The sequence below is a fragment of the Hyphomonas adhaerens MHS-3 genome (assembly GCF_000685235.1).
Lineage (GTDB): Bacteria > Pseudomonadota > Alphaproteobacteria > Caulobacterales > Hyphomonadaceae > Hyphomonas > Hyphomonas adhaerens.
The window spans coordinates 284,806-395,413 of sequence record NZ_ARYH01000001.1; the positions used below are offsets into that span (position 1 = coordinate 284,806).

The 110,608-nt window shown below is 62.9% G+C and carries 118 protein-coding genes and 1 other RNA gene (2 of these 119 running past the window's edge); 63 read left to right on the forward strand and 56 right to left on the reverse strand.

Translation table 11 applies throughout. The features are described from left to right. The 3 genes from HAD_RS01320 to HAD_RS01330 form a co-directional block, all read left to right on the forward strand. Positions 1-102, forward strand: partial view of a 5'-nucleotidase, lipoprotein e(P4) family gene (locus HAD_RS01320; RefSeq protein ID WP_035568866.1) — the end only. The gene continues 813 nt to the left of window position 1, outside the view; only the last 102 of its 915 coding nucleotides appear in the window; the start codon falls outside the window, past its left edge; the stop codon is at positions 100-102. Positions 103-105: 3 nt separating this feature from the next. Then, positions 106-840, forward strand: coding sequence for an alpha/beta fold hydrolase (locus HAD_RS01325; protein ID WP_035568867.1), 735 nt, complete (start codon positions 106-108; stop codon positions 838-840). A 200-nt stretch (positions 841-1,040) separates the two neighbouring features. Beyond that, entirely contained in the window at positions 1,041-1,424 is a 384-nt protein-coding gene (locus HAD_RS01330) for a hypothetical protein (protein ID WP_035568868.1), read from the forward strand. 73 nt (positions 1,425-1,497) lie between these two features. Here the strand turns inward: HAD_RS01330 and HAD_RS01335 are convergent, their stop codons facing one another. Together HAD_RS01335 and HAD_RS01340 are read right to left on the reverse strand one after the other, a co-directional pair. Continuing rightward, positions 1,498-1,965: an SAM-dependent methyltransferase gene (locus tag HAD_RS01335; protein WP_035568869.1), complete on the reverse strand. Its 468-nt coding sequence runs from the start codon at positions 1,963-1,965 to the stop codon at positions 1,498-1,500. A 26-nt stretch (positions 1,966-1,991) separates the two neighbouring features. Then, positions 1,992-4,577, reverse strand: coding sequence for a response regulator (locus HAD_RS01340; protein WP_084331729.1), 2,586 nt, complete (start codon positions 4,575-4,577; stop codon positions 1,992-1,994). A 192-nt stretch (positions 4,578-4,769) separates the two neighbouring features. On the opposite strand from HAD_RS01340, the gene HAD_RS01345 reads away from it, so the two are divergent. After that, the gene (locus HAD_RS01345) at positions 4,770-6,674 is read left to right on the forward strand and encodes a DUF885 domain-containing protein (RefSeq protein ID WP_035568870.1); all 1,905 of its coding nucleotides are present in this window, start codon (positions 4,770-4,772) and stop codon (positions 6,672-6,674) included. A 12-nt stretch (positions 6,675-6,686) separates the two neighbouring features. Here HAD_RS01345 and HAD_RS01350 read toward each other — a convergent pair whose 3' ends face one another. Continuing rightward, complete coding sequence (locus HAD_RS01350) at positions 6,687-7,790, reverse strand: FliM/FliN family flagellar motor switch protein (RefSeq protein WP_035568871.1); 1,104 nt, start codon at positions 7,788-7,790, stop codon at positions 6,687-6,689. 359 nt (positions 7,791-8,149) lie between these two features. Then, complete coding sequence (gene dksA / locus HAD_RS01355) at positions 8,150-8,566, reverse strand: RNA polymerase-binding protein DksA (RefSeq protein ID WP_035568873.1); 417 nt, start codon at positions 8,564-8,566, stop codon at positions 8,150-8,152. Positions 8,567-8,826: 260 nt separating this feature from the next. Between dksA and HAD_RS01360 the strand changes: the two genes are divergently transcribed. Beyond that, the gene (locus HAD_RS01360) at positions 8,827-10,095 is read left to right on the forward strand and encodes a hypothetical protein (RefSeq protein WP_156942119.1); all 1,269 of its coding nucleotides are present in this window, start codon (positions 8,827-8,829) and stop codon (positions 10,093-10,095) included. 15 nt (positions 10,096-10,110) lie between these two features. Here HAD_RS01360 and HAD_RS01365 read toward each other — a convergent pair whose 3' ends face one another. The 3 genes from HAD_RS01365 to flbT are packed head-to-tail and all read right to left on the reverse strand — an operon-like array spanning position 10,111 to position 11,469. Then, a complete protein-coding gene (locus HAD_RS01365) occupies positions 10,111-10,761 on the reverse strand; it encodes a MarC family protein (protein ID WP_035568875.1) in 651 nt (216 codons plus the stop codon). Positions 10,762-10,771: 10 nt separating this feature from the next. Next, positions 10,772-11,065: a hypothetical protein gene (locus tag HAD_RS01370; RefSeq protein WP_156942120.1), complete on the reverse strand. Its 294-nt coding sequence runs from the start codon at positions 11,063-11,065 to the stop codon at positions 10,772-10,774. A gap of 17 nt (positions 11,066-11,082) precedes the next feature. Next, a complete protein-coding gene (gene flbT, locus HAD_RS01375) occupies positions 11,083-11,469 on the reverse strand; it encodes a flagellar biosynthesis repressor FlbT (protein ID WP_035568878.1) in 387 nt (128 codons plus the stop codon). Positions 11,470-11,870: 401 nt separating this feature from the next. Here flbT and HAD_RS01380 point away from each other — a divergent pair, with 401 nt between their 5' ends. Both HAD_RS01380 and HAD_RS01385 read left to right on the forward strand, forming a co-directional pair. After that, positions 11,871-12,746, forward strand: a complete 876-nt coding sequence (locus HAD_RS01380; protein WP_035568880.1) for an AAA family ATPase — start codon at positions 11,871-11,873, stop codon at positions 12,744-12,746. 97 nt (positions 12,747-12,843) lie between these two features. After that, positions 12,844-13,950, forward strand: a complete 1,107-nt coding sequence (locus tag HAD_RS01385; RefSeq protein ID WP_035568882.1) for a helix-turn-helix transcriptional regulator — start codon at positions 12,844-12,846, stop codon at positions 13,948-13,950. 6 nt (positions 13,951-13,956) lie between these two features. Here HAD_RS01385 and HAD_RS01390 read toward each other — a convergent pair whose 3' ends face one another. After that, entirely contained in the window at positions 13,957-14,742 is a 786-nt protein-coding gene (locus tag HAD_RS01390) for a DUF2270 domain-containing protein (protein ID WP_084331730.1), read from the reverse strand. 45 nt (positions 14,743-14,787) lie between these two features. After that, complete coding sequence (locus tag HAD_RS01395) at positions 14,788-15,534, reverse strand: hypothetical protein (protein ID WP_035568883.1); 747 nt, start codon at positions 15,532-15,534, stop codon at positions 14,788-14,790. Between the two features lie 123 nt (positions 15,535-15,657). Here HAD_RS01395 and HAD_RS01400 point away from each other — a divergent pair, with 123 nt between their 5' ends. From HAD_RS01400 to HAD_RS01425, 6 genes are all read left to right on the forward strand, one after another. Then, on the forward strand, positions 15,658-16,839 hold the full coding sequence (locus HAD_RS01400) for a vWA domain-containing protein (RefSeq protein ID WP_035568884.1): 1,182 nt from the start codon (positions 15,658-15,660) through the stop codon (positions 16,837-16,839). Positions 16,840-16,918: 79 nt separating this feature from the next. Then, the gene (locus HAD_RS01405; RefSeq protein WP_035568886.1) at positions 16,919-17,404 is read left to right on the forward strand and encodes a DUF2165 family protein; all 486 of its coding nucleotides are present in this window, start codon (positions 16,919-16,921) and stop codon (positions 17,402-17,404) included. A 91-nt stretch (positions 17,405-17,495) separates the two neighbouring features. Continuing rightward, positions 17,496-18,422, forward strand: coding sequence for an alpha/beta fold hydrolase (locus HAD_RS01410; protein WP_035568888.1), 927 nt, complete (start codon positions 17,496-17,498; stop codon positions 18,420-18,422). Between the two features lie 47 nt (positions 18,423-18,469). Beyond that, a complete protein-coding gene (locus HAD_RS01415; RefSeq protein ID WP_035568890.1) occupies positions 18,470-19,381 on the forward strand; it encodes an alpha/beta fold hydrolase in 912 nt (303 codons plus the stop codon). Then, positions 19,381-20,082, forward strand: coding sequence for a DUF4336 domain-containing protein (locus HAD_RS01420; RefSeq protein WP_035568893.1), 702 nt, complete (start codon positions 19,381-19,383; stop codon positions 20,080-20,082). Before HAD_RS01415 ends, HAD_RS01420 begins: the two co-directional genes overlap by 1 nt. A gap of 14 nt (positions 20,083-20,096) precedes the next feature. Further along, complete coding sequence (locus tag HAD_RS01425; RefSeq protein ID WP_035568896.1) at positions 20,097-20,879, forward strand: crotonase/enoyl-CoA hydratase family protein; 783 nt, start codon at positions 20,097-20,099, stop codon at positions 20,877-20,879. Here HAD_RS01425 and HAD_RS18740 read toward each other — a convergent pair. The 4 genes from HAD_RS18740 to HAD_RS01445 all read right to left on the reverse strand — a co-directional run bounded on the left by HAD_RS18740 (position 20,775) and on the right by HAD_RS01445 (position 24,226). Continuing rightward, entirely contained in the window at positions 20,775-21,152 is a 378-nt protein-coding gene (locus HAD_RS18740) for a CBU_0592 family membrane protein (protein ID WP_206741238.1), read from the reverse strand. The genes HAD_RS01425 and HAD_RS18740 overlap by 105 nt on opposite strands. 120 nt (positions 21,153-21,272) lie before the next feature. Continuing rightward, positions 21,273-22,982, reverse strand: a complete 1,710-nt coding sequence (locus tag HAD_RS01435; RefSeq protein WP_035568899.1) for a DUF2207 domain-containing protein — start codon at positions 22,980-22,982, stop codon at positions 21,273-21,275. Next, positions 22,982-23,545, reverse strand: coding sequence for a LemA family protein (locus tag HAD_RS01440; protein ID WP_035568901.1), 564 nt, complete (start codon positions 23,543-23,545; stop codon positions 22,982-22,984). Before HAD_RS01440 ends, HAD_RS01435 begins: the two co-directional genes overlap by 1 nt. A gap of 63 nt (positions 23,546-23,608) precedes the next feature. After that, positions 23,609-24,226 carry a GNAT family N-acetyltransferase gene (locus HAD_RS01445; RefSeq protein ID WP_035568904.1) on the reverse strand — a complete coding sequence of 206 codons (618 nt, stop codon included), beginning with the start codon at positions 24,224-24,226 and terminating at the stop codon, positions 23,609-23,611. A 97-nt stretch (positions 24,227-24,323) separates the two neighbouring features. Here HAD_RS01445 and HAD_RS01450 point away from each other — a divergent pair, with 97 nt between their 5' ends. Beyond that, positions 24,324-25,577, forward strand: a complete 1,254-nt coding sequence (locus HAD_RS01450; RefSeq protein ID WP_035568907.1) for a TCR/Tet family MFS transporter — start codon at positions 24,324-24,326, stop codon at positions 25,575-25,577. A gap of 6 nt (positions 25,578-25,583) precedes the next feature. On the opposite strand, the gene HAD_RS01455 is transcribed toward HAD_RS01450, so the two are convergent. Continuing rightward, complete coding sequence (locus HAD_RS01455; RefSeq protein ID WP_035568909.1) at positions 25,584-25,838, reverse strand: hypothetical protein; 255 nt, start codon at positions 25,836-25,838, stop codon at positions 25,584-25,586. A 113-nt stretch (positions 25,839-25,951) separates the two neighbouring features. Between HAD_RS01455 and HAD_RS01460 the strand changes: the two genes are divergently transcribed. Then, the gene (locus tag HAD_RS01460) at positions 25,952-26,482 is read left to right on the forward strand and encodes a D-glycero-alpha-D-manno-heptose-1,7-bisphosphate 7-phosphatase (protein WP_035568911.1); all 531 of its coding nucleotides are present in this window, start codon (positions 25,952-25,954) and stop codon (positions 26,480-26,482) included. A gap of 79 nt (positions 26,483-26,561) precedes the next feature. Next, positions 26,562-27,296, forward strand: coding sequence for a class I SAM-dependent methyltransferase (locus tag HAD_RS01465; RefSeq protein ID WP_035568914.1), 735 nt, complete (start codon positions 26,562-26,564; stop codon positions 27,294-27,296). On the opposite strand, the gene HAD_RS01470 is transcribed toward HAD_RS01465, so the two are convergent. From HAD_RS01470 to HAD_RS01485, 4 genes are all read right to left on the reverse strand, one after another. Then, entirely contained in the window at positions 27,293-27,730 is a 438-nt protein-coding gene (locus tag HAD_RS01470) for an EVE domain-containing protein (protein ID WP_035568917.1), read from the reverse strand. The two genes, HAD_RS01465 and HAD_RS01470, sit on opposite strands and share 4 nt — an antisense overlap. A 63-nt stretch (positions 27,731-27,793) precedes the next feature. Beyond that, positions 27,794-28,594 carry a heme-dependent oxidative N-demethylase subunit alpha family protein gene (locus HAD_RS01475; RefSeq protein ID WP_162177457.1) on the reverse strand — a complete coding sequence of 267 codons (801 nt, stop codon included), beginning with the start codon at positions 28,592-28,594 and terminating at the stop codon, positions 27,794-27,796. Between the two features lie 19 nt (positions 28,595-28,613). Further along, positions 28,614-29,240: a class I SAM-dependent methyltransferase gene (locus HAD_RS01480; protein WP_035568920.1), complete on the reverse strand. Its 627-nt coding sequence runs from the start codon at positions 29,238-29,240 to the stop codon at positions 28,614-28,616. Next, positions 29,237-29,944, reverse strand: a complete 708-nt coding sequence (locus HAD_RS01485; protein WP_051595831.1) for a hypothetical protein — start codon at positions 29,942-29,944, stop codon at positions 29,237-29,239. The genes HAD_RS01480 and HAD_RS01485 overlap by 4 nt, the downstream gene beginning before the upstream one ends. A 179-nt stretch (positions 29,945-30,123) precedes the next feature. Between HAD_RS01485 and HAD_RS01490 the strand changes: the two genes are divergently transcribed. Continuing rightward, positions 30,124-31,026, forward strand: a complete 903-nt coding sequence (locus HAD_RS01490; RefSeq protein ID WP_035568922.1) for a DMT family transporter — start codon at positions 30,124-30,126, stop codon at positions 31,024-31,026. Continuing rightward, a complete protein-coding gene (locus HAD_RS01495; protein ID WP_035568923.1) occupies positions 31,026-31,781 on the forward strand; it encodes a peptidoglycan recognition protein family protein in 756 nt (251 codons plus the stop codon). Before HAD_RS01490 ends, HAD_RS01495 begins: the two co-directional genes overlap by 1 nt. Here HAD_RS01495 and HAD_RS01500 read toward each other — a convergent pair. Beyond that, positions 31,778-32,710, reverse strand: coding sequence for a YihY/virulence factor BrkB family protein (locus HAD_RS01500; RefSeq protein WP_084331731.1), 933 nt, complete (start codon positions 32,708-32,710; stop codon positions 31,778-31,780). The two genes, HAD_RS01495 and HAD_RS01500, sit on opposite strands and share 4 nt — an antisense overlap. Before the next feature lie 137 nt (positions 32,711-32,847). Then, positions 32,848-33,438 (reverse strand): hypothetical protein, encoded by a 591-nt coding sequence (locus HAD_RS01505; RefSeq protein ID WP_035568926.1) that lies wholly within the window; start codon positions 33,436-33,438, stop codon positions 32,848-32,850. Between the two features lie 212 nt (positions 33,439-33,650). On the opposite strand from HAD_RS01505, the gene HAD_RS01510 reads away from it, so the two are divergent. The 3 genes from HAD_RS01510 to rnpB all read left to right on the forward strand — a co-directional run bounded on the left by HAD_RS01510 (position 33,651) and on the right by rnpB (position 35,345). Further along, positions 33,651-34,553: a CHAD domain-containing protein gene (locus tag HAD_RS01510; RefSeq protein ID WP_035568928.1), complete on the forward strand. Its 903-nt coding sequence runs from the start codon at positions 33,651-33,653 to the stop codon at positions 34,551-34,553. A gap of 26 nt (positions 34,554-34,579) precedes the next feature. Beyond that, the gene (locus HAD_RS01515; protein WP_035568931.1) at positions 34,580-34,927 is read left to right on the forward strand and encodes a low molecular weight protein tyrosine phosphatase family protein; all 348 of its coding nucleotides are present in this window, start codon (positions 34,580-34,582) and stop codon (positions 34,925-34,927) included. Positions 34,928-34,972: 45 nt separating this feature from the next. Next, positions 34,973-35,345: RNase P RNA component class A (gene rnpB, locus HAD_RS18075), an RNA gene on the forward strand. A 169-nt stretch (positions 35,346-35,514) separates the two neighbouring features. Here rnpB and HAD_RS01520 read toward each other — a convergent pair. After that, entirely contained in the window at positions 35,515-36,660 is a 1,146-nt protein-coding gene (locus tag HAD_RS01520) for a hypothetical protein (RefSeq protein WP_035568933.1), read from the reverse strand. A gap of 332 nt (positions 36,661-36,992) precedes the next feature. Between HAD_RS01520 and HAD_RS01530 the strand changes: the two genes are divergently transcribed. From HAD_RS01530 to HAD_RS01540, 3 genes are all read left to right on the forward strand, one after another. Next, the gene (locus HAD_RS01530; RefSeq protein WP_035568938.1) at positions 36,993-37,553 is read left to right on the forward strand and encodes an AAA family ATPase; all 561 of its coding nucleotides are present in this window, start codon (positions 36,993-36,995) and stop codon (positions 37,551-37,553) included. 92 nt (positions 37,554-37,645) lie between these two features. Next, positions 37,646-38,359 carry an SGNH/GDSL hydrolase family protein gene (locus HAD_RS01535; RefSeq protein ID WP_035568940.1) on the forward strand — a complete coding sequence of 238 codons (714 nt, stop codon included), beginning with the start codon at positions 37,646-37,648 and terminating at the stop codon, positions 38,357-38,359. Between the two features lie 420 nt (positions 38,360-38,779). Further along, positions 38,780-39,403: a TetR/AcrR family transcriptional regulator gene (locus HAD_RS01540; RefSeq protein WP_035568944.1), complete on the forward strand. Its 624-nt coding sequence runs from the start codon at positions 38,780-38,782 to the stop codon at positions 39,401-39,403. On the opposite strand, the gene HAD_RS01545 is transcribed toward HAD_RS01540, so the two are convergent. From HAD_RS01545 to HAD_RS01555, 3 genes are read right to left on the reverse strand one after another with little or no spacing between them, the layout of a single operon-like run. Next, positions 39,400-40,422, reverse strand: coding sequence for a threonine aldolase family protein (locus tag HAD_RS01545; RefSeq protein ID WP_035568948.1), 1,023 nt, complete (start codon positions 40,420-40,422; stop codon positions 39,400-39,402). The genes HAD_RS01540 and HAD_RS01545 overlap by 4 nt on opposite strands. Further along, a complete protein-coding gene (locus HAD_RS01550; RefSeq protein ID WP_035568950.1) occupies positions 40,419-41,171 on the reverse strand; it encodes an SDR family oxidoreductase in 753 nt (250 codons plus the stop codon). The genes HAD_RS01545 and HAD_RS01550 overlap by 4 nt, the downstream gene beginning before the upstream one ends. After that, a complete protein-coding gene (locus HAD_RS01555) occupies positions 41,168-42,163 on the reverse strand; it encodes a calcium/sodium antiporter (protein WP_051595832.1) in 996 nt (331 codons plus the stop codon). The genes HAD_RS01550 and HAD_RS01555 overlap by 4 nt, the downstream gene beginning before the upstream one ends. A gap of 292 nt (positions 42,164-42,455) precedes the next feature. Between HAD_RS01555 and HAD_RS01560 the strand changes: the two genes are divergently transcribed. Further along, positions 42,456-42,926, forward strand: a complete 471-nt coding sequence (locus tag HAD_RS01560; RefSeq protein WP_035568953.1) for an NUDIX domain-containing protein — start codon at positions 42,456-42,458, stop codon at positions 42,924-42,926. Between the two features lie 34 nt (positions 42,927-42,960). Here HAD_RS01560 and HAD_RS01565 read toward each other — a convergent pair whose 3' ends face one another. From HAD_RS01565 to HAD_RS01580, 4 genes are all read right to left on the reverse strand, one after another. Continuing rightward, a complete protein-coding gene (locus HAD_RS01565) occupies positions 42,961-43,722 on the reverse strand; it encodes a L,D-transpeptidase family protein (RefSeq protein WP_035568956.1) in 762 nt (253 codons plus the stop codon). 261 nt (positions 43,723-43,983) lie between these two features. Then, positions 43,984-44,700 carry a CDP-alcohol phosphatidyltransferase family protein gene (locus tag HAD_RS01570; protein ID WP_162177458.1) on the reverse strand — a complete coding sequence of 239 codons (717 nt, stop codon included), beginning with the start codon at positions 44,698-44,700 and terminating at the stop codon, positions 43,984-43,986. A 42-nt stretch (positions 44,701-44,742) separates the two neighbouring features. Next, positions 44,743-45,675, reverse strand: coding sequence for an Hsp33 family molecular chaperone HslO (locus HAD_RS01575; RefSeq protein ID WP_035568959.1), 933 nt, complete (start codon positions 45,673-45,675; stop codon positions 44,743-44,745). Between the two features lie 66 nt (positions 45,676-45,741). Next, the gene (locus HAD_RS01580; protein ID WP_035568961.1) at positions 45,742-46,692 is read right to left on the reverse strand and encodes a radical SAM protein; all 951 of its coding nucleotides are present in this window, start codon (positions 46,690-46,692) and stop codon (positions 45,742-45,744) included. Between the two features lie 174 nt (positions 46,693-46,866). On the opposite strand from HAD_RS01580, the gene HAD_RS01585 reads away from it, so the two are divergent. Then, entirely contained in the window at positions 46,867-48,174 is a 1,308-nt protein-coding gene (locus HAD_RS01585; RefSeq protein WP_035568964.1) for an MFS transporter, read from the forward strand. Between the two features lie 3 nt (positions 48,175-48,177). On the opposite strand, the gene argF is transcribed toward HAD_RS01585, so the two are convergent. Continuing rightward, entirely contained in the window at positions 48,178-49,104 is a 927-nt protein-coding gene (gene argF / locus HAD_RS01590; RefSeq protein ID WP_035568967.1) for an ornithine carbamoyltransferase, read from the reverse strand. 116 nt (positions 49,105-49,220) lie between these two features. Here argF and HAD_RS01595 point away from each other — a divergent pair, with 116 nt between their 5' ends. After that, entirely contained in the window at positions 49,221-49,685 is a 465-nt protein-coding gene (locus HAD_RS01595) for a DUF1499 domain-containing protein (protein WP_035568970.1), read from the forward strand. A gap of 11 nt (positions 49,686-49,696) precedes the next feature. Here HAD_RS01595 and HAD_RS01600 read toward each other — a convergent pair whose 3' ends face one another. Next, positions 49,697-49,951, reverse strand: a complete 255-nt coding sequence (locus tag HAD_RS01600; protein WP_035568973.1) for a GlsB/YeaQ/YmgE family stress response membrane protein — start codon at positions 49,949-49,951, stop codon at positions 49,697-49,699. A 202-nt stretch (positions 49,952-50,153) separates the two neighbouring features. Between HAD_RS01600 and HAD_RS01605 the strand changes: the two genes are divergently transcribed. The 5 genes from HAD_RS01605 to nspC all read left to right on the forward strand — a co-directional run bounded on the left by HAD_RS01605 (position 50,154) and on the right by nspC (position 54,393). Continuing rightward, entirely contained in the window at positions 50,154-50,345 is a 192-nt protein-coding gene (locus tag HAD_RS01605; RefSeq protein WP_035568975.1) for a hypothetical protein, read from the forward strand. Between the two features lie 160 nt (positions 50,346-50,505). After that, complete coding sequence (locus HAD_RS01610) at positions 50,506-51,720, forward strand: saccharopine dehydrogenase family protein (RefSeq protein WP_035568978.1); 1,215 nt, start codon at positions 50,506-50,508, stop codon at positions 51,718-51,720. Between the two features lie 16 nt (positions 51,721-51,736). Next, positions 51,737-52,486 carry a hypothetical protein gene (locus HAD_RS01615; RefSeq protein WP_156942122.1) on the forward strand — a complete coding sequence of 250 codons (750 nt, stop codon included), beginning with the start codon at positions 51,737-51,739 and terminating at the stop codon, positions 52,484-52,486. A gap of 59 nt (positions 52,487-52,545) precedes the next feature. Next, the gene (locus HAD_RS01620; RefSeq protein WP_035568984.1) at positions 52,546-53,244 is read left to right on the forward strand and encodes a thioredoxin family protein; all 699 of its coding nucleotides are present in this window, start codon (positions 52,546-52,548) and stop codon (positions 53,242-53,244) included. A 12-nt stretch (positions 53,245-53,256) separates the two neighbouring features. Then, positions 53,257-54,393, forward strand: coding sequence for a carboxynorspermidine decarboxylase (nspC, locus tag HAD_RS01625; protein WP_051596202.1), 1,137 nt, complete (start codon positions 53,257-53,259; stop codon positions 54,391-54,393). Between the two features lie 196 nt (positions 54,394-54,589). On the opposite strand, the gene HAD_RS01630 is transcribed toward nspC, so the two are convergent. Next, the gene (locus tag HAD_RS01630) at positions 54,590-55,426 is read right to left on the reverse strand and encodes a carbon-nitrogen hydrolase family protein (protein WP_035568990.1); all 837 of its coding nucleotides are present in this window, start codon (positions 55,424-55,426) and stop codon (positions 54,590-54,592) included. Between the two features lie 44 nt (positions 55,427-55,470). Further along, the gene (locus HAD_RS01635; RefSeq protein ID WP_035568993.1) at positions 55,471-55,977 is read right to left on the reverse strand and encodes a helix-turn-helix transcriptional regulator; all 507 of its coding nucleotides are present in this window, start codon (positions 55,975-55,977) and stop codon (positions 55,471-55,473) included. A 113-nt stretch (positions 55,978-56,090) separates the two neighbouring features. Here HAD_RS01635 and HAD_RS01640 point away from each other — a divergent pair, with 113 nt between their 5' ends. Further along, a complete protein-coding gene (locus HAD_RS01640; RefSeq protein ID WP_035568995.1) occupies positions 56,091-56,732 on the forward strand; it encodes a cytochrome b/b6 domain-containing protein in 642 nt (213 codons plus the stop codon). Between the two features lie 69 nt (positions 56,733-56,801). On the opposite strand, the gene HAD_RS01645 is transcribed toward HAD_RS01640, so the two are convergent. Next, positions 56,802-57,992, reverse strand: a complete 1,191-nt coding sequence (locus HAD_RS01645; RefSeq protein WP_035568997.1) for an aspartate aminotransferase family protein — start codon at positions 57,990-57,992, stop codon at positions 56,802-56,804. Between the two features lie 148 nt (positions 57,993-58,140). On the opposite strand from HAD_RS01645, the gene HAD_RS01650 reads away from it, so the two are divergent. Beyond that, positions 58,141-58,554, forward strand: coding sequence for a hypothetical protein (locus tag HAD_RS01650; RefSeq protein ID WP_035568999.1), 414 nt, complete (start codon positions 58,141-58,143; stop codon positions 58,552-58,554). A 268-nt stretch (positions 58,555-58,822) separates the two neighbouring features. On the opposite strand, the gene hisG is transcribed toward HAD_RS01650, so the two are convergent. The 7 genes from hisG to HAD_RS01685 all read right to left on the reverse strand — a co-directional run bounded on the left by hisG (position 58,823) and on the right by HAD_RS01685 (position 64,520). Then, positions 58,823-59,545 carry an ATP phosphoribosyltransferase gene (hisG, locus tag HAD_RS01655; RefSeq protein WP_051595835.1) on the reverse strand — a complete coding sequence of 241 codons (723 nt, stop codon included), beginning with the start codon at positions 59,543-59,545 and terminating at the stop codon, positions 58,823-58,825. Beyond that, positions 59,542-60,672: an ATP phosphoribosyltransferase regulatory subunit gene (locus tag HAD_RS01660; protein ID WP_035569001.1), complete on the reverse strand. Its 1,131-nt coding sequence runs from the start codon at positions 60,670-60,672 to the stop codon at positions 59,542-59,544. The genes hisG and HAD_RS01660 overlap by 4 nt, the downstream gene beginning before the upstream one ends. Further along, positions 60,669-62,150 (reverse strand): histidine--tRNA ligase, encoded by a 1,482-nt coding sequence (gene hisS / locus HAD_RS01665; protein ID WP_035569003.1) that lies wholly within the window; start codon positions 62,148-62,150, stop codon positions 60,669-60,671. The genes HAD_RS01660 and hisS overlap by 4 nt, the downstream gene beginning before the upstream one ends. Positions 62,151-62,449: 299 nt before the next feature. Further along, positions 62,450-62,923 (reverse strand): PaaI family thioesterase, encoded by a 474-nt coding sequence (locus HAD_RS01670; protein WP_035569004.1) that lies wholly within the window; start codon positions 62,921-62,923, stop codon positions 62,450-62,452. A gap of 59 nt (positions 62,924-62,982) precedes the next feature. After that, positions 62,983-63,633: a CPBP family intramembrane glutamic endopeptidase gene (locus HAD_RS01675; RefSeq protein WP_156942123.1), complete on the reverse strand. Its 651-nt coding sequence runs from the start codon at positions 63,631-63,633 to the stop codon at positions 62,983-62,985. 39 nt (positions 63,634-63,672) lie between these two features. Beyond that, a complete protein-coding gene (locus HAD_RS01680; RefSeq protein WP_034761866.1) occupies positions 63,673-63,852 on the reverse strand; it encodes a rubredoxin in 180 nt (59 codons plus the stop codon). Continuing rightward, positions 63,849-64,520 (reverse strand): TetR/AcrR family transcriptional regulator, encoded by a 672-nt coding sequence (locus tag HAD_RS01685; RefSeq protein ID WP_051595836.1) that lies wholly within the window; start codon positions 64,518-64,520, stop codon positions 63,849-63,851. The genes HAD_RS01680 and HAD_RS01685 overlap by 4 nt, the downstream gene beginning before the upstream one ends. 96 nt (positions 64,521-64,616) lie before the next feature. Here HAD_RS01685 and HAD_RS01690 point away from each other — a divergent pair, with 96 nt between their 5' ends. Further along, positions 64,617-65,891 carry a cytochrome P450 gene (locus HAD_RS01690; protein WP_035569008.1) on the forward strand — a complete coding sequence of 425 codons (1,275 nt, stop codon included), beginning with the start codon at positions 64,617-64,619 and terminating at the stop codon, positions 65,889-65,891. A gap of 19 nt (positions 65,892-65,910) precedes the next feature. Here HAD_RS01690 and HAD_RS01695 read toward each other — a convergent pair whose 3' ends face one another. After that, the gene (locus HAD_RS01695) at positions 65,911-67,287 is read right to left on the reverse strand and encodes an ABC1 kinase family protein (RefSeq protein ID WP_035571428.1); all 1,377 of its coding nucleotides are present in this window, start codon (positions 67,285-67,287) and stop codon (positions 65,911-65,913) included. A 286-nt stretch (positions 67,288-67,573) separates the two neighbouring features. On the opposite strand from HAD_RS01695, the gene HAD_RS01700 reads away from it, so the two are divergent. The 5 genes from HAD_RS01700 (at position 67,574) to recF (ending at position 73,353) form a co-directional block, all read left to right on the forward strand. Then, on the forward strand, positions 67,574-68,356 hold the full coding sequence (locus HAD_RS01700; RefSeq protein ID WP_035569010.1) for an enoyl-CoA hydratase-related protein: 783 nt from the start codon (positions 67,574-67,576) through the stop codon (positions 68,354-68,356). A 125-nt stretch (positions 68,357-68,481) separates the two neighbouring features. Further along, positions 68,482-68,745 carry a 30S ribosomal protein S20 gene (gene rpsT / locus HAD_RS01705; RefSeq protein WP_035569012.1) on the forward strand — a complete coding sequence of 88 codons (264 nt, stop codon included), beginning with the start codon at positions 68,482-68,484 and terminating at the stop codon, positions 68,743-68,745. Between the two features lie 622 nt (positions 68,746-69,367). After that, complete coding sequence (locus HAD_RS01710) at positions 69,368-70,861, forward strand: DnaA ATPase domain-containing protein (protein ID WP_162177459.1); 1,494 nt, start codon at positions 69,368-69,370, stop codon at positions 70,859-70,861. A 188-nt stretch (positions 70,862-71,049) separates the two neighbouring features. After that, entirely contained in the window at positions 71,050-72,171 is a 1,122-nt protein-coding gene (gene dnaN, locus HAD_RS01715) for a DNA polymerase III subunit beta (RefSeq protein WP_035571432.1), read from the forward strand. Positions 72,172-72,237: 66 nt separating this feature from the next. Next, positions 72,238-73,353, forward strand: coding sequence for a DNA replication/repair protein RecF (recF, locus tag HAD_RS01720; protein ID WP_035569014.1), 1,116 nt, complete (start codon positions 72,238-72,240; stop codon positions 73,351-73,353). 3 nt (positions 73,354-73,356) lie between these two features. Here the strand turns inward: recF and HAD_RS01725 are convergent, their stop codons facing one another. Further along, the gene (locus HAD_RS01725) at positions 73,357-74,886 is read right to left on the reverse strand and encodes a pilus assembly protein (protein ID WP_035569016.1); all 1,530 of its coding nucleotides are present in this window, start codon (positions 74,884-74,886) and stop codon (positions 73,357-73,359) included. Continuing rightward, positions 74,883-75,065: a hypothetical protein gene (locus tag HAD_RS18490; RefSeq protein WP_156942124.1), complete on the reverse strand. Its 183-nt coding sequence runs from the start codon at positions 75,063-75,065 to the stop codon at positions 74,883-74,885. Before HAD_RS18490 ends, HAD_RS01725 begins: the two co-directional genes overlap by 4 nt. Before the next feature lie 63 nt (positions 75,066-75,128). On the opposite strand from HAD_RS18490, the gene HAD_RS01730 reads away from it, so the two are divergent. Then, a complete protein-coding gene (locus tag HAD_RS01730; RefSeq protein WP_035569018.1) occupies positions 75,129-75,923 on the forward strand; it encodes a thymidylate synthase in 795 nt (264 codons plus the stop codon). 10 nt (positions 75,924-75,933) lie between these two features. Here HAD_RS01730 and HAD_RS01735 read toward each other — a convergent pair whose 3' ends face one another. After that, a complete protein-coding gene (locus HAD_RS01735; protein ID WP_199285836.1) occupies positions 75,934-76,287 on the reverse strand; it encodes a carboxymuconolactone decarboxylase family protein in 354 nt (117 codons plus the stop codon). Between the two features lie 134 nt (positions 76,288-76,421). Here HAD_RS01735 and HAD_RS01740 point away from each other — a divergent pair, with 134 nt between their 5' ends. Next, the gene (locus HAD_RS01740) at positions 76,422-77,111 is read left to right on the forward strand and encodes an SOS response-associated peptidase (RefSeq protein ID WP_035569019.1); all 690 of its coding nucleotides are present in this window, start codon (positions 76,422-76,424) and stop codon (positions 77,109-77,111) included. Positions 77,112-77,118: 7 nt separating this feature from the next. Here the strand turns inward: HAD_RS01740 and HAD_RS01745 are convergent, their stop codons facing one another. Further along, the gene (locus tag HAD_RS01745; RefSeq protein WP_241765280.1) at positions 77,119-77,790 is read right to left on the reverse strand and encodes a hypothetical protein; all 672 of its coding nucleotides are present in this window, start codon (positions 77,788-77,790) and stop codon (positions 77,119-77,121) included. Positions 77,791-77,937: 147 nt separating this feature from the next. On the opposite strand from HAD_RS01745, the gene HAD_RS01750 reads away from it, so the two are divergent. From HAD_RS01750 to HAD_RS01760, 3 genes are all read left to right on the forward strand, one after another. Beyond that, on the forward strand, positions 77,938-78,477 hold the full coding sequence (locus tag HAD_RS01750) for a dihydrofolate reductase (RefSeq protein WP_035569021.1): 540 nt from the start codon (positions 77,938-77,940) through the stop codon (positions 78,475-78,477). A 95-nt stretch (positions 78,478-78,572) separates the two neighbouring features. Then, positions 78,573-79,481: an SMP-30/gluconolactonase/LRE family protein gene (locus HAD_RS01755; RefSeq protein WP_035569023.1), complete on the forward strand. Its 909-nt coding sequence runs from the start codon at positions 78,573-78,575 to the stop codon at positions 79,479-79,481. 22 nt (positions 79,482-79,503) lie between these two features. After that, positions 79,504-80,580: an MBL fold metallo-hydrolase gene (locus tag HAD_RS01760; RefSeq protein ID WP_035569025.1), complete on the forward strand. Its 1,077-nt coding sequence runs from the start codon at positions 79,504-79,506 to the stop codon at positions 80,578-80,580. On the opposite strand, the gene HAD_RS01765 is transcribed toward HAD_RS01760, so the two are convergent. Further along, a complete protein-coding gene (locus HAD_RS01765) occupies positions 80,577-80,912 on the reverse strand; it encodes a winged helix-turn-helix transcriptional regulator (RefSeq protein WP_035569027.1) in 336 nt (111 codons plus the stop codon). The two genes, HAD_RS01760 and HAD_RS01765, sit on opposite strands and share 4 nt — an antisense overlap. A 106-nt stretch (positions 80,913-81,018) precedes the next feature. On the opposite strand from HAD_RS01765, the gene HAD_RS01770 reads away from it, so the two are divergent. After that, on the forward strand, positions 81,019-81,753 hold the full coding sequence (locus HAD_RS01770) for an SDR family NAD(P)-dependent oxidoreductase (RefSeq protein WP_035569030.1): 735 nt from the start codon (positions 81,019-81,021) through the stop codon (positions 81,751-81,753). 76 nt (positions 81,754-81,829) lie between these two features. On the opposite strand, the gene HAD_RS01775 is transcribed toward HAD_RS01770, so the two are convergent. Next, positions 81,830-83,053, reverse strand: a complete 1,224-nt coding sequence (locus HAD_RS01775; RefSeq protein WP_035569032.1) for a P-loop NTPase — start codon at positions 83,051-83,053, stop codon at positions 81,830-81,832. Positions 83,054-83,147: 94 nt separating this feature from the next. Here HAD_RS01775 and hflK point away from each other — a divergent pair, with 94 nt between their 5' ends. From hflK to HAD_RS01795, 4 genes are all read left to right on the forward strand, one after another. Beyond that, positions 83,148-84,251: an FtsH protease activity modulator HflK gene (gene hflK / locus HAD_RS01780; RefSeq protein WP_035569034.1), complete on the forward strand. Its 1,104-nt coding sequence runs from the start codon at positions 83,148-83,150 to the stop codon at positions 84,249-84,251. A 12-nt stretch (positions 84,252-84,263) separates the two neighbouring features. Continuing rightward, entirely contained in the window at positions 84,264-85,157 is an 894-nt protein-coding gene (hflC, locus tag HAD_RS01785) for a protease modulator HflC (RefSeq protein WP_035569035.1), read from the forward strand. A 20-nt stretch (positions 85,158-85,177) separates the two neighbouring features. Then, complete coding sequence (locus HAD_RS01790) at positions 85,178-85,378, forward strand: DUF2065 family protein (protein WP_035569037.1); 201 nt, start codon at positions 85,178-85,180, stop codon at positions 85,376-85,378. A gap of 83 nt (positions 85,379-85,461) precedes the next feature. Beyond that, entirely contained in the window at positions 85,462-86,913 is a 1,452-nt protein-coding gene (locus tag HAD_RS01795; RefSeq protein WP_035569039.1) for a Do family serine endopeptidase, read from the forward strand. 104 nt (positions 86,914-87,017) lie between these two features. On the opposite strand, the gene serB is transcribed toward HAD_RS01795, so the two are convergent. Then, the gene (serB, locus tag HAD_RS01800; protein ID WP_084331736.1) at positions 87,018-87,902 is read right to left on the reverse strand and encodes a phosphoserine phosphatase SerB; all 885 of its coding nucleotides are present in this window, start codon (positions 87,900-87,902) and stop codon (positions 87,018-87,020) included. A gap of 71 nt (positions 87,903-87,973) precedes the next feature. Between serB and miaA the strand changes: the two genes are divergently transcribed. The 7 genes from miaA to HAD_RS17700 all read left to right on the forward strand — a co-directional run bounded on the left by miaA (position 87,974) and on the right by HAD_RS17700 (position 94,847). After that, entirely contained in the window at positions 87,974-88,924 is a 951-nt protein-coding gene (miaA, locus tag HAD_RS01805; protein ID WP_035569040.1) for a tRNA (adenosine(37)-N6)-dimethylallyltransferase MiaA, read from the forward strand. A gap of 189 nt (positions 88,925-89,113) precedes the next feature. Continuing rightward, a complete protein-coding gene (locus HAD_RS01810; RefSeq protein ID WP_035569041.1) occupies positions 89,114-90,886 on the forward strand; it encodes an acetolactate synthase 3 large subunit in 1,773 nt (590 codons plus the stop codon). A 42-nt stretch (positions 90,887-90,928) separates the two neighbouring features. Further along, a complete protein-coding gene (locus HAD_RS01815; RefSeq protein WP_035569042.1) occupies positions 90,929-91,627 on the forward strand; it encodes a hypothetical protein in 699 nt (232 codons plus the stop codon). Next, the gene (ilvN, locus tag HAD_RS01820; protein ID WP_035569043.1) at positions 91,624-92,193 is read left to right on the forward strand and encodes an acetolactate synthase small subunit; all 570 of its coding nucleotides are present in this window, start codon (positions 91,624-91,626) and stop codon (positions 92,191-92,193) included. The genes HAD_RS01815 and ilvN overlap by 4 nt, the downstream gene beginning before the upstream one ends. Next, positions 92,190-92,858, forward strand: coding sequence for a hypothetical protein (locus tag HAD_RS01825; protein WP_035569044.1), 669 nt, complete (start codon positions 92,190-92,192; stop codon positions 92,856-92,858). Before ilvN ends, HAD_RS01825 begins: the two co-directional genes overlap by 4 nt. Before the next feature lie 50 nt (positions 92,859-92,908). Then, complete coding sequence (ilvC, locus tag HAD_RS01830) at positions 92,909-93,928, forward strand: ketol-acid reductoisomerase (protein ID WP_035569045.1); 1,020 nt, start codon at positions 92,909-92,911, stop codon at positions 93,926-93,928. Positions 93,929-93,968: 40 nt separating this feature from the next. Next, complete coding sequence (locus tag HAD_RS17700; RefSeq protein WP_051595838.1) at positions 93,969-94,847, forward strand: Rossmann-fold NAD(P)-binding domain-containing protein; 879 nt, start codon at positions 93,969-93,971, stop codon at positions 94,845-94,847. Here HAD_RS17700 and HAD_RS01840 read toward each other — a convergent pair. Next, on the reverse strand, positions 94,844-95,515 hold the full coding sequence (locus HAD_RS01840) for a GH25 family lysozyme (RefSeq protein WP_035569047.1): 672 nt from the start codon (positions 95,513-95,515) through the stop codon (positions 94,844-94,846). The genes HAD_RS17700 and HAD_RS01840 overlap by 4 nt on opposite strands. A gap of 200 nt (positions 95,516-95,715) precedes the next feature. Here HAD_RS01840 and HAD_RS01845 point away from each other — a divergent pair, with 200 nt between their 5' ends. Further along, positions 95,716-96,246 (forward strand): bactofilin family protein, encoded by a 531-nt coding sequence (locus tag HAD_RS01845; RefSeq protein ID WP_035569049.1) that lies wholly within the window; start codon positions 95,716-95,718, stop codon positions 96,244-96,246. 41 nt (positions 96,247-96,287) lie between these two features. Here HAD_RS01845 and HAD_RS01850 read toward each other — a convergent pair whose 3' ends face one another. Next, on the reverse strand, positions 96,288-96,884 hold the full coding sequence (locus HAD_RS01850; protein WP_035569051.1) for a tetratricopeptide repeat protein: 597 nt from the start codon (positions 96,882-96,884) through the stop codon (positions 96,288-96,290). Between the two features lie 167 nt (positions 96,885-97,051). Here HAD_RS01850 and HAD_RS01855 point away from each other — a divergent pair, with 167 nt between their 5' ends. The 3 genes from HAD_RS01855 to HAD_RS01865 all read left to right on the forward strand — a co-directional run bounded on the left by HAD_RS01855 (position 97,052) and on the right by HAD_RS01865 (position 99,266). Further along, a complete protein-coding gene (locus HAD_RS01855; protein WP_035569053.1) occupies positions 97,052-98,023 on the forward strand; it encodes an oxidoreductase in 972 nt (323 codons plus the stop codon). Between the two features lie 34 nt (positions 98,024-98,057). Further along, positions 98,058-98,891, forward strand: coding sequence for a class I SAM-dependent methyltransferase (locus HAD_RS01860; protein ID WP_035569054.1), 834 nt, complete (start codon positions 98,058-98,060; stop codon positions 98,889-98,891). Between the two features lie 63 nt (positions 98,892-98,954). Then, positions 98,955-99,266, forward strand: a complete 312-nt coding sequence (locus tag HAD_RS01865; RefSeq protein ID WP_035569056.1) for a hypothetical protein — start codon at positions 98,955-98,957, stop codon at positions 99,264-99,266. Between the two features lie 20 nt (positions 99,267-99,286). Here HAD_RS01865 and HAD_RS01870 read toward each other — a convergent pair whose 3' ends face one another. Then, positions 99,287-101,743, reverse strand: coding sequence for a sensor histidine kinase (locus tag HAD_RS01870; protein ID WP_035569059.1), 2,457 nt, complete (start codon positions 101,741-101,743; stop codon positions 99,287-99,289). A 193-nt stretch (positions 101,744-101,936) separates the two neighbouring features. Between HAD_RS01870 and HAD_RS17705 the strand changes: the two genes are divergently transcribed. Further along, on the forward strand, positions 101,937-102,494 hold the full coding sequence (locus HAD_RS17705) for an EF-hand domain-containing protein (protein ID WP_051595839.1): 558 nt from the start codon (positions 101,937-101,939) through the stop codon (positions 102,492-102,494). A gap of 9 nt (positions 102,495-102,503) precedes the next feature. On the opposite strand, the gene aguB is transcribed toward HAD_RS17705, so the two are convergent. The 3 genes from aguB to HAD_RS01890 form a co-directional block, all read right to left on the reverse strand. Next, positions 102,504-103,346: an N-carbamoylputrescine amidase gene (gene aguB / locus HAD_RS01880; protein ID WP_035569061.1), complete on the reverse strand. Its 843-nt coding sequence runs from the start codon at positions 103,344-103,346 to the stop codon at positions 102,504-102,506. A gap of 16 nt (positions 103,347-103,362) precedes the next feature. Next, positions 103,363-104,346: an agmatine deiminase family protein gene (locus tag HAD_RS01885; RefSeq protein WP_035569064.1), complete on the reverse strand. Its 984-nt coding sequence runs from the start codon at positions 104,344-104,346 to the stop codon at positions 103,363-103,365. A gap of 85 nt (positions 104,347-104,431) precedes the next feature. After that, entirely contained in the window at positions 104,432-107,518 is a 3,087-nt protein-coding gene (locus HAD_RS01890) for a TonB-dependent receptor (protein WP_035569067.1), read from the reverse strand. A gap of 262 nt (positions 107,519-107,780) precedes the next feature. Between HAD_RS01890 and HAD_RS01895 the strand changes: the two genes are divergently transcribed. Further along, positions 107,781-109,511: an ArnT family glycosyltransferase gene (locus tag HAD_RS01895; RefSeq protein ID WP_035569069.1), complete on the forward strand. Its 1,731-nt coding sequence runs from the start codon at positions 107,781-107,783 to the stop codon at positions 109,509-109,511. A 23-nt stretch (positions 109,512-109,534) separates the two neighbouring features. Here the strand turns inward: HAD_RS01895 and msrA are convergent, their stop codons facing one another. Both msrA and pbpC read right to left on the reverse strand, forming a co-directional pair. Next, a complete protein-coding gene (msrA, locus tag HAD_RS01900; protein ID WP_035569071.1) occupies positions 109,535-110,185 on the reverse strand; it encodes a peptide-methionine (S)-S-oxide reductase MsrA in 651 nt (216 codons plus the stop codon). Positions 110,186-110,339: 154 nt separating this feature from the next. Further along, positions 110,340-110,608: the 3' end of a penicillin-binding protein 1C gene (gene pbpC / locus HAD_RS01905; RefSeq protein ID WP_035569074.1), read on the reverse strand. The gene runs 1,792 nt beyond the window's last position; the window shows 269 of its 2,061 coding nt (coding positions 1,793-2,061); its start codon lies beyond the right edge, outside the window; it ends in the stop codon at positions 110,340-110,342.

Genomic DNA, 110,608 nt, shown 5'->3' on the forward strand with positions numbered 1-110,608 from the left:
TTCATCCTGCCGAACCCGGTCTACGGCCCCTCGCTTGCGGGCACGATGGATGAGGTCTTCCCCGAAAGCACGGACTGGGCGCCCCCAAAAGCGGAGGAATAGGCGATGAAGGTCTTCATTCATGGCGTGCCGGACACGCCGCATCTCTGGAAGCCGCTGATCGCCGCGCTCGGCCTTCAGCCAGCAGACTATTTCGCCCCCGCCCTGCCGGGCTTTGGCACGCCGGTGCCGAAAGGCTTTGCCTGCACCAAGGACGCCTATGTCGACTATCTGATCGCGGAAATCGAGAAGCTGGACCAGAAGATCGACCTGGTCGGCCATGACTGGGGCGCGCTCCTGTCCCAGCGTATCGCCAGCGTGCGGCCGGACCTGATCCGCACCTGGTGCGTCACCAATGCCGTGATCGACCCGGAGTATCGCGGCCACCGGACAGCGAAGATGTGGGCGACGCCCCTGCTCGGCGAATTCGTCATGCTGAACATGCGCAACAAGCCGCGCCTGGAAGCGACCCTCATCCAGGGCGGCATGCCCGCAAGCCTCGCGAAGGAAGAAGTGCCGCTGATCGACAAGACGATGCGCCAGTCGATCCTGAAGCTCTACCGCTCCGCCATCGGCCTGCGCTTCTCCGGACCGTGGGTCAGCGACCTTGCGAACCTGCCCTCCCCCGGACAGCTCTTCTGGGGCGAGACCGATCCCTTCGTGGACCTCTCCGTCGCCGAGCGCTTCTCGAAGGCGCACAACGTGCCCCTGCATGTCGAAAAAGGCACCGGCCACTGGGCCTGCGCCGACCGGGCAGAACAGTTCGCAGAGGTCCTGACAGCCCTCTGGGCGAAGGGCTGATCCGGTATCGTCGCCTATAGTCCGGTATGGTCATGATTGGTCATGCCTGATCATGGCGTAGACGGATTTCGTCCCCTGGCGGTCGGGGAAGACGCAAGTGGGACGCTTATCCACCAGCTGGCAGGAGTGAACCTGCCGTCCTCATTGCCGCAAAAACAAACTTATCCGACACCTCTGTGTCCGGATGTATATTCGCGCACATGTCACTGTTGCATCCGCCTGCCGGATTCCCGGCCCATCTTGTCTTTTTCTGGCCCCTGATCTGGTGCCAGGTGCTGCTGCTCCGCGCCGCGGTGCGGGCGGCCTATGGAAGCGGCGTGCAATATCATTGGAGCGTGTCGCCGAACGGCCGCGTCTTCCTGACATCGATTGACTGGATGCCGTCGCAGAAGACGGAACGCCGCGCGCTGACGCCGTCCCCCTATTTCAATGACCGTCTCGCCGCCGCCTGCGATGGCCGCGCTGCGGCGCCAGACTACGCCAGCCTGCAGGTGCCCGCCGGGGTTCCCGTGCTTGCGGCGCCCATGCGCCAGCCAATGTCAGCCCGCCCGCGAACGCAGGACTTGCCCCTGCCGGAAACCTGAATTTGCAGAAAACCCGAAAACCCAGCTCCCCCGCAAAGCGCCTTCACAGGCGCCGCAGGTGCTGGCGGAAACGCTACCAGTAGCCCGCCATGATTTCCTTTGACCAGTCCGGCTCATGGAAATCGCCGCGCGGGGCAAAGCCGGACATGACGGGCTTGATGTCCAGAACCGGCGTGCCGTCGATGGCGTCGAGGCCGGTCAGCGTCAGGCGCAGGCCCTCGACCGAGACGATGCGGCAGGTGGTCAGGCCGATCCGGTTCGGCCGGTTCTTGCCACGCTGGGCGAAGATGCCGATGCGGGGCCAGTCTTCCCGGCCGCGCGGGTGGCGCGCGCCGGTCTCGATCTTCTCGTCGGGCACCCGGTCGAACAGGAAGATGATTTCGCAGTGGGAAAACGCATCGAGGCCCATCAGGGCCTCGGCGGTGAATTGGTCCGCATCGAGATCGATATGGGCCGGGATGGCATCCCAGTCATCGTCGATGGGCGTGTCGCGCGTGGAAGAAACCGTACCGATCGGGCGGAGGGTGATCAGCTTGTTCATGTCACCCTCTCCTCCTCGGCAGACTTTCAGGCGGCTTCCTTGCTGGGGCTGCCGAGTTCCTGTTTCACCCGCTCGGCCAGCTGCCGGACGGTGAACGGTTTCGGCAGGAAGGAGACCGCGCGGTCGTCGTCCAGCTGCTGGGCGATGTCGCGCTCGGCATAGCCGGAGATGAAGATCACGCGGGCATGGCCCAGCAGGTCTTTCGCCTCGCGGATCAGGGTCGGCCCGTCCTTGCCCGGCATGACCACGTCGGAAATGACGAGGTCGAAACTGTTCGGATTGTCTTCGAGGATTTCCATGGCTTCTTCGCCATCGCAGGCCTCCTCGACCTCATACCCGCGCGAGCGCAGCAGGGACGCCGCAATGCCGCGCACGCCATCCTCGTCCTCGATCAGGAGGATCCGTCCGCGTCCGGAAATGTCCATCGGGCGGACGGTGGCCTTGTCGGCGGCCGTCGGCTCGACCGGAACCGGTACTTCCTCTGCCTTCAGGGCAGGCAGATAGATGTGGAATGTGGTGCCCTTGCCGACAGCGGACGTCGTGCAGACATAGCCGCCGGACTGTTTGATGATGCCGTAAACTGTGGCCAGGCCCAGGCCCGTGCCGACACCGGCTTCCTTGGTGGTGAAGAAGGGCTGGAAGATCTTTTCCATGACGTCTTTCGACATGCCGTGGCCGGTGTCTTCCACCTCGATCAGCATGTACTCGCCATCCTCGACGAACTTGAAGCCCTTGGCATGGGCATCGGCGCCGGTGGTCCGCGCGGTACGGATCGTCAGCTTGCCGCCATTGTCGTGGCTCAGCATCGCATCGCGCGCATTGGTGGCGAGGTTGAGGATCGCGTTTTCCAGCTGGTTCTTGTCGGCCTTGATGTGCGGCACATCGCGGCCATGCTTGACCTCCAGCTCGATCCGCTCGTCCAGCAGCTGGCGCAGCAGGATGGAGAACTCGCTGAGGAAGTCCGGCACGGCGAAGATCTCGCGCTTGAAGGTCTGCTGGCGCGCATAGGCCAGCAGCATCTTCACCAGTTCCTTCGCCCGCATCGCGAATTCGTTGATGGACTGAAGGTTCGAATAGGACGGATCGCCCAGCGGGTGGCGCACCATCAGCTCCTCATTGTTGAGGATGATGCCCTGCAGCACGTTGTTGAAGTCGTGCGCAACACCGCCGGCGAGCTGGCCGATGGCCTGCATCTTCTCGCCATGCGCCAGGCGGATCTCCAGCTGGCGCTGGTCGGTGATGTCCATGATATAGGCAACCGACGGGCGGCCATTGCCATCCAGGGCAACGAAGACATTGACGTGGCGCGGATCCTTGCCGGCCAGTTTGAGGCCGACCGGCTTGTCGATGGCGTCCACCAGACTGCTGGAGAGCGTATCCTCGCCCTCTTCCGCCTGGAACATCGCCGCGAACTGGCCGCCGGGGGCCGCCTGGCCGTCCGTCATCTCCATCAGCGCGCGGTTGGCATCGAGGATGATCGCGCTCTGCACGCTTTCGCCCTGCAGGCGGACCGCGCCGAAGGGCGCGTCGTCGAACATCGGGTCGCCATCCGGACGCGGCGGGCGCGAGCCGGTGAGGGCGAAACGCTCTTCGCCGCCATTCAGCATCTGCGCGCTTGGCAGCAGGATTGTCCGGCCGGCCGCTTCCGCGCCGCGGCCCGACCAGGTCGTGATGGCATGAACCGGGATCTCGATCCCGTCCCGGCCGCGGATCTGGACATCGACCCGGCCCGGCAGGCCGGTCTTGCGGTCGCGCGACAGCATCTTCACGAATTCCGGACGCATGATGTCGTCGATGCGGACATTGCGCGCCGACTCAGGCAGGCCGAGCGTGTCGCGCAGCCAGGAGTTCGCATAGGTGATCGTGCCGTCCGGACGGGCAGCGAAGAAGCCCATCGGCGCGTCTTCGACATAGAGCGATTTCAGGTCCGCAGCGCCGGTCGCCTCGCGCTCGCCCGCAATCGGGCGGATACGCCAGAGCACCTTGCCGCGCGGCAGCGGGGAGACGGAAATCTCGTATTGGGCGGGCACCTGCTCCGGGCCGATCGTGATCGGCGGCAGCACTTCGCGGCGGGCCATGCCGGCTTTGGCGTCCTTGGACAGGCGGTAGACCGGCGCCGCAAGCCCCGGGCTCGCGCCGAACAGACGGTCCACGGTCACCGGGCCATTGTCGCCCTGGCTGACCATCAGCGCCATCGTGGTGAGATCCTTGTAAGCGGTGTTCGCGGCAACCGGGGCGCCGCCCTGGTCAGCGATCAGGACGCTCTCGTCCAGCGCTTCGATCCAGCCGAAGCGCGGCTGGCTGGCCTGCGCAGCGCGGATGGCAGAGCCCTTTTCCGGGAAGAGTCCCAGCATGCGGCCTGCGCCGCGGACCGTCCAAAGCAGGAAGACCAGGCCGCCCGACCCCATGGCGATCAGCAGGATCGGCCCCGGTGCGCCGGAGGCCTTCGGCCAGGCCAGTGCCACACTGGCCGCCGCGATGGAAATCAGCAGGCAGCCCCAGAACATGAGCTGCATCACGTCGATCCGGGCGCGCGACAAATCCAGACCTGCGCCCTCGGTCGTTTCGACCTCATCCGGCGGGCTCTCATGCATCCGGGTATTGGTGTCCATGCTGCTTTTCACTCCCGCCACCGGCTGACAAAACAAATGCGCCGGGCAATACAGTCCGGCCGGGTCGGCAAGCCGACTCAGCCTATATGAATCCTAGTCTACAGAGAGATAGGCGGCAAAGGTTAACGAAAGCGAAAAAAGCGTTAAGACTACCCGTCAAGATTACAGATTCCCGCTTAACTGGAGTACCCCATGAAACCTGTCCTGATTGCCCGGTCCTCGGCGCTTGCCCTGCTGATTGCTACCGCTGGCTGCGCCATGAATGAGGAGGCTGCAGTGCCTGCTGCAGGCACCGAAGCGGCGGCCATGGAGGCTGTCGCGTCCCCAGAAACGCCGAGCGCCGAAGACATCGCGGCGGAATCTGCCCGGCTCAATGAATGGTTCGACCAGAAATTCGCCGAAACGATCTCCCGCAGCCCGATCACGCAGACCTATCTCGGCATCAAGGACAATTATGGCGAGTGGGACGATGTCTCCGATGCCAATGCGCTGAAGGAACTGGAGATCCTGCGCGCTGACGTCGCCGAAATGGAGACCAGCTTCAATCCTGACCTGCTGGACCACCAGGCGAAAATCTCCTGGCGCATCGCCGAGATGAACCTGAAGCAGGCCGAGGAGGACTACAAATACCTCCACCATGGCTATGTCTTCGACCAGATGAACGGCGTTCAGGCGGAAATTCCGGCCTTCCTGATCAACCAGCACCAGATCACCTCCAAATCCGATGCGGAGGCCTATATTTCCCGCCTCAACGGCGTCCCGGCCTATCTGGAACAGAACCTCGAAAACGCGCGGATTGCGCTGGCTGACGGCATCCAGCCGCCTGCCTTCGTCTACAAATACGTCCTCTCCGACGCGCAGGGCGTGATCACTGGCGCCCCCTTCGATGACAGCGGCAAGGACAGCCCGCTGATGGGCGATTTCCGCAAGAAGGTCACGGGCCTCGTCGAGAACGGTACGATCACTCAGGCAGAGGCTGACCAGTTGCTGGATGAGGCGACGGACGCTCTGACCAATTCGGTCGGCCCGGCCTATAAGGCCGCCATTGCAGAGCTTGGCGAGCAGGCGAAAACCGCGACCACCGATGATGGCGCCTGGAAGTTGCCGGACGGCGACGCCTATTACGCCTCACGCCTCGCCGACTACACAACCACGGACATGACGGCCGAAGAGATCCACAATCTGGGTCTTGCCGAAGTGGCGCGCATTCATGACGAAATGCGCGGGATCATGAAACAGGTCGGCTTCGAAGGCAGCCTGAAGGAGTTCTTCGACTTTACCCGCACCGATCCGCAATTCTTCAAGCCGAATACGCCAGAGGGCAAAACCGAATACCTGGACGAGGCGACCGGCTGGATCGACCAGATGCGCGAAGACCTGCCGAACGTGTTCAACACCTTCCCCAAAGCCGATCTGATCGTCAAAGCGGTTGAGCCGTTCCGCGAAAAGTCCGCCGGCAAGGCCTTCTACTCCCGCCCTGCTCCCGACGGCAGCCGGCCGGGCACCTATTATGCGAACCTCTATCGCATGCAGGACATGCCGACCTATCAGATGCAGGCTCTGGCCTTCCATGAAGGCATTCCCGGCCACCACATGCAGATCGCCATCGCACAGGAACTGACCGGCGTGCCAAAATTCCGCAAATATGGCGGCTTCACCGCCTTCTCAGAAGGCTGGGGTCTCTATTCGGAATACCTGCCCAAGGAGATGGGCTACTACAGTGACCCGTATGACGATTTCGGCCGGCTCGCCATGGAGATCTGGCGCGCAGCCCGCCTCGTCGTCGACACAGGCATCCACGACCAGCACTGGACCCGCGAACAGGCGATCCAGTACCTGTTGGACAATACGCCCAATCCGGAAGGCGACGCCCGGAAGGCGATCGAGCGCTATATCGTGATGCCGGGACAGGCCACGGCCTACAAGATCGGCATGAACAAGATCGTCGAACTGCGTGAGAAGGCGAAAGCCGAGCTTGGCGACAAGTTCGATATTCGCGATTTCCACGATGTCGTGCTGAAAGACGGCGCCGTGCCGCTGGATATTCTTGAAGAGAATGTCGATGACTGGATCACAGAGACCAAGGCGGCCGAATAGGCACCGGAAAGATTAACGGAAGCCCGGCAATCGGCGCGAGATCCTGAGCGCCATTTTGTTGCCTTTTCGCCCGATCTGGGCTTCCGCCACAACCGGCCCGTCCCGCCCGCCGGAGAGTAATTCCACCGGCTGGTCAGCGGGCACGCCCAGAAGCAGCGTGGACCCGGCTGTCAGGTCCGACAGGCGCGAAAGCGGTACACTGAGCGATGCAACCCGCGCGGTCAGCAGCACGGTCACGGGAGGCGGCGGCGCCTCTCCGGCCGGCGCAGTTTCGGCTACGGCGCGCGGCGCGGGCAAAACCTCCGGCGCCGTCTGCTCCGCGATCTCTTCCGACAGGATCAGGCGCGCCGCATGACGCCCGCCATCGACCCGGATTTCAAAGTCTATGATTTCCGCTGTGCCCGGACGGGCGAGGGCCGCGGCAAAGTCGGCCTCCGTCTCCATGCCGGCAAAGCTGAGGCCCGGCGCGATGGCATGGCCAAGCGGCCGGACGAGGCCTTCGAGCAGCGCGCTGTCGAGCGGTGTCAGCTCGCGCGGCGCCCAATCGCCCGGCAGGCCGCCACCGCCGCAAGCTGTTTCAATCAGGGCATTTGCGAGCTCTGGCGACAGGACCAGCATCGCATCCACTTCCCCCTCGCCCACGGCAAAACAGGCAATCGCCGTCCCCTGCCCGGCCATGTCGCCGGTGAGACCGGAGTCGAAGTCGCCTTCGCGCACAGACCGGGCTGCAGCGGCGGCGCGCAGACCGCATCCCTTGCGCAGGCCCAGTGACAGGCGGGACGCCAGACGCCGTGCCGTGACCGGAATATCCGTGGTCGGGCTGGCCATGGCCTGACGCCCGGACTCTGCGCCGGGTGCGGATGTCTCCACGTCCGGCAGGGGCTTGTCCGTGATGGTTTCAGGTTCAGGCGGTGCCGGGGTATCCGGCAGGTCCGAAAGGTCCGGGCGAAGCAGGGCTTCGATCTCCGCCGGGCTCAGCACACCGCGTGCGGATGGCAGGGGCCTGTTCGGTGAAAGCGGCTCGAACGAAGTCGGCATGTCGACCATCACCTTGGATTCCCGGCGAGGTGACATGTCCCAGCCGTCATCGGCGGCAAGAGGGAGGTCTGACTTCATGCGGCGCGCTTCCGTAATGGTTACTTTTGCAGCGGTGAGGGTTAACGGACGGTTAGGAATTGGAATTCCCGGGCCGGGTCAATGCCTGTCAGACAGCCGGGCGAGTCGCCTTGATCCTAACAAGACGGCACTTGCTGTTAAACATAAGGCTTCAGCGTTAAGACCTTGATTACCAAGATGTAACAGATCGTTTGGACCTTGCTGTCATTGTCAATTCACCGCGGAACAGGCGGCCGCGGAGACGATAACGCGCCGTGGCGTTGGGATGAATTAGCCGTGGCGTTGGGATGATAATAAAAAGCGGCGGCGCCTCCATTGGAGACGCCGCCGCAAATAATTTCAGGAACAGGTTTTTCGCCTCAGTCGTCGCGCAGCGTGCGTTCCTTGCGCTCGTGACGCTCCTGGGCTTCCAGGCTCAGCGTCGCGGTCGGGCGGGCTTCCAGCCTGCGCAGGCCGATCGGCTCACCCGTCACTTCGCAGAAACCGTAAGAGCCGTCTTCGATCCGGCGCAGGGCCGCGTCGATCTTGGAGATCAGCTTGCGCTGGCGGTCGCGGGTGCGCAGTTCCAGCGCCTTGTCGCTTTCCGCCGACGCCCGGTCGACGATATCGGGGAGCGATCCGGACTCGTCCTGCAGATTCGTAATGGTCTGCTTGGCGCCGTCCAGGATATCGGCTTTCCAGTTCTCAAGCAGCCGGCGGAAGTAGGCCAGCTGCAATTCGTTCATGAATTCCTCGTCATCCGAGGGACGATAGTCTTCTGCAATTTCGACACTCATCGCAGGACACCTCATACAAACTTGGCCGGGATATAAAGCCGCAGGCGATTCATCGCAATCGGCAAAACTGTGTTAATTTCGTCCACCTTTTCAGGCGTGTGAGCCAATACCCCCGAATTATCGTTAAATTGTGACCAGTGCTGCATGGCCCAATCGAGCCTATGCACTGCAATATGCAGGCCGGGACTTGATCTTTCATGCCCCCACGCGCTCTATGAAAGCTCGCCCATCGTACAGCTTTTACAACGGTTTCAGCGTTCATGGCCCGACGCCGGAAAAGCACTGAAAAAACCTCGGGCTGGATGCAGGCTGTCGTTTTTAACTCCATGCTCATCCTGCTTCCCGTCATCGGCGCGCAGGTGCTGGGCGCAGCTTTTTCGGGCTCCGCCTTCTCTGATTCTCCCGGAATCGAGGCGATCGACCAGACCCGGAAAAACATGGACGAAGCCTTCGCCTCCTTTGCGCCGCGCAATCCATCGGACCGTTACGAGTTCTGGTATGACGTCGTCGACCGGGAGCTCAGCCAGCGCGATGTCGCCGCCGCTCACGGCTTTCTGCTCGCCGCCCCGCAGATGCTGGACCGCAAGGATGTGAAGGAACTGATGGTCGCCGCCGACGCGGAACGGCTCGACCGCGCCGACGACCGGCTGACGGCCGCAGCCCTGCGCAAGCTGCCCACCGCGATCAGCCTGAAATACGAAGAAGCGCAGGTGTCCGAACGGGTGGTGGACGTCCAGTCCGGCCTCGTCGAAACGCCCGTCATCGATGCCGCCGACGCCCCCCTTGCCGGCCCCGAAGTCGAGGTCTCCTCGGAACGGGCTGCAACGGAATCCCGGTTCCGCCTGCTGGGGACCTTCCAGGATCTGGCCGAGAACTCGGAACGCTGGGTGCGCGGCGACCGGATAGATGAGGTCGCCCTCAAAATCACAGCCATCGGCCTGCTGGAAGCAGAGACCGCCGATGGCCTGTCTGACGCGAATATCCGCGCCGCCTCGATCCTGAAGTCCGCCCTGCGTTCAAGGCGCCTGACCGATGACTTCCAGGATTATCTCTCTGCCCGCGTAAATGCCGCCCTGCCCGACAGCGACCTGCGCCCGGCCCTCGAAACCGCGCTCGGGGAACTCACCACGATCGACGTACGTACCGAACGCGTAAAGGCGGCCTTTATCGACTCCATTGATGCGCGCGGCCTGCAGCGTCTGGAAACCGACCTCGAACAGATCGACCGGATCGGTCTTCTGACCAGCCCCGCTGCTGCCGTGACGCTGATCGAGCAGTTGGAAGATTCCGCGGACCTGCGCCGCGTCCGCCTGATTGCCGAGGCTGGGGGCGACCGGGCCGTCGCCCTCGTCAAACAATCCGGGGCCGGCGCCTTGCGCATTGCCGATACGGGCGTTCGCTGGACGATTCAGATGGTGCTGCAGGTGATGGGCATGACGGCGGCAGGCCTCGCCCTGATCTTCGTGACCTGGTCGACCTTCCGCCGGAATATCCGGAAAAAGAAGAAACTGGAGCCGATGGGCGCCTGACCCCGGCTCACCCGGTCAACCGAGATTGAACGCGCCCTTGATCCCGTCGATCAGGAGCTGGATCGACAAGGCCGCCAGCACAACGCCGAGAATCCGGGTCAACGCCCCCGCCACACTCGCGCCCAGAAACCGCACAAGCGGACCGGCCATCAGGAAGATGATCAGTGTCAGCAGCAGGTTCAGGCCGATGGCTGAGAGAATGACCCCCTTCTCCATCCAGTTGTCCGTGTCGGACATATAGAACATCGCCGTTGCGATGGATCCCGGGCCGGCGATCATCGGAATGCCGAGCGGAAAGACAGACACATCGTCGGGCTCCGGATCTGTCACGTGCTGGCCGAGGTGTTCTTCTGTCCGGTGCTCGCGCCGCTCGGTACGCTTTTCAAACACCATGTCGAGCGCGATCAGGAACAGCAGAACCCCGCCCGCGGCCCGGAACGCATCGATGGAGATATGCATTGCATCCATCAGCCAGGCGCCGCCGAAGGCAAAGGCAAAGATGATCACAGCCGCCACAAAGATCGACTTGACCGCCATTTGCCGGCGATAGGCAGCATCGCCGCGCGCTGTCAGCGTCGCGAACATGGGCGCCACGCCCAGAGAGTCGATCAGGACGAAGAAAGTGACAAACGTTGCCGTAAACAGGGAGATAAGTTCTGCGCTCATGCGCGGCGCTCTAATCCCTCTGGGTGGTTGCGTCGAGGATTTCCTGCACGCCCGGTGCAATCGTCAAAGAGCCGGGGCTGGCCGTGAAGTGCGACAGGTCAGCGGCGCCGGAGGCCAGTGCGAGCATCATCTTGTGACCGCGCAGGCGCTGTAGCAGGCCTTCGGACCCGCGAGGCCCGTCCGCCCGCGCAAGGCGTCCTTCGCCGAGATCGACGCAGATGTCCTGCCCTTCCCCGGCTTCCAGCTGGCGAATGGCGTCATCCAGGCCCAGCGGCGTGGTCTCCGGAGCGGTGTGTGCGCGCATCGCGAAACCGCCCGGCATCAGGCCGCCGCCCCGGCGCCGTCAGCCAGCAAACGCCGGCACCGGCTGAGGGCACGGTAAAGATTGGAACAGGCCACATCGGCGGAAATGTCGAGCACAGCCGCGCGGGACTCCTCGTTTTCGCTGGCAGCCAGCAACGCAGCAAGCGCCTCGGCGGCCTGTGAATAGGTTGGCCCATCCGCTTCCCCGAGCAGGTACATCTGCATCACGCTGAAATAGGCGCGCGCCGCCGGGGTCGTCGCATCACGCGGATGCAGGATGTCTTTCTCGCGCAGGACCCGGGCCTGATTTTCCAGCAACAACACACCCCGGCGGTCGCCATTGCGCACGACGGCACCGTTCACGACGAACGTTTCACCTGGCTTGAGCGACAGTTTCAAAGGCATGGTTTCAGATCCAATGCGGCGAATTTCGCAAAGAATCGCAGGAAGGCGTTAACGCTTGATTGCCGGTTCACGAACTTTCTACGTCGGCGGGACAGCCCGGCAAGTCTGACGGAAAAGGTGCCATGCGCGCGTTCCCTGGCAGGGTTCTGGATCACAAGTCCTGCATCGGCCCGGGCCTGTCCCGACCCGCCGGGTCAAACCTGCCCGGACCGGTGCGGCACTCCGCTGAAGCATGAGACACTGCGGTCGTGCGCATGGCCGTTACTGTTTACCACAGTCTGCCAGAGGCCGATAATGAAACCCGTGCTGCGGTGCGGAATGCACCTCCCGCCACGTCAGAGCTTGCCCCCGTCAGGGCACTCCTTATTGTGGGGGAAAGACAGATTAAGGACGGGGCACCCATGCGTTTCGAAGGCACTGAAGACTATGTGGCAACTGACGACCTGCGCGTGGCCGTCAACGCCGCCATTGCACTGGAGCGTCCACTGCTCGTCAAAGGCGAGCCCGGCACCGGCAAGACGGTTCTGGCCATCGAGGTCGCCAAGGCGCTCGGCTGCGAGCTGATCGAATGGCACATCAAGTCCACCACGAAGGCCAACCAGGGCCTTTACGAGTATGACGCCGTGTCCCGCCTGCGTGACGGCCAGATGGGCGAAGAGCGCGCCAAGGATGTGAAAAACTACATCAAGAAGGGCAAGCTGTGGGAGGCGTTCACCGCCGAAAAACGCCCTGTGCTGCTGATCGACGAAATCGACAAGGCCGATATCGAATTCCCGAACGACCTCCTGCAGGAGCTCGACCGGATGGAGTTCTATGTCTACGAAACCGACGAAACGGTGAAAGCGCACCAGCGCCCGATCGTGATCATCACGTCCAACAATGAAAAAGAGCTGCCGGACGCCTTCCTGCGCCGCTGCTTCTTCCACTTCATCAAGTTCCCGGACGAAGAAACGATGCAGGAAATCATCGATGTCCACTATCCGGGCATCAAGCAGAAGCTGGTGAAGGACGCCCTGACGACCTTCTACGCCATGCGCGAACTGCCGGGCGTGAAGAAGAAGCCGTCGACCAGCGAGCTGCTGGACTGGCTGAAGCTGCTGATGAACGAGGATATCGACCTCGAAACCCTGCGCGAAAAGGACCCGGAGCGGCTCACCCCGCCGCTGCACGGTGCCCTCCTGAAAAACGAGCAGGACATCGCGCTCTTCGAACGCCTCGCCTTCCTCGCCCGCCGCCAGGACGGCCCGGGCGGCGGCCGCCGCGGCCCGGCAGGCTAAGCGTTCAACGCACCGGATTATCTCTCAAGTGCCATCCTGGGCCATTCGGGCTTCCCTCTGGCCGGGATAACGTTTCTACTGTTATAAGAAACGGGTCATGCTTGATGATCTGGTGGGTGAAATCTACGAGACCGTGACGGACAGGGGGCGCTTGGCCAAATTGGCCGCCCGCCTTCAGGACGAGTTCACGTCGCATGCTTCTGCGCTCGTCATTGCTGAACCGGACCGCTATTTCCTGATGCAGAGCAATGTCAGCCCGGACTCAGCTGACGCTTACAATCAAGAGCTCTGGCATAACGATATCTGGATGCAGCAATTCCTTGTCAGGACGTCTGAAACCGTCCTGTCCGGACACCAGATGTGCGCCTATTCCGACATCCCGGCAGACTATCGCCACCATGTTCTGGAAGCCGCGGATACGTATGACGGTCTCAGTGTCCGTGTAATGGATACGCCGGAAATCACAGCGAGTATTTCGCTCTACAGGTCCCGGTCGCAGGACATTTTCCAGACCTCTGATTTCGAGAAAATGTTGTACCTGGCGCCTCATCTGAAGCGAAGCCTCAGCCTGCAACAGGTGTTCGGAGGCCTGAAGAACCACAGCAAACTGCTGGCCCAGGCCATAGATCACATTCCGGGTAGCGCCTTCATCGTTGATCCGTCGTTCCGTATAGTGGCGATGAACGCTTCTGCCGAAAAACTGCTGTCCGATAACCACGACCTGGGAAGCTGGCAGGGCCGCCTGATTGCACACAACAAGGCCATCAGCGATGCCCTCCACCATTCACTTGCAGTCACGGTCGCCCGCGGTATTCCCGCGGCTTATCCCCTGAAAGTGCGCGATCGCGCAGCGCCCATGATTGTCCGCGTCGCCCGGCTGGACAGCGGGCTTTCGGAAGACGCGCGCAGCATGGCCGGCGGCGGCGCCGAGAGGCACTTGGCGATCATTACGTTCACCCTTCCAGAAGCGACCCTGCCTGCAGAAGCGGCAACGATACTCTCAACCGCTTACGGCCTGACTCCGAGGGAAGCAGAAACGGCTATTCTCGTTGCTGAGGGCATGGGGCCTGGCGATGCCGCTGACCGGATGGGCGTAAAACTGTCGACCTTTCGCAGCTTCCTGAAATCCGCGCTTGGAAAGATGGACACAAACCGCCAATCCGAACTGGCTGCGAAGGTACAGTCCTTGTTCGCCGGGCGCTGACCCAGGCTAATCGTCAGCCTTCATCGGCGTGACGCCTTTGGTGGGCGGGCGGAAGTTGACGTCTTCGCGGCTTTTCAGGAAGTCGGCCATCTTCGTCTTGTCGGTGCGCTCATCCCACCAGGTTTTCCAGGCAAGCGTGATCCAGCCTATATGGAAAGCGACGCCGCAGATCAGCGCCAGCCAACCCGGGATCGGTCCGATATGTGCGCGGCGCACGAAGTGGGCAAAATTGTCCACATCGGTCGGATGAATGGCGATCTTGGCGAAATAGGCTGCGCCGAGGATCGTGAAGATCCAGCCATAATTGCGGCGCAGGCGCCGACCCACCGACCGGATCATCGAGATTCTGTATTGCGGTTTGACATAGTCATCTGACAGGGCCGTGCCTCGGTCGAGCGGAATCCGTGCCCCCTCGCCGCGCAGCATGGGCACATAGAAGGCAATTTCCAGCACGCGCGCCCGGAACCGCCAGACATAGAAGAAACGGTAGCGCCGCGCCTCCAGCATCAGGAACATGATGCAAAGGGCGCCGACCAGCACGATCGGGAACGGCGAGGCACGCTCTGACGCAAACGCGGCGGACAGGCCGATACCGGTTGAGATCACCGCCCAGTTGGTGGTCTGGTCCAGACGCTGGCGCCATACGGTCGAACGATAGACTTCGGCCCGGTAGAGGTGCGCGATCGCGCCGACTTCCTTGTTGCCGGAAATACCCGATGGCGGATCGCCGTCAGGGTCACCATCGGTTGGTGTGGCCAATGCCACATCATCTCTGTCGTCAAATTCGGTCATGCAGGCGCTTCCTTGCCCCCGCCTACTCCCAAAAAGGCCGCCGGATCAAGCCGGACAGTAGCCTCGCTGAAGAATTGCCCCATAGCCTTCCAGCGCTTCGCGGACATGACGGGTGTCCTGCCGGTCGGATTCCGTGCGGACGCGCGCCGCCAAAGCTGCAGCGCCGCCCGTGATCCGGGCCCGCCAGAAGGCATAGCGCAATCCGTCGGGCTCGACCGTCAGCTGCACGGCCCGGTCGAACGCAGCGAGGTTGCAGTTTTCCATCGCCAGTTCGCTGAGCACATGGCCGAAATCCCCCCGCTCGAAGTTCTCAAGCGGTCTGGCGCCCGGCTGTGGCGGGCCGGCCAGCGCAAACATGGCCTCGATCACGCGCTGGCGCGTGGCCACATCCGGCGCAAGGCGTGCGCCAGCCGCCATCAGTTCCGGCCGGCCGATATTAAAGGGCGGAAGCCCGGCCTGGGCCTGCTGCAGGAAGTGATTCCAATCAGCTTCCCGCAGCTCGGCCTCCGCCCGCTCGCGGACATAGTCGGGATATTCAGGCTCGGGCGCTGCCTCGCCGCCAAGCCGTCCCTCCCAATCCGCGAGCAGCGCTGCGTCCCCACTCAGCGCAACCGTATTCAGGAAAATGGGTTTCAGGCGGTCCCGTTTGTCGGCCGGAAACCCCGCGGCCGCCTCCCAGATCGCCTGAATCATGCACTTTTTCTCGTCCTGCCCCGGCACGCAGCCAGGGTCAGCCACAGCAGCCGGCCCGGCGGTCAGCAGGGATAGGGACAGGAAAAAGACACGCATCATGCCGATACATAGTTACCGGCTTCAAGCTGAACACAGGATGAGCGGACAGTTAGCGTGACGTCAGCTTGGACAGCGGGCAGCAGCCGGGCTATGTTTGTGACAAGCTAAAAGCGAGACGTTCCCATGTTCCTCAACTTCTTCAACGAATTGCGCGAAGCCAAAGTGCCCGTCACGCTGAAGGAATACCTGATGCTGATGGAGGCAATGGACGAGAAGGTCATCGATATGGATGTCGAGGACTTCTACTATCTCTCCCGCGCAGCGCTGGTGAAAGACGAACGGAATATCGACAAGTTCGACAAGGTCTTCTCCCACGTCTTCAAGGGGCTCGATTCCCTGGCGGACGCGGTCGATGTGCAGGACATCCCCGAGGAATGGCTGCGCAAGATGACCGAGAAATTCCTCACCCAGGAGGAAAAGGACGAGATCGAGGCCATGGGCGGCTTCGAGAAACTCATGGAGACGCTCAAGGAGCGCCTCGAGGAACAGAAAAAGCGCCACGAAGGCGGCAACAAGTGGATCGGCACAGGCGGCACCTCCCCCTTCGGCGCCAATGGCTACAATCCGGAAGGTGTACGCATCGGGCAGGAGAAATCCCGCCACCGGCGCGCCGTGAAGGTCTGGGACAAGCGCGAATTCAAGAATTACGACGACAGCATCGAGCTCGGCACCCGCAATATCAAAGTGGCCATGAAGCGCCTGCGCAAATGGGCCCGCAAGGGCGCGCCGGACGAACTGGACCTGGACGGCACCATCAACAACACCGCACGCAAAGGCTATCTCGACATCGAGATGCGCCCGGAAAAGCGCAACACGGTGTCGGTCCTGCTGCTGCTGGATGTCGGCGGATCCATGGACCCTTATGTCCGCGTGATGGAGGAGCTGTTCTCCGCTGCCCGGTCCGAGATCAAGAACCTCGAATACTATTACTTCCACAACTGCCCCTATGAAGGCCTGTGGAAGGACAACCGCCGGCGCATGAACAACCGCATCCCCACCTGGGATGTGCTGAACAAGTACCCGTCGGACTACAAGGTGATCATTGTCGGCGACGCGACGATGAGCCCTTACGAAATAACCTATGCCGGTGGCTCCGTGGAACACTGGAACGATGAAGCCGGTGGCCTGTGGATCCAACGCTTCGTCGAGCGCTATCCGAATCTTGTCTGGCTGAACCCGGTCAAGGAAGGCGCATGGGAATATACCGGATCGATCAAACTGATCCGTGAGCTGATCGGCCCGCAGCGCATGTTCGAACTGACGCTGGGCGGTCTGGACGAAGCCATGAAAGAACTGAGCCGCTAAAGCTCCATTTCCTCCCCGAAACTCGCGAACGGCCTGACGCACGGGATGTGCGCGGGCGAACCGTGTTTCGGAGGGAAAAATGATCCGCTATTTCAAAATCGCCCTGATTGTCCTCGTCGGGCTTCAGGGCCTGTTCTACTTCATCTCGAATGCCGTGAACTGGGAATATGCCCAGATGGCCGTTGGCGCGGTTCTGGCTCAGGCCGATAGCCCAGCCTATCCCAACCCTGTCATTCCGGCGATCACCTCGCCCCTGCTGATCAAGCTGGCCCTGATCGGTATCATGACCGGGGAATTGCTGGTCGGCCTGCTCTGTTTCAAAGGCGCGTTCGATATGTGGAAGCAGGCCAGCGGAGATGCGGGGGCGTTTAATGCCTCCAAGACCTGGGCAATTGCAGGCTGCTGCACCGCGCTGATTGTCTGGTTCGGCATCTTCCAGGTCTTTGGCGCGGCCCTGTTCCAGATGTGGCAGGGTCAGGTAGGTGTAGGCTCCTTCGAAGGGGCTTTCATGTACCTCGCAGCCAGCGCGCTGATCATGATCTTCGTCAATCAGAAGGACGACTGAGAAACATTCCCCTCAATCCCGAATGGCACGCTTGTGGTTTGCGCCATGGCTCCTAGTGTGAGCCGGAATCAACTTCCGGAAGGAGACAGCGATGCCGCGTATCAGGGCGAACGGTCTTGAAATCGAATATGAGGAGACCGGTTCACCTGACGATCCGATGATCCTGCTGGTTTCCGGCTATATGGGCCAGATGACGGAGTGGCCAGATCGTTTCAAGCAGGCGCTGGCCGATACCGGCCGGCGTGTGGTTGTCTTCGACAATCGGGATATCGGCCTGACCCTGGCGATCGACGATCCTGCGCTGGAAGACCGCGTTCCCCCACCCATGGAAGACCTGATGCAAGGCGCCGCCGAAGGCCAGCCGGTGCATGAACGCGTCCCTTACGTGCTGGACGATATGGCGGCTGATGCGGCCGCCCTGATCGAGGCACTGGGCGCGGAACAAGCCGACGTGCTCGGCTTGTCGATGGGGGGCATGATCGTGCAGCTGATGGCGCTGAACCATCCCGAACGTGTACGCACATTGATGCCGGTCATGACCACATCCGGAGACCCGGACCTGCCACCGTCCGAACCGGAGGCCCTGGAAGCCCTGACGGCCGAACCCGAAAGTGAAACGCTGGAAGCCATCGGCGACCTGGCGGTCAGGACCTATCACGCCATCGGGTCTCACCCGGACCTGCGCGCACCGGATGAAGACCTCCGTGCCGGCGCGATTGCCGACTTGCAGCGCGCCAACCGGCCCCTCGGCCTCGCCCGTCAGTTTGCCGCCCTGCTGGCCCAGCCGCGCTGGCACGACCGGCTCGGGTCTGTCGAACAGCCGACATTGGTGCTGCACGGCGCCATGGATCGGCTGATCCCCCCCGAAGCCGGACGCGATATCGCCCGGCGAATTCCAGGGGCGGAAATCGAGATCATCGACAAGTGGGGACATGACCTGCCGGAGGCGGTCGTTCCGGATCTGCTGAACCGCATCCTGCCGTTTCTCGAACGAACATCGAAGGCGGCAACTGCATGAGCGCGCAAAACCTGTCATAAAGAAACAAAACACATCGGAGGAACACCATGGCGAAAATTCAGGCCAACGGCATCGACATCGAATATGAGGCGTTCGGATCGGAGGACGATCCGCTCATGCTCCTCGTCATGGGTTTTTCGAGCCAGATGATCAATTGGCCGGAGAGCCTGATCCAGGGCCTGACGGATGCCGGCCGCCGGGTCGTGATTTTCGACAATCGCGATATCGGACTGACCACCGAGTTTGACGGCCAGGTGCCCCCATCCCCCCGCGATATCGTAAAGGGGATCGCCGCGGGTGAGCCGATGCACGAAAAAGTGCCCTACCTGCTGGATGACATGGCCGCCGATGCCGCCGCACTGATCGACGCGCTCGGCGCAGACAAGGCAGACGTGATGGGTGTTTCCATGGGCGGCATGATTGTGCAGCTGATGGCGCTGAACCATCCTGAGCGGGTGCGTTCCCTGATCCCGGTGATGACAACTTCCGGTGACCCGGCCCTGCCGCCGTCCACACCTGAAGCCACCGCCGCCCTGACGGCCGTGCCGGAAGAAAGAACGCCCGAAGCCATCGCCGACCTCGCCGTGAAGGGCCGCGCGGCCTATGGCTCGCATCCGGACGTCCGTACACCCGATGACGAGATCCGCGCCAATGCCATCGCGGCCATGCAGCGGTCGGATCGGCCAATGGGGGTCGCCCGGCAATATGCCGCCATCCTGGCCCAGCCACGTTGGCATGAGCGCCTTGGCGAACTCGATGTGCCGACGCTCGTCCTGCACGGTGAAGTGGATAACCTGATCCTCCCCGCGGCCGGACAGGACATTGCCCGGCGTGTGCCCGGTGCGAAAATCGACATCATCGAGAAATGGGGCCATGACCTGCCGGAAGCTGTCATGCCCGTCCTGCTGAACCGCATTGTGCCCTTTCTTGGGCAGACGGCGCCATCAGGACCGGCCTGATGCTGGAGGCGGTGGACACAGACCTGTGGCTGACCGAAGGCCCGGTCGTCGACTTTCATGGGTTCCCCTATCCCACGCGATCGATCATCGTGCGCCTGCCGGATGGGAAACTCTGGGTCTGGTCCCCGGTAGCGTTGACGCCTGAACTGAAGGCGGAAACAGACGCGCTGGGGCCGGTCGGCCACCTCGTCAGCCCGAACAAGATCCACCACCTCTACCTCACCGAATGGCATGCCGCCTATCCCGAAGCGAAACTCTGGGGGCCTGCCTCCACGATCCGCAAACGGAGTGACCTGCCGTTTGAGCCTGCGCTGGAAGACGTCCCGCCGGAAGACTGGCAAGGCGTTTTCGAACAGGCCTGGTTCCGCGGCTCCTTTTTCATGGACGAAATTGCGTTCGTCCACCGGCCGACCCGGACGGCCATTTTTGCCGACCTGTCGGAACATTTCAGCGACGACTTCCTGAAGCGCTACTGGAAAGGCTGGAAGGGTTTTCTGGCAAAGCCCTGGGGTATCGTCGTCGGCAAGGGCTTTGCCCCGCTCGAATGGCGCCTCAGTTTTACCAACCGCAAACCCGCCCGCGCGGCGTTTGAAAAAGTCGCTGCCACCCATCCCGACAGGATCATCATGGCGCATGGTGAATGGGTAAAGACGGGCGGCGAGGCTTTCCTGCGCCAGGCCTTCGCCTGGCTCATCCGCTGACTTTGGAGAGAGACATGCCGACTCCCGCCCGCACTGGCATCCGCACTGAAACGGAAGGGCCTATCCTGATCGTGACCATCGACCGCCCCGATGCGCGCAACGCTGTCGACCGGCCAACCGCCGATGCGCTGTATGAGACGTTCAAGGCCTTCGATGCGGATGATGACCTCTCGGTGGCCATCCTGACAGGCACAAACGGCAATTTCTGCGCAGGGGCCGATCTGAAGGCTGTTGCCGAGGGGCGCGGCAACAAATCCGTGACCGAAGGCGATTATGGCCCGATGGGCCCGTCCCGGCTGGATCTTTCCAAGCCGGTCATCGCCGCAGTCGATGGCTATGCCGTTGCCGGCGGACTTGAGCTTGCGTGCTGGTGCGACCTGCGGGTCGTCTCGCCGGGCGCGAAATTTGGTGTCTTCTGCCGCCGCTTCGGCGTGCCGCTGATTGATGGCGGCACAATCCGCCTGCCCCGCCTGATCGGGGCCTCCCGCGCCATGGACATGATCCTCACCGGCCGGGAAGTCAGCGCGGAAGAAGCCCTCGCTTTCGGACTGGCCAACTATGTCTCGGAGGAAGAGTCCGCCTTGCCGCACGCATTGGAGGTCGCGCGCCGCATCGCCAAATTCCCGCAAGTCTGCATGCGGACGGACCGTGCCTCGGCCATAGCGCAATGGTCATTGCCGATGGACGAGGCCCTACGCCGGGAGATCGCAGGCGGCCTGAACGTCATCGAGATGGGAGAAACCCGGGATGGCGCCAAACGTTTCGCCGCCGGCGTCGGCCGTGGCGGCCTCTTCTGAAAGATAAGGCGCGCCCGGGCGCTCTGTCAGGCGGCGTCCCTGCCAGAGGGTAAAGAAGCCGATACCAACCCAGATCACGTTGATCGTCGTCGACGGGATCGCGCCATTATAGCCGCTGTTGACGATGAAGCCGGCTGCTCCGATCACGTTCATTACCTGGTAGGCTTTCGAGCGGCCATCCATCCTGCCGGCCGACAGGAGGAGGTAGGCGATCAGGATGAGAACAGCCCCGGCCCAGCCGGACATCTCAATAAGGAAGTGCGTAACAGACATGGGGCGCCTCGCGAGTCCGGTGTATTTTCGCCCCGTAATCTTACTTTTCTTCTGACGCAATCATAAATTTGCACTGCCTTTGAAAATTCATTTTCCTGCCGCTGTGCCGGCCAGAAAAATTTACCAGCCGCCCCCGCCGCCGCCGCCTCCGCCGCCACCGGACGAGCCTCCGCCGCCACTGCCGGATGAACTGGAACTTTGCGGCAGGGAGCTGGAGACACCGGTGTTCATGCTGGACATGATCGCATCGTTCATGCCCCCGACATCGCGGAAGGACCGGCTGCCAAACTGCCCCCAGGCCGGCGCATAATTCTCGGCCTCTGCGGGTAGTTGGTGCTCAAAGTATTTTGTCCATGGCTTTTCGACATTCAACGCCACGGCAAAAGGCAGGAAACGCTCATAGCGCTCCAGGCTCATCGGCGGCGGGGTATCACTGCCCACCTCGACAGCGTTCATCTGGAGTTTTTCCGCCGTTTCGAGATAGAGCCGGAATCCCTCAATTTCTGTACGGACTTTCTGGCCCTTTGGCGTAGGGGCCGGCATCAGGTACATGAAAAGACCGTTCAGCCCGGCAAAGGCCAGAACGACCAGTGTATGCCAGCCGGACCAGTTGATCGCCTGCGTGATGGCAAACACGATTGCGGCAATGGTCATCACTGCGGCGGCCAGCGTGTACCCGATATTCCAGCGGAAATAGGCACTGCCATATTTACGCGAAAGCGACCGGCGGAACTTCTGATAGGCCGATGTGAAACTCGCATCATATTTGCTGCCAAGCGTGCGCTCGGTCCGCCCGCCGAACAGGCCCGCATCGAGGATCGCCTCATCCGGGCTGATTTTCGAGGCGTCGCCCTGCCGGCGTGTCAGCGTCGTTTCCTTCTTGCTCGAAGCATCTATGTCCACCAGGCCCTTTACCCCCATATTGATGAGGGTCGAGATCAGGGCGTTATGTCCGCGCATTCCACGATAGTAGATGTGGTGCACGGCTGCGGGCGAGTAGCCTTCCGGTGGTTCATAGCGCGGGAACACCGGCCCTTTCGGCGGGTCCTGCCCGACTTTGCGGAAGCCGGACATAAGGAACCAGAATACGCCGCAGAAAGACGCGACCAGCACGGCCAGCGCCCCATTCCGCAGCCACCAAAGCGTCCCTTTGTCGCCAAGGGATGGCGGGGCGATCGTCCCCTTGGGCATCGACACCGAAATCGTCAGCCCTTCGAACCGGTCCATCGGGCGGGTCGTTTCGAAAACCAGCGCATCGCCGTCCTGCCGGTAAGCATAGTCCCGTCCCGCCTGGCCGGACTTGCCAGTGTAGGCGATGGCTTCGGTGACCCTGGCGCCATCCGGAAGGGTAATGCGGGCCGAAGCCTCTTCGATCGGAAACAGCCAGTAATTACCGGTGACGTTCCAGTAGAGTTCGTCATGATTGTCGAAATAGCGGATCTGGTTCTTCACCTCATATTCGATCACATAAGTATGGTCGCCATAGTCCAGCAGCACATCCGCATCGCCGATCCGGATGCGATAGGCATTGCCATCATGCTCAATCGTGTAGGGTTCCTTCCGGCCGTCACGGCGCACCCGGCGGACGTCATACTGGTAAGGCAGCTTGTCGCCGGGCTTCAGGTCATCGGCATAATAGCGCGGCAGGTCGCGGAAAATTCCACGGCGGATGTCCCGCCCCTCGACGGCCACATTGATCGTCTCGGTCACCAGGATGTCGCCATTTTGCCGGACTTCAATGCCGACATCGAAGCGGTTGATCTTCTCCTCCGCCCCTGCCGCCAGCACGATCAGGCAGGCGGCCAGCGCCCCCAACAGGTATCGCAGCATCAGCTTGCGCCTCCAAGATCGACCTTCGGCAAGGCCCGCTCCGGCATCGACACCTCAAAGAAGTCCCGCGTGCGGAAGCCGAACATGCCCGCCAGCAGGTTTGCCGGGAAACTCTGCACCCGCGTGTTCAGCTCGCGTACCGCACCATTATAGAACCGGCGCGCCATCTCGATCTTGTCTTCGGTGTCGGCAAGTTCCTGCTGAAGGTCCAGGAAGTTCTGGCTGGCCTTCATGTCGGGATAGTCTTCTGCCACAGCCATCAGTCTTGCAACGGGACGGGACAGCTCGCTTTCCGCCTCCCCCCGGCTCGCGAGATCATCTCCGGCAGCAAGGGCTTTGGCCCGCTTTTCCGCGATATCGGCGAACAACTCCCGCTCATGCGTGGCATAGCCCTGCACGGTGTTGACCAGCTGCGGGATCAGGTTTGCGCGGCGTTTCAGCTGGACATCAATATCCGACCAGCCATTGTCCGCCATCTGAGATTTCTGCACGAGTCCGTTATAGATCAGGATCACGCCGATGATCAGCAGGATCAGAATGGCACCGGTTATGTAAAGTCCCACGTGTCGCGTCCTCCAACTCAGGAAACGTCATGCATATCCAGCATTGGCCGTGCTGTTAAGGCGTCAGCTCGGCCGGGACCGTTGAGCCGCGCTCCATTCATCGCGTCCCATCTCCCAGACCAGCGACTCCCGCGTGGTTCCATCCGGCCGCCGGGACGTCACCTGTCCCATGCGGTGGAAGCCCATCCCGTCCAGCATACGCTGGGTGATCACGTTTTCGAGGCTGGCCGTTTCGCAGATCAGGTTCAGGTGCAATGCTTCGAACATCCAGGTGAACGTCTGGGCCGCGCCCTGTGTGCCACTTCCTTTTGAATGCAGCGACGGATGCAGCCCGCCGGCAATTTCGCCAGCGGCCCATTCCGGCCAGACCTGAATGTCGGAATACCCCATGATCTGCCCGCCGCCGGCGTCCCGGACGAACAACAGGCCTTCCCCGCGCGCCTGCTGGGCGACATGATCCTCAATGAATTTGCGGACGTTCCCGACATTCAACGGGCGCGGCAGCGAATAGATCGGCGCGTTGACCTTGGGCTCTGAGAGCAGGGCGTAAAGGCCTTCGGCGTCGTCTGGTCTGGCAAGGCGCGAATCGTTCAGCTGCTCCGCCTCACGAACCGCAGCGCGGATGCGCTCAACCTGTTCCGGCGGTGCCGGATGGCGTGTGATCGGAATGCCCTCCGTCATGGAAACGATCCTGCGCCCGCCTTGCCGTTCCGGCAATCCATCACCCTGCGTCAAAACCGATTGACCCTTCCGGCGGGCAAGGCCAAACCTGCTCCCCATGTCGGACAGCGCATCTCCCCGGAAGCACGGCAAGAATGCCTTCTTTTTCGTGATTGTAACCGTTGCGCTGGATATGCTGGCCTTCGGGCTCATCATCCCCGTGATCCCGGCGCTGATCCGCGAACTGGCACATGTCACGTCGGAGCAAGCCACGCTCTGGCTCGGCCCGTTGGCGGCAACCTATGCCGTCATGAACTTCCTGTTCGGGCCGGTCATGGGCGCCCTGTCGGACAAGTTTGGCCGACGGCCTGTCCTTCTGGCCTCGATTTCGACACTGGCCATCGACTTCCTGATCATGGGCTTTGCCCACAATATCTGGATCCTGTTCCTCGGCCGGGCCTTGTCCGGCATTTCCGGCGCCACCTATTCCACGGCGAACGCCTATATCGCCGACGTGACGACGACGGGGGACCGGGGCCGCGCCTTCGGCATGATCGGGGCCGCCTTCGGGTTCGGCTTCGTGTTCGGCCCGGTGATCGGCGGATTCCTGGGAGAAATCGACGCGCGCGCGCCCTTTTTCGCGGGGGCAGGACTTGCCCTGATCAATTTCCTCTACGGCCTGATTGTGCTGCCGGAATCGCTGGCCCCGGAAAACCGCCGGGCCTTCGACATCCGGCGCGCGAACCCGCTGGGCGCCGTGAAGCATTTTTCGAAACTTCCGCACGTCGGCTGGTTCCTGATCGCCGCCGGCATCTTCATGCTGGCACACACGGTTTTCCCCTCCACCTGGAACGTCTATTCGGAGATCCGGTACGACTGGACGCCGAAGGAAATCGGCTTTTCGCTCGGCCTTGTCGGGGTCGGCGCGGCCGTGGTGCAGGCTGGCCTGATGGGCCTGATCCTCGACCGGCTCGGGACCGTCCGAACGGCCCTGCTCGGCTTCGGGGTAAATGTCGTATCGCTCTTTGCCTATGCGTTCGCCAGCCATGGGTGGATGGTCTACGCGATCATTCCGTTCGGCGCGCTTGGCGGCGTCGCGTCCCCCTCGCTGAACTCCCTGATGTCGACCGTCACACCCGCAAATGCGCAAGGCGAATTGCAGGGCGCCTCCTCCAGCCTGAACGCGATGGCCATGATTATCGGGCCGCTCACCATGAATGGGGTCCTGTTTGCCTTCACATATGAAGGCGCGGCGGTTCACTTCGCCGGGGCTGCCTTCCTGCTGGCAGGATTGCTCACGCTGCTGTCGCTGGCCCCGTTCCTGCGGGGTGTGGCGGTCAATCGCGATGCCATCCCGGCCGATGCGGACTAGGCCGCCTCAGGCTTTCTTCTTCATCATGAACCCGCCCGCGAGCCCGAGCGCTGCGCCGCCTGCTGCGCCTTGCAGCAAGGCCGCCCAGTCTCCCGGAAGGCCGCTCTCTGAAACGGGATACAGATAGAAGTGAACGGCCATGGCACCGGCCATGCCGCCCAGCAGACCACCGGTCATGTTCCCCCGGATCAGGCGCGCCGCACCAAGCCCGGCGACAATACCACCGAGCGCGCTCAGCAGGATGGACACAAGAATAGCCATTGGCACAATCTCCCGGCAGACTTGCAACAAACGCCGTCTTCCTTCCGCCGTCCAGCCCTGCCTGCATCCGCCGCAGTTGCCAGAGCCGGGAGATACGGGCAAAGACCAGCCCGATGGCTGACCTGCGCCCTGCCCTGTTTCTCGACCGAGACGGCGTGATCAACGTCGACAAAGGCTATGTCAGCCGCATCGAGGATTTCGAATGGATTGATGGCGCGGTCGAAACGATCGCCGCCTTCAACAAGCGCGGCTGGTTCGTCTTCGTGACGACCAACCAGTCCGGCATCGCGCGCAATTACTACACGGAAGCCGACATGCAGGTCCTGCATGAATGGATGCAGTCAGAACTGGCCAAGGCTGGGGCGCACATCGACCGCATTTATTATTGCCCTTATCATGAAGCGGGGGAAAACCCGGCCTACCGGAAGGACAGTTACGACCGCAAGCCAAAGCCCGGCATGCTGCTGCACGCCATGTCCGACTTTCCGGTGAAGCGGGAATTGAGCTTCATGATCGGTGACAAGGAAGCCGACATGCAAGCCGCCCGCGCGGCAGGCGTCGCCGGGTTCCTTTTCAGCGGCGGCAATCTTGCGCAGTTCGCCGAATGGACCCTCGCCAGCTTCGAAGAGGGCAACCGGGGATAGCCAAAAACAACCTCGCGCCGAAAATCATTTCGTGCTATGAGCCCTGGATGGTTTATCTGCCCCCTGATCTTGCACAACGATGAAGAAGTATGGCCCGGAAACGTTCGGTGAACTGAACGCCGACGAATACGACCTCCTGCACAATCCCGGCACAACTGACGCAGCCATTGATCTGCTCTCGGAATTTGCCCTGCCCGGCCGCACATTGGAACTCGCCATCGGCACAGGGCGCGTTGCTCTGCCAATGGCAGCGCGCGGCTGCCGCATCGAAGGCATCGAGGCCTCGCCGCTTATGGTGGAGAAACTTCGCGAGAAGCCCGGCGGGCAAGACATTCCGGTCACGGTTGGCGATATGTCGGAGGTCAGGGCCGAAGGCGACTTCGACTTCATCTTCCTGATCTTCAACACGCTCTACAATCTGACCAGCCAGGCCGCGCAGGTGAAGTGTTTCCGGAACGCCGCCGCCATGCTGGCCCCCGGCGGCGCCTTCCTGATCGAAGCCTTCGTTCCGGATCTTTCACAGTTTCACGACCATCGCAGTGTGAAGCCCCGGCATGTCAGTTTCGGCGCCCTCGCGCTGGAAGCCGCGGTCCATGATCCGGTCACGCAGCGGATCGACTATCAGGTCCTGCGCGTCACCTCCGAAGGCACGCGCCTGACACCGCTGCCCATGCGCTACGCCTGGCCGCAGGAAACAGACCTGATGGCCCAGCTGGCCGGCCTGGAGCTGGAAAGCCGCTGGGGCGGCTGGGACAAGTGCGCCTTCACCGCGGACAGCCGGATGCACATCTCCGTCTATCGGAAGCCGGCCTAGACAGGCTTCAGCGTCTTCGGATCGATGCCGCCCATTTTGCAGACCTCATTCCACTCCGCCGCCTTTACCGGCTGCACGGACAGGCGGAAGGAGGTGACGAGGCTCATATCCTTCAGTTTCGGATTGGCCTTCACGGCCTTCAGGGTCACCGGGTTCGGCATGGGCGCCAGCGCCTTTACCCAGACGCAATCCCAACGCGGATCGTCCGTCGTCGAATCCGGCGTGCTTTCCTTGCAGACCTCGACGATCCCGACGACCTCCAGCCCCTTATTGGAATGATAGAAGAAGAGACGGTCGCCCAGTTTCATCTCGCGCATGAAGTTGCGGGCCTGGTAATTGCGGATGCCGCTCCACTCTTCGCCCTCATCCCCCTTGGCGACCTGTTCATCCCAGCTCCATGCGTCGGGTTCGGATTTGATCAGCCAGTATTTCATTGCGTCTTCCGTCTCTTATTCAGGGTGTGTGATTCAGTCTGAGGCATAACGCGGTTGCCCCGCTCAGGAAAGGTGACCGAGCGCAGCGCGCACAAGCCGCTCATAAGCGGGCCAGCCCTTGTACTCGGCCAGCCCGGGATCCGTTCCATCCCACGCCGCCTGAAATGCTTTGACCCGCCCCGGCGTCGACAAGGCTGCGCGCAACGGATCGACCGCGATGCGGATCGTGAACAGGAGCAGGCCGCTTGCCGGCAATTTCGATACCGTCTGCCGCTCCACGCGCAAGTGAAGCACATCCAGCGCATCCGCTTCAGCAGTCGCAGCCGCCAGGGCCTTCAGCGGCGCCGCGCTGGGAGTAAAGCGATCTGGGCCTGCCTGGACCGTCCAGTTGAACCGTTCCAGCACCTGCCCCGGACGCAAGGCATCGAACATGCGCGCAATCCGCGACACAAGGCCGGGATTGGCCTCCGGCACCGGATCATGCAATCCGCCAAGCGGTTGTCCGGCCTTCTCCGACAAGCGCCAGAACGTCGGCGCCACAAGGCTGGCCGCCTCCAGCCGCCAAAGCCCATCGGCGCCGCGCTGAAGCAGACATAGATCATCTGAGACGCGGGCCGCCGCGGCTTCCAGCGGCGTCGGCCAGTCTTCCTCCGATGGCGGAAAGTGGCAGGTCACCCGCGCGGCTGCCTCCAGCAATTCCGCTTCTGGCAGGCTGGAGACGAACACGTCCGCGCGCCGCTCCCGCATGATCTGCCGCTTTTCCGGCAGCCAGGCCTCCGCCTCCGTATCCGGCGCGATCAGGGACTCCGGTGGAATGGGTTTCAGCCCGGGCGCAAGACTGGCCGGGCCGTCAAGGAAAGGCAAATAGGGAGGGTCCCGCATGTCAGACCGGAACGGCAGATCCCCAGGAACAGAAGCCCGCAATCTTCGGGGTGCCCGGCAGGTACATGGTTTCGGCGTCCTGCAGTTCGAAACCCGCTTCCTCCAACATTTTGTTCGTGTCGCGCGTCAGGTGGCAACCGCCCGCCAGCGGTTTCCAGACCGGCTCGACCCGGCGTTGCCACTTCGCAACGCCTTCGTCCGGGGCCAGGCCGTGTTCGGAGAAAATGATCTTGCCGCCCGGCTTCAGCAGGCGGCGTGTCTCTGCCAGGGCGCCTTTCCAGTCCGGAATGGTGCACAGCACAAAGGTATAGACGACCGTGTCGATGGAATGGTCTTCCAGCGGTACGGATTCTGCGCCGGTCTCAAGGAATTCGATATTGTTGCCATAGCCGAGCGCCCCCGCTGCACGGCGCGCCTTTTTCAGCATGCCGCCGGACGGCTCCAGGGCATAAAGGTGTTCGACCTTGTCCGGATCATAATAGGAAAAATTCGTCCCGCTTCCGCAGCCGATTTCCAGCACCTTGCCCTCTGCGTACGGAATGACCTTTTCGCGCTGCTTCATCATCGGCTTCGACGCGCAGGCGCAAGAAATCAGGTTCGGAACGACATATTTTTCCCAGGGGTTCACTGCTTTGTCTCCACGCCTGGCTGGAAGCCGGGATAGGCCGCCCGCTGCATCATCAGGCGCGTCGGCTCGGTCGGTCGGGCGACCAGGGCATCCTGAGTGATATTCACATCGAACTCGTATCCGTCGCCCATCGGCATGTAGGTGGCTGAGCCGTATTGCGCATCTTCCAGACCGAAACGTGCGCCCTGCTCCGCTGCAAATTTGCGGACATCCAGCCCCGGATTGGCATAAAGGCGGATGCCATTGGACTCCGCCCGTGTAACCGCCTCAGTGGAGTAGCGGTTCGAGTCACGGCCTTCGAGGTATTCCAGCCGGTAGACTGAATCATAGCCCAGCATATTGGCCAGCGGCTTGAACTTGATCACCTGCGCGCCCATCGAGAATTCATCGCCCTGCAGGGTGTAGACCCGCGGCTCGACTTCCTGAGGAACCGTCAGCGTGGCCTGATAGGTATTGGGCTGGCCGGCCACCGCGTCAAAGCGGATATGCGCGGCATCGCGTTCCAGCGTGAGGCGCTTGTAGGTCTGCAGGTTGAGGCCGGATAGCGCCACAACTCCGGCCAGACCAAGGAAGCCGACGCCGAAAATGAGCCGGCCGCCGCCGCTGACAGGCTTCAGACTGGCCAGCTTGCCAAAGCCGGCAAACAGCATCATCAGCCCGATCACACCTGAAATTGCTGGCAGAATCCACCAGATCAGAGACATCCACCTACTCCCAAAAGGCCGCCGCACGCCGGCAGCTCAACCGCTCACCCCTATACAGGTTAACTTAAACCCAGCCTGAATGCGGCCACAAGTGTACGCATGAAACACAGTTCCGGTTCCCCAAGGGGATCTTTCTACAAAGTCTGCCCAAACCGGAAAAAGCCTGATACGGGGCAAACATGAATTTCCGCGACTTTCTCCTCCTGTTCGGCGTCTGCCTCGTCTGGGGCCTCAACATCGTTCTGACACGGTGGGTGGTGGCGGACATGAACATTCCGCCCCTGTTCTTCGCCGCCGTCCGCTTCGCTGGCGTGGCGCTGTTCCTGATCCCTTTCCTGCGGCCGGTTCCGGACAAGCTGTTCACGCTGCTGCTGATTTCGGTGATGATCGGATCGTTGAATTTCGCCCTGCTATTCATGGGACTGCGCAGCGCGGAAGCCTCAGCCGTCGCCGTGACGGGACAATTGGGTGTTCCGATCTCCACGCTCATGAGCATGGCTTTCCTGGGCGAAACGATCGGCTGGCGCCGGGGGCTGGGCATCATGTTGTCCTTTGCCGGCGTGGTCCTGATCGCGTTCGATCCGTCCAGCTTCCAGATTTCGGTCGGCCTGATGTTCGTTGTCGGTTCCGCCTTCATCGGGTCCTTCGGCGGGATCCTGATGAAGAAGATGCCGCCGCTGACAGGTCTTCAGGTTCAGGCCTGGGTCGGCCTGTTCAGCTTTGCCCCGCTGTTTGCCGTGTCCTTCCTCTGGGAACGCGGCCAGGTGGACGCCTATATCCATGGCGGCTGGCCGGTCTGGCTGGCCAGCCTGTTTGCCATCGCGGGTGTCTCGATCTTCGGCCACGGCGCTTTCTACACGCTGATCAAGAAGTATGATGTCTCCATGCTGTCGCCGTTGACCCTGATGACGCCGATTTGGGGTGTCGTGTTTGGTGTGGCCCTGCTGAACGAGCCGGTTTCGCCGAGACTGCTGATGGGCGCGGTCATCGCGCTCGCCGGTGTGTTCATGATCGCGGTGCGCCAGAACACCCGCCTGCCCGAGGCCGCCCTTGGCCGCAAAGCCGGTGCCGGAGACAGCTGATGAACATCACGCTCTCGCCCAGCCCGAACTTCGATGAGCGCAAGCACCCGATCGACATGATTGTGCTCCACTATACCGGCATGCAAACCGGACAGGCGGCCTTCGAGCAGCTGCGCAACCCGGACGCCAAGGTCTCTTCCCATTACCTCCTCTGGGAGGATGGGCGGGTAGACCAGCTGGTCGCCGAGGATCGCCGGGCCTGGCATGCCGGGGTCTCCAGCTGGCAGGGCGACGACGATCTGAACTCCCGCTCCATCGGGATCGAGATCGTCAATGGCGGGCACGACTTTCCGGCGGCGGATGGCACGCTGCCGCCGTATCCGGACATTCAGATCCAGACGCTGATCGAGCTTTGCCACAGGATCCTTGCCGGCCGTGACATTCCCCAAACGCGGATTGTCGGCCATTCCGACATCGCCCCCGTGCGCAAGCAGGATCCCGGCGAGCACTTCCCATGGGCACGCCTTGCTCAGGCCGGGATCGGCATCTGGGCCGACATCGAAGACCTGGACACTCCGGATGTACTCGGCAAAGGCCTGTCCCCCGGTGAGCAGACCGCCAGCGTCCGCCAGATGCAGGAACAGCTCCAGCGCATAGGCTATGACCTCTCCCCCACCGGGACCTTTAACGACCTCACCGAAGCGGTCGTTCGTGCCTTCCAGCGTCGCTGGCTGCCAGACCGGATCAGCGGCGCGGCCGACATCGCGACGCTTCGCCAGATCGGTGTGATCCAGGCGCTGTACGCGGCGACCTAGCCTTCTCCGCGGAAGACGATGTCGTCGTCTTCATCTTCTTCTTCGATCAGTTCCGGCTCTGCCTGACGGGCAGCCCATTCGGCTGTCAGGGCTGCGCCGAAGAGAAGCGAAGACACCGAGGTTGCCAGCCAGATGAAGCCGAGGATGACCGAGGCCAGCGCGCCGTAGAAATTGTCCAGCGCCGTGAATTTCAGATAGAGGTGAAAGCCCCAGGTCGCGATCACCCAGCTGAGCGCCCCGGCTGCCGCGCCGGCCGCTTTCGCCCGGTGTCCCTTGAGCCGGCCATGCAGGGCAACGGCGAGGATCATGTAGAAGATGGCGAAACAGGCGATCCATTTGCCGAGCCAGAGCCGCGAAGCGAGATTGCTGATGTGCACGGCGAGGTCATAGGCGATAAAGCCCTGCTTCTCGGTGATGAAAGACAGGATCAGCTGCAATGCGCCGAGTAGCCAGACGGCCAGGATCAGCAGCGCCGTCATCAGGATCGACACGCCCTGAAAACGGATGATGCGGGTGCGCCGCTCAGAGCCTGTCACCATGCGAATGCCGGTGATCGCCGCTTTCGCGCCGGAGCTTGCCGTGTACAGAACGATGATAACCGCCAGCAATGCCCGCAGGGTGACGCCCTGCGGCGTGACCTGCCGGATGGTTTCAAGATCGGCCTGCGAGAGCGGCGCGACGGCAGACACGAGCACATCGTCCACCGTTTCGGCGAGGCGCTGCGACAGCTCAAGCGGCATGAAGGCGAACAACAGGCTGAGCGTCAGGTAGACGATCGGGAAAATCGAGAACAGCGCATAGAAACTGATCCCGCCCGTGACGATGCGGACTTCCGGCTTCGACAGGCGCATGATGGCGCCCCAGACCGGCTCGATGGCCCAGACCTTCAGCCAGGTCGGCAGGGGCAGTTTCTCAATCCATGGCCGCATGGGGATCCTGTCGCTCCGGTGATCCTGCCCTGTCTAAAACGGTTCGGAACGCTTGGCCATGGGAAGACTCGTCCGCCAGCACGTCCGCCCGGCAACGCCCCCGCGCGCTCCGGCAAGTTTCCTGATTGTGCGTGAGTTCAGCTCGAATCCGGCCAGCGTTTCAGCGCTTCGATCAGCTGAACGGTTAGCCCACCCGAGACCAGGGCGAGCGCAGCAGGCATGCGATGCCGGTTCGGGATGGGTGGCACGTGCGGCCGGGCCTCGCCGGCTGCCTGCCAGCGCTGGATCGTGCGCGCGAGACATCTCGCCCGGCGTTTGTGGTGCTTCAGCGTGTCGAGCATGGCCTGCCACCGCGCGATCAGCGGCGCAGCTGGCACAGGCCCGGGCGAAGGCACCGTCACCGGCCCTTTCAGGAAATGCGGGCACGGTCGGGATGGCGCGGGCACCATGGTGAAGACGTAACGATAGTCCGCATCCGGTTTCTTTGGCTCGTAATAATTGCTGCCCACGCGCGGTGTCAGCGGCGCCAGCTCCATCTGCAGCGCCGCCAGAAAGATCAGACGGCGGAGCAGAACGGCGAGGCGCTTCAGCTCCGCCCGCACGCGCCGGTTCACCGATTTCGCAATCGTCTGAGGATTCTTGAACAGGTCCACATTCACGCCCGCCTCGGCAATGGCGCGGGCGATCGTGTAATAGGCCTGGGAGAAGAAATCGGTGCACTCTGTCATGGCGGGAAGATTGCCATAAGGGCTTAGCCGGTTGGATAGAGGCTGTGTCTACCGCCACGAATGCCCGCGGTCTCAAGGGCTTATGGCATGTCCATACCGGAATTGGCACAAGCCTGTCCGCCCTCCCCCCGATTCCACTCACGAGTGTATCGCTTTGGCGGCGGCGCGGCGTTGCGATACAGATATGCCACCACAACCAACGGGTTCCCGCCTTGTCCTATTCCTTCCGCTTGTCCGATCATAGCCTGACTGACGGGGTGCGCCGTATTGCGCGCAGCCAGATCGAGACGGCGATTGCCGAGATCGATGACAAGACGCTCGGGCCGGTGACGACCGTCCACCAGCTGCGCAAGCGGTGCAAAAAGGTCCGGGGCCTCGTGCGCCTCGTCCGGCCCGGCTTCAAAGACTATGCGGAAGAGAATGCCGCCTTCCGCGACCTGTCGCGCAGTCTCGCCGACCTGCGCGATGCCGGCGCCCTGCTGGAAACCGTTGCGGCGCTGGAAGCGCGTTTCGGCGAGGTGATTGGCGGACCCTTCTTTGCCGATGTGCGCGAGACGCTCGCCGCCGCCAGCCCGCCTGCTGGCGATGAAGACGTGACAGACCGGCTGGCCGGGGCACGCGCCGCGTTCGAGGACGCGCTCACCCGCACCCATGACTGGAAAGTCAAAGGCAAGGCGCCGGAAATTCTGGGCCGCGGCGTGAAGCAGACCTACAAGCGCGCCGAGACTGCGCTGGCGCAGGCGGAGCAAGACGGCACGCCGGTCGAGTTCCATGAATTCCGCAAGCGGGTGAAATACCATTGGTATCACATGCGCCTGTTGAAACATGTCTGGCCGAAAATGATCCATGCACGGATTGTCGAGGCGCGCCACCTCGCCACATCGCTGGGCGACCTGCACGATCTTGCCGTCTTCCGGCTGACCGTCTTGCCGCTGATCGAACATGCGGATGCGAAGACCGGCGAAGTACTGGGCGGCCTGATCGAAGCGGAAGAGAAACGCCTCGCGCCGGAATGCCTGCACCATGGCCACCGCCTGTTCGCCGAAAAGGCCGGGCCCTTTGGCAAGGGGGTCGGCGCCTACTGGTCCACCTGGCGGGAGACGGCCCGCGTCTGATTGGCGCCCGCGAAGGGGAGAAACCGATGGCCGATGCCGCGCCCGTAAAAGTCCTGTTTGTCTGCACCCACAACAAATGGCGCAGCACGACGGGCGAGGCCGTGTTCTCCCGCGTGGCGGGGGTCTCGGCGCGCTCGGCCGGGACGGCGCGGGATGCCCGCCATCCGGTCACCGTGACCGACATCCGCTGGGCCGACCTGATTTTCGTCATGGAGGACCAGCATGAACAGCGCCTGCGCGCCGATTTCGGCCAGGACGTCACCGGCAAGACGCTGCACGTGCTGGATATCCCGGACGACTTCCAGTTCATGGACGAGGCCCTTATGGCGCTGTTGCGGGAGCGCTGTGACCCGCTGATCTTCGGCGCGGCGTAAACACGGCTGGTCATGCGCGGCCCTTGCGCCTATATACCCGCCAGACCAGACGGCCGGGCAGCCGCTGGCATGCTGGTAACGGCATGCTGGAGGAAAGTCCGGGCTCCAGGGATACAGGGCGACGGCTAACGGCCGCCCGGCGCAAGCCGAGGGAAAGTGCCACAGAAAGCAAACCGCCTCCCCTCGGGGAGGTAAGGGTGAAAGGGTGGGGTAAGAGCCCACCGCAGGCCTGGCGACAGGACTGGCACGGTAAACCCCGCCCGGAGCAAGACCGAATAGGGGGCGCGCATGGGCTGTATCCCGCCTGCGCCCCGGGTGTGTCGCGTGAGGTGCCTGGCAACAGGCATCCCAGAGGAATGGCTGCCAGACCCATGGCAACATGGGCGAACAGAACCCGGCTTACAGGCCGTCTGGTCTTTTCTCCCGGTCGTGCAAAGCACGGCAATTCGATCGAGGATCCAATTGAGGGAGAAAAGGCCCGAAGCGTAAGCGAGGGCTTCTCCGGTGCCGCGTCGCGGCCGTATTTGATCGAGGATCCAATACAGGAAAAGCAGGGGTTTTCAGACTGCTGATGCAAGCCACCCCGCTCAGTTCAGATTCATCGGATGGAACCTTCTCCGCGTATTCGACTCTTTCGTCTCCGGCAGCGGAAACTGTTCCGGCTCGGCAATCACCAATTCGAATTTGTAATCAGCCGCATTGCCCGTGCCCTGACGTTCCCGGATGGCATCGGAGGCTTCCTGCGGGAAGATGAAGCAGAAATCAGCCGGACAGTCCGGCCCCGTCTCGACGTCGGCCATGAAGCTCAGCGACTTGCTGCGCCAATCCGGCTTGGACCATGCCCTGACGTCCGCCTCCTTCTGCACGAACAATTGCGCCTGCAGCGCTTGTCCTGCGGCCTCAGCCGTATCCATGCTGACAAGTATCACCAGCCGTCCGTCATCCGTAATGCCGTCGACGCGGTTGACGCTGACGGGCCAGCCTTCCGAATTCATGAAGCTTGGATCATCGCGTTCGGACAGTTTTGCCGGGAAGCGCGCGCCACTGCCATCCAGTTTCACGGCCTCATACGTCGCGTTCCCATTCGGCAGGGGATGAAAACCATACCCCTTTTCACCCAACCTGAGCTGCCACTGCAGATCATTGATGGTGTCATCCAGTCCGTCCCACGCCTTGTCGGAATCAAATCCTTCGGCCTGGAGTTCTGCGCTCACTTCCTGAACCAGGGGGTCAAACTTTGCGCCATACATCCCTTTGGAAAAATCAAAAAGGTTCTGTGCGGCGTATTTCCGTCCCGCTGTATCCTTCTGCAAATCCGGGGAGCTCTGAGATGCGAGCAGCGATTTTACGTACTCGCGGATGTAAAATATCCGTAGCACTTTTACGTCGTCACCCTGGCTGCACGCCTGGTTTGCCACGGCCTCCCTGGCTGTCGCCCGATGGGCTTTGACCATGTCGTCCCTCTTCGCGACAACCTCGTCGCGAAACGCTGTCCCGGCCATGACCTTCACGTCATTGCCTTCCGGGGTTACTGACGCAGAAGCGCTGATCCCGCGCTTGACCCGCTGCACTTCGAAATAGTTCAGCACGCGGCAGCGTTCATTGAACTCTGCGGCGCGCAGCCAGGTATCCAGTACGGCATAGGATTCCAACGGTTCCTCACGCGCCAGGGAGGGCTGGGCCAGCGCCGTCCAGAAGAACAGACCGCCGAGAAGCGAAAGCGCAAGACGCATGAGGATGACTCCGATTGTTGTGCCCGGCACCCTATTCCTATTCACACGGGAATCAATGCGCCACTTATCCTTGCATTTTCAGGCCGCAACCTGTCGCCACCATTGAGCCGGCCGCTAACTTATCCGCCTCCTCCGGAACCGGTGTATATTTGTCGGAATGGACAGTTTGCTCCGCTCCTCTCCGCCGCTTGCGCCGCACATGGAACCGGACGTAAACCCGTTCGCGGGAGAGGGGGGCCCGCGTCCAAAGGGCGAGGGCTTCTCCGGCACCACGCAGCGCAAGCAAGGGCTTCATCCGCATCCACACAGATTTTCTGCGGGAGATTCACATCATGGACAATTTCATTCTGATCTCCGGATGTTCCGGCGGGGGCAAGTCGACGCTGCTGAAGGCGCTGAAGGCGCGTGGGCATCATGTCGTTGAGGAGCCGGGCCGCCGGATCGTGGAGGCTGAACAGGCAAGCGGCGGCAATGCCCTGCCCTGGACGGATATCGAGGCCTTCCTGCACCGCGCGCTGGATCTGGCCATCGCGGACCACCGGGCGGCGCGGCGCCTCTCCGGCCCTGTCTTTTTCGACCGGGGCGTGGTGGACGCGGCAGTGGCCCTGCGCCACGTGACCGGACATCCCGAGGCCGAGACGCTGGCCGGTGACTATCGCTACAACCGGGCCGTGTTCCTTGCCCCGCCCTGGCCGGACATCTTCACGAGCGACGAAGCCCGGCGGCACGGGATGGATGAAGCGGTTGCCGAATATGCCCGCCTGGAAGCGGCCCTCCCTGCGCTGGGCTATGACACGCACGTGCTGCCGAAAGCCCCCGTGGATACGCGGGCTGAATACCTGCTGTCGGTGCTGGCGGATGCCGGGCCCCGTCCCGACGAGCCTGCCCCCTGATAAAATTCAGCAAATACAATAATCTGGCACGCGCCATGCAAGGCTGAGCTCAAATTCTGCACGGAATCCGGCTGAAAGAGAGGGACTCCATCATGCTGAAACGCCTTTTGCTGAGCGCGCTGCTTCTGGCTGTGCCCGCCTGCGCCAATCAGGATACGCCCGAGGGTCCACTGCCGGACCTGCCGGGGAAAGTGCTGATTGTCGGCGATTCCATCTCGCTCGGCCTTGGCGCGATGGGACCGGATACGACCTGCCCGCTGACCCCCGAATACAACTCGCAGACCAAGGCTTTTGGCCCTCAGGTCGCTGACGCGCTTGGCGTTGATTATGTCATGTTCGCCTGGCCCGGCATCGGCCTTGTGCACAATTACGGCGACGACCAGACCAATACGATGTCGATGCGCCTGACGCAGGCCGACGAGACGGCCCGTCTGGACGCAACCGGCCCGGTGCAACTCGTCCTGATCAATCTGGGCACCCATGATTTCTTCCAGAACGACCCGTCAGACCAGTTCATCCCGGCGATGGAGGACCTGCTGTCCCAGATGCGCGACCGCTATCCGGACGCGACGATCTACGCCCTGACCGGCCCGATGCTGGGCGGGACCGACAAGATATTTCTCGCCCATGCCGTGGAAACAGCGGTCGATGCGGTGAATGCAGAAACAGGCACGGCCATCCGCTATCTCGCCCTGGATGGCGGCGACAAATCCGTCGCCTATGGCTGTCAGTGGCACCCGTCGGTGCCGGCACACGACCATATGGCGGACCTGATCCTGGACGACCTGCGCGCCCACAACCAGTAATCGCCAGCCTCACTCCCATCTTGCCGGACTGGACAGGGTTCAGTCCGGCATTTGCCATGCGTTTTACATACCGCACGCCCCCGCCGGGCGATGCAGACAGCGTGTGCCGCGCCTCCGGTTGTGCTATTATACGTGTCAGGCGCTGGCGTATGGCAGTGGCAAGTCCGGCAATATCCCGCCCGGCAGGAAGTGACGGAGATGCACGCAAAAATGGCAGATCGCGGCGTTTCTGCCGCAGCGGTTTCCGGTGCAAATTGCGGCAGCATTGCCTGTATATGTCACGATACCTGACAGTTTCAGGTGACCGACTGGCCTTGCATCGTTGACACGAATGACGGCACTACACTAGTCCAAACTATTGACCGGGGGACTTTGATCCAATGTTTTCCGTCAGTATCGCTTAGAGAGGCAGGCCCATCTATGGCCCGAACACCCGGCGCCCGGAACTACAACTTTGACGCGAAGCGCTCGGCACTGCTTGAAAGCGTGATCAACTTCGCCCTGTCCGGTGAAATCCAGCGGCCCTCCCTGCGCCAGCTGGCCCTCGCCGCCGAAACGTCCGAGCCGACCCTCCGTCATTATTTTACGGACCGGAAAGGGCTGGTCATCGCCATGATGGCCGAATTGGGCGAACGTGCCCAACCCATCTGGCGGCAATTGGAGCAACCGTCTGAAAGCATGACGGACGCAATCAATGCCTGTTTCCGGCACGCCCTGACGCGGATGGGCGACGACCTCTTTTTCCGGATGCACGCTTTCGGAATGGTGGAAGGCATGGCCGAGCCGGACGTCGGACAGGCCTATCTGGAACACGTCCTGGAACCTTCGCTCGACTGCGTCTGCCGCAAGCTGTCGGGCACGCCCGGGTCTCCGGACGATCCGGAAGAGATCCGGACAGCCTCAATCGCCATGTTCTCCCCGGTTATCCTGATGTGCCTGCACCAGCATTTGCTGGGCGGCCGGGCGCTCGCACCGCTCGACGATCAATCGACGGTCCAGCACCTCAGCAACTGGTTGAGCAGCGCGTTCAAAAAGACGGCCTAGGCCCGCAGGGCGTCAGCCACAGCAGCGATCTCGGCCTCTGCCGTGCTCCACGAACACACAAACCGATAGGCCCCGCCAGGCCAGGGATAGAATTTCCCGCCGGCCGCCACCAGACGCCGGGCCGCGTCCTTGGACAGGATGGGGAACACCTCGTTGCCGTCGACCGGATAGGCGAGATCGAAGCCCGCCTGCGTGAACAGGTCTGCCAGCGCCTGCGCGCGGGCATTCGCCTGCCCGGCCAGCTTCAGCCACAGCCCATCGTCCAGCATCGCGTGCGCCTGCGCCGCGAGGAACCGCATCTTGGGCGGCATGTGACCGGACCGTTTGGCACGCGCCCGTAACTCTCCGGACTTCTTCCGGGCATCGCCAAACAGAAGAATGATCTCGCACCCGATGGCGCCGGTCTTCGTCAGGCCGAGGGTCAGCACGTCGACACCGGCCCGCCACGTCATTTCGGCGGCCGCCGTCTTGCCATTGGCCAGCACATTGCCGAGGCGGGCGCCGTCGAGGTGTACTGACAGTCCCTTCTCTTTCGCCAGCCCCGCATAAAGCGCAATTTCGGCCGCCCGGTAGGCCGTCCCGCATTCGGTGAGATTGGTGAGGGACAGCACCTCGGCAGGCGTCTCGTGCACGAAAGACGGATTGATCTGGCCGAGCGCGGTTTCCAGCGCCTCACGGTCAATGCGTGCGCCAAAGCCGGTCAGCAGCTGCAGCTTGCCGCCGCCGGAAAAGAATTCCGGCGCGCCCCGTTCATCCCGCGCGATGTGCGCTTCCTCATGGCAAAGCACCGCGCCGATGGACGAGCAGAAGCAGGACAGCGCCAAGGCATTGGACGCCGTGCCCGACGCGGTCAGCCAGAACTCGAACTCCTCGGTTTCGAACAGGGCCGCAAGCTTCTCGCGCAGGCCAGCCGTGACGGAATCGCCGCCATAGCTTGCTTCCATGCCGGTGTTGACCGAGGCCAGCGCCTCGATCACGGCGGGATGCGCAGGTGCCGACGTATCCGAGGTAAAGTTCATGCCTGCACGTCCGGGGTCTGCCACATCAGGTGCTGGCCGCCGTCGCTGGCGATCATCTGCCCGGTCACGCTGGACGCCGCGATGAGATAGCGCATCGCCCGCACGATCTCCTCGGGCGAGGAGCCCTGCCCTGTCAGCGTGGCGGCCTTTTCGGCGGCAAACTCTTCCGGCGTCTGATGAGCACTGGCGAGCGTCGGGCCGGGACCGATGCCGTTGACGCGGATATCGGGGGCAAGCGCCTGAGCCAGCGTCCGGGTCGCCTGCCACAGCGCCGCCTTGGACAGCGTGTAGGTGAAGAAGATGGGGTTCAGCTTCCAGACGCGCTGGTCGATCATGTTGATCACCAGGCCCTTTTCGCCTTCCGGCAGGTCGGACGCCATCTGCTGCGCCAGATGGATGGGCGCCCGCAGGTTGGGTTCCATATGCGCATCCCAGTCTTCCCGGGAATGGGTCAGCGCCGTATCGTCATGGAAAGTGGAGGCCGAATTGATCAGCAGGCTGACCGGCCCGCCCAAGACCTTTGCCGCCCCGGCGACGAGGCCGCTGCGGTCGGTTTCATCTGCGAGGTCGGCCTGCACCGGCTCTGCCATGCCACCGGCCTTGCGGATCCGCTCGCACGTCTCGTCCGCGCCCTCGCTGGAGCTGTGATAGTGCACCGCAACTTTCCAGCCGTCTTCACCAAGCGCCAACGCCATGGCGCGGCCGAGGCGGGCCCCGGCGCCGGTGACAAGCGCGATACCGGGCGTCATGTCCCCACCGGCTGGAACAAGCCGGAAATATTGAGGCCGGTGATCAGGCCGTAGATGTACGCCACATAGACGAGCAGCAGCAGCAGACCCATCAGGCGCCCGATGCGCGCCTTCGTCAGGATCACGACCCCGATGACCAGCGTGGCGAGCGCCAGCGCCCAATGATCATATTGCTGGAAGGTCGGTGCCATGCGGATCGGTCCGAACAGGGAGATGATGCCGCCCGCGCCAAGGATGTTGAACACGTTCGAGCCCAGCACATTGCCGATCAGGACTTCGCCCTGCTTCTTCACAACGGCAACAAGGCCTGCACCGATTTCCGGCAGCGAGGTTCCGATCGCCAGCAGCGTGAGGCCGATATACTCCTCCGGCACGTTCAGGAACATGGCGATGCCGACACCGCCCTCAATCACGAGGTCTGCGCCGAGGATAAGCCCCAGGACGCCAAGCGGCACATAGATCAGCGCGAGCCAGAGCGGCAGGTGCGGGTCTTCCTCTTCCGTCACGCCGGGATCCTTGCCAACGGCAACGGCGCGGCGCGCGGCAATGAAGGTCAGGCCGGTATAGGCGACGAGAAGCGCAATGAAGCAGATGCCGACCAGCGGTGTCAGCGGCATCAGGGCGGTGATGCCGATCCACGCCACGGCTGCGACGATCACGGCGATCAGGCCGCGCTTTTCCCCCACCCCGCCAGCGGCGATCGGTGCGATCAGGGCCGGCAGGCCCAGCACCAGGAAGACGTTTGCAATGTTGGAACCGACAATATTGCCGAGAGCGAGGCCCGAACGGTCCGACAGGGCGGCGTCGAGCGAAACGATCATTTCAGGCGCGGACGTACCGAAGCCGACAATGAAAATGCCCGCGACGAGGGGCGAAACCCCCATGCGGGCGGCAAGGGACACAGCCCCACTGACCAGCGCATTTCCCGCCAGTGCCATGATCACGAGGCCCCCGACGAGGGCAGCGATCAGAGAGAGCTCCGGGATGGGCAAGCCGAGCGGTTAGTCCAGCCGCTTGAATTCAATCAGATTCAGTACGCCGAAAACGACGACGATTGCGGCGATGGCAAGCAGGGACGGATGGATCATGTCGCTTTCTCGCTTGTGTAATCTTTATCACGTGATTGTGTTTGTTGGCGTTTGCATAGCGCGGTGCGCCGCGCATGGCGAGCCCAATTCGGCAGGGTTTTCACCCGAAATTCCACCGGAATCCCGTATTTTCACCCCAATCCGGGAAAATTTTTGCATTCACCCGATCTTGAGGCGAGTCTGTCAGGAAAACGCCATGGCCCGTATTCGCACCCGCATCTTTCAGTCCTGGTTCCGTCTGTCCCGGCCGATGACGCTGGGCGTCCGCGCCGTGATGGAGAACGCCGCAGGTGAAGTCTTCATGATCCGCCACACCTACACGCCGGGCTGGTACCTGCCGGGCGGCGGTGTGGAAAAGGGGGAAACCAGCATCGAATCGCTGGAACGGGAGCTGCTGGAGGAAGGCGGCTTCACCCTGACGGCCCCGCCGGACCTGGTCGGCATCTATTCCAACCATTTCGTGTTCCCGAATGACCATGTCGTGCTTTACCGGGCCCGTCCCGGCACCTGGACGCAGGGCGAAGCAACCTCATTCGGGGAAATCGCCGAAGCGGTCTGGGCCGACCCGCTGTCCCCGCCGGAGGGAACCACGCCCGGCACGCACCGCAAGCTTCAGGAATTGTTCGCCGGAGCCCCGCCGTCCCCCTATTGGGCGCCGCAGCGCTGAGACAGGGTGCCAGACCGGATCTGGCCAGGTGAGATCAGGTTCCCGGGGTAATTTCGTAGGTTCCATCGGAGACACGCACCGCAGGCACGTGGCCGGTTTCCTCAAACGCTTCCCAGGCCGGGGCGAGCGAGCGCCAGAAGGCGGCGTTCGGGTCCCCGGCATGACGCTGCAGGTTCGCTGCGGTCATCGGGAAGGGATAGATGTGCACCGGCACGGATTTCTGCCCCTCGCCCATCGCGGCCTGCATCAGGGTCCAGACCTCTTCGATCGCCTCATCGGTCATGGCGTAGCAGCCGACCGACACGCAATCGCCGTGGACCATGAGATAGGAGCCCGTGCGGCCCTGTGCCCGGTCGAAGGCGTTGGGATAACCCAGATTGAAGGCGAGATGGTAGTCCGACGCCGCGTTCATCTGGCCCGGCGCGACGGAATAGAAGCCTTCCGGCGCCTGCAGGTCCCCTTCCGCGAGTTTTGGCCCAAGTTTTCCGGAATAGGCGCACACCGGCCAGGAGCGGAACGGTTCGTACACCCCATCGGGAGTCGCCACATAGGCCGTCAGGACAGCAGGTTCCTTGGTAAGCCGGAGGTAAACGGGCGCGCCGAGATGCGTCCCCTGCTCCGCCAGCGCCTCGCTGAGGTCTGCGGTGTGCGCTTCCACGATGGCCCGTGACCCCGGGGTTTCGCGGACATCATCGACCCCCGCCACCGCCAGAACCGCCGGCAGGCAGAGGAAAGCCATCGCCGCGCTGAACACGGCAACAAGCTTCCAGGCGGCGATGGGGCGTTTACGTTTCATAAACCTAGTGGTCTGCCCGGAATGCGGCAGCACAGGGGCCAGATCCGTGGCCGTTTCGTGGAAATGGCGCCCCATTTCCGCCCCGAGTGTTAAACAGCTTTTAAGATCCCGGTGAGACGCTTTTTGCGTGACGGGGGAGTGAACCAGTTCTCGTCATCAACAGACAGCTGGCGCAGCAGGTTTCCCTTTGCCCTGCGCGCCGGCAAAGCAAACGGAACGCCGGCTCTTTTTCCCCTGGGCCGGCGTTTCTTGTGTCCAGCCTCAGCGGCTGCGGACCGCCGCCACCATGTAGCGCCAGCCGGTCAGCAGCGACAGGGCCGCCGCGATCCAGAGCAGACCGACAAGGCCGGTCACGATGAACGTCGCCGTCAGGCTGCCCGCCTGATGCTGCGACGCCGCCGCCTGTGGCATCAGCGCCAGCGGCAGCATCAGGCCGATAATGGCGGCCATTTCAAAAGCGGTCTTCCATTTGGCGAGGTTGGACGGATCGACCACGGCCTTGCCAGCGGGCGTGGTGCGCAGCCAGGTCATGAAAACATCGCGCGCAATGATGGCCGCTGCCGGAATGTAGATCAGCCAGGTGTGGAAAATCAGCGCGAGCCCCAGCAGCGCAAAGCCGACCAGGAACTTGTCCGCGATCGGATCGAGCCAGACACCGAAACGGGACTGTGCCTGGAGCTTTCGCGCCAGCCAGCCATCAAGGAAGTCTGTCAGCGCGCCCGACAGGAAGGCCAGCAAGGCAAACTGGTACCAGAGCTGCTGGACCACGATGCGGCTTTCCTGATCTGCCGCGCTGGCATCCTGCGCCGCGCCCAGGGCGATGAGGTCCTGCACGCGCAGGGCCTGAACGATACCGCCGAGGCAGAGCAGCGCGAACACGCAGCGCGCAATCGTCAACGCATTGGGGAGCCATTTGAAGGTCATCTGCGCGGTGTGCCAGCGGCCGGGCGCCGAGGCAATGCGCAATATCGGCGGCACGTCATCTCCCATCGCCGGAACAATGGGAGATGACGCGGCCGGTCAGTTCGACGCGCCGGTGACTTTTTCGATCGGCACGGTGTAGTGACGGCCGCAGAACTGGCAGTCGATCGACAGGGTGCCATCGTCTTCCACGAGGTCCCGCAGGCCGTCGTCCGAGATGTTCTGCAGCGTGGCAATGAGGCGTTCCTCATTGCAGGTGCAGCGGTCGTCCAGCTGTGTCGGCGGCTCCATCCGGACGCCCTGTTCGTGGAACAGCCGGTAAAGCAGCTGGTCCATCGGCAGATCCGGATCGGCGAGTTCCTGATCGGTGATCGTCGCGAACAGGGCCTGCGCCTCGTTCCACGCTTCTTCCGTATCGCCGCGCGCCTCATCGTCGGCGATACGCTGGACCATCATGCCGCCGGAGACCCAGACGCCGGGCTCTCCCTTGCGCTCGAACTCGGCGAGCGACAGGCGAATCCGCGTGGGCACCTGTTCGGACTGGGCGAAGTAATCCTCCGCACATTCCGCCAGCGTGCCTTTCACCAGCGGAACAATGCCCTGATAGGGCTGGATCGCCGGATTGTCCTGAACGATGATCAGGCCGAGCCGTCCGGACGCGCCGAACAGTTGCGGCATGTGCGGGGCCGCGCCCTTGTTGACCCGGTCCAGGTTTTCCCAGGCCTCCATGTCGAAGCGGGCATAGCCGCGCACGCCGCCATCAGAGCGGTATTCGCCGACCAGCATCTTCACCGGACCATCGCCTTCGGCCTGAACCAGCAGGCGCCCTTCGAACTTGAGCGAGGAGCCGACCAGCGCTGCCAGCGTCACCGCTTCGCCGAGGACCCGGGCGAGGTTCACGGGATAATCGTGGCGTTGCAGGATTGGCGAAATGCTGGCCGCACCCATGCGGACAGCCCGGCCGCGCACGGGCCGCTGCTCGATCTGGAAATTGGCAACGAAATCGCTGAGGGGTGTGGATGTGTCAGCCATGACGGGCTCCTTGTGACGCCCCCATGTGGCAGCGCCCTCCCCCCGTATCAAGACTGAAGTCTGTGATCAGGCCGAGCAGCTGCCGCCGCCAAGCACGCAGAAGCTGGCGCACCAGGGATGGTTCAGCTTCACCGGCTCCGCTGTCGCCTGCTTCAGCGTGTGGCCGAGCTCAAAAGCCGGATCGTCGACCAGCAATGTGCAGGCCGTGACGGTGGCGCGGGCAGCGTCCTTGCGCCGGATGACCATGCGCTGGTCTGCGCACATGATGCTTTCCGGCACCTTGTCGAGAATGCCCCAGCAGGCCGTTGTGATTTCCGGCGGATCATCCTGCGGAATCATCTCCGGAAACAGGACCAGCTGTTTGGGGTCGGCAGCGTCCAGCGACAGGCCGAGCGAACTGGCCAGCGCCCCATAGCCGGCGCGGGCCGCGGCTTCGTCTTCATGCAGGGACTGACGCCCGGCAATCGCAACCTGAAAGCCCTCGTCGGCCAGCCAGCGGAGGCCCGCGCAGGCCTCCTCGAAAGCCCCTTCGCCGCGTTCGGCGTCGTGCAGGGCCGGGTCGTGGCTGTCGAGCGAGACGCGCAGGGTGAGCTTTTCTGCGAGGCCGTTATCGCGCAAGCGGCAGAGCCCCTCCCGGATGCGGGGACGCATCATTGGCCGCATGGCATTGGTGAGCAGCAGGAGGCTGTGTTCCCGGAACAGGATCGCCTCCATGATGGGCAGGATATCCGGGCACATGAACGGCTCACCGCCCGTGATCCCGATCTCAACCCCGTCCGGTGTCATCCGGTCAACCTCATCCAGATAAGGCATGACATCGGCGAGGGTCAGATAGACCAGCCGGTCGTTCTTGGGAGAGGAGAGGATGTAGCAATTCCGGCACTCGATGTTGCAGAGCGTGCCGGTATTGAACCAGAGCGTTTTCAGCCCCGTCCAGGCAACACTGGCACGGGTCTCGCCCTTGGCCGTGAAGTCTGGGTGGGTGAATTTCTCAGCGGGAAAATCTGTGTCTGCCATGGGCGCACCCTAACCGGCTGCGCCGCGCGTGCCAGCGGGAAAATACCGATCTGACAAAGGTTTGATCATTGCGTGTGTATCGATCAGAGAGCGGGTGGCTGCGCCTTCGCGATTGTCTTTTATGCAGGAAACATGATCCTTCCATGATCTGAATGGCTGAGGGCAATCCGGGCAATGGTGCAGGACAAGAAGAAAGCCGTCTTTCGCTTGCTCACTTCGACGAGCGAAGCGCCCGGCAATCTCGATATTTCCGATACTGCCCGCGAGCACGAGCCCGACAATTTCTTCCGGCATGTCACCAGCCTGTCGGCCAGCAAGATCGCGGACGGGCTGATCGATCCGAAACTCGTCCTCAGCTGGCTGCTCACCGCGCTCGGCGCCCCGGCCGGGTTGCTGGGCCTGCTTGTTCCGATCCGGGAGGCGGGGGCCCTCTTCCCGCAAATGTTTACCGCCGGCGCACTCCGCCAGTTCAAGCACCGCAAATGGGCCTGGGCAGGCGGCGCCCTGATCGAAGGGGTCGCCGCGATCGCCATGGGGCTGACGGCCTTTATGCTGACCGGTGCCGCGGCAGGCTGGGCCATCCTCGCGGCGCTGGCCGTTCTGGCGCTCGCCCGCTCTGTCTGTTCGGTCACCTACAAGGATGTCCTTGGCAAGACGATTGCCAAATCCCGGCGCGGCACAGCCACAGGCACCGCAGGCACGATCGGCGCCGGGGCTGTGCTGGCCTATGGCGTCTTGCTCGCCTTTGCGGGGGAAGACCGTCTGGCCCTGGTCACGGGCGGGTTGGTTCTGGCGGGCGTGTTATGGGTCGCTGCCGCCATCGTGTTCGCCAGCCTGACCGAAGAAGCCAGCGCGCCGGAAACCAGTTCCAGCCCGGTCCGCAGGCTGGCAGAGGATTTCGGCCTGCTGGCACGCGATGCCCAGCTGCGCCGGTTCATCCTTGTGCGGGCCTTGCTCACCTCCACCGCCCTGGCCCCGCCTTTCATGGTGGCGCTGGGCACACAGACCGATACCGCGCGCAACATGTTTGGCGGCCTTGGCCTGCTGGTTGTCGCCTCGGCCAGCGCAGGCCTGCTCAGCTCCTATGTCTGGGGCCGCCTTGCCGACCGGTCCAGCCGCAAGGTCCTGATCCTGACCGGGCTGTCCGGGGCGCTCGCCCTGTTCGGCACGCTGGGCCTGAACGCGGCCGGCCTGCTCGCGGCAAAAGCCGGCCTGCCCGTCATGATCTTTATCCTGATGATTGCCTATCAGGGCGTTCGCCTCGGGCGGTCGACCCATCTCGTCGACATGGCAACGGCCGAAACCCGCGCGGCCTACACGGCGCTTTCCAACACGATCATCGGCACGGTGCTGATCCTCGGCGGCGGCTTCAGCCTGGTGGCAAGCTTTGCCGGGCTGACAGCCGTCATCGCCATCCTTGGCGTCATGAGCGCGGTGGCGGCCCTGTTCGCGCTGGGGCTGGACGAGGTCCAGTCCGGCTGAGGCTTATTTTTCGAGGCACCAGCGCAGCACGGCCTTCTGGGCGTGCAGGCGGTTTTCGGCTTCGTCAAAGACAAGGCTCTGCGGCCCGTCAATGACTTCAGGGTCCACTTCCTCGCCCCGGTGGGCCGGCAGGCAGTGCAGGAAGTGGGCACCCTTGTTCGCCAGTTCCATCAGGTCTTCGGTGACGGCGTAAGGTTCCAGGATTTCGAGGCGGCGCTCGGCATCCTTGTCACCCATGGACACGAACGTGTCGGCAATGACGACATCGGCCCCGGCAACGGCCTCTTCGGCCGTCTCGAAGAGATCGATCTTGCCCTGAAGTTCGCGCGCAATGTCGAGATCCTCATCATCCGGCGCAAAACGGGCGGGCGTGCCGACCGCCAGCGAGAAGCCGAACTTCGCGGCCGCATGGATGAAGCTGGCGCAGACATTGTTGCCGTCGCCGACCCAGGCGATCCGCGCGCCGCGAAGATCGAGGCCATTCTCTTCCAGCGTCTGCAAATCCGCCATGATCTGGCAGGGGTGCGAGCGGTCAGTCAGGCCGTTGATGACGGGAACGGAGGAAAACTCCGCGAACGCCTCGACATCGGAATGATCATTGGCGCGGATCATCACGGCATCGACATAGCGGGACAGGACGCGGGCCGTATCGTCGATCGTCTCGCCGCGGCCAAGCTGCATGTCGCTGGACGTCGCCGTGATCGACGAGCCGCCCAGCTGGCGCATCGCCATGTCGAACGAAAACCGCGTACGGGTGGACGACTTCTCGAAGATCATCGCCAGCGTGTGGCCTTCCAGCGGCGCCCCGTCATCGACGCGGCCCTTCGGCCAACCGGCGCGGGCTTTCTTCATGGCATGGGCCATGTCGAGAATTTCGCGTAGCTCGACATGATCGAGATGCCAGAGATCAATGAAGTGACGGCCTGCCATGGCGTCCCCCTGTTTAAAATGAAGGGCGCGCCTTAGCCTAAATCTGTCTATACGGCTAGATGCGATCCGGATTGGCCTGGCCGCCGTACAGACAACAGGATACCGGAGGGCACGCGATGATCCGTTCCATATTGGCTTGCGCCACCCTGCTTCTGTGCGCCGCTTGCGCCTCCGCGCCCAAACCTGCCGGGAGCTGGATCAGTTTTGCCACGCTTGAGCCTGGCCTGCCGACCAATCGTTACCTGGCGTGCAATCCGTCCATCTGCGAGGCGGCCGGAAACACCGGAGACGCGCTGGCGTTTGCCTCTCCGGCCACGGACGTGGCCGCCGCCCTTGTCCGGCTTCAGCCGGATGCTGAACAGCGTACGTTGCCAAATGGCGACATCCAGCTGCGCTATGTCGCTGTCACCCCTATCGCCCGGTTCCGGGACGATGTGGACGTTCTCATCCGGCCCACAGGTCCGGACACGTCACAGGTGGCGGTCTATTCCCGCTCCCGCATCGGCCTGTCAGACCTCGGCAAGAACAAGTCGCGCGTCGAGGCGCTTGCGAAACAGCTGGATGCCGAACTGGCGGGCTGATGCCCGCCGCGTCAGGCGCGCTTCAGCACACGCACAATCAGAAGCAGGACCACAGCACCGATGGTCGCGTGCAGGATCGACGCAACGATCCCAGCGCCCAGGCTGATGCCGACGGCCGGAAAAAGGAATCCGGCGACAAAAGCGCCGATGATGCCAACGAGAATATTGCCAACAAGGCCGAACCCGCCGCCGCGCACGACCAGGCCTGCCAGCCAACCGGCCACGCCGCCGACCAGCAGAAAAATAAGAATGCCTTCAAGAGTCATCTGGTGTCTCCTCACCGTTTTACCGGCCCCTGAAAGAGGTCGGTTTATCAGGTGTACAACCCTCAGGAGCGGCATTCGTTCCCATCGGCAAGCCAAATCGCGGCGAGGACCGCCTGCGACATTTTTGAGAATGACTTGCAACAAGCGGGCCTGTGTGCAACATTCGTCATGAGAATGCTTCGCAATTGCAAGGAGACGTGTGATGTGTGTTCCGGTCGATGACCCCGCCATGCTGTGCTGGCTGCAAACCCAGCTGCGCGTGATCTCAGCCTGGCAGGACGAACTGGCCAGCCGGCCCGACGCCGACCTCCGGCAGGTCGAACGGCTGGCCCGGCACCATGACTGGCTGACCGAGGAACTCACCCGGCTGTCTCCTTACCGGCAGGCCGCCTGACCTTCCCCCCGGCGCAGCGCGGGCGGACCCTCGTTTCCTCCCTCTTCGCGAGCCGTTCGCGCTGCGCCACCCCTCATGTCTCCACTGGCGAAGCCCCCCGGTTTGCCCTATGTGACGGGTCAATTCAGGAACCCCGCAGAGTATTGGAGGCCCAGCCATCATGGACCGCGTTCTCATCATCGGTGCCGGCGCTGCCGGTTCGGTCGTCGCCCAGAAATGCGCGATGGACCGTGACACGTTCAAGCACATCACCCTCGCCTCGCGCCGCATCGAAAGCTGCGAGAACGTGGCAAAGCTCTGCAAGACGCCGATCGAGATCGCCCAGGTCGATGCCGACAATGTGCCGGAAGTCGTCGCCCTCATCGAAAAGGTGAAGCCGGACCTGCTGATCAACATGGCCCTGCCCTATCAGGACCTGCCGATCATGGATGCCTGCCTCGAAACGGGCTGCAACTATATGGACACGGCGAACTATGAGCCGCGCGACGTGGCCAAGTTCGAATATCACTGGCAGTGGGCCTATCATGACCGCTTCAAGGAGAAGGGCATCACCGCCATTCTCGGCTGCGGCTTCGACCCCGGCGTGACCAACGTCTACTGCGCCTACGCGCAGGAGCATCTGTTCGACGAGATCGAATATATCGACATTGTCGACTGCAATGCCGGCGACCACGGCAAGACGTTCGCGACGAACTTCAATCCGGAGATCAACCTCCGCGAAGTCACGCAGGACGGCAAATACTGGAAGAATGGCGAATGGATCGAGATCCCCGCCCTCTCCATCAATTGCGACATCGACTATCCGGAAGTCGGCCCGAAGGATTCCTACCTCATCTATCACGAGGAAGAGGAAAGCCTGGTCAAGAACATCAAGGGCCTGAAGCAGATCCGCTTCTGGATGACCTTTGGCAGCGAATACATCAAGCATTTGCAGGTGTTCAAATCCATCGGCCTGATTGGCCTCGAACCGATCAAGCACAAGGGCATGGACATCATTCCGATGGAGTTCCTGAAAGACCTGCTGCCGCCGCCGTCGTCCCTTGCAGAAGGCTATACCGGCAAGACCAGCATCGGCGTGATCGTCCGTGGAAAGAAGGATGGCCAGCCGCTGACCAAGATGATCTACAATGTCTCCGACCATGCCGAGACCAACAAGGAAGTCTCCGCGCAGGCCGTCTCCTATACGACGGGCGTCCCGCCGGTGTCCGGCGCGGCCATGTTCTTCCGCGGCGAATGGGCCGGCAAGGGCGTGTTCAATGTCGAGCAATTCCCGGCCAAGCCCTTCCTCGACGACGTCGCCCAGCGCGGCCTGCCCTGGCACGTCATCGACGTGAACCCCGGCGATCAGGAAGAGCTCTTCGCGGTGGAAACCTAGGGGAGCCTGATCGGGGGTGTTGAAAATGCTAAAACATTTGAATTTTGCGGTGAAGCTCACAATCGGCGCAACCTGCCTGATGCTCCAAGCTTGCGCCACTGCCACTACTACTTATAACTCATCGAATTCTGACGCCCTACTTATACATTGGGCGAACAAGCATGAAATGGTCTTTGTTCCCGTAAACCTTCAATCGGGACAGGTTATTGGTAACAGTAAACTAGTTCTGAAGGACCGCGTTTCCGCCCCCCGCTTGTATTTCAAAGGGTCGAAAGAGGACAAAGCAACTGCAAGAGTGATGCTGGACAATGGGTGGGATGGCCGGGATACAATCGACTACGCAACAGCAACCGTTAAACCTGGGACATATGCTTTGGTATTCTCCGGTTATTGGTTTGATCCCGGAACGGGCTATATGGGAATATCGTCGGCGCATATGGTGAACTCATACTGCTTCACTGACAGGGCCGCCGTATTCGAGTTCAAAGCTGGAACCATTAACACCCTTGAGAACTGGGCGCATCTGAAGCAGCGCGTCGAATCTGATTCGGGGCAAAAAAACAAGCTGACAGAACAAAACGATGAACTAATTCGTCTTTTGCTAAAAGGCTACCCAGATCTGGAGGGCGAGGTTAAGAGCTCTCCAATTATTGCACTCATTGAATTCGATCAATCCGTACCAAGAGAATCCAATGGTTGCTACGGGTCAAACAGCTTTCATATCTTGCGGTTACCCCCAGCTACAGAAGTAGCCACCACACATTGACGCGCACTCACATCCCCACCCCCGTTTTCGTCCTCGATGTTGCGCGTCTCCAGAAGAATATGGAAACAACGAAGCGCGTACGGGAGGAAGCCTTCGGCATGCGCCGCGCTGCCGTCTCGCTTCTTGCTGCACTGACCTTCGCTGCGTGCAGCGAGGAAGCCGCTGCGCCCCAGGGACCGCTCGTCTTCGAGAAGGCCATCGACTATGCCGCCTTCCAGCCGATCGAAGGCTGCACGGGCGAGCGGGCGAAGCCGACCTATTTCAAATGCCTCGATGCGCAGCAGCTGTACGATGCGGCCTTCAACCAGGCCAGGGAAGACGGCCGCCCCCTGATGATCGTCTGGGGCTTTGACGAATGCCCCTCCTGCATGAAGCTGGAGAAGACCGAACTGTCCGGCAGGAAAGCCTGGACGGTGGACCGTTTCCTTAAGGACGCGCTGACGCCCGCCCAGCGTGACGCCGCCCTCGCCAGTCAGGACGATTACCGCATCCTGACCCTGAAGATCGACATACGCCGCCCGAGTGGTGAGGCCCTAGCGGACAAGATCGGTGTCACCCGCATCTCGCGTGAACGCGGACATGATCGCGTGCGGACGCCGTTCATCACGCTCACCAACGCGGAAACCGGCGCACTCGTCTCGCAGGCGGAACTGGGTGAGGGCTTCCGGCCATGCACCCGCGAAGATGAATTCGTTCTCAATCTCGTCGAGGCCGGTTTCCTTCCGGACGATCCCTCGCGTGACCGCCGAATGTGCTAGATGGGACACGCCATGACATTGCCCGCCGACATCCCCACGCCCGTCTTCGTCCTCGACGTCGCGCGCCTCCGGAAGAATCTGGAGACGGCGAAGCGTGTGCGGGAGGAGGCTGGCTGCAAAGTGCTGCTCGCCACCAAGGCCTTTGCCATGCCGGCGGCCTTCCCGGTGATGACCGACTATCTCGACGGCACGACGGCCAGCGGCGAGCATGAAGCCATCATGGGCAAGGACTCCTTCGGCAAGGAAGTGCATGTCTACTCCCCGGCCTACACCGAAGAGACGGTCCGTAACCTGACGAAGATTGCAGGCCATATCTATTTCAACAGCGCTGCACAGCTTGACCGCTTTGGCGACATCGCCCGCGATGCGGGCGCCCATGTCGGCCTGCGCGTCAATCCCGGCTACTCGAACGCCACCCTCGGCGGCGATCTCTACAACCCGACCGCGCCGATGAGCCGGTTCGGCGAAGTCCCGGCGAAGCTGGACAGCGTGGACTGGTCCGGCATCGACATCTTCCACGTTCACGCCCTCTGCGAGAGCCTGCACGAGGGCTCGGTTGGCCTGATCAACCACGTCGCCGACAATTTCGGACAATATATCGAACAGGTCTCCGCCGTGAATTTCGGCGGCGGGCATTTCCTGAACAAGCCGGGCTATGATGTCAGCGCGCTGATTGACGCCATCAAGGCCTTCAAGGCGCGCTTCGGCGTCGAGGTCATCCTCGAGCCCGGCGGCGGCCTCGTCGTCAATACCGGCGAACTCCATGCCTCCGTTCTGGACCTGCACTGGAACGAGATGGACCTCGCCATCCTCGACGCCTCCGCCTCCACCCACATGCCGGACGTTCTGGAAGTTCCCTACCGGCCGGACGTCATCGGCGCAGGCCAGCCCGGCGAGAAGGCGCACACCTACCGGTTCGGTGGCAACACCTGCATGACCGGCGATGTGATCGGCGACTATTCCTTCGACGCCCCGCTAAAGCCCGGCGATCAGGTGATCTTCACCGACCAGATGCACTACAGCTTCGTGAAGACGAACACGTTCAACGGCACGCCGCTGGCCAATCTCGCCATCCGCTGGGAAGACGGCCGTGTCGAACAGATCAGCGATTTCGGATACGAGGAATTCCGGCGCCGCCTCGGGCGCTAGGCCTTACCGGATTTCTTAGCGCTGCCGTAAAAATCGCATAGATTTTTTTCACTCGATCTTCCCTTCCCTCTGCCAGACTGCAGGGCACGGAGGAATGCGCATGGCTGGGCGTATCGCACTCGGATGTCTTGTTCTCTGCCTGCTGGCGGTATGCCTGCTCGCACCGGCCGCCGCGAACGGCTAGCTGCCCAACCGGCTAGCTGCCAAGGCGCGCCATACGGACGTCCCGGTCGTTCCCGAGTGACGGGATACGCCCGCGCGCCCTGGCCACCTCATCAAGATCCAGTTCCGCCAGCACGATTCCCGGCTCCGCCCCGTCGGCTTCCGCGATCACCTCACCCCAGGGCGAGACGATCAGAGAATGGCCAAAGGTCTCGCGTCCGTCTTCGTGCTTGCCGCCCTGCGCTGGCGCGACGACGAAACAACCTGTCTCGATCGCCCGCGCGCGGACCAGCACATGCCAGTGCGCCTCGCCCGTCACCCGGGTAAAAGCCGCCGGGATGGTGAGGATGTCTGCGCCCGCTTGCGCCAGCTTGCGATAAAGGTGCGGGAAGCGCAGGTCGTAGCAGATCGTCATGCCGACCTGGCCAAACGGCGCCTTGGCCAGCACAGCCTGCTCGCCCGGCCGGTAGGCCCGGCTCTCGCGATAGTTCTGCCCGTCGCCAACTTCCACATCGAACATGTGGATCTTGTCATAGCGCGCGATGACGCCGCCATCCGGACCGATCAGAAGAGACCGGTTGGCAAAGCGCTCCTCATCCGGCAGCGCCACGGCGATAGACCCGATCAGCAGCGTCACGCCCAGCTCCGCCGCCAGGGCCTGGAAGGCATGCTGGGGGACGTCGTCCTGTTCCATGATTTTCGGCCGCGCCATGCCCGGGCGGATATCCAGCAGGTTCGTCATTTCAGGCGTCGCGATGAATTTCGCGCCCTTCCCCGCAGCTTCGCGGATCAGGGTCAGGGCGGCCGCGATGTTCGGGGCAACTTCCACGCCGGAGCGCATCTGGACACAGGCAGTTTTGATCTTGGTCATCTGGCGATCCTAGCGCCCCGCGCGCCAAGCGCCAGCGCCGATACTCATCCGCCGGCACCCGGCAGCAGGTCTTCCAGAAAATAGGCAGACAAGGCATTGCGCCCGGCAAGGCTGCTCTTGCGGTAAACCGCGCGGGCCTGCTCGCGCACGGTGCGCTCACTGGTCTCACGAAGATCGGCAATCTCCTGCAGGGAGAGCCCCTTCAACAGCAACAGGCCGACATCCGATTCCGCATCCGTCAGGCCCCAGGCCGAGAACTGGCGGGCGATGGCAACGCCAAGCCCCTGAACCAGGTCGCGGTTCTCCTCCTGCCAGCGCCCGGCATCCTCCCGGGCGTCGGCCAGAGCCCGGCGAAGGCGGCCAAGGCGCCACAGCATGGCGCCGAGCCCAAATGATGCGGCGACCAGCACAACCAGTTCGGCAGCAAGATGCCCCGCCCCGGCGCCTTCCCCGCTATCGGTGATCAGGTCTGCCCCAATGAACAGGGCAATCGCGCCAAACAGCACGGCAACGCCCAAAAGGCCTCTGCGTCCGGATACGTCATCTGACATATGCCCTTGTCCCCCAAAGCGCAGGCAAAGGGAATGCGTCATGTGACGGATAGTTCCGGCGGCCCGTTCGCGCCACCTTCTCCCAGCCAGCAGGTAGCAACGGAGACATTCGCATGAGCCAGTCCAAGACCTCCACCCGCCCGATATGGGATCCCCTTGTCCGCATCGGGCACTGGACGCTCGTGATCGCGTTTTTCACCGCCTACCTGTCTGGCGACGATCTGTTCAACATCCACAAATGGGCCGGCTATGTGGTGGCCGGTTATGTGCTGGTCCGCATCGTCTGGGGTCTCATCGGCACGCGGCACGCGCGGTTCACCAATTTCGTCCGCGGCCCCGGCGCCGTCCTCGGATATCTGCGCGGTCTCTTCACGGGCCATGTGAAGGATTATGCCGGGCACAACCCCGCAGGCGGGGCCATGGTCGTGGCCCTGCTTTTCAGCCTTCTCGTCACAACCGGGTCCGGCATGGCGCTCTACGCCGTGGAGGACAATGCCGGCCCGCTGGCCGGGATCGTGACCGAGGAAACCTTCGCGCCGATGGCCTCAGCCTTCGGAGAAGAAGGCGAGCATGGGCGCGATGAGGAATCCGGCGCAGAGGAATTGCTCGAAGGCGTGCACAAGGCGTTCGTCTACATCACGCTCGCCCTGATCGGAATCCACCTTGCCGGGGTCGTCGCCTCAAGCCTCGCCCACAAGCAAAACCTCGCCCGCGCCATGGTCACCGGCCGCAAACCGGAGACTGACGAGCGCTGATCCACGCTGGAACAAAAAAAAGGCCGGGCGCAAAAGGCCCGGCCGCTTTATTCTATCAAACCGAGGGCCTCAGGCCGGATCCCAGTCGCCGATCGCTTCGTCCATCACGCGGGTCGCCTCGCGGACGTTCTCGTCCGTGATCACCAGCGGCGGCGCAAGACGCAGGACATTGTTGCCCGCGACACCGACCAGAAGGTTCTTGTCGCGGCAGACGCCCTGCAGGCCTTTCGGATCGCCTTTCATTTTCAGGCCGGTCAGCAGGCCCTTGCCAGTCACGCCTTCGACCTTGTCCGGGTGGCTGTCGGCGATGCTCTTCAGGCTCTGCGCAACCGTACCGGAGACGCGGCGCACTTCGGCCAGGAAAGCCTCATCGGAGATGATGTCCCAGACGACATTGCCGACGGCCATGGCCAGCGGGTTGCCGCCATAGGTCGAGCCATGGCTGCCCGGCTGCATGTGCTCGCCGCAGGCCTCGGTCGTCAGGCAGGCGCCGAACGGGAAGCCGCCGCCGATGCCTTTCGCCGAACACAGAATGTCCGGCGTGGCGCCCTCGGCCCATTCATGGGCGAACAGCTTGCCGGTGCGGCCCATGCCGCACTGGACTTCGTCATAGATCAGCAGAACGCCATGTTCATCGCACAGCTCACGGAAGCGTTTCAGGTCTTCCTCCGGCAGGGCGCGCACGCCGCCTTCGCCCTGCACCGGCTCGATCAGGACAGCGGCCGCAGTCGGGCGGGCGATGGCGTCTTCAAGGGCAGCCATGTCGCCCCATTCGAGATGCACGAAACCAGGCAGCGCCGGGCCGAAGCCTTCGAGGTATTTCGGATTGCCGCCAGCATTGATCGCCCCGATGGAGCGGCCATGGAAGGCACCCGTGAAGGTGATGATGTCGATCCGGTCTTCATGACCGTTGGCCCACTGATACTTGCGGGCCGACTTGATCGCGCACTCGATCGCTTCGGTGCCGGAATTGGTGAAGAAGACGCGGTCTGCAAACGTGTCACGGCAGATCTTGTCGGCCAGCTCTTCCGCCCCGCGCACACGGAACATGTTCGACGTGTGCCACAGCTTGCCCGCCTGCTCGCGCAGGGCGTCCACCATGGCCGGGTGCGAATGGCCGAGCGCATTGACCGCGATGCCAGCGATGAAATCCAGATATCGCGTACCGTCTTCGGTGAAGAGGTAGACGCCCTCTCCTTTCTCGAAAACCTGTTCCGGCGGCCGGTAGACCGGCATGATATGCTGGCGGGGATCGCTCATCTTTTACCCTTCCGATGTCGCGAGGATTGCTCTCAGGGCGCCACGCATGACGGGGGGCTGACCGGAAGTCAACACACAGCACACCCGCGCATGTGACAGCCACCTCGATTCGCGGTTATGTACGCCTGATATGAACGGGAGTGAGAGGATGAAGACGCTTGCCAGCCTGGCCGCAGGGCTCGGCCTGCTTGTGCTGCCTGCAGCCGCTCAGACCACGACCGGACGCCTGTCTCCGCCGCTCAATGTCGTGCAGGCGCGGACCGCACCGGACAGCGCGGACAGCTCCGAAGTGACGCAACGTCAATCCATGATCATCGAGGAAGACGGAACGGTCCGCTTCCTGACACCGGCGGAAGCGGCGGAGATTTTTGTCCCGTCAGACCAGGCCAGCGCCTTCAATGTCGAGCTCGACCAGCCGGACGATGCGCCCGATTCCCTGCGGATCGAAATCTCCGGCGCCGAGATCAGCGAAACCCTCACGCCAGATGGCGATACGCGGATTCTGCGGGTCGTTCCGGAAGACGGAAGCCCCAGCTGGCTGATCACAATTACAAAAGATTAATTGAAAAACGATAATAATACTTGACGATAAACGATAAGTACTTATTGTTAATCGGGAAGCCGGGCGGGACGGAAGTGATGTCCAAACGCCCCCTACCTCACCTGAGCCGTTGCTCCGGTCTGCCCGGTTCTCACTTATCCCTGAATAATACCTCCAAACGGAAGAGGCGCGGACCCTTGGTCCGCGCCTCCCACCGTTTGCAGCGTTTCCTCCCAGAAACTTGCTGGGACATAAGGCCGCGCATTTCCGGATGTGTCAAGATTGTGTCCTAGATTTTTTCTAGTATTTCCTTACCTTTAATTGCTGCACCTGCGAACAAGACCTCCAGGCTGGCCTTCGCTTCAGGTGACCATACGGCACCCGGCGACGCCGCGAACACCGCTTCGCTTTTCAGGATCAGCCCGTCCGACAGGATTTTCAGCCCGTTGGCTTTCAGCGTCGCCCCGGTGGAGGTGATATCGACGATCACATCGGCCGAACCTGTCGTGGGGGCAGCTTCCGTCGCCCCGGCGCTCTCAACCAGGCGGTATTCCCCGACAGACCGGGCCGCGAAGAAGCGGCGCGTGAGGCGCATGTATTTGGTCGCCACCCGGAGGCGGCGGTGATGCGCCTTGCGGAACGCTGCGCCCGCCGCTTCGAGATCCGACATCGTGTCGACATCGACCCAGGCCTGCGGCACGGCGACGATCACGTCCGCCCCGCCGAAGCCGAGCCGTTTCAGAACCTCGAAATCGCTCTCCCCGGTCGGGGCGAGATCATGCAGCAGGTCTTCCCCGGTCACGCCGGCATGCAGGCTGCCATCGACCAGGCCCTGCGCGATCTCCCGCGCGGAGAGAAGCCGCATCTCGACATCGCCAAGGCCTTCGATCTCTGCCTGATAGCCGCGCTCGCCGCCGATCTGGGTGACAGGGAAACCGGCCGAGGCCAGCCAGGCTTCGGATTTTTCCTTCAGCCGTCCCTTGGACGGAATGGCAAGTGACAGACGGGTCATGCGCCCCTCCCCTTTGCACGCAGCACGCGGTCGGGCCGCACCATGCCGCCAATGGCGGTCGCATCGGCCGCAGCGTTCGACAGGCCGGAGACGAGGCCGTCATAGCGCCCGCCGGACGCGATCGGCTGGTTGTCCGACAGGTTCGGCCCCAGCGTTTCAAACAGGAAGCCGTCATAATAGGTGAACCGGCGTCCGAAGCCGGAGCGGAAGCGGCAGATGGCCTTCACTTCCGGCAGCAATTCGCGGATCAGTTCCATGCGCCGCGCCACACGCTCAATGGCGCCGGAGGTGCGCGGCAGGCTGTATTTTACGGCAATATCGTCAAGCTGATCGGCGGCCTCCGCTGCGGTACAGTTCACGGCAGCCAACGCGCCGATCACTTCCCGCACTTTTTCCGGCACGCCGCCGGCGGCAAGCGCCGCGGCCCGGGCACGCAGGCCCGAAATGATTTCCGGAACGCTCCGGGTTCCGATCAAGGGAATACCGCGTGCGGCGAGGGCGGCGCGGAAGGCCGTTTCGGCCTCGGCCTGCGTCGCCGCTTCCAGCGTCGGCACAAGGTCTGCCTCGATGGGCGCCGGCTCCGCTTCGACCAGGGCCCGTACGCCGCCTTCCTGCCGGAAGGCTCGTTTCAGCAGGTCCGCCGTCACACGCGGCAGTCCGAGGGCGTCAATAAAGGCCGGGAAAATGGCAAGGTCCCCTGTGGCAATCGCCACCGGAACGACATCGCACGCGCGCACAGCTTCGTGCACAAGGGCGAACGCCTGGGCATCCTCGACGGGGTCGGAGTCGAGCCCGAACCGTTCGAAGCCGACCTGCGTGAATTCCATCGGGTCGCCCGGTGTGGCCGGCAGGCGGAACGCCTCGGCCGCGTAGCAATAGGCTTTCGGCCCGTTGGCGCCACTGGCGAGGCGGTCGGCTTCCAGCCCTGCCACCGGCAGGGTCAGGTCCGGCCGCATGACCATTTCATTGCCGCGATGATCCGTGAACACGCAAAGCCGCGCACGGACCGCTTCGCCGGACAGTTCCAGCGGAATATCGGACGGCAGGATATAGGCGGGATTGACCGGCTCAGCGCCAGAGCCCTCGAACCGGGACCGGGCGGCCTTGACGATAGCGGCGTGCGTCATGCCTGGGCCTCGACGATACGGCGGATGGCTTCAACCATTTCGGCGCGCGGCACTTCGATCTGGCCGGGGCGTGCCTCACGGTATTCCTCGTTGGACTTGATGGCCTTCGCCTTCAGCGCGCCCATTTCCAAATCCTTGATCGTGACCGTACCCTTGGCGACCTCGTCCTCGCCGACGATCACGACGGCCGGGGCATTCCGCCGGTCGGCATATTTCATCTGCGGCCGCATGCCGGACCCGCCCATATAGGCTTCGGCGCGGATGCCGGCACGGCGCAGGTCCGCCGCGATGGAGAGCGCCGTGGACGGATTTTCCTTGTCGAGGTTCAGCACCACGACCGGCCCGTCCAGCTTGCCGGTCTCGCCCATGATCTGAAGAGCGGACGCCAGCCGGGAAATACCGATTGAGAAGCCGGTCGCCGGCACCGTCTCGCCGGTGAAGCGCGCGACGAGGTCATCATACCGCCCGCCGCCGCCGATGGAGCCGATGCGATAGGTCTTGCCATCGTCGCCGGTCACTTCGCGCAGAAGCTCGGCCTCATAGACCGGGCCGGTGTAATATTCGAGGCCGCGCACGACCGACGGGTCGATCACGACATCGCCTTCCGGCGCGCCAAGCGCATCGAGGGCGAGCGCGATGGCTTCCAGTTCGGCGAGCCCCGCCTTGCCCTCTTCCGTCGACCCCGTCGCTTTCGAGAGATTGGCCAGCGTTTCGGCCCGCGTCTTCGCGCCGGCTTCGGCGAAGGCCAGCACGGTCTTCACCTCATCCGCCCCGAGCCCGGCGCCCTTGGTGAAGTCGCCGCTGTCGTCCATGCGGCCCTTGCCGAGCAGGTCGGCCACGCCGGACGATCCGAGACGGTCCAGCTTGTCGAGCGCACGCAGAATGGCGAGACGGGTCTCGGCGCTCGATGCGCCAACCCCGTCCAGCACGCCGTTCAGCAGGCGGCGGGTGTTCACGCGGATCACGAACTCGCCCGTCTCCATGCCGACCGCGCGCAAGGCTTCGGCGCCCATGGCGATCATCTCGGCATCGGCGTGGAAGCCCGGTGCCCCGACTGTATCGGCATCGCACTGCCAGAATTCGCGGAACCGGCCGGGGCCCGGCTTCTCGTTGCGCCAGACCGGCCCGGCGGCGTAGCGGCGGAACGGCTTGCCCAGCGACTGGCCGGCCTCGGCCACGAACCGGGCCAGCGGGGCCGTCAGGTCGTAGCGCAGGGCCATCCATTGCTCGTCATCATCCTGCAGGGAAAACACGCCGGCGTTCGGGCGGTCGTCATCCGGCAGGAACTTGCCGAGCGCATCGGCATATTCGAACGCGCCGGTGTCCAGCGCCTCGAAGCCCCATTGGCGGTAAATCGCGGTGACCTTGCCGACCAGGTCGGCCTGGGCATGGATCAGGCCCTCGCGCTTGTCGGGAAAGCCGCGCGGCTTGCGGGCGAGATCCTTGCCAGAGAGAGGTTGGCTGTCTTTGTCACTCATGGGGTCGCTCTTAGTCCTGTTTGCGCACCGCATAGTCGGTGCTGGTCCGGATTGGAAGGCGACACGTCAACATCAGGCACGCCCCGGCTGTGGCTTGCCTCGTCTGGTCTGGTTCTTGGGGGGAACACTTTAGCAGAGGCGCAGCCGGACCGGTTCGCGCCTCATCGGCGCGTCACGAATGGTGATGATGGTGGTGCAGTGCTGTGTTCATTACGAAAAGGCCGATACGGGGGCGCCTGCGCAAAGTCAACCGAAAGGTCAGGCCTTCCCGGTCATGCCTTTTGGTCAGGCCTTTTCGGTCAGGCCTTCTCGGTCTGGCGCGTGAACGGCTTCTCCTGCCCGTCCCGGCGCTCGATCACCTTGAAAATGCCCGTGCCGCGCATCAGCAGCTTGTCGTCCGCCCAGATCTTGCCCTCGACCGTGAACACATCGTCCTGCCGGCCGATCACGTGGCCCTTGCCCTCGACAAAGCTGCCCTGCTTGGCGCCGGACAGGAAATCGCACATCAGGCGCACGGTGACCCACCAGGTATCGTCGTTCTTTTCGACCGCTGCGCCCCACGCCATGTCGGCGAAGGTCATGAGCATGCCGCCATGGGCATTCATCATGCCGTTGGTGTGGTGTTCCTCGACGCGGAAGGCGCGGGTGAGGCCCGTCTCGTCCCGCTTCTCGAACAGCGGGCCCACCTGGCGGCCGAAGCCCCGGTGCCAGGGCAAAATCTGGTAGCCGTCCGGCAGGTCGAAAGTCTGGTTGCGTGAAAGATCGTCAGTCATTACGTCCGCTTAGCGCCGTCAGACAGGATTTGCCAGCCCTCCCCTTGCGAAGGGGCGCGTCACATCGTCAGCGAGATGAGATTGATGAAGAAATGGGCCATGATCGGCAGGAACAGTCCGCCGCTCGCGACGCGCAGCAGGCCCAGCATCACGCCATAAACCAGCACGACCAGAATCCCGATCCAGCCATATTGTATGTGCTGAAGGGCGAAGATCATCGCCGACAGGCCCGCGGCCGGCAGCGGCGCCCAGCCACGCGCCAGCAAGACGCCCATGACCAGGCCGCGATAGATGAACTCTTCCGCAAACGGGGCGACCAGCACGATTGTGAAGAACAGCTCCGCCCGTGAGGCCGTCTGCAGCTGATGGGTGAACCCGTCACTGACGCTCAGACCCTGAGGCCCGAACATCGTCGCCAGCAAGCCGGCCAGGAATGTTGTCAGGGCGATCGCAACAATCGCGGCCGCCACAGCGATCAGCACGACGATCAGGTTCATGTCGCCCGGTTCGGCAACCTCGTCGGCCACGCCCTGGACCTTCAGATATCCATAGACCGCCATCACCGTCAGGACGTTCGCAATTCCGGACAGCACGATGATCGACATGTCGGGCATCATGCCGTGAACGACAATCGCCGGCAGGATCACGAAAAACTGGTAGGCGACGGCGATAATGATTGCCGTCCAGACCATTGAGCGAAGGCGGGTCAATTGAGTCTTGCGTCCCTCTGGCCCGTGAGGGCGAAGGCCCTAGAGCTCAATCATGTCAAAGTCCGATTTCGGCGTGCCGCAGAGCGGACAGACCCAATCCTCCGGAATGTCGGCCCAACGGGTGCCGGGCGCAAGCCCCTCGGTCGGGTCGCCATGCTCTTCTTCATAAATATAGCCGCAGGTGCGGCACTGCCAGACCTTGTAGGGTGCCTCGCTCATTCCTTCCCTCCTCCTCGGACCGGCGCCAGGCGGGCGCGCAGCGACTGGATCAGTGAATCCCGTATCGGTGCGATCTCCGTGCCCGGGTCGATCATGTTTTGCATGCGAATGCCGATCAGGGCGCACCCCGCCATCAGGGCGGTGGCATCGGCATCGGCATCTTTCCGGATGCTGCCTTCGGCCTGCCCGCGCTCGATGAGGCCGCGGATCAGCACGCGCTCGACCTCGTGCGACTCGGCAAAGGCGGCGCGGGTTTCCAGCCGGTCGGCCACGGCCGCGGCCAGCAGCATGTAATACGCCTTGTCTTCCTCCCGCCCGTCCAGCGACCGGCAGTGCAGGTCGACAAAGGCACACAAGGCGGAAAGGCCGTCCATGCGCTCCACATCCGCCTCATCCAGCGCGTCCCGCTGCCAGCCATGCAGGGCGCTGATGAGGCTGCGGATCAGCCCGTCCTTGGACCCGAAGCGCTGCGTCACCAGCCCGCGGGAGTAGCCCGCCTCTTTCCCGATGGCATCGAAGGTGGCCGCGGCCACGCCATTTGCGGACACCACCCGCATCGTCGCTTCCAGCAATTCCTGCTCGGACCGTTCGCGCCGTTCGGCCTGTGTGAGCCGGCCACTGTCCGGGGCGGCGGGATCGGTCGGCGAGGCTGTGGGCGCTTCTGACATGGCTCCGCCTAACATATTTGTTGGCTGTATAGCAAGTATATGTTAGAGCCTGTTCCAACCGGGAGCCAAAAGCCGCTCCCACGACCGGAGGAACGCATGACCATACCCGCCCATATCGCCGAAGCCGTTGTTGATCCGAAGGCCTATGCCGACTGGGACCGATCGCACGAAGCCTTTGCCTGGCTGCGCAAGAATGCCCCGCTGGATGTGGCCGAGATCGAAGGGTTCGACCCGTTCTGGGTGGTCAGCAAACATGCCGACATCCAGAACATCGAGAAGCAGAACGACCTCTTCCATAATGAAGACCGCTCCGCGACGCTGACCAATATCGAGACGGACAAGAAAGTCCGCGAGATGATGGGCGGCTCGCCCAATTTGCTCCGCTCGCTCGTCCAGATGGATAATCCGGACCACATGCAGTACCGCCGCCTGACGCAGGCCTGGTTCATGCCGCAGAATTTGCGCAAGCTGGAAGACCGCATCCGCGAGATCGCCCGCGGCTTCATCGACAAGATGGCCGACAAGGGCACCGAGTGCGACTTCGCCCGCGACGTGGCATTCCTCTATCCGCTGCACGTCATCATGGAAGTGCTGGGCGTGCCGGAGATTGACGAACCGCGCATGCTGAAGCTGACGCAGGAATTGTTCGGCGCGCAGGATCCGGAAGTGAACCGCTCGGGCGCAGAAGTCACCGACTCCGATACCGGCCTCGCCAACATCCAGGCCACGGTCGCGGACTTCTTCACCTATTTCGTGGAAATGACCGAAGACCGCCGCAAGAATCCGCGCGAAGACCTCGCCAGCGTGATCGCCAATGGTGAAGTCTACGGCAAGCCGCTCGGCCACCTCGAAGCCATGTCTTATTATATCATCGCCGCGACGGCCGGGCATGACACGACCTCCAACACAACCGGCGGCGCGCTCTGGGCGCTGGCGGAAAACCAGGACCAGTTCCGTAAACTGAAGGACGATCTCTCGCTGATCCCGTCCATGGTGGAAGAATCCATCCGCTGGGAAACGCCGGTGAAGCACTTCATGCGCACGGCGACCGCCGACACCGAGGTCCACGGCAAGCAGATCAAGAAGAATGACTGGCTGTTCCTGGCCTATCCGTCCGGCAACCGCGACGAGGACGTGTTCGACGATCCTTACAGCTTCAGGATCGACCGTTCACCCAACAAGCATGTCGCCTTCGGCTATGGCGCGCATGTCTGCCTCGGCCAGCACCTCGGCCGGATGGAAATGCGCATCCTGTGGGAAGAGCTGCTGCCGCGCCTGCAATCGGTCGAACTGAACGGTACGCCAAGCCGTGTGCAGGCGAACTTCGTCTCCGGACCGAAGAGCATCCCGATCAAGTTCAAGATGACCTAGGGCTCTCGCCCCACACGCTTCAGTTCAGGCCGGCGGCTTTCAGGGCGTCGGCCTGTCTTTTTGCGACCGCCTCCACGGAGAAGCCCTCAAGGCTTTCCTCGAACAGGCGGCAATAGTTCAGCTCCGCCCCGAGGCGCAGATAGGCGGCGCCGAGGCCGATGGCGGCGCGGTCCATGAAGACAAACTCGCGGGGGATCTTCACCGGGCCCTTCTCCTTCAGGAGCTTGCGGACGGCGAAGGCTTCCTTGCGGCCATATTCCCCGGACGTCACACCATCGGCGACACTGCGCACGCGGTCGTCCAGCAGCGGGCCATAGATGAAGCGCGCCCAGATGTTCAGCACTTCGACCAGCTCTTTCGACAGGCCGTCAAAGCCCCATTTCTCATAGGCCGCATAGGTCGCGTCGAAGTCTTCTTTCTGGAGGGCGCGATAGAGATCGACGACGCCTTCCACAAAGACCGGCGGGAAAACGCGGATACAGCCGAAGTCGAGCAGGTTGAGGCCCGTCCCCTCCCCGGTCACCTGATAGTTCCCGAGATGCGGGTCGCCATGGATCACGGCGTAGGTGTTCATCGGGCCCCACCAGGTCCAGAACAGCATTTCGGCGATATGGTTGCGCGTCTCCTGCGGGGCGTCCTCGAACGCGGTGAGGCGCTGGCCGGTCAGCCAGGTCATGGTCAGGAGGCGCGGCGTGGAGAGCTCCTCTACCGGTTCGGGCACCTGCACGAAGTCCTTCTCCGCCAGCATGCGCGCGTAGAGTTCCATGTGTTTGGCCTCGCGGGCGTAATCGAGCTCCTCGCGCAGGCGGTCGGTAATCTCTTCCACCATCGCGGTCGGGTCGATCGAGCCGTCCATGCGCTTGAAGAGGCCGAGCACGGTCTTGAGCTGGCCGACATCGCTCTCCACGGCGCTGGCCATATCCGGATATTGCAGCTTGCAGGCGACCTTGCGGCCGTCATGCAGCGTCGCGGCATGGACCTGGCCGAGGGAGGCGGCGTGTGACGCCTCGTGGCCGAAGTCTGCGAACCGGCCCTGCCAGTCTCCGCCCAGCTCTGCCCGCATGCGGCGGCGCACGAAGGGCCAGCCCATGGCCGGGGCCTCGGCCTGCAGCTGGGCGAACTCGGCGGCGTATTTCTCGGGCAAGAGGTCCGGCACGGTGGACAGCATCTGCGCCACCTTCATCAGCGGGCCTTTCGACTTGCCGAGGGCCGCGGCCAGCGCCTTTGCGATCTTCTCGTCGCCCTGGTCGCCGCCAAACAGGCTCTGCGCCGCGAAGGTCAGCCCTGCGCCGGACAGGTTCGCCCCGACTTTCGCCGTGCGGGTCAGCCGCCCCGTCAGACGGTTGCGCTCAGGATCGGAGGGTGGGCCGCCAGACGGGCCGGATGTGTCGCTCATGTCACTCATATAGAGTGTACGCACGAGACTAGCACAGGGTTTGCGCCGCCGCAGGGCAAAATGAACGCTCCATCCGCATTCTGCCGCCATGGGGTGACAAGCCGATCCAGCGGCGTTATAGCGCGCCCCTCGAATTCATGACCGGCCCGTAATGCACGGTTAACCACACGAGGTACCCGCCGGCCCGTCCGGCCATGCCAATCCCTTCTTAACCAAGACATCATCATACTGGGCCCCTGTGCTGTCCCGTGGACAGTTTTGCGGCCAAAGAAAGGATACCCTTTCCATGCCCTACGATACGCTTCTTACAGAGTTTGACGAGGATACCGGCGTTGCGGTGATCCAGATGAACCGCCCGGACGCGCTGAATGCGCTGTCCGAAGCCTTGATGAACGACCTGACCAGCGCGCTCGACCGCTGCGACAAGGAAGACAAGGTCGGCTGTGTCATCCTGACCGGCACGAAAAAGGCCTTCTCCGGCGGCGCCGACATCAATGAAATCAAGGACAAGACCTTCCCGGAGTCCTATTATGAGGACTTTATCTCCCGGAACTGGGAGCGGACGGCCCGCCTGCGCAAGCCGATCATCGCTGCCGTCTCGGGCTATGCCGTCGGCGGGGGCTGCGAACTGGCCCTGATGTGCGACATCATCCTGGCGGCCGACAATGCCAAGTTCGGCCAGCCGGAAGTCCGTCTCGGCGTGATGCCCGGCGCAGGCGGCACGCAGCGCCTCACACGCGCCATCGGCAAGTCGAAAACGATGGAACTCTGCCTCACCGGCCGCCTGATGGATGCCGGCGAAGCCGAACGGTTCGGGCTGGTCAGCCGGGTCGTGAAGGCCGAGGACCTGATGGACGAGGCACGCAGCCTCGCCCGCACCATCGCCTCGATGCCCATGGCCGGCGCCATGATGACCAAGGAAGCCGTGAACTATGCCTACGAGACCCCGCTCTCGCAGGGCATCCAGTTCGAACGGCGTCTCTTCCAGTCCCTCTTCTCGACCTCGGACCAGAAAGAGGGCATGGCCGCCTATGTTGAAAAACGGTCGGCGCATTTCCGCGACAAGTAAGAACAAGGACGGCCAGATGCATTTTTCCCGCCCTGGACGGGACTCTCCGGTTGACGCCCAACCGGCCTTTATGTATCTCCGCGCCTTCAGCCTGAGGGTCGCCCCTCGGGCAACAGGAGTTTGATATGGCTAATACCCGTTCCGCCAAGAAAATGGTCCGCAAGATCGAGCGGCGCACCGAGGTCAACAAGGCCCGGCGTTCGCGCGTGCGCACATTCGTCCGTCAGGTCGAAGAAGCCATTGCCTCGGGCGACAAGACCGCTGCCGCAGATGCGCTCAAGGCTGCCCAGCCAGAGCTGATGCGTGCCGTCACCAAAGGCGTCATGCACAAGAACACTTCTGCGCGAAAAGTCTCGCGCCTGGCTGCCCGTGTTAAGTCGATGGCCTGAGGCCAGCCGCTTTAAACATTCGGGCCGGACCACCGGCAAGAAACAAACCCGCCCGGCCTCTCGCCCGGCGGGTTTTTTCTTGCCCGGCATTCGCTTTCCGTCTTTTATTTCCCTGCGCCCAATTCATGGTCAGCGACTGCCCGCTTGAGTGTCACGGATATGATCGAACAACCTACAGAAATGCGATTATGCAGGTCTCGCCGCCTCGCCCCCTGCACGAATGCACGATCACGGGAAGTCCTGAAACCGTTCCAAAATATTTCCTGTTTTTGATGAGAATTACACAGCCAATATTGATGAATCCGTGTTGACAGAACAAAAGTGAACCTTTGTACGCAAAGACTCACTTCAAAAAAAATGCAGGCTTTGTCGGGAATAAAAAACCGTTGTGCCATATAGGTTTTTTCCCCTCACAAGGGTGCTGTGGAAAGAGTCAACACGCCAATCACGGCCGTACAAAAAAAGATACACTTGTCTTTGAAACCGCCCGTCGGTACCTTGAGTTTACCAACGATAAACATCCCTGTACGGAGTATTTTCGGGGCCAGTTTCGGGTAACTGGACAGGGGTGTTGCGTGCCGGTTTGGTGGCTGTAACAGATAACAAAAAAATGGGGCTCGGCATGGACCGAAACAGACTCTTTGACACTCCAGCCAGCGTAGATTCAAATACCAACAAGAAGATCTCCAGCCTTCCCGGCCAGGCCATCTGGCAAGCCGTCCGGGAACATCTCAAGGAGGTCCTCTCCACTGCGGATTTCGAACGGTGGATCACCGATCTGAAACTGATCGCAGAAGTTGACGGCAAGATCGTGATCGCTGCACGGGATCGCCTTTCCTATGATCGTGTGTCCGCGGATCACCGTCATATCCTCCAGCGTATCTGGAAGGAGCATGACGACGTCCGGCGCGATATCCGGCTGGTCTGCTGGAAAGAAGCAGGCGCAGACCTGCGCACGATCGTCGAGGATCCGTGGGCCGACGCGACGCCGGAAGCGGCTGCAGGCGGGGCCGGAAGCGGATCCGGCGGCAATGATGGCGGGACACCGACCAGCGGGCCGCGTCCCTCCTCCGGTGCGCCGGAAATGACGTTCGGGACGCTGGTGACCGGAAAATCGAACGCGATTTCGGTGGAACTGGCCAAACGCGTGGCCGATGGCCAGCCGGTCGGGACACAGGTTCACCTGATCTCCGGCCCGCAGGGCACCGGCAAGACGCACACGCTGCTGGCGCTGCGCACCCGTGCGCTGGAAACCAATACGGACGCCACGGTCGTGTACCTGACGGCAGAGGAATTCCTCTCCGCCTATACGGACGGCGTGAAGGCCAAGGACACGAGCGCCCTGAAAAAGCGCCTGCGGGCGGCCTCCATCCTGCTGATCGACGATCTGCACCGCATTTCCGGCAAGCCGGGAACGGAGACCGAGCTGTTCCAGAACATCCGTGAAGTCACCGGACAGGGCGGTAATGTCGTCCTCGCCGGAGACAAGACACCGGGCGAACTGGCTGGCTTCTCCCCGCGGATGATGAGCGAGCTGAAAGGCGCCACCGTGGTTGAGGTGGAGCTGCCGGACGAGGACATGCGGCGCGAGATCATCCGCCGCCTGGCCCGCCACATCGCAGAGGCCCATCCGGACTTCGTGCTGGACGAGGCGCTGATCGAGCGGATCCATACCGGCATCCGCGGCCCCGGCCGGGAACTGACCGGCGCTGTCTGGAACCTCTTCACCGAGGCAGGCTTCGGCACGATGGCGCCGACATCCGACATGCTGGAACGGGTCATCCGCCGCATGGAAGGTGAAGTGCGCGCCCCGACGATCGAACTGGTGAAAAAGGCGGCGATGAAAGTCTTCAACGTCTCGAAGGCCGACCTCGAAAGCCCGTCCAAGGCCCGCACAGTCGTCTATCCACGCCAGATCGCCATGTATCTGTGCCGGGAGCAGACCCATAAGTCCTTCCCGCAGATCGGACGTGCCTTCGGGCGGCGTGACCACACCACCGTGCTCTATGCACACCGGAAGCTGACCAAGGCCCTGCCCAAGGATCCGGAACTGGCCGCCGACATCGCACGCGTGGCTGCTGCGATCCTCGAACTGCAGGCCACCGGCAACCATTAACGAACTGATTGAGCCGGGACCGCGATCAACGCTTGGCTTTTTCGTATGGATGTTTAAGTGTTCTCAGCCCGTTCCCTTCCCGGGAGCGGGCTGATTCCATCGGCATGTATCGACGGGACAGACCAGCAGGCAGACGCAACAGGGTTTAGCGGGCAGCGGCAGCGTTGCCCGGGATGGACGGAAACACGATGAAACTGACGATCGAACGCGGCGACCTCCTCAACGCACTCTCCCACGTGCAAAACGTGGTCGAGCGGCGCAATACGATCCCGATCCTGTCCAACGTGCTGCTGCAGGCCTCAGGCAACGAATTGCGGCTGACCGCGACCGACCTCGACATCGAAGCGGTCGACAGCGCCCCGGCCAAGGTGGCCAGCGAAGGCGCCGTGACGGCCCCGGCCGGCACGCTGTTCGACGTGGTGCGCAAACTGCCCGCCGGCGCCGAGGTCGAGCTGGAACTGCAACCCGAGAACCAGCGCCTGTCGATCCAGGCAGGCCGCTCGCATTTCGAGCTGCCCACCCTGCCGGCTTCCGACTTCCAGACCATGACGTCCGATGACAGCGCCATCAAGTTTGCGCTCGACGCCAAGGATCTCGTCCGCCTGATCGACAAGACCCGTTTCGCGATCTCGACCGAGGAAACGCGCTATTATCTGAACGGTGTCTTCCTGCACACGACCGACGATGCCGATGGCAAGCCGGTGCTGCGCGCCGTGGCGACCGACGGCCACCGCCTGGCGCTGGCCGAGGCGAAGGCGCCGGACGGCTCTGCCGGGCTGGAAGGCGTAATCGTGCCACGCAAGGCCGTGAGCGAAGCCCGCCGCCTGATCGACGGGCTGGATGGCCCGGTCGACATTGAGGTGTCGGATACGAAGATCGTCGTCCGCGCCGGCCGCGCCACGCTGACGTCGAAACTCATTGATGGTTCGTTCCCGGATTATGGCCGCGTCATTCCGAAGGGCAACACGCGCAAGCTGACGATCGACAACAAGGCGTTCGAAGCGGCGGTCGACCGCGTGTCGACCGTTTCGGCAGAGCGGTCCCGGTCTGTCAAACTGTCCCTGTCGGAAGGCAAGCTGGTCCTCGCGGTGAACCACGCCGAGACCGGTGCCGGTAATGAGGAACTCGAAGCCGAGTATGGCGACGAACCGATGGAAATCGGCTTCAACGCCAAATACCTGCTCGACATCGCCGGTCAGATCGAGGCTCCGGAAGCCGAGTTCATGTTCAATGATCCGGCCTCCCCCGCCCTCGTTCTGGACCCGTCCGACGACTCGGCCCGCTATGTGCTGATGCCGCTGCGCGTCTGATTTCCTGACAAGGAGCGGCCAGACTCCTGAGGATGATGACGCCCCACACTATGGCCGCCTGACGACATGACCGCCTTAACGAGACTGTCGCTCACGGATTTCCGCAATTATGCGTCCCTCACCCTGCCGCTGGATGGTCGGCATGTCTGCCTCTATGGCGCCAATGGCGCGGGCAAGACGAACCTTCTGGAAGCCGTGAGCCAGCTGGGCCCGGGCCGGGGCCTCCGGTCCTCCACCCTGCCGGACATGGCGCGCTCGGGCTCTGCCGGCAGCTGGACGGTGGCGGCAACCCTGGCCGATGAGCACAAGGTCGGCGTGACGCTGGACACTTCCGGGGGCAGTTCCAAACGCGTTGTGCGCCTCGACGGGGCCCCCTCCACGGCGACCGAACTGGCCGAGATTGTCCGCATCGTCTGGCTGACCCCGAACATGGACGGCGTCTTCCGCGGCAGTGCCAGTGACCGGCGGCGCTTCTATGACCGGCTGGTGCTGGCCCACACGCCGTCACATGCCAGCGCCTCCAGCCGCTATGAGCGGGCGATGCGCGAGCGCAATGCCCTGCTGGAACGCGGCCATGTCGACCCGGCCTGGGCCGATGCGATTGAAACGCGCCTTGCCGAAAGCGGAGCGGAGATCGCGATCAATCGCGCGCACGTCATGGACTCCCTGCAGGCCGCGATCGAAGCCCGGCCGGAAGGGCATTTTCCCAAGGCGGATATTTCCCTCGAAGGCGCCGCCGAACAGGCCGCCACGCGGGGCGACGACTTCAAGTCGATTTTCGAAATGCTTGCCGAGACCTGGCGCACCTCCCGCCGCCGGGACATGGCCGCCGGCCGCACGCTGGAAGGTCCGCACCGCTCTGACCTCGCCGTTATTCACCGCCCCACAGGCGCCCCGGCGAAAGACGCCTCGACCGGGCAGCAGAAGGCCCTGCTGATCGGGCTGATCCTCGCCTCGGCAACTGCGCTCAAGGCGGAACGCGACGGGCCGCCGCCGCTTCTCCTGCTGGACGAGGCCGCCGCGCATCTCGACCCCGACCGGCGCGCAGCCCTGTTCGACGAGATCTGCGCCCTCGGCGGCCAGGCCTGGCTGACCGGCACGGAGAAATTCCTGTTCGACAGTTTCGGCGACCGTGCCCAGGCCCTGCACGTGGCAGACGGCACGGTGACCGCGGAAAACTAGGGCCTAGCTCTTGATGCGCAGGTCAGCGATCGACTGGGCGATTTCCTTGTACACCTGCAGCAACTGGTCCCCATCCGCCGCCGAATAGGCGAAGGCGGGGCTGGTGGCGCAGTATTCAAGGATCGTGCGTCCGTCACCGGTTTTCTGCACGCTATCGGGCACCTGGAAGCCGACCGTGTAAATGGTCACCTTGGACGGCGAGGATTTCATCTGATCGCACAGGTCCATGGCCTGATGGAACGAATCCTTGGCGGCGGATGGATGTTCGCGGTTGAAGTCACCATCGGTCATCAGGATCACGGCCTTGGTGGCGTTCACCTCATCATAGTTCCACGGCTTGGACTCCGTCGGCCAGATCGACGACCATTTCGGCGAGATCAGGTACCAGCCCCAGGCGATGCCGAGATGGCCCGCGGTGCCACCGCCTGCCGTCAGGCTGTTCACATGCGCTTTCAGCGACGCCTTGTTGTCCGTCAGCGGAACAGGTCCGGAATCGCGGCATGTGGCATAATTGTTACGAAACGCACCGGTATTGCTGTTGGCGCCGCCATAGGCGACTTCCTGCCAGCCGCGATACTTGTTGCGGTCACTGTAGCTGAAATACCATTCCGGATTGGCCGCGCCGATCCAGGCGAGCGAGCCGGGCGCCGCATCCGTGTCGGCCTGGCTGCCTGTCCGTTCATAGACACAGGAAGACGGCACCGAAACATCGGAATAGTTGCGCCGGGCCGGATCCCAGTCCCAGTTGGAGTACTGGTCGCAATACCCGTAATCCGTGCAGGTGCCTGTCTGGTAATAGAAGAACCGCTTGCCGGTCGACGAGTCGTACATCCGCTTGCCATTGTACGAATTGAAATTCGCCGATGCGGCAATATTGGAGGCATCTGCCGCCAGCGACACGCCGTCGGTGACCGAATTGATATAGGATCCGGCATTGACGGCATTGTTGTAGGTCGTGATCGCGATACGGATTGTCTTGTCGTCCGGCATATCGTCCGGCAGCAGCGTATCGAACGCCGCATTGGCGGCCGTCTTGAGAAGCGACAGGCGGTTATAGCTGTTCATCGAGCCCGAAACGTCGAAGACGAACGCCACGTCCACCTTGCCGACCGAATAGGTCGATGTGGTCGATACGTTAAAGTCCAGATGATCCCGGCCCATGATCTGCGAAATGAATGTCGGCTGCGCACAGGAAATGTTTGCGGAGATGTCTTCGCTGACATCGTCCATCACAACGCCAATCGCCGAACAGGTCATGCCGCCGCCCTGCATGTCGATCAGGGCCCCGGCATATTCGCGGACTTCAGCGATCACCTCCGTCTCGGTCTTGCCTTTCTGGCGTTCCAGCGCGCCCGCCAGAACGGCTGAATCCAGCGCATACTGGACCTTTTCCTTCTGCGAGATCGTGAAACGCAGATCGATCGCAAAGCCGGCCAGCCCCATGATCGCCACGATAATCAGGGCCATCAGCACCATGATGTTACCGCCGGTATCCTGCTGATACCGACGCACAAATTGTTGCAGAATCTTCATTCGAGAATGCATTTTTCCAGCTCCGCCACCCGGATTTTGGAAAAGAATGCACGCTTTTGATTGCGTGGCGGTTCTGTTTTGCTGGTGAATTTCCCGTTTGCCTGCAAAGCTGATTTAACCATGCAGGTCCCGCCGCGGCCTGCACCGCCCGGCGAATGCGCGGCAAGGGAGGTGCGCAAACGGGAATCACGCTAGAGACCGTTCGTTTGCGATACGCCAGAGAAGCTTAGGAGTCCGGAGCCATGCAACAGTATCTCGATCTTCTGCGGGACGCGCTCGAGAACGGCTTCGAACGAGGAGATCGGACAGGCACGGGCACACGGGCAGTCTTTGGCCGCCAGCTGCGCTTCAACCTCGAAGATGGTTTCCCGATGGTAACCACAAAGAAGCTGCACCTGCGCTCGATCATCATCGAGCTGCTCTGGTTCCTGAAGGGCGATACCAACATCAAGTACCTGAAGGACAACAAGGTCTCGATCTGGGATGAGTGGGCCGACGAGAACGGCGATCTCGGCCCGGTCTATGGCAAGCAGTGGCGCAGCTGGGCCGCACCGGACGGGCGGACAATCGACCAGATCCAGTGGGTGCTGGACGAGATCCGCACCAATCCGAATTCCCGCCGCCTGATCGTGTCCGCCTGGAACCCGGCCGATGTGAACGAGATGGCCCTGCCGCCCTGCCACTGCCTGTTCCAGTTCAATGTCATGGACGGCAAGCTGAACTGCCAGCTCTACCAGCGCTCAGCCGACATTTTCCTCGGCGTGCCGTTCAACATCGCCTCCTATGCGCTGCTCACCATGATGATGGCCCGCGCGACCGGCCTGAAGCCGGGCGAGTTCATTCACACGTTCGGCGACGCCCATCTCTACCTGAACCATGTCGAACAGGCGGAGCTGCAGCTCTCGCGGGAGCCGCTGCCCCTGCCGACCATGCGCATGAATCCGGACAAGACGGACCTGTTCGGCTGGGAGTTCGAGGACTTTACGGTCGAGAACTACCAGGCCCACGCTCACATCAAGGCGCCGGTCGCAGTCTGATGACTCCAGCTTAGTCCTTCAGCGCCTGCCAGGCGTTCCAGGCATCGCCCGCATACATCAGGGCCGGGCCGCCGCCCATGTAGACCGTCATGCCAAGCGCTTCGGCGACTTCGCCATCGGTTGCGCCGAGGCGTTTCAGCGCCTTGGTGTGGAATCCGATACAGCCGTCGCACTGTTTGGCGACGCCGATGGACAGCGCGATCAGTTCCTTGGTCTTCTTGTCGAGCGCGCCGTCTTCGAGGGCGGCTTTCGACATGGCGTTGAACTGGTTCACCGTCTCTGCGGCGCCAGCGGACCGCAGCCCGCCAATGCCCTGGCTGATGGAGCCGGTAATGGCGGCAAAATCCTTGGTTCCCATGCTCATGTTCGCTCCTGTCGTCTGTGCTGGTCTCTAGCTGGGAGCTTAAAGTGGCCTCATCAATAAGGGTTTAACCGGATGAGGCCCGCAGCGGTCAGATCGCGATTGGCAGGCGCGCCGGGCACCTCTACGCTGCCGGCATGTGCGGACGATTTTTCAGACATGGCGTGACCTGGGCGGAATATCACGCAGCCCTGTCGATCATCCAGCCGCTCGGCGTGGAGCCGCCGGAAGCGGCGTACAATATCGCGCCGACCCAATATGTCCCGATCATCCGCCTGACACCGGAGGGAGAGCCGGACCCGGCCGGATCCCGTCAGATGGCGCCGGCCATGTGGGGCCTCGTGCCCAGCTGGTGGCACCAGCCGCTGAAGGAGAAGAAATTCTCCACATTCAATGCCCGCGCCGAGGGCCTGCAGGAATCGAACACGTTCCGCGGCTCGTTCCGCCACCGGCGCTGCCTCGTGCCCGCCAGCGGCTTCTATGAGTGGACCGGGCCGAAGGGCAAACGCACCCCCTTTGCGATCGGACTGCGCAACCGGCGCTGGTTCTGCTTTGCGGGCCTGTGGGACCGCGCCATGATCGACGGGTCGGAGATCGACAGCTTCACGATCATCACGACCCAGCCGAACGATCTGATGGCCGGGCTGCACACGCGGATGCCGGTGATCATAGACCCGCAGAATTATTCGCGCTGGCTGACCGCTTCCACGCGGGAGGTGGAAAGACTGTTCGAGCCCTACCCCACCGACGCCATGCATGCCTGGCCCGTCGGCGCTGCGGTCGGCAATGTCCGCAACCAGGGCCCGCAACTGATCGAGGAAGTCTGAGCGCGGGTCACAATTCCTTCGGGTCGGTCAGGCCAAGGTCCTCCCGCCGCCTGATGACAACCGAGACAATCACCGCCCCGACCATCTTGCCGATCACGAAGACAATCCAGTTCCAGAAATGCAGGGAATTGCCAGGCTCGGCCCCGAATTCCATCTGCTTGGCAAGGTCTGCGCCGTAAAGAAACACGGTCGTGTCCACCGGCGCCGCAAACAGGCTGGAGAGCAGGATCCGCGTCGACAGGCGGTATTTGGTGAAGGTGAACATCAGCCAGTCCACGCCTTCGGAAATGGCGAAGGCCACGCCGCTGGCCAATGCAATCACCGGCCAGGCGTAATAGAACGACCAGCCCACCGCGAGCGCCATGGCGATGAGCACCCGGTGGTGCATCTCGCGCTGAACGAAATCGCGCACAACGAACACCATGCCCGTCACCATTGTCATCGGGTGCAGCGACACGCCATGCGCGAACAGGGCGCTTTGATGCGGTTCGATGACCTGGAACTCGGGAATGACCCCGAACGACCAGTTCAGGAAGGGAATCAGGGCCACGTAAATAATGGCCCAGAAGCGCCCCTTGAGCATCCAGATCGCGCTGAATGTAAGCAGAAGCGCCACCAGCGCAGGCAACAGCTGCTCTGCGTGCCCGTTCGTAAGCACTGAAATCAAAGTATTAATCACGAAGCTCCCCGAATGGATCGCATTATTGGCAGGTGAGACTGAGTTGCAAGCCTTGCTTTTGCGCCCGCCTAGCGGCCACAACCTTCCGGTGCTGGGCCCACCCCCAACTCAACCCGACAGGAACCTCGCAACAAAGGTGTTGCCACCATGCCGGACAATTTGAACGTCTGCCTTATCGCGGCCCGCGGCCGCAACAATGTGATCGGTAATGAGGGCGACCTGCCCTGGCGCCTGAAGGATGACCTGTCCTTTTTCAAGAAGGTCACCATGGGCTGCCCGATCCTGATGGGGCGCAAGACCTGGGAAAGCCTGCCATTCCGCCCGCTCAAAGGCCGCGAGAACATCGTGATGACGCGCGACTGGACCTATAACGCACCCGGCGCGCGGGTCTATTCGAGCTTCCCGGCCGCGATCAATGCCGCCCGGGCCGTCGCGGCCCGTGAAGGCGCCGGGTGCGTCTTCGTGATCGGCGGCGCCACGATCTACGACCTTGCCCTGCCCTATGCCGACCGGATCTTCATGACCGAAGTCGACGCCAATCCCGAAGGCGATGTCTTCTTCCCCGAGCTGCGCGGGAGCGAGTGGTCCAGCGAGACCCTGGCCAGCTACCCGGCAGGTGACGGCAACGACCATGCGTTTTCCATTGTGCGCATGGACCGGCAATTGGCGGTCTCGCCCCGGTCCTGACGGGCCTGCCTGCGAAAACATTTGACACTCTGACTGCCAGATTGCAGTTTCGCTGACACGCGCATAGGGTGGCCTCCTTCTATGGGAGGAAAAACATGGAATATGAAACAGTCGCGAGCGGTCTCCGCTTTCCGGAAGGCCCGGTCGTCATGGCCGACGGCTCCATCATCGTGGTGGAGATCGAGAAGAAGTGCATCACGCGCTGCTGGGATGGCGGCAAGACCGAAGTGATCGCGACGCCCGGCGGCGGCCCCAACGGCCTCGCCATCGGGCCGGATGGCGCGCTCTGGGTCTGCAACAATGGCGGCTTCCTCTATCACGAACAGGACGGCATGCTGATCCCCGGCAATTGCCCGCCGGACTATGATGGCGGCCGCATCGAACGGGTCGACCTGTCGACCGGCAAGGTCGAGCGCGTGCTGGACACGGTGGACGGCAACAAGCTGACCGGCCCGAACGACCTCGTCTTCGACAAGGCCGGCAATCTCTACTTCACTGACCATGGCAAGACCTATTCCCGTCACCGCGACTTTGGCGGGCTTTACTTCCTGGCGAAGGGCGCCAGCGAAGCGAAGGAGCTCGACTTCCACTATTCCAGCCCCAATGGCGTCGGCCTCTCGCCTGACGAGCAGACCGTCTACATGGCCGACACGATGACCGGCCGCATGTGGGCGTTCGACCTGGAAAGCCCCGGCGTGATCAAGCCAGCCAGCCCGCTGAATGGCGGCCGCGTCGTCGCCACCATGCCCGGCCTGCAATATTTCGACAGCCTCGGCATGACCGCGGCCGGGAATGTCTGTGTAGCAACCATCCTGAATGGCGGCATCACCACGATCACACCCGAAGGTGAGTTCAGCCACATCGCCTTCCCGGACCTGCTGGTCACCAATATCGCCTTTGGCGGAGACGACATGCGCGATGCCTACATCACGCTGTCGGGGACGGGAAACCTGATCAAATGCCGATGGCCGGAACCCGGCCTGACACTCAATTTCAACGCCTGACCTGTCAGGCTGGGGGACGACAATGCGATACCTGAGGCCGGTTCTGGTTATTCTGGCGCTGCTATTGGTGACCGGGGCAGTTGCCCGCACCGTATTCAGTGTACAGATCGGAGAAATGGCTTTCAGGAGCGCGGTCAAGAAGAATGCCGGGAAAAGCGCATTGGCAGACGTCCCGGATGGCCTGATGGTCGTCCTGGTCGGCACCGGCTCCCCCCTGCCTGACCCGAACCGGGCCGGCCCGATGACGGTCGTCGCGGCAGGCAATCGTGTCTTCATCGTCGATGCGGGTGCAGGTTCCGGCCGGAAATTCGGTGAGTTCTCCCTGCCCTGGGGCCGGGTGGAGGCGGCGTTCCTGACGCACTTCCATTCCGATCATATCGACGGGCTCGGCGAGGTCATGCTGCAGCACTGGGCCGCGGGCGGGGCCGATACGCCGCTGGCCCTCTACGGCCCGGAAGGTGTGGAACGGGTCGCGGCGGGCTTCAACGAGGCCTATGCGCAGGATGCGGTCTACCGCATCGCGCATCATGGGGCCGAGGTCGTGCCGCCGTCCGGTGCAGGCGCAGAAGCCTTCCCCTTCACCACCGATGGCGGCGCCGTGCGCGTCTATGAGCGGGACGGCCTGATCATCACCGCCGTGCCGGTGGACCACAGCCCGGTGCATCCGGCGGTCGCCTACCGCTTCGACTACAAGGGCCGCTCGGTGACGATTTCGGGCGACACGAAGAAGGATCAGGCCCTGATCGATCTGGCGCGGAGCACGGACGTGCTGGTGCACGAGGCGCTGAACGATGAAATGGTCGGCGAGGTCGCCAGCCGGCTCGACACGCTCGGCGCCAAGCGTCTGGAAAAGATCATGAACGACATTCCGGATTACCACACCAGCCCCGTCCAGGCCGCGGAAGTGGCCAGCGAGGCCGGCGCAGGCCTGCTCGTCTTCAGCCACATCGTCCCGGCCCAGCCAAGCCGCCTCCTCTACCCCGCCTTCATGAAGGGCACGAAAAAAGCCTTCGACGGCCCGATCCTGATGGGCGAAGACGGCATGGCGTTTGTCCTGCCGGCAGGCTCTGACAAGATCGAGCGCAGGCGGCTGGACTAGGCCGGGTCTGCCAGTGCGTCGGCGATGGCGCCCTGGTGCTGTTCGCCCCATTCGCAAAGCGGCACGAGGGTCTGGCTGAGGCTTTTGCCCAGAGGTGTCAGAGCATAGTCCACGCGCGGGGGCACTTCGCCGTGGTCGGTGCGGCTCACAAGGCCGTGGTATTCCATTTCCTTGAGCTGCTGGATCAGCATCTTGTCGCTGACGCCTTCAATGCTCCGCTTCAGCTCGCCATACCGCATCGGCTGCCGGGCCAGGAAGAACAGGATCAGAGGTTTCCACTTGCCGCCGATCAGGCGGAGCGCAGCGTCCAGTCCGCAGATAAAAGGTTTCATCGTTTCAGCCTCGCAAATTTTCTTTCATACTTACCAAATGGTGCATACTTGTCCAAAAGTAAGTGGCCGCCCAGCTAACCGTCTCCAACATGAAAGGAGATTGGACATGAAAAAGCTTGAAGGAAAAATCGCAGTCGTCACCGGAGGTGGTTCCGGGATCGGCTTCGCCACGGCCCGCCGGTTTATTGAGGACGGCGCCACCGTTTACCTGTTCGGACGCCGTCAGGATGTTCTGGATACGGCCGTCCGGGAATTGGGCCCGCAGGCCCACGCGGTCGCTGGCGATGTGACGCATCCGGAAGACCTCGACCGCCTGTACGATGCGATCGCAAAGGCGCACGGCCAGGTCGACATCGTGTTCGCCAATGCCGGACTGGGCGATCTGGCACCGCTCGGCGACATAACGCCTGAACAGTTCGACCGCACCTTCGGGGTCAATGTGAAGGGTACTCTGTTCACTGTACAAAAGGCCCTGCCGCTGCTGAAGCCCGGCAGTTCCATCATTCTCACCGGCTCAACCACTGGCGTACAAGGCACGCCCGCCTTCAGCGTCTACAGCGCATCGAAAGCGGCGGTCCGGAACTTCGCCCGCAGCTGGGCGCAGGATCTCCGGGGCACCGGCATCCGCATCAATGTCCTGGTACCCGGCGGCACGGAAACCGAAACGGTCATGCGCGACATCGGTTCAGACGTGATGACGCAGATCGGCGCATCCAGCCCGCTCGAGCGTCTGGGGCAGCCGGACGAGACCGCTGCGGTCGCCGCCTTCCTCGCCTCGGCTGACAGCAGCTACATGACCGGAAGCGAAGTGTTCGTGGATGGCGGCCTCGCCCAGGTTTGAGCCGCCGCAGATCAACGGGGCTGGCCCCGGAACATGGCAGGCCTGCCGCCATGTCCGAAGACCGGCCCCGGACGGACTAATCCTCGAACACAATCTCGGGTGGCGCCTTGGTTTCCAGCGTGTCGAGGCCGATGGCGACCTTGCGGGCAAGCTCGTGGAACGCCTGCGCGGTTTCTTCATCGCCGATGGCAGCGGGCACGCCCTTGTCGCCGCCTTCGCGGATGGCCTGCAGCATCGGCACTTCGGCGAGCAGCGGCAGGCCCAGCGCATCGGCCATGCGCTGGCCGCCGCCATGGCCCATCAGGTAATGCTTGTTGCCGGCCGGGTCCTGGAAATAGCTCATCGTCTCGACAAGGCCGATCACCGGCACGGCGGTCTTGGTGAACATGGCCGCGCCGCGGCGCACGTCTGCGAGGGCCACTTCCTGCGGCGTCGTCACGATCAGCGCGGCGGTGACCGGCACTTTCTGCGCGATGGTCAGCTGGGCATCGCCCGTGCCGGGCGGCGTGTCGATCACCAGCACGTCCAGCGGATCTTCCGGCGTGCCCCATTCGGCATCGTTCAGCATCTGCGTGATCGCCGACATGACGATCGGCCCGCGCCAGATCATCGGCGCATCCGGATCTGACAGATAGCCGATCGACAGCGTCTTCAGCCCGTGCGCCTCGACCGGCACCAGTTTCTTGTTCTTCGACCCCTTCGGCTCGGCCCCCTGGGTGCCGAGCATGGTGGGAATGGACGGGCCGTAGACGTCGGCGTCCAGCAGGCCGACTTTCATGCCGGTTTTCGCGAGGGCGGCAGCCAGGTTCACCGAAACGGTGGACTTGCCGACCCCGCCCTTGGCGCTGGCGACGACCAGGATGCGGGAAATGCCGGGGATTTTCGCGACGCTCCCCTGCTGACGCTGCGGCGCGCCCTGCTGCATCGCCTCGTCCGACAGGCGCGCGCCTTTTTGCACGCGGCGCGGCGACGGGGTCAGGTTCAGCAGCTCTGAACGGCCTTTGGGCTGGCCCTTTGGCGCGGCGGGCGCATGCGTGTGCGTGCGGGGCGCGGCCCCCTGCTGGCGCTCTGCGGTCAGCACGGTGGTGACCGATTCCACCCCCGGAACGAGGCCCGCCTTGCCCTCGGCTTCCATCCGCAGCGCTTCGGCGCCCGCCGTATCGGCCGGGTCGGCGACGATCACCAGCACGGCGCGGCCGCTCTCATCGACGCTGACAGACTCCAGCCAGTCCGGGCTGCCAAGCGCCTTCATGACTGCATCTGCCTGTTTTTGCCGGGTTTTCCCCTTGGAACCGAACATGACCGCGACCCTCTATCCCTTGATGCCCCGAAAAGGGCATGCACTTATTAGCAAAGCACCTATATGGAAGCGAACACGCGCAACAGGAGGGGCCATGCCCTGGGATGATAAAACAAAAGGTAGCGGCCCATGGGGCGGCGGTGGCGACGACAAGGGAGGGGGCGACGGCAACTCCCCTTGGAAGCGCCCATCCGGCGGCAATGGCGGCGGTGACCTGGAAGACCAGATGCGCCGGATGCAGGAGCGTTTCCGCGGTCGCGGCAATGGCGGCGGCGGTGGCCGGCGCAAAGGCGGCGGCTCTGGCCCGAATTTCGGCCCGCTCGGCGTCCTTGTGCTCGCCGGCATCGCACTCATTGCCTGGCTGATGACGGGTGTCGTCGTGGTCGACGAAGGCTCGCGCGCCGCTGTGTTCCGTTTCGGCCAGTGGCAGACGAATTTCACGCCCGGCCTGCACTTCCACCTGCCTGCCCCGATCGAGACGCATGTCGTCATGCCGTCCGAGAAGCAGCAGGAAACGCAGATCGGCAACAACGCCAATGAAGCCCTGATGCTGACCGGCGACGAAAACATCGTCGACGTCCGCTTCCGCGTGTTCTGGTTCTACGATCCGGCCAATCCGGAGAATTTCATCCTCAACGTGGATGGCGGCAGCGAGCTGCTGAAAGCCTCCGCCGAGAGCGTGATGCGCGAAGTGGTCGGCAAATCGGACCTGAATGACGTCATCACCACGGGCCGGACCACGATCTCCGAACAGGTGAAGGCCCAACTGCAGGCCCTGATGAACGACTATCGCGCGGGTATTCAGGTGCAGAACGTCGAAATCCAGGAAGCGGCCGCCCCTGCGCAGGTGCGCCAGGCCTTTATCGACGTGGTCAATGCCGGGCAGGATGCCGAAAAGGCCATCCAGGAAGCCAACAAGTACGCCAACGACATCATCCCGCGTGCAGAAGGCCAGGCCCAGCAGGTGTTGCAAAACGCCGAAGCCTATCGCGAGCAGGTGATCGCCAATTCGACCGGTGAAGCCGCCCGCTTCACCTCCATCCTCGACGAATACCGCAAGGCACCTCAGGTGACCCGCGAGCGGATGTATCTCGAGACCATGGAACGCGTCCTTGGCAACACCGACAAGGTGATCCTCGATTCCGACTCCGGCGCGGTGCCATACCTGCCGGTCAACCCCAACCGCAGCAGCCAATAGGAGCGATTCATCATGCGTGGACTTGGTATCTTCGCCCTAATCATCGCCGCCGCGGCGCTGATTGTCGGCATGAACAGTTTTTTCATCGTCAACCAGACCGAACAGGCCCTCGTCCTGCAGGTTGGTAAGGCGCAGGCCGCCTACAATGCCCCCGGGCAGAACCAGGCCGGCCTGAAAATGAAATTGCCGTTCGTTCAGAACGTCATCAAATATGACCGCCGCAATATCGGGCTCGACATTCCCAACATCGAAGTTCTGGCCTCGAACCAGGAACAGCTGATCGTGGACGCCTTCGTGCGCTACCAGATCTCTGATCCACTGGCCTTCTACCAGCGCCTGCAGACGCAGCGCGTGGCCGAGAACCAGCTGTCGCAGTTCACCAACACGGCCATCCGGAACGCCCTGGCCAACAAGCTGCCGGAGGAGATCATCTCCGGCCAGCGGGCCAAGCTGATGGACGAGATCCGGGAGAACCTGTCGGACTCCATCGCCGGCCGCGGTATCGACATCATCGATGTGCGCATCCGCCGGGCGGACCTGCCGCAGGACGTCTCCGAGCGTGTCTTCCGCCGCATGGAAGCCGCCCGGAACCAGGAAGCCGAGCTGATCCGCGCCAATGGCGACAAGCAGGCCCAGGCCGTCCGCGCCAAGGCCGATCGCGACAAGACGGTGATCCTCGCCGAAGCGAACCAGAGATCTGAAGAGATCCGCGGTGAAGGCGATGCCAAGCGGAACGAGATCTATGCCAGCGCTTATGGCCGCGATCCCGAATTCTTCCGCTTCCAGCGTGCCCTGATCGCTTGCGAACAGGGGCTGAAGAAAGGCACCACGCAGATCGTCGTCGGCCCGCAAAATCTCGGCCTGTGCGACGAGTTCATTGCGGCCGCTCGCAAGAACTCCAAGTGATCTGAGGGAGTTAATTGGCCATGACGCTGCCACTGATCCTGCTGGCGGGTGTCGGCATGTGGTTTCTGCTTGAAGGGGCGGCCTATGCGGTCGCCCCGGACTTCATGCGACGCCTCGCCGTTCTCGTCACACAGATGAGCACCCGGGAGCTGACCATGGCGGGCCTTGTCGGCGGGGCCGTCGGGATCGTGCTGATCTGGCTTGCAGTTCACTTGGGCTGAATCTGTTGCGCCTTGCCCGCAAAGCGCCATAGTCTGCGATACAATAAGTTCCTTATTCCGCCCGCAGAGGAAGCCGAAGTCCCATGCGTTTTCCGGCTCTTGCCGCCCTTGCCCTTCTCGTTTCCGTCCCACTGGCGGCCCCCGCCGCCGCGCAGCAGAGCCTGTCACGTTCGGTTGAAGGCCTCGACCAGAGGGACCGCCCGGCAAGTTTCCGTGACTTGTCGAAACGGCTGATGCCGGCCGTGGTGAATATCTCCACATCCAAGACCGTCGCGCCGGAAGGCATGCCCACCTTTCCGGAGGGCTCGCCGATGGAACGGTTCAATGATTTCTTCGGCCGCGACGAAGACGGCTTCCGCCGGGAAGGCTCGCTCGGCTCCGGCTTCGTGATCAGCGCCGACGGCTATGTCGTGACCAACAATCACGTCATCGACGGGGCAGACGAGATCGAAGTGAATTTCGCCAATGGCCGCGTTCTGGACGCCGAACTGGTCGGACGGGACCGGGATACAGACCTCGCCGTTCTGAAGGTGAAATCCGACACCCCCCTGTCCTATGTCAGCTTCGCCGACAGCGATGCCGCGGAAGTGGGCGACTGGGTGATCGCCATCGGCAACCCGTTCGGCTTTGGCGGCTCTGTGTCCGCCGGCATCATCTCGGCCCGCAACCGCGACCTGAATGCCGGACGTTCGGATGATTTCATCCAGACCGACGCGGCCATCAACCGGGGCAATTCCGGCGGCCCGCTGTTCAATCTCGGCGGCGAAGTCGTCGGCGTGAACACGGCGATCATCTCGCCCACGGGCGGCTCGGTCGGTATCGGCTTTTCGGTGCCGTCGAACCTCGTCAACCGGATCACGGGCGAACTGATCAAGTCCGGGCGCATCCGCCGGTCCTGGCTGGGCGTCAATGTTCAGGATGCGGATGAAGCGCTGGTCCGCGCCTATCGCGCCTCCGGCAAGGGCGGCGTGATCGTCACCCGCATCACCGATGACGGCCCGGCCGACAAGGCGAAACTGGAAGTCGGTGACCTGATCCTCAGCTTCGACGGCCAGCCGGTTGCCAGTGTGCGGGAACTGACCCGCGTCATCGCCGACACGCCGATCGACAAGAGCGTGCCCGTCCGTCTGGTGCGCGATGGCCGCGCCCGCACCTTCACCGTCACCATGGGCGAGCTTCAGGAAGAGACCCCCGAAGACACCACCCAGCTGCCGGACCTGCCCGCCAGTGCCAATGATCTCGGCGCAGACCTTTCCAGCCTCGACGATGACATCCGCCGCCGCTATGGCGTGCCGAAAGACGTCGAAGGCGTTGTCGTCACCTCCGTCTCCGCCCGCGGGCCCGCCTATGGCAAACTGGTGCGCGGCGACGTGATCATCGAGATCAATTTCGAACGTGTCGCCACGGTGACCGATACGCTGGAAAAGGTGAAAGCCGCCCGCGCCAATCCGGCAGAGCCGCTGCTGGTCCGCGTCAAACGCCGCGGCGATGCCGGCTGGTTCGATCAGTTCCTCAGCGTCGACCTTGGCAAGTAAGCCCCGCGCACCGCAGGAAGGACGCGAAACGGGCGCTATATAGTGTCCATAGAAGGTCCATAGAGGGTGTTTGTGATTGTCCGGAAGCCGGACTTATCCAACACCTAGCCGAGGAATTCGCTCGCCTCATAGCCCTGGAAGAAGAGCGCGGCGCGCAGGTCCGTATGCTCGATCGACGCATGGGCTTCGGCGGCCACGACAGGCTTGGCATGATAGGCGATGCCGAGGCCCGACGCCTTGATCATGGCGAGGTCGTTGGCCCCGTCGCCCAGGGCGATCACCTCGTCGCGGCCGATGCCTTTCGCCGCGGCGAACTCGTCCAGCGCGGACAGTTTCGCTTCGCGGCCCAGGATCGGGCGGCCGACCTCCCCTGTCAGGGCCTTGCCGTCATCGACCAGCGTGTTGCCGCGATGCGTGTGAAAGCCTGCCGCCGCCGCGACGCGGGAGGTGAAATAGGTGAAGCCGCCCGACACCAATACAGTTTCTGCCCCGTCCGCTTTCATCGTCTCGACCAGCGTTTTCGCGCCGGGGTTCAGCGTGATCCGCTCCGAATAGGCCTGTTCCAGGGCGTCGAGGCCGAGGCCTTTCAGCATGGCGACACGGGTTGTCAGGGCGCCTTCAAAGTCCAGCTCGCCGCGCATGGCGCGCTCGGTGATGGCCGACACTTCCGCCTTCAAGCCGGCAAAATCTGCCAGTTCATCAAGGCATTCCTGTCCGATGATCGTGGAATCCATGTCGGAGATCAGCAGGCGTTTGCGGCCGCTTGCGGCCGGCAGCACGGCGGTATCGACCGGGTGGCCCCGCTCCGCCAGCCGGGCCCGCATGCGGGCGGCCTGGTCCTGATCGCCCGGCAGCTGCCATTCCAGCGCGACCAGCCCGTCCACGCTGCCCAGCGCGCGCGACGGGGCCACGCGGCCAAGCTCAGCCGAAACTTCCGCTTCCAGCTTCGCCGCATCCATGGCGGCGACGGCGACGATCCTGAGGCTCATGTCAGTCTTCCCGGGTTTTCCCGCGTCTTCATGGGTTTCCTACTGGATGACAACCCCTTACCTCTATTGGAATGCATCCGGCTATCCTGATCCATGGCCCCACGGCCAGCGGCAAGACCGCCCTCGCCATCGAAGTCGCCCGGCGGCTCGACGGAGAGGTGATCAATGCCGATTCCATGCAGGTTTACAGAGACCTGAAAGTCATCTCGGCCCGCCCGGACGAGGACGAAATGCGCGGCGTGCCGCATCACCTGTTCGGACACGTCAACGCGGCCGAGCGCTATTCCACCGGCCAGTGGCTGGAAGAGGCGCGGGCCAAGATCCGCGTGCTCCAGAAGAAGAACAAGCGCGCCGTCATTGTTGGCGGCACGGGGCTTTACCTTCTGGCGCTGACGCAGGGCCTGTCGGCCATTCCGCCCGTCCCCGAGGATGTCCGCGCCCAAGTCCGTGACATCGCCGAAGCCGAGGGCGCCGACGGCCTGCGCGCGCGCCTGGCCCCACACGATCCGGAAACCGCCGAACGGCTGGGCTCGGGCGACAAGCAGCGCCTGGCCCGGGCCTATGAAATCTGGCTCGCCACCGGGCGGCCGATCACCGACTTCCACAATGAGCGCCAGCCCCCGGTCCTGCTGGACCGGGAATGGATGGGATTTGCCCTCACCCCGCCGCGCGCCAAGCTCTATTCCAAGATCGACCGGCGCTTCGAAGGCATGCTGATGCAGGGTGCCATGGCCGAGGCCCGCGCGCTGATCGAACGGGGGCTCGACCCCGAACTGCCGGCCATGAAGGCCCATGGCATGCCGTGGCTGGCCGCGTTTGCCCGCGGCGAGATCAGCGCCGAATTCGCCGCCGAGAACGCCAAGCGCGACACGCGGCGCTATGCAAAGAGGCAATTCACGTGGATTGGCAGGCAATTCCCGTTCTGGCCCAGAATCCCCGGCACGGAGCTGAACGACCGCATGCGGGTGATTCTTGCCCTCTATAGGGAGATTGACAGGGAGATGGAGGCAGATTATTCCTAGCCCCCGACGTTGGAGGAAACGCACGTGCGCATGTCAGAGGTACTCGTAATTAGGCACCCGTAGCCGCCGTTCATCAGAACCGGTTGCGGGTGTGCGCACAAAAGGGTCTCCGAAGGGGGCCCTTTTTCTTTTCAGAAAACATTCCGGACAATCACCCTCCTTTCTAACCCCAGACGCCAGAGCAAAGTCATGACCGTCAAAACCAAGCAGAAGACCGAAACCCGCCTGATGACCGGCGCCGAGATCGTAATCACGGCCCTACGGGAACAGGGCGTAGAGGTCATGTTTGGGTATCCGGGCGGCGCCGTCCTGCCGATCTATGACGCGCTGTTCGCAGCCGACGACATCCGCCACATCCTGGTGCGCCATGAACAGGGCGCCGGCCACGCCGCCGAAGGCTATGCTCGCTCCACGGGCAAATGCGGTGTCGCGCTCGTCACCTCCGGCCCCGGCGCGACCAACATGGTCACCCCGATCACGGATGCGATGATGGATTCGGTCCCGCTGGTCGTCATCTCCGGCCAGGTGCCGACGCACCTGATCGGCACCGATGCGTTCCAGGAGGCCGACACAACGGGCATCACGCGCAGCTGCGCCAAGCACAATTACCTCGTCACCGACGTCGACCAGCTGGCCCGCACGATCCATGAGGCGTTCCATATCGCGACCTCCGGCCGTCCCGGGCCTGTCGTCATCGACATTCCGAAGGACGTGCAGTTCGCGACCGGCACCTATTCCGGCAAGGAAGGCGTCCACAAGCCGACCTACTCCCCCAGGACCGAGCCGATTCCGGAGGCCATCGAGGCCGTTGCCGAACTGATCTCCATGGCTCGCCGGCCTGTTTTCTACACAGGCGGCGGCGTGATCAATTCCGGGCCGAAAGCCTGCGAAGCCCTGCGCAAGCTGCAGGCCGAGACGGGCATTCCGGTCACCTCCACGCTGATGGGCCTCGGGGCCTTCCCGGCCTCCCACAAGGACTGGCTGGGCATGGTGGGCATGCATGGCAGCTACGAATCCAACCATGCGATGCATGACTGCGACCTGATGATCTGCGTCGGCGCCCGGTTCGACGACCGTGTGACCGGCCGGATCGACGCCTTCTCGCCGAATTCCAAGAAGGTCCACATCGACATCGACCCCTCCTCGATCAACAAGATCGTCCGGGTCGACGTGCCGATCGTGGCCGATTGCGGCGCGGCGCTCGAAGCGCTGCTCACGGCGGTGAAACACCGCAAGGGCAAACGGCCCGACCTCAAGCCCTGGAAGGCCGAGATCGACGCCTGGCGCGCCCGTGACTGCTTTGCCTATGAGCCGTCGGACAAGATCATCAAGCCGCAATACGCGATCGAGCGCCTCTATGCCCTCACCCGCGAGCGCGAGACCTTCATCACGACCGAGGTTGGCCAGCACCAGATGTGGGCCGCCCAGTTCTTCCATTTCGACGAGCCGAACCACTGGATGACCTCCGGCGGCCTCGGCACGATGGGCTATGGCCTGCCCGCCGCCGTCGGCGTGCAGTGCGCCCATCCGGACGCGCTGGTCATCGACATTGCGGGCGAAGCCTCGATCCAGATGATGATGCAGGAATTGTCCACAGCGGTGCAGTTCTGCCTGCCGGTGAAGGTGTTCATCCTCAACAATGAATGGATGGGCATGGTGCGCCAGTGGCAGGAATTGCTGCACGGGGAGCGCTATTCGCACTCCTATTCGGAAAGCCTGCCGGACTTCGTGAAACTGGCCGAAGCCATGGGCGCCCACGGCATCCGGTGCGAGGATCCGGCCCAGCTGGACGACAAGATCCTTGAAATGATCGAGCATCCGGGCCCGGTCCTGTTCGACTGCATGATCGAAAAGGACGGCAACTGCCTGCCCATGATCCCGTCGGGCTCTGCACATAACGAGATGATCCTCGGGCAGATAACTGGTAACGAGATCAGTGAGACCGGGCGCAAGCTGGTCTGACTTCTGACAGACCGGGAACCGGCACCGCTGCAGGGGATTGTGATGGCCACAGACAACATCTGGCAGATGCTGACCGACAATGTCGGGACCGTCGTCACGGTGGTGTCGGCCATTGCCGCCGTGATCGGTGCCCTCGCCAGCCGTGCCGAGACCCGCAAGCAGCGCCAGCTGCGCACCGAGCAGCTTCGCCAGACGATCGACAGTTCCAGCCTCGACTGGGGCAATGCCGCCATCGACACGCTGGCCCGGGCCGCCATGCTGGCGCGCACCCGTCATTTTCATGGCAATGAAGGCTCCTTCCAGACGGCCAAGGCCGCAACGCTGGTCAACCTGACCGGCCTGATCGACCGGGGACGCATGTTCTTTCCCAATCTGGATGAGCATAAAAAGGGGACGGAAAAGGACGGCGCCTATCGTGGCTCGCGTCCGCCCATCCTCGACGCGATGGTCTGGGTTCATTGCGAAACGGCGGCCCTCACCCGGGAGGGCGGACCGACGGGCGACAACAGCGGCGCCTTTATCGACGACTGCCGCCGGCTCGTTGTTTCGGAACTGCAGGCCCACCTCGACCCCCGCCGGCTGAACCAGGTCGTCGGACGCTACGATGGACAGACCCGCACCCACCAGCAGCAGGCCATCGAACGCGCTGACTCCCTCAGGCAGCAACTCTTGACTCGGCGCCCCGGGGTCGCCATCGACAACCCAACCCGCCAACCAGAACAGCCGGAGACTGTACAATGAGCGACGGATCCGGAACGCCCACACCGAACGGGCCAAAGTCCGCCTATTTCCTCAATCATGAGGATGAAGCCGTCGAACGCCGCACGCTGGCCGTGCTGGTCGACAATGAACCGGGCGTTCTCGCCCGGGTCGTCGGCCTGTTCTCCGGCCGCGGCTACAATATCGACAGCCTGACCGTGGCAGAGGTCGACGCGTCCAGCCACAAGTCCCGGATCACCATCGTGACCCAGGGCACCCCGCACATCCTGGAGCAGATCGAAGCGCAGCTGATGCGTCTCGTCCCGGTCGGCGAAGTCGTGGACATCACCAAGTCGAAGCGCGGCATCGAACGCGAACTGGCGCTCCTGAAAGTGGCCGGCACCGGCGAAAAACGGGTCGAAGCCCTCCGGATTGCGCAGATTTTCCGGGCAAACGTGATCGACACGACAAATGAGAGCTTCATTTTCGAGATCACCGGCGCCTCCGACAAGATCAGTCAGTTCGTGGACCTGATGACGCCGCTGGGCCTCGTCGAGGTGAGCCGGACAGGCGTGCTCTCCATAAAGCGTGGTAAGGAGAAGGGATGAGACGTCTCTTCCCCCTCCCCCTGATATCGGCCCTTCTGGCCACCTGTTTCGCCGCGCCCGCGTTCGCCGAAATACCGATGCCGGAAAGCTGTGAGCCGCGCATTGCCGGCGTCGCCCTGGCCACGGCCAGCGATGCGGGCGAGGCGCAGCTGGCCTGCGATGTCGACCGCGCCGCCATCTATGAAGGCCGGGCGAACACGATTTTCGGATCGGCGATCAATCCGCTCGTCAGCGTGGTCGACCTCGCGGTGTCACCCAGCGGCGCTGTCTATGTCTACGCCGTCAGCGACGTTCAGGGCGCGATGATCCTCGATGCCCGCTCTGTCCCGGCAGACATGGACCAGCCCGGCAGTGTGCCGGTCTGCCACCTGCACACGCTGATGCCGGACGAGGCCGCAGCAGAGGTCTCCCTCGGCCTCCTCAAGGCGGCCTCCCCGGACCTGCCCGGCTATGCCGAGCGAATGGAAGTTGTCGTCAATCCGGACGGATCGCACCGGTCGGTCCTGATGCTCGATTCCCATGACGTGGTCAGCCGCGTGCAGACCGCCAGCGGTGAACGCGACTTCTCCCGCCATATCCGACAGACGGACGATGTGGCGAAACTCAACGAATTGATCATTGGCGTCGCCAATGTCAGCAGCGGCTGGGACTGCAAAGCCCCCTGACCGCCTAAACCCTATCCAGAACAACCCCCGACGGAGCCGAACGGAAGCCCATGAAAGTTTATTACGAGCAGGACGCGGATCTCGCACTGATCCAGAGCAAGAAAGTGGCCGTTGTCGGCTATGGCAGCCAGGGCCATGCCCACGTGCTGAACATGCGCGACAGCGGTGTGAAGCAGGTCAAGGTCGCCCTTCAGGAAGGGTCGGCCAGCCGCAAGAAGGCAGAGGCCGAAGGCCTTGAAGTCGTTACCCCGGCTGAAGCCACCCAATGGGCTGACGTGGTCATGATCCTCGTGCCGGACGAAAAGCAGGCTGTGCTTTACGCCAACGAGATCGAGCCGCACCTGCGTGCCGGCCAGCACATCATGTTCGGTCACGGCTTCAACGTGCACTACAACCTGATCCGCCCGCGCGCCGATGTCGACGTATCGCTGTCGGCCCCGAAAGGCCCCGGCCACACGCTGCGCGCGCAGTATCAGATGGGCTTCGGCCTGCCGGGCCTCGTCGCCATCCACCAGGATGCGAGCGGCACCGCAAAAGACGTCGCCCTCTCCTACTCCAAGGCCATCGGCAACACCCGCGCCGGTGTCATCGAAACCTCGTTCCGCGAAGAAACCGAAACCGACCTCTTCGGCGAACAGGCCGTGCTGTGCGGCGGGATCGTGGAGCTGATCAAGGCTGGTTACGAAACGCTGGTCGAAGCTGGCTACGCGCCGGAAATGGCCTATTTCGAGTGCCTGCACGAGACCAAGCTGATCGTCGACCTGATCTATGAAGGCGGCATCGCCAACATGAACTACTCGATCTCGAACACGGCCGAGTATGGCGAATACGTCTCCGGTCCGCGCATCGTGGATTCCGAGGCCAAGGCGAACATGAAGAAGGTCCTGGAAGACATCCAGAACGGCACCTTCGCCCGCAACTGGGTGCTGGAAAACCAGGCCGGCGCGCCGGGCTTCAACGCCATGCGCCAGCGCATGAACAGCCATCCGATCGAGGAAGTCGGCGAAAAGCTTCGCGGCATGATGCACTGGGCCCAGAACGACCGTCTGGTCGACAAGTCCCGGAACTAACGCTCTCGCGCCTCCGCTCGAACGCTGTTAGAGCGGAGGCGTGACCTCGACTGGCCCCTTTCTCGTCGCCGGAGCGAACCGTCCCCTGGGGGCGCTGATCGCTCTGGACCTTGCCGCCCGCGGGCGGAAGGTCGTTGCGACGCGGCGCCATCCCAATCCGGAACTCGACGCGCATCTGCGCGACGCCGGGATTGAGATCGCCCCCCTCGACCTGACAGACCTTCCCGCCGTCCGTGCCCTCGCGCCCGAGGTTTCGGGTGTGGTGCTGACGCCGATCCTGTCGATTTCCGGCCCGGCAGCGCATGTCTTCTCTGAAGGCGGCGTGTCGCGCGGCGTGGTCTTCTCGTCGAACAATGTCGCCATTGTCGGAGCCGACCCGGTCTATGACCGGCTGCGCGCGGCGGAAAAAGACGTGCTGGACAGCGCGCCCGGCTGGGCGATCCTGCGTCCGACCATGATCTATGGCTATCCGGGTGACGGGAACCTGTCGAAGCTGTTGCGGTTGCTCGCAAAACTGCCCGTGTTTCCGCGCCTTGGGTCTGGCCGGGCCAGCCAGCAACCGATCCATGTCGAGGATCTGGCGCGGCTGGCAGCCGCCCTCGTCTCGAACGACTGGGATGCAACCGGCATCCTCGCCGTGGGCGGCCCGCAAACGCTTTCGCACCGGGACCTGATCGCCACGGCCCGGCGCGCTTCAGGGCACAACAGCATCGACATTCCCATCCCGCTCGGCCCGGTGCGGGCGCTTGTTTCGCTGGTGTCCGCGCTCGGCCTGAAACTGCCGCTGAGCCCGGCGCAGCTTGCCCGCGTAAACCTCGACAAGGCCGCCATCGACCCGGCCGAGATTCCCGCCCACCTGCGGCCCCGGATCACACCGGAAGATGGCCTCACCCGCCTCGCCCGCTTGCTCGAACTCTAGCGTTCGTCCGGAATGCGATTGAGGTCTACGAACCCGTCGACGCCCGGCACCCGGCCCTTCATCGAATATTGCCAGATCAGCACGCCTCCCTCCGGCGGGCCGGACAGGCGGCGCATCCAGACCGGATTGCGGGGGAAGCGGTCCGCCAGCCAGTCGCGATGGAATTCCGGCGTCGTGTAGAGCACGGGCGGGGCGCCGTATTCCGCCTCCAGTGCAGTCAGGAAATCGTCTATCTCCGCCAATACCGCCGCCTTCGGGCCGTCGGGCGTGCAATTGTGGGCATATTCGAGATCCACCGCCGGAGGCAGCGTGCCATCGCGCACCTCGACCGACTGGATGAAATTCTCGGCCTGCGCCGCTCCGTTCTTGCAAAGCAGGTAAAAATGATAGGCGCCGACATGCCAGCCGCGCTGGCTCGCCTCGCGCCAGTTCTCCTGGAAACGGGTGTCCTTCCAGTCCCGGCCTTCGGTGGCCTTCAGGTAAACGAAGTCGATCGGGGCACTGCCGAGCGCCTCCCAGTTTACCCGGCCATTGTGGTGGGAAAGGTCGATGCCTTCATTGCCGGGCGCGAAAGCGCCCGCTGGCGCGGAATCTGCCGCCGTCCCGGCGGGCTGCGAACAGGCCGTCAGCACCAGAAAAAGAGATCCAATCAGGCAGGTTATGCGCATGTGCCGATCCAAATCCCCCGCCACGGCAGCCCTGTGGCCTGCCCCGGGTCTAATCGGGGTCAAGTCCGGGCCATATCACGGCAATTGCCCCATCCTGACCTTCACGGACACCAGATTCCTTATGGAATCAACAGAGTCCACGCCTTGGGCACAATCCCTGCATAGCCGCGTCCAGATGCAAGATAAGGGCTCTGACGTCTATGGCACCTGCAGATAAAATACGCGGCGGCGACGCCGTAAACCTGATCCTGAAGGACACGCGCCTTGATGGCGACCTTCGTTTCACGTCCCAGCTCGTCGTCGCAGGCCTGATCAAAGGCAATATCCGCTGCGAAAGCATGCTGGTCATCGAACGCGGCGGACGGGTCGAAGGCCGGGTCGAAGCGCCGGTCATCATCGTGCATGGGGAGCTGGAAGGCACCGTCCTGGCCACCCAATCGATCGAGATCTGGTCAGGCGCGAAAGTTGGCGGCGATGTCGCGGCGCGGTCTGTTCGCGTCGATGAAGGCGCCATGCTGACGGCCAATTTGCTGATCGCTGCAGACCTGCCAGACCATCTGGGACCACCCGAACCGGAGCAAACACCCGTTCCGGCCTCAGAGGAGCCGGTTGCCGCGGCCTCCCCGGCGCCAGCCCCCGTGGAGCCGCCCGTGACAGAGACACGGCCTGCAACGCCAATGTCGCCGCCGGTCTCCTTCCTGTCATCCGGACCGGCAACGGGCCGCGGCTAGACGGCAGGCTTGCAGTAGACTGGCAGTCGACCGGCAGCCGATCAGTTGCCGCGAATGTCTTTCAGACGCTCGAATGCGACCGAATCCGGGTCGTAGGCGCCCAGCTCGTCGAGCCGCTCACACGCCCATTGGTAATCGCGATCGCAGGATTGCTGCAGGATGCGTGTCCCCTCGGGGACGTTCTTGCGCCCGCCCGTGCCGGAGAACAGCATGTTGCCATACCCGGCGCAGCCGCTGACCTCATCGAGGTCACAGGACTGTTTGTACAGGCGCCGGGCCTTGGCCGGATCCGCCTCCATGCCGCGGCCCAGAAGGGTCAGATAGGCCAGCGAGGCGCAGCCCTTGCCATTGTCGCCCTTGCAGGCCCGGTCATAGGATTTGATGGCCAGCCCATAGTCCTGCACACCGCCCGTGCCTTTGCGATAGGAATCGCCCGCCGTGACGCAGGCATCATAATCCCGGGCGGCGCAGGCGGAATTGGCTTCCTGCCGGGCGGCGCGTTGTTCAGCGAACGTCTCCTTGGCGTTTTCCAGGGCGATCTCGGCCTGGGATCTCTCGACCCGGCCAGACTGGGCCAAAGCCGGCAAGGCGATGGCGCAACAGGCCAGCGCCGTGGCAATCAGAGGGGAGCGTATCATGGGGTCTACCCTTCCTAAGTCTTTGTTCCGTCTCTGATATAGGGACCGGGCGGGGGCGTCACCAAGGCATTGCCAGCTTAAGCTTTCTTAACCCGCACTTGTCCCCTCCCCGGCCGCGGGGCAGTATCCGCCGCTCAAAGCGAGATCGGAGACAGGGAGATATCCGGATGGCTGCAGAAGACCAGACCCCGATCGGATCGGGATTCCATAACAAGTCCACAGCAGCCGAGGTGATCGAAGGGATCGACCTGTCCGGCAAGAACGCGGTCGTCACCGGCGGATATTCCGGCATCGGACTGGAAACCGTGCGGGCGCTGGCATCGGCCGGGGCCCGTGTCACCGTCCCGGCCCGCCGGCTCGATACCGCTGAAGCCGCGCTGGCCGACGTGGCCGGCGACATCGAGATCGCCGCAATGGACCTGGCTGACCTCGCCAGCGTCGAAAAATTCACCCGGGAATATGACGAGACCGGACGGGGCCTCGACATCCTTATCAACAATGCCGGCATCATGGCCTGCCCGCTGTCCCGGGTCGGCCCCGGCTGGGAAAGCCAGTTCGGGATCAACCATCTGGGCCATATGGCGATGAGCCTCGCCCTCGCCCCGGCCATGCAGCGCACGCAAAATGCCCGCATGGTCGCACTGTCCTCGACCGGGCACATCCGCTCTGACGTGATCTGGGACGACCCGAACTACAACGAACGTCCCTATGACAAATGGGAAGCCTACGGACAGGCCAAGACTGCCGACGCGCTGTTCGCGCTCGGCGTGGACCGGCGCGGACGGGACATCGGCATCCGCGCCTTCTCTGTCCATCCGGGCGGCATCTTCACGCCGCTGCAGCGCCACCTGCCCGAAGAGGAAATGGTCGCGCTCGGCTGGAAGGCGCCTGACGGCTCCATTCCACCCCAGGTGCAGGCCATGTTCAAAACACCCGAACAAGGCGCCTCAACCACCGTCTGGGCGGCGACCTCGCCCCAGCTGGAAGGCCGGGGCGGCGTCTATTGCGAGAATTGCGATATTGCCCAGTTCGCGACCGAAGACAGCCAGCGCTGGGAACATGTCCGCGCCTGGGCCTGCGACGACGACCGCGCAGAGCGCCTTTGGACCATGAGCGAGAAAATGCTGGCGGAAGCCTGATCCGAATACGGACGACCTTGAGGAGGACAAGAGAATGAAGCATATCGCAGCACTCAGCCTGGCCGGCACGCTGCTGGCCGCGTGCGCCACACCCGCAGCAGATCCCGCACCGGAAGCGCCCATGGCGTCTCCGGTTGCGCCCGAAGCCGATGAGGCCCCGCAGGCCAAGGTTGCGCCGGGTGAATTCGACTATGAAAGCGTGTTCGGACAGGACGACCGGCCTGAACAGGACTATGAAATGTATCCGGTTCGGAAATCGGCTGAAGTGCTCGCCTTTTCCGGCATCATGCCCGGCATGACCGTCGTGGAAATGGAAGCTGGCGATGGCTTCTATACAGAGCTGTTCTCCCGGGTCGCAGGACCGGACGGCAAGGTCTACATGCAGAACCCGCCCTCGTTCAAAGCCTTCCTTGGCGATTCCGTTTCGAAACGGGTCGATGGGCGGCTGCTGAATGTACAGATCGTGGAAAGCGCCTTCGACAATCTCTCGAATGTCCCGGACGCCGACGCCGATATCGTCACCTGGTTCCTGGGCCCGCATGAGCTCTGGTACACGCCCAAAGGCGAGCCGGAAGGCGTGCTCGGCGACCCCGACATGACGTTCGATGAGATTGCCCGTGTGCTGAAACCGGGCGGCCATCTCGTCGTTCTGGATCATATGGCGCCGGCCGGGTCACCTCCGACAACAGGCGGTGAAACCCACCGAATCGACAAGGCTGTCATCATCGCGCTGGCCGAGGATCATGGCCTGTCACTGACCGACGAAAGCGACCTGCTGGCTAATCCGGACGATGACGGAACCGTGCAGGTCTTCGATCCGACCGTCCGGCGCAAGACCGATCGCTTCCTCCTGAAATTCGCCAAATAGGCGTTTTTGGCACGGAACATGCATCTCTCCGGGCGAGTTTCAGTCTTGCCCGGGAGTTGTTCCATGTCTGCCATTCGCTATTTCGCCGTTACGCTCGCAGCTGCCAGCGTTGCCCTGCCCGTTCTTGCCGCGGAAGGCACCCAGCTGCGCGGCCGTCTTGAAGCTGACTTCCTGCCGAAAGCCGGAACCGGCGAAGAAGCCCCGGCGGTCATGGAAACAGTGGTTGTCACGGAAAAGGACGGCTCGGACCTGCTGGTCTCGAAACCGGCCATCCTGCGCTATGATGCGGCGCCGGATGTCCCGGCCCGGACAGTGGCGGAAACGCGCGGTCAGGATCCGGATCGTGCAGGCGAGATCGCCGGCGAAGCCCGCTAGGCTGTTCCTGCCGTTCTGTTTCAGGACGGAACAACATTCTCCGAAAGCAGCAGCTCGCGCTGTGCACTGACGGCACGCATGGCCTGTGCCGGCAGCCAGCACGTGACTTCCAGTCCACCGCCCTCGACCGGCTTCATGCCGACCGTGCCGCCGTGCAGGTCGACGAAATGCTTCACCAGGGCGAGGCCAAGTCCTGCGCCGCGCTGGTCGCCAGAGACAAAGCTGTCAAAACTCGTCGCGCGCTTGTCGGCCTCCAGGCCACGGCCATTGTCGCGGACGGAGAAGGTCACCATGTCGCCCATGCGCTGGGCCGAGATAACGATCTCGCCCCCGGATTCGGTGAAGCGCAGGGAATTCGAGATCAGGTTGAACAGGATCTGGCGGATACGGCGCTCATCGGCGCGTATCATGCCCAGATCGCCTGTGATGTCGGAGCGGACAGCGATCTGCGTATCCTCGGCTTTCGAGACAACCATCTCGATGCTTTCCTCGATCACGCTGCCGAGGTCGACATCTTCAAGGTCGAGATCCATACGGCCCGCCTCGATCATGGCGAGGTCGAGAATGTTCTCGATCAGCTTCGACAGATGGTCGGAGGCTGACAGGATCGCGCTGACATAATCCTTCTGGCGCTCTGTCAAATCCCCATTGCGCTGTGTTTCCAGCAGCTCGGCATATCCGAAGATGACCGTCAGCGGCGAGCGCAACTGGTAGGAGACATTGCGCACGAATTCCGTCTTCAGCCGGTCGGCGGCCTCAAAGGCTTCAGCCCGCTCGCGCAGGGCCGACTCAACGCGCCGGGTGGCGGTCACATCGGCAAAGGCGATCAGCGTGTTTCCGTCCGGAAGCGGGTGGGTAAGATAGGTCAGGATAGAGCCGTCGGACCGGCGCATTTCGCCCGTGGTCGACTGCCGGGCCTTGGCGGACGGGTCGGTGATGTGGCTTTTCATGGCCGCCCAGATTTCCGTGTCATGGAACAGCGGAATGCACTCCTCCACCACATCGTCATAGTCCGGATGGTCTTTCAGCATGTCCTCGCTGAGGCTCCACAGGCGCTCAAATGCATAATTGTGCAGTTTCATGCGCCCGTCAGCACCGAACACCGCGACAGCCTCGTGGAGATTGTCGAGCGTCGAGCTCTGCGTCTTCACGATGGCATTGAACTGCGTCTGCAATTCCAGCTCGCCGGTAATGTCCTTGAACAGAAGGAGCAGGCCGCCCATCGGGTGGCGCTGGCGGGTGACGGAAAGCGTGCGTTCGTCCGGAAGCGACCAGGTGTCTTCCTTCACCCCGTCGATATCGAGATAATAGGACAGCTCCTCTGCCCGCCATTCGGCATAGTTCGCCCGGGCCGGCAGTTTGCGGCGCTCGCGCAGCCGGTCCAGCAACTGGCCATGGCTGGGCCGGTCCAGCAGGAAGCTCTCATCGAGATCCCACATGTCGCGGAAGGCCTTGTTGTAGAAGGTCAGCTTCCGGTCGGCCCCGAAGATCGCGACCGCATCGGCCACATGGTTCAACGTCTCGTCATGGGCGCGGACGTGGCGGTTCAGCTCCTCGCGCGCATCTTCCTGCGCGGTGACATCGAGCGCCATCGCCCCTGCCCCGCCGGACAGCGGGAAAGTCAGGATGCGCATCGCCCGGCGTGCGCCATTGATCGTGATGTGGCGGGTTTCGTCGATGTCGATGCCTTCGCTGATCGTCTTGCGGGCCTGATCGGCGGTGGCCTGGTCCAGCATCAGCTGACGGTCGAGCACGCGGTCCAGATTGGTTCCGTCGACGGCGTCGATATAGGCCGGGTTGACCCATTGCAGCTTGCCCATGCCCGACATGCGCCAGGCCGGGAACGGCGCCTTGCCCAGCATGTCGAGGAAGGCTGTCGGGTCGCGCGCGATGACCTGGCGGGCTTCTTCCAGCTTGCCGCGGGCCGAGCTTTCCTCAAGCCCCTTGATCGTCGCGTCGCTGACCCAGACCACGGCCCGGGCGCCGGCCGTGCGGCCATCGGCTTCGAGGAAGCGGCCGGACGGACCAATAATCGTCAGCGAGAAAGCCTGTCCGGACTCGCGCAGCTCGCGCAGGCGGATGCGGAGGGTCGTGTCCTGTCCCGCGCTGTCGCGGGCTTCAAGATCGGCAAGGCCTTCGATGATACGAACGGCCGGATCCGGCGAGATCGCGTCATCGGTAAAGCTCAGCAGGCCCGCCAGGGCGACCGGCGACCCGTACATTTCGGGCGGGATGATATCGTCACCCTCGGCTTCGAGCGCTTCGCCCTGCCAGACGAGGATGACCCCTGGATGGGCGCCGAGGATCGACCGGTGAGCTGCGAGCGTGGTTTCAAGGTCTGCCGAACGGTCCCGATACTTGCGGGCCGCACCGCGCGCGCCGTCTGACACCCGAAGGGCCCAGAGGAGCGCTGCGAGGCCGAGTGCTGCCGCACCGGCGGCCATAATGATCGGAACCTGTTCCGCTGTAAGTGCCATGCCGCGTCATCCAAAAGCCCGAATCGGCCGCGAGAACGACCGAGGAAACGGTTAACGAATTGCCCCTCTAGCGTTAAGGGCGCGTTAACGGAGTGCTAATGCCGGGTCTATTCCGGCGCAATATAACTGAAACCATCTGTTGCATAAACACAACACTCGCTTAGTCTGGCCCCCTGTAGGTGGAGTAAATCCAATGATCTTACGCGCGATTGCCCTGGCTGGCGCCCTGCTGATGACCACGGCCTTGCCAGCTGTCGCCCAGCAAGCCGATGACGATATCGTCCGCCTGCCCGGTCAGGGATTTACCAAAGCCGAGGCCCGCAAGCCACGGGGAACGCCCGACAGGCTGGTCGCGGGCGGCGGCCTGTTCCTGAGCTTCGACACCGATGGCGATGGCCGGATTACCCGCGCAGAGCTCGAATCCGGAACAGCTGCAGCCTTCCAGAAGGCCGACGCCAATGGCGATGGGCACCTGACCGCGTTCGAACAGATCAACTGGGCTGAAAGCCTGCCGACGCGGGATGACACGCTGGCAAACCCTGTCCGCTTCGATCCGAACCTTGACCGGCGCGTCAGCCCGGAAGAATTCCAGACCGTGATCGCCGAACTTGCCGACCATTATGTCGAAGAGACCAGCGATGTGATCGTCATTGCCTCGCTGAAGGCGCCCAAGCCAAAGCCTGAACGCGCCTCAAATCCGGCCCCGCCGCAAGGCCAGCGGCCACCGCGCGGCGTTCCCGGCGGCAGCTGAGGCCGTTTCCTAGACCAGAATGTCGTAAAGATCCGTCCGCCGGTCGCGGAAGAAGCCCCAGGCGGCCCGGTCCCGGTCAATCAGGTCCAGATCAAAGCGCACGACCAGCACGCCTTCTTCGCTGCGCCCGAAATCAGTAACGACTTCGCCCGTCTGGTCTGTGATGAAGCTGGTGCCGTAGAAGACCTGACCGTCTTCATCCCCGACACGATTGGCCGCGACGACGGGAATGACATTTGCCACCGAATGGCCCTGCATCACGCGGCGCCAGCGCGCCGCCGTATCGAGGCTGGCATCCTGCGGCTCGGCCCCGATGGCGGTCGGGTACAGCAGCACATCCGCGCCCATGAGCGCCATGGCGCGCGCCGCTTCCGGGAACCACTGGTCCCAGCAGACGCCGACGCCGATATGGCCCTTCATGGTCTGCCAGGTGCGGAAGCCCGTATCGCCCGGCCGGAAATAGAATTTCTCCTGATAGCCGGGGCCGTCGGGAATGTGGCTCTTGCGGTAGACGCCCAGCGGCGTGCCGTCAGCATCGATCATCACCAGCGAATTGTAATAGAGCGGCCCGTCCTTCTCATAGATCGAGACCGGGATGACCACATCCAGCTCTGCCGCGAGGTCTGCCAGCTGCACCACGGCCGGATGGTCGTGCCAGGGCAGCGCGCGCGCAAAGTGATGCTCTTCCTGCGTCTTGCAGAAATAATGGCCGCAGAAGAGTTCCGGCGGCAGCACGACATCCGCGCCCTGCCCGGCCGCTTCGCGGATGAAGCCGGCCACGCGGTCGATATTTGCCTGCATGTCGTCGCTCGGCGTGAACTGGATGCTGGCAACGGTGATTGTACGGCTCATTCTCAGATCCTCCGGATCAAGCGGGAATTTCGCGGGTCATGCAGTGGAAGCTTCCGCCCCCACCCAGAATATGTCCAGCCGGCAGGCCGATGATCTTGCGGCCCGGAAACAGGACCTTCATGTCGGCCAGCGCGACGAGGCTGTAATGGTCCTCATAGACCGGCACCAGCACGGCCCCGTTGGTGATGGTGAAATTCATGTGGCTCGCCGGGATCGGTTCGCCGTCGCCGCCCCGGACCAGGCCGGGTGACGGAATGGTCGCCACGTCCAGCCCGGCATCGCGCAGCGTGGCTTCGATCTCCAGCAGGATTTCCGTATTCGGGTCACCCGCGCCAGACGGCATCTGGCAGAGCGCGCGGCCCGGCGCGATGAAGCGGGCGGTATTGTCGACATGGCCATCGGTGTGGTCGTTCAGCAGGCCGTCGCCGAGCCAGATCATCTCGTCGATGCCGAGCGCCGCACAGATTCGGGCCTCGATCTGGTCGGCGGTCAGATCCGGATTGCGGTTCGGATTCAGCAGGCACTGGCGCGTGGTCAGCAGGCGGCCCTTGCCGTCTGCGTCGATGGCGCCGCCCTCCAGAACGATCGGGTGCTGGCTGACCGGCAGGGCTTCGCTGGCCGCAATCGCCCCGGCCGTCTCTGTGTCGCCCGGCATCAGGTATTTGCCGCCCCAGCCATTGAAGCGGAAGGCCTGGGCCTCACGCGCCGCGCCCTGCCCCGTCACGATGGGGCCGGTGTCACGCAGCCAGATGTCGCCAGCCGGGACTTCCATGACCTTCGCCACATCACCAACAGCCGAATTGGCCGATGCCAGCGCTTCGGCGGATCCCGCTGCAACCCGGACGGGCACATGAGCCGCAGCCGCGCGGATGAAGCCGGCGATCTGCGCGCGCGGCCCCTCAAGGTTGCCGCCCCATTCATCGGCAAGATGCGGCCAGCCGCACCAGAGGGCGGCCTGCGGAGCCCATTCGGGCGGAAGGAAGGGTTTGTTGTCGCTCATCGCGCGCGCAATGCCACACCTGTCACCAAAGGAAAAGGGCGGCCCCACATGGAGGCCGCCCTTCCCGAAAGGATAAGTCCGGGACTTAGAATTCGTAACGAAGGCCGAAGCGGACTTCGTAACGGGACGCGTCGCCAATGCGGGATTCGCAATCGCCAAGGGCGTACTCGCCGTACTCACACGTCGACGAAGACTGGCGCATGATGCCCCATTCGTCGTTCAGCAGGTTCGTGAGGTTGTCGATCGTGACAAAGGCAGAGGCCTTGTGATCGTAGAAACCCGGGAACTGCTGCTCGAGCCGCAGGTCGACCTTGCTCCACCAGGAGCTTTCCTGATCGTTCCGCGAGAAGCCCGGATACAGCGTGTTCTCAACACCGTCGAGGTAAGGCGTGCCGCCGAAGATGTCGAAGCTGGACACGTTGCCATCATAGACGACCGAGTACGGACGGCCCGAGTTGGCCGAAGCGAACACAGACACGATCGTGTCGTTGTCACCCCAGTAAGCCTTGCGATAGTTCGCGTAGGCCGTGAAGCGGTGCTCGATATTGTAGTCGGACGTCGCCGGCGTGGTTTCCTGCGGATCGGTGAAGGCCCGGTAGACATAGTTGGAGAACGCAACCGACGAGGTCATCGGGTGAACATCTTCCGCGTCGGTGTAGGCATAGCCGAGCGCCCAGTTCAGGCCCCAGTCATAGTCTTTCGACACAGATGCCGAGAGCTGGAGCGATTTGGCATCGTCACCGGCATTCGTCAGCACGAAGGATCCTTCACGCACGCTGTCGTAGACCGGATAGGTGCCGCCTTCCGGACCCGTGGTCGTACCGATCTGCTCGATATCGCCATGCAGCCAGACTGCGCTGTCCTTGGTGACCGTGTAGAGAATGTCAGCGTTCAGCTGATACTCACCACCGAGCGACGGAACGTCGACATACTTGGTCGCGCCAAGGGCTGCCTTGATTTCGTAAGGCAGCGTGAAGTTCGGATCGAGGTAGTTGATCTCGAAGTTCGATCCCTGGCCCGCGGCAACGGCATCAGCCATGACCTGAGGCACACACCAGCCCGGACCGTTCGGAACACCGTCTTCACACATGGTGTAAGGGATGGTGAAGATCGACGGACCGCTGTTCTGCTCGAGACCGAAGGCGCCGCCGTCAACGCCGAACTGCTGCACGTTGTTGGCAGAGTAGGTGTTCGACAGCCAGACGTTCGGGTTACCGCCGGAGTAGACACCGATACCGCCACGCAGGTCGAGCGAATCGTTGACATCCCAAGTGAAGCCGAGACGCGGCTGGACCAGACCTTCGCCATCGAGGGTCGAGTTGTTGCCGAAGCCGTAGTCAGCGAGGAAGTCCGGGTTGACCGGCGGCTTGTCGTCGGTGGTGTACCAGTCGTAGCGCAGACCGGCCGTCACGATCAGGCCGGAGCCGAAATCGTACTCGTCCTGAGCATACAGCGTGTTGATGGCATAGCCCCAATCAGCCGCCGCATCGGACGGATTACCGGACGGTGCGTTGTTGTAGTTGATGTTGTCAGCATAGCCGAGTTCAAAGTTCTCGATCGCCGCATCGAACACGCCCGGAAGGGTGTATCCGCTTCTTTCATCGAAATCGATTTCGGTGCCGGTCTGCTGGACGAACAGGTTGTAGACGTCCAGGGCTTCACGCTCGTAACCGAACGAGAAGTTGTGGCTTCCGGCCGTGTAGAAACCCTTCAGGGCCAGGTTGAAGGTTTCATACTCCAGAACGTTGGAGTGACGGCTGTCGTCAGCGCCGAGATAGACGTCGACATCATCCGTTTCGACCGTGATTTCACCGAAGTCGGTGCCGCCGATGGAAAGCTGGCGGTTCTTGAGTTCGGAGTAGCCGATACGAACTTCGGTCGAGAAGTTGTCCGTCCAGTCGGAATAGAGAGAGCCGACATAGGAGTTCAGCTCAGCGCCGCGCTCATACAGGTGGTTCGAGAATTCGAACTCGTCGGAATCACCATCCGATTCCGAGATATTGTAGCCGTCATTGTAGTTGTAGGTGAACGACGCGCGGTGATTGTTGGAGATGTTCCAGTCGAGTTTGATGAGGAGTTTCTCATCACCATTGTCGAAGCTGGTCGGGATGCCGCCCGGGTCGTAGCCATAGACGTCGCGCGCGATGCGGGCGATTTCGTCGAGTTCGGCCTGCGTGATTTTCACTTCGTTGACAGCGCCCGATCCGATCGGTCCGCGGTCGAACAGGTTCACGCCTTCAAGCTTCTCGTAAGCTGCGAAGAAGAAGAGCTTGTCCTTGATGATCGGGCCGCTGATGCCGAGGCCGTAGCGGTACTCGTCATACTCGCCGGTCGTGATGTCGTCGCCTTCGAGGCTGTCGGAACGCAGACCGTCATTGGTGTAGTCGCCAAACAGGTAGCCGTGGAACTCGTTCGAGCCCGACTTGGTGACGGCGTTGATGTTACAGGCGGAGAAGCCGCCATACTGGACGTCGAACGGTGCCAGCTCGACAGAGACCTGCTCGATGGCATCGTAGGAGAACGGAATGCGCTCGGTCGGGTAGCCGTTCGAGTTCAGACCGAAATTGTCGTTCATTTTCACGCCGTCAACCGTCAGCGAGTTGAAGCGGGAGTTCTTGCCGCCGCACTGAACCGAGTTGAGGCTGCCGCTGGCTTCGTTGACGTAGATACGCGGATCGAGGCGCAGGACGTCGGTGATGTTCCGGTTGATGGACGGTGCTTCTTTCAGCGTGTCGATGCCGAAGGTTGCCGACGGGCCGATCGCAACCGGCGCAAGCTGAGAGCCTGAAGCCGTAACGACGATTGCGTCGAGACGGGCTTCGGCGTCAGCATTGAGCGAGAAGTTGATTTGGGTCGCGTCGCCGAGGTTCAGTCCGACGTTTTCGACGGTCTGGTTCTGGTAGTCGGAAGACTGAACCTGTACCGCGTAGCCCGTCGAGACCGGAAGGCTGCGAATTGTGTACTGACCGCTAGCATTGGTGGTCGTCGAGCGCGACAGACCAGTTGTCGGGTCGGTGATGGTGACCGTTGCACCAGACACGGCGGCGCCGGTTTCGTCTGTCACCTGACCACGCACGCTGCCAGTGGTCACCTGCGCGGAGGCAATGCCTGCCACCGAGATCGCGATGGCTGATACAGCAGCCCCGCGAGCGAAGTTATTCCAGTTGATCATGATTTTCCCCTGTCCGAGAGAGCCCCAGCCGATGCCCTTGCACACCGTCCGGTTTCCGGTCGCATAACGATCCGAGATGACAGATTAGTGACAGGATCTTGAAGGTTAAACACATCCTATCGGGATTTGTGTCGATGCTCGTGTTGCGATGCAAAAATGACACGGTCGTTAGAAACAACTCGCCGCAAAACGTGTGTTTTGGGGTATATTCTGTCGGCGCAGCGTCGCATAAACCGGGCCTGCACCAAAAGGCCCGAGGCTAATGATCCACACCCCCGGCGAATCGGCGACGGACTGGCGCCGCATCACCTATCTGGCCCTGATGATTCTCCTGGTCCTGCGCGTCTTGCTGCTCGCAGTGAGCCCGCTGAATCTCTATGCCGACGAAGCCCAGTACTGGCGCTGGGGGGAAACGCTCGACTGGGGCTACTATTCGAAGCCGCCGATGATCGCCTGGGTGATCCATGCGGTCACGTCGGTTCTTGGCAATTCGGAATGGGCCGTCCGCCTGCCCGCTCCCTTCCTGCACACGGCCGGGGCGATCTTCCTGTTCCACCTCGGGCGCGCCATGTATGACGGCCGTACCGGCATGCTGGCCGCGCTTGGCTATGCGTTGATGCCGGCGGTGATCTTGTCATCTGCTGTAATCTCGACAGATGGCGTGCTGATGCCGTTCTGGTGCGCGGCGCTGTTCTGCTTCTGGCGCCTGCGCGCCGGTCAGGGCGGCTGGGCCAGCGCTGCCGGCCTCGGCCTCGCCATCGGGGCGGGGCTCCTGTCGAAATATGCGATGATCTATTTCCTGATCGGCATCGCCCTGACCCTGCTGATCGACCGGGACAGCCGCCGGGCGCTGGTTTCGCGGCATGGGCTGGCCGCATTCGCGCTCGCCGCGCTGGTGTTCGCCCCGCACATTGCCTGGAACGCGGCGCATGGGTTCGAGACCGTCAGCCACACGGTCGACAATGCCAATCTCGGCGGAGACCTGATCAATCCGGAGAACGCGCTGACCTTCCTGGTCGACCAGCTGGGCGTATTCGGGCCGATCAGTTTCCTCGCGCTCGTGTTCGGCCTGTTCGTGATCCGCTCCCAGGACGAAGGCCTGATGGGGCGGGATCGCTGGCTCCTCTGCTTCATCCTGCCGGTCCTGGCCATCATTCTCGGCCAGGCCGTGCTGTCCCGCGCGAATGCGAACTGGGCGGCCACGGCCTACCCCGCCGCCAGCGTGCTGGTCGCTGGCTGGCTGGTGCGGGCGCGCGCCAACCGGGCCCTCTGGTTCATCGTGGCGGGCCTGACCTTTGTCGTCCTCCAGTTCGTTCCGGACCTCAGTGTCTGGGTACGCCTCGGCCTTGGCCTGCTTGTCGGGTGCGGGCTGCTGCTCCTGGCGACCCTTGTGAAATACCGCCCGTCGGGCCTGCTCTGGTTCAGCATCGGCCTCCACGGCATTCTGGCACTCAGCTTTGCGGTAATCTCGATGCTGCCCCTGCAGTCCTCCACGGCGCTCGGCCTCGACAATGCGTTGAAGCGCACGCGTGGCTGGGACCAGGCTGCAAAGGACGTGTTCGCCATCGCCCAGTCTGTCGGGGCAACCGCCGTCCTCGTGGATGAACGCGAGGTCTGGCACGGGCTGGACTATTATGGCCGCGACCGGACCGTGCCGCTGCTCTCTTGGCGGCGCTATGGCGTGCCGAAGAGCTTCTCCGAAGCGCAGCCGCTGGCCGCGCCACTGGACCAGCGCGTCCTTGTCGTCTCCATCCATCCCGGCATGCGCCCGATGTTGCGGAGCGAGTTCAGGACGTTCGAACGGACGGGGGAAATTTCGGTGCCGCTGGGCAAGCGCAGCAATGGCTGCCCGCTGGCGCGGACATTCGTCCTGTACCTGGCGTCAGGGTTTGAGCCGCAGGCGCATGATGCCGCCTGGGAGAATGCGTTCAAAGGCCAGACGGAATTCCCGCCGGCCCCCTGCCCTGCAAAATCAGAAACGCCGGATCCGTAGCCGCCAGATCGGTGGCCGCCAGATCAGTGACCGGATGCCCCGTCCGCCCAGACCTTTTTCACCCGCGCATCCCGGCCACAGGCCGTGCGGTAGTAGCGGTATTTGAGCGGGTTCTTCTTGTAGTAATCCTGGTGATAGTCCTCAGCCGGCCAGAACGTGCTGGCGTCGAGGATCTTGGTGACCACCGGTGTGCCCAGGACGCCGGAATGATCGATCATCTCGACTTCGGTTTCGGCCACTTCACGCTGGTCTGCATTGGCGACGAACACGGCGGAGCGATAGCTGTCGCCCTTGTCGCAGAACTGGCCGGTCGAATCGGTCGGGTCGATGTGGTGGAAGTAATAGTCCACCAGCGCATCATAACTGACCTTGTCCGGATCATAGGTGACTTTGACGGCCTCATAGTGACCCGTCTTCTTGTGCGAGACCTGTTCATAGGTCGGGTTCACCACCGTGCCGCCGGTATAGCCGGAGACGGTCGAGACAACCCCGTCGACCTTGTCGAAGTCCGCTTCCACGCACCAGAAGCACCCACCGGCAAACACGGCCGTCGACAGACGTTTCGCGTCCGGGCTGGAAACCTGATCCTGCGCGCCGGCGCTGGAAAAGAATCCGAGCGCCATCGCAGCGAGACCGGCCGCAAGGGCAACTGCTTGGGGTGAACGGGTACGCATTTCACTTCACTCTGTTGTTCAGGCCGGACCGTTCCGGCGTCCCGTCTGATATGGGAAATGACCGATGGTCTGTAACCCTGTATTCGCAGTTCTGACAGGAATGTGTTTCCTCCGTGTTGTCTGAAAGCGGCACATTTGTGGCTTTGCCGTGTCTTCAGGCAGGCCCGGTCAGAACCCGGACACGCACCCGGCTCGCGCGTCCTGCAGAATCGACTGCAGTGACCGTGTAAAAGCCCGGCCGGTCCGGCGCCCACACGGGGGCCCCGGCATCATCCGTGTCACACGGCCGGCCGTCGATGTACCAGCTCAGCCTGCCTTCGCCCCGTCCGGCCAGTACGAAGCCCCGCGCCGCGCGGCCATTCACCGGACCGGCCCACAGCTCAGCGGCTTGTGGCGGAAACAGGATCTGCGGCGGCCCGGCTT

Excerpts from the sequence above, each read along its gene's own strand:
- HAD_RS01325 (WP_035568867.1), top strand. The coding sequence starts at position 106 with ATGAAGGTCTTCATTCATGGCGTGCCGGACACGCCGCATCTCTGGAAG.
- HAD_RS01330 (WP_035568868.1), top strand. The coding sequence starts at position 1,041 with ATGTCACTGTTGCATCCGCCTGCCGGATTCCCGGCCCATCTTGTCTTT.
- HAD_RS01335 (WP_035568869.1), bottom strand. The coding sequence starts at position 1,965 with ATGAACAAGCTGATCACCCTCCGCCCGATCGGTACGGTTTCTTCCACG.
- HAD_RS01340 (WP_084331729.1), bottom strand. The coding sequence starts at position 4,577 with ATGGACACCAATACCCGGATGCATGAGAGCCCGCCGGATGAGGTCGAA.
- HAD_RS01345 (WP_035568870.1), top strand. The coding sequence starts at position 4,770 with ATGAAACCTGTCCTGATTGCCCGGTCCTCGGCGCTTGCCCTGCTGATT.
- HAD_RS01350 (WP_035568871.1), bottom strand. The coding sequence starts at position 7,790 with ATGAAGTCAGACCTCCCTCTTGCCGCCGATGACGGCTGGGACATGTCA.
- dksA (WP_035568873.1), bottom strand. The coding sequence starts at position 8,566 with ATGAGTGTCGAAATTGCAGAAGACTATCGTCCCTCGGATGACGAGGAA.
- HAD_RS01360 (WP_156942119.1), top strand. The coding sequence starts at position 8,827 with ATGGCCCGACGCCGGAAAAGCACTGAAAAAACCTCGGGCTGGATGCAG.
- HAD_RS01365 (WP_035568875.1), bottom strand. The coding sequence starts at position 10,761 with ATGAGCGCAGAACTTATCTCCCTGTTTACGGCAACGTTTGTCACTTTC.
- HAD_RS01370 (WP_156942120.1), bottom strand. The coding sequence starts at position 11,065 with ATGCGCGCACACACCGCTCCGGAGACCACGCCGCTGGGCCTGGATGAC.
- flbT (WP_035568878.1), bottom strand. The coding sequence starts at position 11,469 with ATGCCTTTGAAACTGTCGCTCAAGCCAGGTGAAACGTTCGTCGTGAAC.
- HAD_RS01380 (WP_035568880.1), top strand. The coding sequence starts at position 11,871 with ATGCGTTTCGAAGGCACTGAAGACTATGTGGCAACTGACGACCTGCGC.
- HAD_RS01385 (WP_035568882.1), top strand. The coding sequence starts at position 12,844 with ATGCTTGATGATCTGGTGGGTGAAATCTACGAGACCGTGACGGACAGG.
- HAD_RS01390 (WP_084331730.1), bottom strand. The coding sequence starts at position 14,742 with ATGACCGAATTTGACGACAGAGATGATGTGGCATTGGCCACACCAACC.
- HAD_RS01395 (WP_035568883.1), bottom strand. The coding sequence starts at position 15,534 with ATGATGCGTGTCTTTTTCCTGTCCCTATCCCTGCTGACCGCCGGGCCG.
- HAD_RS01400 (WP_035568884.1), top strand. The coding sequence starts at position 15,658 with ATGTTCCTCAACTTCTTCAACGAATTGCGCGAAGCCAAAGTGCCCGTC.
- HAD_RS01405 (WP_035568886.1), top strand. The coding sequence starts at position 16,919 with ATGATCCGCTATTTCAAAATCGCCCTGATTGTCCTCGTCGGGCTTCAG.
- HAD_RS01410 (WP_035568888.1), top strand. The coding sequence starts at position 17,496 with ATGCCGCGTATCAGGGCGAACGGTCTTGAAATCGAATATGAGGAGACC.
- HAD_RS01415 (WP_035568890.1), top strand. The coding sequence starts at position 18,470 with ATGGCGAAAATTCAGGCCAACGGCATCGACATCGAATATGAGGCGTTC.
- HAD_RS01420 (WP_035568893.1), top strand. The coding sequence starts at position 19,381 with ATGCTGGAGGCGGTGGACACAGACCTGTGGCTGACCGAAGGCCCGGTC.
- HAD_RS01425 (WP_035568896.1), top strand. The coding sequence starts at position 20,097 with ATGCCGACTCCCGCCCGCACTGGCATCCGCACTGAAACGGAAGGGCCT.
- HAD_RS18740 (WP_206741238.1), bottom strand. The coding sequence starts at position 21,152 with ATGTCTGTTACGCACTTCCTTATTGAGATGTCCGGCTGGGCCGGGGCT.
- HAD_RS01435 (WP_035568899.1), bottom strand. The coding sequence starts at position 22,982 with ATGCTGCGATACCTGTTGGGGGCGCTGGCCGCCTGCCTGATCGTGCTG.
- HAD_RS01445 (WP_035568904.1), bottom strand. The coding sequence starts at position 24,226 with ATGACGGAGGGCATTCCGATCACACGCCATCCGGCACCGCCGGAACAG.
- HAD_RS01450 (WP_035568907.1), top strand. The coding sequence starts at position 24,324 with ATGTCGGACAGCGCATCTCCCCGGAAGCACGGCAAGAATGCCTTCTTT.
- HAD_RS01455 (WP_035568909.1), bottom strand. The coding sequence starts at position 25,838 with ATGGCTATTCTTGTGTCCATCCTGCTGAGCGCGCTCGGTGGTATTGTC.
- HAD_RS01460 (WP_035568911.1), top strand. The coding sequence starts at position 25,952 with ATGGCTGACCTGCGCCCTGCCCTGTTTCTCGACCGAGACGGCGTGATC.
- HAD_RS01465 (WP_035568914.1), top strand. The coding sequence starts at position 26,562 with ATGAAGAAGTATGGCCCGGAAACGTTCGGTGAACTGAACGCCGACGAA.
- HAD_RS01470 (WP_035568917.1), bottom strand. The coding sequence starts at position 27,730 with ATGAAATACTGGCTGATCAAATCCGAACCCGACGCATGGAGCTGGGAT.
- HAD_RS01485 (WP_051595831.1), bottom strand. The coding sequence starts at position 29,944 with ATGTCTCTGATCTGGTGGATTCTGCCAGCAATTTCAGGTGTGATCGGG.
- HAD_RS01490 (WP_035568922.1), top strand. The coding sequence starts at position 30,124 with ATGAATTTCCGCGACTTTCTCCTCCTGTTCGGCGTCTGCCTCGTCTGG.
- HAD_RS01495 (WP_035568923.1), top strand. The coding sequence starts at position 31,026 with ATGAACATCACGCTCTCGCCCAGCCCGAACTTCGATGAGCGCAAGCAC.
- HAD_RS01500 (WP_084331731.1), bottom strand. The coding sequence starts at position 32,710 with ATGCGGCCATGGATTGAGAAACTGCCCCTGCCGACCTGGCTGAAGGTC.
- HAD_RS01505 (WP_035568926.1), bottom strand. The coding sequence starts at position 33,438 with ATGACAGAGTGCACCGATTTCTTCTCCCAGGCCTATTACACGATCGCC.
- HAD_RS01515 (WP_035568931.1), top strand. The coding sequence starts at position 34,580 with ATGGCCGATGCCGCGCCCGTAAAAGTCCTGTTTGTCTGCACCCACAAC.
- HAD_RS01520 (WP_035568933.1), bottom strand. The coding sequence starts at position 36,660 with ATGCGTCTTGCGCTTTCGCTTCTCGGCGGTCTGTTCTTCTGGACGGCG.
- HAD_RS01530 (WP_035568938.1), top strand. The coding sequence starts at position 36,993 with ATGGACAATTTCATTCTGATCTCCGGATGTTCCGGCGGGGGCAAGTCG.
- HAD_RS01535 (WP_035568940.1), top strand. The coding sequence starts at position 37,646 with ATGCTGAAACGCCTTTTGCTGAGCGCGCTGCTTCTGGCTGTGCCCGCC.
- HAD_RS01540 (WP_035568944.1), top strand. The coding sequence starts at position 38,780 with ATGGCCCGAACACCCGGCGCCCGGAACTACAACTTTGACGCGAAGCGC.
- HAD_RS01545 (WP_035568948.1), bottom strand. The coding sequence starts at position 40,422 with ATGAACTTTACCTCGGATACGTCGGCACCTGCGCATCCCGCCGTGATC.
- HAD_RS01550 (WP_035568950.1), bottom strand. The coding sequence starts at position 41,171 with ATGACGCCCGGTATCGCGCTTGTCACCGGCGCCGGGGCCCGCCTCGGC.
- HAD_RS01560 (WP_035568953.1), top strand. The coding sequence starts at position 42,456 with ATGGCCCGTATTCGCACCCGCATCTTTCAGTCCTGGTTCCGTCTGTCC.
- HAD_RS01565 (WP_035568956.1), bottom strand. The coding sequence starts at position 43,722 with ATGAAACGTAAACGCCCCATCGCCGCCTGGAAGCTTGTTGCCGTGTTC.
- HAD_RS01575 (WP_035568959.1), bottom strand. The coding sequence starts at position 45,675 with ATGGCTGACACATCCACACCCCTCAGCGATTTCGTTGCCAATTTCCAG.
- HAD_RS01580 (WP_035568961.1), bottom strand. The coding sequence starts at position 46,692 with ATGGCAGACACAGATTTTCCCGCTGAGAAATTCACCCACCCAGACTTC.
- HAD_RS01585 (WP_035568964.1), top strand. The coding sequence starts at position 46,867 with ATGGTGCAGGACAAGAAGAAAGCCGTCTTTCGCTTGCTCACTTCGACG.
- argF (WP_035568967.1), bottom strand. The coding sequence starts at position 49,104 with ATGGCAGGCCGTCACTTCATTGATCTCTGGCATCTCGATCATGTCGAG.
- HAD_RS01595 (WP_035568970.1), top strand. The coding sequence starts at position 49,221 with ATGATCCGTTCCATATTGGCTTGCGCCACCCTGCTTCTGTGCGCCGCT.
- HAD_RS01600 (WP_035568973.1), bottom strand. The coding sequence starts at position 49,951 with ATGACTCTTGAAGGCATTCTTATTTTTCTGCTGGTCGGCGGCGTGGCC.
- HAD_RS01605 (WP_035568975.1), top strand. The coding sequence starts at position 50,154 with ATGTGTGTTCCGGTCGATGACCCCGCCATGCTGTGCTGGCTGCAAACC.
- HAD_RS01610 (WP_035568978.1), top strand. The coding sequence starts at position 50,506 with ATGGACCGCGTTCTCATCATCGGTGCCGGCGCTGCCGGTTCGGTCGTC.
- HAD_RS01620 (WP_035568984.1), top strand. The coding sequence starts at position 52,546 with ATGGAAACAACGAAGCGCGTACGGGAGGAAGCCTTCGGCATGCGCCGC.
- nspC (WP_051596202.1), top strand. The coding sequence starts at position 53,257 with ATGACATTGCCCGCCGACATCCCCACGCCCGTCTTCGTCCTCGACGTC.
- HAD_RS01630 (WP_035568990.1), bottom strand. The coding sequence starts at position 55,426 with ATGACCAAGATCAAAACTGCCTGTGTCCAGATGCGCTCCGGCGTGGAA.
- HAD_RS01635 (WP_035568993.1), bottom strand. The coding sequence starts at position 55,977 with ATGTCAGATGACGTATCCGGACGCAGAGGCCTTTTGGGCGTTGCCGTG.
- HAD_RS01640 (WP_035568995.1), top strand. The coding sequence starts at position 56,091 with ATGAGCCAGTCCAAGACCTCCACCCGCCCGATATGGGATCCCCTTGTC.
- HAD_RS01645 (WP_035568997.1), bottom strand. The coding sequence starts at position 57,992 with ATGAGCGATCCCCGCCAGCATATCATGCCGGTCTACCGGCCGCCGGAA.
- HAD_RS01650 (WP_035568999.1), top strand. The coding sequence starts at position 58,141 with ATGAAGACGCTTGCCAGCCTGGCCGCAGGGCTCGGCCTGCTTGTGCTG.
- hisG (WP_051595835.1), bottom strand. The coding sequence starts at position 59,545 with ATGACCCGTCTGTCACTTGCCATTCCGTCCAAGGGACGGCTGAAGGAA.
- HAD_RS01660 (WP_035569001.1), bottom strand. The coding sequence starts at position 60,672 with ATGACGCACGCCGCTATCGTCAAGGCCGCCCGGTCCCGGTTCGAGGGC.
- hisS (WP_035569003.1), bottom strand. The coding sequence starts at position 62,150 with ATGAGTGACAAAGACAGCCAACCTCTCTCTGGCAAGGATCTCGCCCGC.
- HAD_RS01670 (WP_035569004.1), bottom strand. The coding sequence starts at position 62,923 with ATGACTGACGATCTTTCACGCAACCAGACTTTCGACCTGCCGGACGGC.
- HAD_RS01680 (WP_034761866.1), bottom strand. The coding sequence starts at position 63,852 with ATGAGCGAGGCACCCTACAAGGTCTGGCAGTGCCGCACCTGCGGCTAT.
- HAD_RS01685 (WP_051595836.1), bottom strand. The coding sequence starts at position 64,520 with ATGTCAGAAGCGCCCACAGCCTCGCCGACCGATCCCGCCGCCCCGGAC.
- HAD_RS01690 (WP_035569008.1), top strand. The coding sequence starts at position 64,617 with ATGACCATACCCGCCCATATCGCCGAAGCCGTTGTTGATCCGAAGGCC.
- HAD_RS01695 (WP_035571428.1), bottom strand. The coding sequence starts at position 67,287 with ATGAGCGACACATCCGGCCCGTCTGGCGGCCCACCCTCCGATCCTGAG.
- HAD_RS01700 (WP_035569010.1), top strand. The coding sequence starts at position 67,574 with ATGCCCTACGATACGCTTCTTACAGAGTTTGACGAGGATACCGGCGTT.
- rpsT (WP_035569012.1), top strand. The coding sequence starts at position 68,482 with ATGGCTAATACCCGTTCCGCCAAGAAAATGGTCCGCAAGATCGAGCGG.
- HAD_RS01710 (WP_162177459.1), top strand. The coding sequence starts at position 69,368 with ATGGACCGAAACAGACTCTTTGACACTCCAGCCAGCGTAGATTCAAAT.
- dnaN (WP_035571432.1), top strand. The coding sequence starts at position 71,050 with ATGAAACTGACGATCGAACGCGGCGACCTCCTCAACGCACTCTCCCAC.
- recF (WP_035569014.1), top strand. The coding sequence starts at position 72,238 with ATGACCGCCTTAACGAGACTGTCGCTCACGGATTTCCGCAATTATGCG.
- HAD_RS01725 (WP_035569016.1), bottom strand. The coding sequence starts at position 74,886 with ATGAAGATTCTGCAACAATTTGTGCGTCGGTATCAGCAGGATACCGGC.
- HAD_RS01730 (WP_035569018.1), top strand. The coding sequence starts at position 75,129 with ATGCAACAGTATCTCGATCTTCTGCGGGACGCGCTCGAGAACGGCTTC.
- HAD_RS01735 (WP_199285836.1), bottom strand. The coding sequence starts at position 76,287 with ATGAGCATGGGAACCAAGGATTTTGCCGCCATTACCGGCTCCATCAGC.
- HAD_RS01740 (WP_035569019.1), top strand. The coding sequence starts at position 76,422 with ATGTGCGGACGATTTTTCAGACATGGCGTGACCTGGGCGGAATATCAC.
- HAD_RS01750 (WP_035569021.1), top strand. The coding sequence starts at position 77,938 with ATGCCGGACAATTTGAACGTCTGCCTTATCGCGGCCCGCGGCCGCAAC.
- HAD_RS01755 (WP_035569023.1), top strand. The coding sequence starts at position 78,573 with ATGGAATATGAAACAGTCGCGAGCGGTCTCCGCTTTCCGGAAGGCCCG.
- HAD_RS01760 (WP_035569025.1), top strand. The coding sequence starts at position 79,504 with ATGCGATACCTGAGGCCGGTTCTGGTTATTCTGGCGCTGCTATTGGTG.
- HAD_RS01765 (WP_035569027.1), bottom strand. The coding sequence starts at position 80,912 with ATGAAACCTTTTATCTGCGGACTGGACGCTGCGCTCCGCCTGATCGGC.
- HAD_RS01770 (WP_035569030.1), top strand. The coding sequence starts at position 81,019 with ATGAAAAAGCTTGAAGGAAAAATCGCAGTCGTCACCGGAGGTGGTTCC.
- HAD_RS01775 (WP_035569032.1), bottom strand. The coding sequence starts at position 83,053 with ATGTTCGGTTCCAAGGGGAAAACCCGGCAAAAACAGGCAGATGCAGTC.
- hflK (WP_035569034.1), top strand. The coding sequence starts at position 83,148 with ATGCCCTGGGATGATAAAACAAAAGGTAGCGGCCCATGGGGCGGCGGT.
- hflC (WP_035569035.1), top strand. The coding sequence starts at position 84,264 with ATGCGTGGACTTGGTATCTTCGCCCTAATCATCGCCGCCGCGGCGCTG.
- HAD_RS01790 (WP_035569037.1), top strand. The coding sequence starts at position 85,178 with ATGACGCTGCCACTGATCCTGCTGGCGGGTGTCGGCATGTGGTTTCTG.
- HAD_RS01795 (WP_035569039.1), top strand. The coding sequence starts at position 85,462 with ATGCGTTTTCCGGCTCTTGCCGCCCTTGCCCTTCTCGTTTCCGTCCCA.
- serB (WP_084331736.1), bottom strand. The coding sequence starts at position 87,902 with ATGAGCCTCAGGATCGTCGCCGTCGCCGCCATGGATGCGGCGAAGCTG.
- miaA (WP_035569040.1), top strand. The coding sequence starts at position 87,974 with ATGCATCCGGCTATCCTGATCCATGGCCCCACGGCCAGCGGCAAGACC.
- HAD_RS01810 (WP_035569041.1), top strand. The coding sequence starts at position 89,114 with ATGACCGTCAAAACCAAGCAGAAGACCGAAACCCGCCTGATGACCGGC.
- HAD_RS01815 (WP_035569042.1), top strand. The coding sequence starts at position 90,929 with ATGGCCACAGACAACATCTGGCAGATGCTGACCGACAATGTCGGGACC.
- ilvN (WP_035569043.1), top strand. The coding sequence starts at position 91,624 with ATGAGCGACGGATCCGGAACGCCCACACCGAACGGGCCAAAGTCCGCC.
- HAD_RS01825 (WP_035569044.1), top strand. The coding sequence starts at position 92,190 with ATGAGACGTCTCTTCCCCCTCCCCCTGATATCGGCCCTTCTGGCCACC.
- ilvC (WP_035569045.1), top strand. The coding sequence starts at position 92,909 with ATGAAAGTTTATTACGAGCAGGACGCGGATCTCGCACTGATCCAGAGC.
- HAD_RS01840 (WP_035569047.1), bottom strand. The coding sequence starts at position 95,515 with ATGCGCATAACCTGCCTGATTGGATCTCTTTTTCTGGTGCTGACGGCC.
- HAD_RS01845 (WP_035569049.1), top strand. The coding sequence starts at position 95,716 with ATGGCACCTGCAGATAAAATACGCGGCGGCGACGCCGTAAACCTGATC.
- HAD_RS01850 (WP_035569051.1), bottom strand. The coding sequence starts at position 96,884 with ATGATACGCTCCCCTCTGATTGCCACGGCGCTGGCCTGTTGCGCCATC.
- HAD_RS01855 (WP_035569053.1), top strand. The coding sequence starts at position 97,052 with ATGGCTGCAGAAGACCAGACCCCGATCGGATCGGGATTCCATAACAAG.
- HAD_RS01860 (WP_035569054.1), top strand. The coding sequence starts at position 98,058 with ATGAAGCATATCGCAGCACTCAGCCTGGCCGGCACGCTGCTGGCCGCG.
- HAD_RS01865 (WP_035569056.1), top strand. The coding sequence starts at position 98,955 with ATGTCTGCCATTCGCTATTTCGCCGTTACGCTCGCAGCTGCCAGCGTT.
- HAD_RS01870 (WP_035569059.1), bottom strand. The coding sequence starts at position 101,743 with ATGGCACTTACAGCGGAACAGGTTCCGATCATTATGGCCGCCGGTGCG.
- HAD_RS17705 (WP_051595839.1), top strand. The coding sequence starts at position 101,937 with ATGATCTTACGCGCGATTGCCCTGGCTGGCGCCCTGCTGATGACCACG.
- aguB (WP_035569061.1), bottom strand. The coding sequence starts at position 103,346 with ATGAGCCGTACAATCACCGTTGCCAGCATCCAGTTCACGCCGAGCGAC.
- HAD_RS01885 (WP_035569064.1), bottom strand. The coding sequence starts at position 104,346 with ATGAGCGACAACAAACCCTTCCTTCCGCCCGAATGGGCTCCGCAGGCC.
- HAD_RS01890 (WP_035569067.1), bottom strand. The coding sequence starts at position 107,518 with ATGATCAACTGGAATAACTTCGCTCGCGGGGCTGCTGTATCAGCCATC.
- HAD_RS01895 (WP_035569069.1), top strand. The coding sequence starts at position 107,781 with ATGATCCACACCCCCGGCGAATCGGCGACGGACTGGCGCCGCATCACC.
- msrA (WP_035569071.1), bottom strand. The coding sequence starts at position 110,185 with ATGCGTACCCGTTCACCCCAAGCAGTTGCCCTTGCGGCCGGTCTCGCT.